The organism is Georgenia subflava, from assembly GCF_009193155.1.
GTDB lineage: Bacteria > Actinomycetota > Actinomycetes > Actinomycetales > Actinomycetaceae > Georgenia > Georgenia subflava.
Genome location: NZ_VUKD01000001.1, coordinates 57,164 through 171,481, shown reverse-complemented (window position 1 = coordinate 171,481; position 114,318 = coordinate 57,164). Strand labels below are relative to the sequence as shown.

General features: G+C 69.9%; 108 protein-coding genes, 1 tRNA gene and 6 pseudogenes (2 of these 115 only partly in view). 44 read left to right on the top strand and 71 right to left on the bottom strand.

What is annotated here, in order from left to right; all coding sequences use genetic code 11:
• The 3 genes from GD748_RS00840 to GD748_RS00830 all read left to right on the top strand — a co-directional run.
• A protein-coding gene (locus GD748_RS00840; protein ID WP_152815156.1) for a hypothetical protein crosses the window boundary here: on the top strand, positions 1-677 show its final stretch. Its footprint begins 1,759 nt before the window's first position; 677 of the gene's 2,436 nt are visible here — the last part of the coding sequence; the start codon falls outside the window, past its left edge; it ends in the stop codon at positions 675-677.
• 116 nt (positions 678-793) lie between these two features.
• On the top strand, positions 794-3,643 hold the full coding sequence (locus GD748_RS00835; RefSeq protein ID WP_152193315.1) for a carbohydrate binding domain-containing protein: 2,850 nt from the start codon (positions 794-796) through the stop codon (positions 3,641-3,643).
• Between the two features lie 217 nt (positions 3,644-3,860).
• Positions 3,861-6,821 (top strand): outer membrane protein assembly factor BamB family protein, encoded by a 2,961-nt coding sequence (locus tag GD748_RS00830; protein WP_152193314.1) that lies wholly within the window; start codon positions 3,861-3,863, stop codon positions 6,819-6,821.
• A 275-nt stretch (positions 6,822-7,096) separates the two neighbouring features.
• Here the strand turns inward: GD748_RS00830 and GD748_RS00825 are convergent, their stop codons facing one another.
• Entirely contained in the window at positions 7,097-8,797 is a 1,701-nt protein-coding gene (locus tag GD748_RS00825; protein WP_226920613.1) for an HNH endonuclease, read from the bottom strand.
• 701 nt (positions 8,798-9,498) lie between these two features.
• On the opposite strand from GD748_RS00825, the gene GD748_RS00820 reads away from it, so the two are divergent.
• Complete coding sequence (locus GD748_RS00820) at positions 9,499-9,687, top strand: resistance to Congo red protein (protein WP_152193312.1); 189 nt, start codon at positions 9,499-9,501, stop codon at positions 9,685-9,687.
• An 89-nt stretch (positions 9,688-9,776) separates the two neighbouring features.
• Here the strand turns inward: GD748_RS00820 and GD748_RS00815 are convergent, their stop codons facing one another.
• The 6 genes from GD748_RS00815 to GD748_RS00790 all read right to left on the bottom strand — a co-directional run bounded on the left by GD748_RS00815 (position 9,777) and on the right by GD748_RS00790 (position 16,557).
• On the bottom strand, positions 9,777-10,748 hold the full coding sequence (locus GD748_RS00815; RefSeq protein WP_152193311.1) for an acetylxylan esterase: 972 nt from the start codon (positions 10,746-10,748) through the stop codon (positions 9,777-9,779).
• Positions 10,748-11,632 (bottom strand): carbohydrate ABC transporter permease, encoded by an 885-nt coding sequence (locus GD748_RS00810; protein WP_152193310.1) that lies wholly within the window; start codon positions 11,630-11,632, stop codon positions 10,748-10,750. Before GD748_RS00810 ends, GD748_RS00815 begins: the two co-directional genes overlap by 1 nt.
• Entirely contained in the window at positions 11,629-12,552 is a 924-nt protein-coding gene (locus tag GD748_RS00805; RefSeq protein WP_226920611.1) for a carbohydrate ABC transporter permease, read from the bottom strand. Before GD748_RS00805 ends, GD748_RS00810 begins: the two co-directional genes overlap by 4 nt.
• 81 nt (positions 12,553-12,633) lie before the next feature.
• Complete coding sequence (locus GD748_RS00800) at positions 12,634-13,926, bottom strand: extracellular solute-binding protein (RefSeq protein WP_152193309.1); 1,293 nt, start codon at positions 13,924-13,926, stop codon at positions 12,634-12,636.
• Positions 13,927-14,121: 195 nt separating this feature from the next.
• Positions 14,122-15,138, bottom strand: coding sequence for a hydroxyacid dehydrogenase (locus GD748_RS00795; RefSeq protein ID WP_152193308.1), 1,017 nt, complete (start codon positions 15,136-15,138; stop codon positions 14,122-14,124).
• A gap of 24 nt (positions 15,139-15,162) precedes the next feature.
• Complete coding sequence (locus tag GD748_RS00790) at positions 15,163-16,557, bottom strand: enolase C-terminal domain-like protein (RefSeq protein WP_152193307.1); 1,395 nt, start codon at positions 16,555-16,557, stop codon at positions 15,163-15,165.
• A gap of 107 nt (positions 16,558-16,664) precedes the next feature.
• Between GD748_RS00790 and GD748_RS00785 the strand changes: the two genes are divergently transcribed.
• Together GD748_RS00785 and GD748_RS00780 are read left to right on the top strand one after the other, a co-directional pair.
• On the top strand, positions 16,665-17,579 hold the full coding sequence (locus tag GD748_RS00785; RefSeq protein WP_152193306.1) for an alpha/beta hydrolase family protein: 915 nt from the start codon (positions 16,665-16,667) through the stop codon (positions 17,577-17,579).
• Positions 17,580-17,660: 81 nt separating this feature from the next.
• Entirely contained in the window at positions 17,661-18,644 is a 984-nt protein-coding gene (locus GD748_RS00780; protein ID WP_152193305.1) for a LacI family DNA-binding transcriptional regulator, read from the top strand.
• Here the strand turns inward: GD748_RS00780 and GD748_RS00775 are convergent.
• Entirely contained in the window at positions 18,639-19,892 is a 1,254-nt protein-coding gene (locus tag GD748_RS00775; RefSeq protein ID WP_152193304.1) for an AGE family epimerase/isomerase, read from the bottom strand. The genes GD748_RS00780 and GD748_RS00775 overlap by 6 nt on opposite strands.
• Before the next feature lie 212 nt (positions 19,893-20,104).
• Between GD748_RS00775 and GD748_RS00770 the strand changes: the two genes are divergently transcribed.
• The 4 genes from GD748_RS00770 (at position 20,105) to GD748_RS00755 (ending at position 27,040) form a co-directional block, all read left to right on the top strand.
• Positions 20,105-20,884 carry a 6-phosphogluconolactonase gene (locus GD748_RS00770; RefSeq protein WP_152193303.1) on the top strand — a complete coding sequence of 260 codons (780 nt, stop codon included), beginning with the start codon at positions 20,105-20,107 and terminating at the stop codon, positions 20,882-20,884.
• Positions 20,874-21,914, top strand: a complete 1,041-nt coding sequence (locus tag GD748_RS00765; protein WP_152193302.1) for an N-acetylglucosamine-6-phosphate deacetylase — start codon at positions 20,874-20,876, stop codon at positions 21,912-21,914. The genes GD748_RS00770 and GD748_RS00765 overlap by 11 nt, the downstream gene beginning before the upstream one ends.
• 444 nt (positions 21,915-22,358) lie before the next feature.
• Positions 22,359-26,813: a hypothetical protein gene (locus GD748_RS00760; RefSeq protein ID WP_226920609.1), complete on the top strand. Its 4,455-nt coding sequence runs from the start codon at positions 22,359-22,361 to the stop codon at positions 26,811-26,813.
• Entirely contained in the window at positions 26,810-27,040 is a 231-nt protein-coding gene (locus GD748_RS00755) for a hypothetical protein (RefSeq protein WP_152816345.1), read from the top strand. Before GD748_RS00760 ends, GD748_RS00755 begins: the two co-directional genes overlap by 4 nt.
• A gap of 4 nt (positions 27,041-27,044) precedes the next feature.
• Here the strand turns inward: GD748_RS00755 and GD748_RS00750 are convergent, their stop codons facing one another.
• The 3 genes from GD748_RS00750 to GD748_RS00740 form a co-directional block, all read right to left on the bottom strand.
• Positions 27,045-27,581, bottom strand: coding sequence for a hypothetical protein (locus tag GD748_RS00750; protein WP_152193301.1), 537 nt, complete (start codon positions 27,579-27,581; stop codon positions 27,045-27,047).
• 168 nt (positions 27,582-27,749) lie between these two features.
• A complete protein-coding gene (mscL, locus tag GD748_RS00745; RefSeq protein WP_152193300.1) occupies positions 27,750-28,169 on the bottom strand; it encodes a large conductance mechanosensitive channel protein MscL in 420 nt (139 codons plus the stop codon).
• 43 nt (positions 28,170-28,212) lie between these two features.
• Positions 28,213-28,884, bottom strand: a complete 672-nt coding sequence (locus GD748_RS00740) for an SAF domain-containing protein (protein ID WP_152193299.1) — start codon at positions 28,882-28,884, stop codon at positions 28,213-28,215.
• A gap of 78 nt (positions 28,885-28,962) precedes the next feature.
• On the opposite strand from GD748_RS00740, the gene GD748_RS20175 reads away from it, so the two are divergent.
• Positions 28,963-29,163: a hypothetical protein gene (locus GD748_RS20175; RefSeq protein WP_319593300.1), complete on the top strand. Its 201-nt coding sequence runs from the start codon at positions 28,963-28,965 to the stop codon at positions 29,161-29,163.
• Between the two features lie 62 nt (positions 29,164-29,225).
• Here GD748_RS20175 and GD748_RS20170 read toward each other — a convergent pair.
• Positions 29,226-29,366: pseudogene (locus tag GD748_RS20170) on the bottom strand (FmdB family zinc ribbon protein); the annotation flags it as partial.
• 71 nt (positions 29,367-29,437) lie between these two features.
• Between GD748_RS20170 and GD748_RS00730 the strand changes: the two are divergent.
• Positions 29,438-32,179: a penicillin acylase family protein gene (locus GD748_RS00730; RefSeq protein WP_152193297.1), complete on the top strand. Its 2,742-nt coding sequence runs from the start codon at positions 29,438-29,440 to the stop codon at positions 32,177-32,179.
• 24 nt (positions 32,180-32,203) lie between these two features.
• On the opposite strand, the gene GD748_RS00725 is transcribed toward GD748_RS00730, so the two are convergent.
• The gene (locus tag GD748_RS00725) at positions 32,204-32,905 is read right to left on the bottom strand and encodes a 5-formyltetrahydrofolate cyclo-ligase (protein WP_152193296.1); all 702 of its coding nucleotides are present in this window, start codon (positions 32,903-32,905) and stop codon (positions 32,204-32,206) included.
• 114 nt (positions 32,906-33,019) lie between these two features.
• Between GD748_RS00725 and GD748_RS00720 the strand changes: the two genes are divergently transcribed.
• The 7 genes from GD748_RS00720 (at position 33,020) to GD748_RS00690 (ending at position 39,089) form a co-directional block, all read left to right on the top strand.
• Positions 33,020-34,027: a UTP--glucose-1-phosphate uridylyltransferase gene (locus GD748_RS00720; RefSeq protein ID WP_152193295.1), complete on the top strand. Its 1,008-nt coding sequence runs from the start codon at positions 33,020-33,022 to the stop codon at positions 34,025-34,027.
• Positions 34,024-35,238 (top strand): molybdopterin molybdotransferase MoeA, encoded by a 1,215-nt coding sequence (locus GD748_RS00715; RefSeq protein ID WP_152193294.1) that lies wholly within the window; start codon positions 34,024-34,026, stop codon positions 35,236-35,238. The genes GD748_RS00720 and GD748_RS00715 overlap by 4 nt, the downstream gene beginning before the upstream one ends.
• Entirely contained in the window at positions 35,238-35,849 is a 612-nt protein-coding gene (locus GD748_RS00710) for a GNAT family N-acetyltransferase (protein WP_152193293.1), read from the top strand. The genes GD748_RS00715 and GD748_RS00710 overlap by 1 nt, the downstream gene beginning before the upstream one ends.
• An 86-nt stretch (positions 35,850-35,935) precedes the next feature.
• Positions 35,936-37,126, top strand: a complete 1,191-nt coding sequence (locus tag GD748_RS00705) for a hypothetical protein (RefSeq protein ID WP_152193292.1) — start codon at positions 35,936-35,938, stop codon at positions 37,124-37,126.
• Positions 37,127-37,212: 86 nt separating this feature from the next.
• A tRNA-Ala gene (locus tag GD748_RS00700) sits at positions 37,213-37,285 on the top strand.
• Between the two features lie 179 nt (positions 37,286-37,464).
• Complete coding sequence (locus GD748_RS00695; RefSeq protein ID WP_193312752.1) at positions 37,465-37,719, top strand: helix-turn-helix transcriptional regulator; 255 nt, start codon at positions 37,465-37,467, stop codon at positions 37,717-37,719.
• A 2-nt stretch (positions 37,720-37,721) separates the two neighbouring features.
• Positions 37,722-39,089 (top strand): tyrosine-type recombinase/integrase, encoded by a 1,368-nt coding sequence (locus tag GD748_RS00690; protein WP_152193290.1) that lies wholly within the window; start codon positions 37,722-37,724, stop codon positions 39,087-39,089.
• Positions 39,090-39,097: 8 nt separating this feature from the next.
• Here the strand turns inward: GD748_RS00690 and GD748_RS00685 are convergent, their stop codons facing one another.
• The 9 genes from GD748_RS00685 to cmtR form a co-directional block, all read right to left on the bottom strand.
• Positions 39,098-40,114: a hypothetical protein gene (locus GD748_RS00685; RefSeq protein WP_152193289.1), complete on the bottom strand. Its 1,017-nt coding sequence runs from the start codon at positions 40,112-40,114 to the stop codon at positions 39,098-39,100.
• Entirely contained in the window at positions 40,111-40,731 is a 621-nt protein-coding gene (locus GD748_RS00680) for a hypothetical protein (RefSeq protein WP_193312751.1), read from the bottom strand. The genes GD748_RS00685 and GD748_RS00680 overlap by 4 nt, the downstream gene beginning before the upstream one ends.
• 16 nt (positions 40,732-40,747) lie before the next feature.
• Positions 40,748-41,290, bottom strand: coding sequence for a single-stranded DNA-binding protein (locus tag GD748_RS00675; protein ID WP_152193288.1), 543 nt, complete (start codon positions 41,288-41,290; stop codon positions 40,748-40,750).
• A 488-nt stretch (positions 41,291-41,778) separates the two neighbouring features.
• Positions 41,779-43,578: a TraM recognition domain-containing protein gene (locus GD748_RS00670; protein ID WP_152193287.1), complete on the bottom strand. Its 1,800-nt coding sequence runs from the start codon at positions 43,576-43,578 to the stop codon at positions 41,779-41,781.
• Positions 43,575-44,147, bottom strand: coding sequence for a hypothetical protein (locus GD748_RS00665; RefSeq protein WP_152193286.1), 573 nt, complete (start codon positions 44,145-44,147; stop codon positions 43,575-43,577). Before GD748_RS00665 ends, GD748_RS00670 begins: the two co-directional genes overlap by 4 nt.
• Positions 44,144-45,421, bottom strand: a complete 1,278-nt coding sequence (locus GD748_RS00660; RefSeq protein ID WP_226920606.1) for an ImmA/IrrE family metallo-endopeptidase — start codon at positions 45,419-45,421, stop codon at positions 44,144-44,146. The genes GD748_RS00665 and GD748_RS00660 overlap by 4 nt, the downstream gene beginning before the upstream one ends.
• A 106-nt stretch (positions 45,422-45,527) precedes the next feature.
• The gene (locus tag GD748_RS00655) at positions 45,528-45,839 is read right to left on the bottom strand and encodes a hypothetical protein (RefSeq protein WP_152193285.1); all 312 of its coding nucleotides are present in this window, start codon (positions 45,837-45,839) and stop codon (positions 45,528-45,530) included.
• On the bottom strand, positions 45,836-46,510 hold the full coding sequence (locus tag GD748_RS00650; protein WP_226920604.1) for a cation diffusion facilitator family transporter: 675 nt from the start codon (positions 46,508-46,510) through the stop codon (positions 45,836-45,838). Before GD748_RS00650 ends, GD748_RS00655 begins: the two co-directional genes overlap by 4 nt.
• On the bottom strand, positions 46,507-46,875 hold the full coding sequence (gene cmtR / locus GD748_RS00645) for a Cd(II)/Pb(II)-sensing metalloregulatory transcriptional regulator CmtR (RefSeq protein WP_152193284.1): 369 nt from the start codon (positions 46,873-46,875) through the stop codon (positions 46,507-46,509). Before cmtR ends, GD748_RS00650 begins: the two co-directional genes overlap by 4 nt.
• Before the next feature lie 54 nt (positions 46,876-46,929).
• Here cmtR and GD748_RS00640 point away from each other — a divergent pair.
• Positions 46,930-47,912: pseudogene (locus GD748_RS00640) on the top strand (arsenic resistance protein).
• A 507-nt stretch (positions 47,913-48,419) separates the two neighbouring features.
• Positions 48,420-48,587, top strand: a pseudogene (locus tag GD748_RS00635) (ArsR/SmtB family transcription factor); the annotation flags it as partial.
• On the opposite strand, the gene GD748_RS00630 reads toward GD748_RS00635, so the two are convergent.
• Complete coding sequence (locus GD748_RS00630; protein WP_152193283.1) at positions 48,585-49,676, bottom strand: IS630 family transposase; 1,092 nt, start codon at positions 49,674-49,676, stop codon at positions 48,585-48,587. The pseudogene GD748_RS00635 and the gene GD748_RS00630 sit on opposite strands and share 3 nt — an antisense overlap.
• A 43-nt stretch (positions 49,677-49,719) precedes the next feature.
• On the opposite strand from GD748_RS00630, the pseudogene GD748_RS00625 reads away from it, so the two are divergent.
• A pseudogene (locus tag GD748_RS00625) lies at positions 49,720-49,914 on the top strand (helix-turn-helix domain-containing protein); the annotation flags it as partial.
• A gap of 18 nt (positions 49,915-49,932) precedes the next feature.
• A complete protein-coding gene (locus tag GD748_RS00620; protein WP_152193282.1) occupies positions 49,933-51,180 on the top strand; it encodes an MFS transporter in 1,248 nt (415 codons plus the stop codon).
• Between the two features lie 98 nt (positions 51,181-51,278).
• Here GD748_RS00620 and GD748_RS00615 read toward each other — a convergent pair whose 3' ends face one another.
• From GD748_RS00615 to GD748_RS00525, 19 genes are all read right to left on the bottom strand, one after another.
• Positions 51,279-52,778, bottom strand: coding sequence for an ATP-binding protein (locus GD748_RS00615; RefSeq protein ID WP_152814961.1), 1,500 nt, complete (start codon positions 52,776-52,778; stop codon positions 51,279-51,281).
• 14 nt (positions 52,779-52,792) lie between these two features.
• On the bottom strand, positions 52,793-53,506 hold the full coding sequence (locus GD748_RS00610) for a hypothetical protein (RefSeq protein WP_152193280.1): 714 nt from the start codon (positions 53,504-53,506) through the stop codon (positions 52,793-52,795).
• Between the two features lie 433 nt (positions 53,507-53,939).
• Complete coding sequence (locus GD748_RS00605; protein WP_152193279.1) at positions 53,940-55,406, bottom strand: SCO6880 family protein; 1,467 nt, start codon at positions 55,404-55,406, stop codon at positions 53,940-53,942.
• 27 nt (positions 55,407-55,433) lie between these two features.
• Positions 55,434-56,717 carry a type IV secretion system protein gene (locus GD748_RS00600; protein ID WP_152193278.1) on the bottom strand — a complete coding sequence of 428 codons (1,284 nt, stop codon included), beginning with the start codon at positions 56,715-56,717 and terminating at the stop codon, positions 55,434-55,436.
• Positions 56,718-56,751: 34 nt separating this feature from the next.
• Positions 56,752-57,060, bottom strand: a complete 309-nt coding sequence (locus GD748_RS00595) for a DUF6112 family protein (RefSeq protein ID WP_152193277.1) — start codon at positions 57,058-57,060, stop codon at positions 56,752-56,754.
• Between the two features lie 77 nt (positions 57,061-57,137).
• Complete coding sequence (locus GD748_RS00590; RefSeq protein ID WP_226920602.1) at positions 57,138-57,440, bottom strand: DUF6112 family protein; 303 nt, start codon at positions 57,438-57,440, stop codon at positions 57,138-57,140.
• A complete protein-coding gene (locus GD748_RS00585; protein ID WP_152193276.1) occupies positions 57,437-58,651 on the bottom strand; it encodes a M23 family metallopeptidase in 1,215 nt (404 codons plus the stop codon). Before GD748_RS00585 ends, GD748_RS00590 begins: the two co-directional genes overlap by 4 nt.
• Positions 58,652-58,664: 13 nt before the next feature.
• Positions 58,665-59,354 (bottom strand): hypothetical protein, encoded by a 690-nt coding sequence (locus GD748_RS00580; RefSeq protein ID WP_193312750.1) that lies wholly within the window; start codon positions 59,352-59,354, stop codon positions 58,665-58,667.
• 5 nt (positions 59,355-59,359) lie between these two features.
• Positions 59,360-60,385, bottom strand: coding sequence for a ParB N-terminal domain-containing protein (locus GD748_RS00575; protein WP_152193274.1), 1,026 nt, complete (start codon positions 60,383-60,385; stop codon positions 59,360-59,362).
• Positions 60,378-61,280, bottom strand: a complete 903-nt coding sequence (locus tag GD748_RS00570; RefSeq protein WP_152193273.1) for a hypothetical protein — start codon at positions 61,278-61,280, stop codon at positions 60,378-60,380. The genes GD748_RS00575 and GD748_RS00570 overlap by 8 nt, the downstream gene beginning before the upstream one ends.
• Complete coding sequence (locus GD748_RS00565; protein WP_152193272.1) at positions 61,277-61,702, bottom strand: hypothetical protein; 426 nt, start codon at positions 61,700-61,702, stop codon at positions 61,277-61,279. Before GD748_RS00565 ends, GD748_RS00570 begins: the two co-directional genes overlap by 4 nt.
• The gene (locus GD748_RS00560; RefSeq protein WP_152193271.1) at positions 61,699-62,598 is read right to left on the bottom strand and encodes a bifunctional DNA primase/polymerase; all 900 of its coding nucleotides are present in this window, start codon (positions 62,596-62,598) and stop codon (positions 61,699-61,701) included. Before GD748_RS00560 ends, GD748_RS00565 begins: the two co-directional genes overlap by 4 nt.
• Positions 62,599-62,784: 186 nt before the next feature.
• The gene (locus GD748_RS00555; RefSeq protein WP_226920600.1) at positions 62,785-64,440 is read right to left on the bottom strand and encodes an FAD-dependent monooxygenase; all 1,656 of its coding nucleotides are present in this window, start codon (positions 64,438-64,440) and stop codon (positions 62,785-62,787) included.
• Between the two features lie 266 nt (positions 64,441-64,706).
• Entirely contained in the window at positions 64,707-65,030 is a 324-nt protein-coding gene (locus tag GD748_RS00550; protein ID WP_152193270.1) for a thioredoxin family protein, read from the bottom strand.
• Between the two features lie 27 nt (positions 65,031-65,057).
• Positions 65,058-66,065, bottom strand: a complete 1,008-nt coding sequence (gene trxB / locus GD748_RS00545; RefSeq protein ID WP_152193269.1) for a thioredoxin-disulfide reductase — start codon at positions 66,063-66,065, stop codon at positions 65,058-65,060.
• Positions 66,062-66,487 (bottom strand): arsenate reductase ArsC, encoded by a 426-nt coding sequence (locus tag GD748_RS00540; protein ID WP_152193268.1) that lies wholly within the window; start codon positions 66,485-66,487, stop codon positions 66,062-66,064. The genes trxB and GD748_RS00540 overlap by 4 nt, the downstream gene beginning before the upstream one ends.
• Positions 66,488-66,504: 17 nt before the next feature.
• Entirely contained in the window at positions 66,505-67,215 is a 711-nt protein-coding gene (locus tag GD748_RS00535) for an arsenate reductase/protein-tyrosine-phosphatase family protein (protein ID WP_152193267.1), read from the bottom strand.
• Between the two features lie 98 nt (positions 67,216-67,313).
• Complete coding sequence (locus GD748_RS00530; RefSeq protein WP_152194304.1) at positions 67,314-68,738, bottom strand: arsenic transporter; 1,425 nt, start codon at positions 68,736-68,738, stop codon at positions 67,314-67,316.
• Positions 68,739-69,081: 343 nt separating this feature from the next.
• Positions 69,082-69,435, bottom strand: a complete 354-nt coding sequence (locus GD748_RS00525) for an ArsR/SmtB family transcription factor (protein WP_152193266.1) — start codon at positions 69,433-69,435, stop codon at positions 69,082-69,084.
• Between the two features lie 102 nt (positions 69,436-69,537).
• Here GD748_RS00525 and arsD point away from each other — a divergent pair, with 102 nt between their 5' ends.
• From arsD to GD748_RS00510, 3 genes and pseudogenes are all read left to right on the top strand, one after another.
• Positions 69,538-69,918, top strand: a complete 381-nt coding sequence (gene arsD / locus GD748_RS00520; RefSeq protein WP_152193265.1) for an arsenite efflux transporter metallochaperone ArsD — start codon at positions 69,538-69,540, stop codon at positions 69,916-69,918.
• A gap of 12 nt (positions 69,919-69,930) precedes the next feature.
• Complete coding sequence (arsA, locus tag GD748_RS00515) at positions 69,931-71,715, top strand: arsenical pump-driving ATPase (RefSeq protein WP_152193264.1); 1,785 nt, start codon at positions 69,931-69,933, stop codon at positions 71,713-71,715.
• A gap of 94 nt (positions 71,716-71,809) precedes the next feature.
• Positions 71,810-72,142: pseudogene (locus GD748_RS00510) on the top strand (YnfA family protein).
• An 83-nt stretch (positions 72,143-72,225) separates the two neighbouring features.
• Here the strand turns inward: GD748_RS00510 and merA are convergent.
• Positions 72,226-73,659, bottom strand: a complete 1,434-nt coding sequence (gene merA, locus GD748_RS00505) for a mercury(II) reductase (protein ID WP_226920598.1) — start codon at positions 73,657-73,659, stop codon at positions 72,226-72,228.
• 78 nt (positions 73,660-73,737) lie between these two features.
• Here merA and GD748_RS00500 point away from each other — a divergent pair, with 78 nt between their 5' ends.
• On the top strand, positions 73,738-74,127 hold the full coding sequence (locus GD748_RS00500) for a heavy metal-responsive transcriptional regulator (RefSeq protein WP_152193262.1): 390 nt from the start codon (positions 73,738-73,740) through the stop codon (positions 74,125-74,127).
• 378 nt (positions 74,128-74,505) lie between these two features.
• On the opposite strand, the gene GD748_RS00495 is transcribed toward GD748_RS00500, so the two are convergent.
• From GD748_RS00495 to GD748_RS00440, 12 genes are all read right to left on the bottom strand, one after another.
• Positions 74,506-77,721, bottom strand: a complete 3,216-nt coding sequence (locus tag GD748_RS00495; protein WP_152193261.1) for a LysM peptidoglycan-binding domain-containing protein — start codon at positions 77,719-77,721, stop codon at positions 74,506-74,508.
• Positions 77,718-78,167: a TadE/TadG family type IV pilus assembly protein gene (locus GD748_RS00490; protein WP_152193260.1), complete on the bottom strand. Its 450-nt coding sequence runs from the start codon at positions 78,165-78,167 to the stop codon at positions 77,718-77,720. The genes GD748_RS00495 and GD748_RS00490 overlap by 4 nt, the downstream gene beginning before the upstream one ends.
• Positions 78,164-78,613, bottom strand: a complete 450-nt coding sequence (locus tag GD748_RS00485; RefSeq protein WP_152193259.1) for a TadE/TadG family type IV pilus assembly protein — start codon at positions 78,611-78,613, stop codon at positions 78,164-78,166. Before GD748_RS00485 ends, GD748_RS00490 begins: the two co-directional genes overlap by 4 nt.
• Positions 78,610-78,960: a TadE family protein gene (locus tag GD748_RS00480; protein ID WP_226920845.1), complete on the bottom strand. Its 351-nt coding sequence runs from the start codon at positions 78,958-78,960 to the stop codon at positions 78,610-78,612. The genes GD748_RS00485 and GD748_RS00480 overlap by 4 nt, the downstream gene beginning before the upstream one ends.
• A 76-nt stretch (positions 78,961-79,036) precedes the next feature.
• Positions 79,037-79,225 carry a hypothetical protein gene (locus GD748_RS00475; RefSeq protein WP_152193257.1) on the bottom strand — a complete coding sequence of 63 codons (189 nt, stop codon included), beginning with the start codon at positions 79,223-79,225 and terminating at the stop codon, positions 79,037-79,039.
• Positions 79,226-79,290: 65 nt separating this feature from the next.
• A complete protein-coding gene (locus tag GD748_RS00470) occupies positions 79,291-80,205 on the bottom strand; it encodes a type II secretion system F family protein (RefSeq protein WP_152193256.1) in 915 nt (304 codons plus the stop codon).
• Entirely contained in the window at positions 80,202-80,900 is a 699-nt protein-coding gene (locus GD748_RS00465) for a type II secretion system F family protein (protein ID WP_226920596.1), read from the bottom strand. The genes GD748_RS00470 and GD748_RS00465 overlap by 4 nt, the downstream gene beginning before the upstream one ends.
• Positions 80,901-81,055: 155 nt before the next feature.
• The gene (locus GD748_RS00460) at positions 81,056-82,489 is read right to left on the bottom strand and encodes a CpaF family protein (RefSeq protein WP_226920594.1); all 1,434 of its coding nucleotides are present in this window, start codon (positions 82,487-82,489) and stop codon (positions 81,056-81,058) included.
• Between the two features lie 71 nt (positions 82,490-82,560).
• Positions 82,561-83,325, bottom strand: coding sequence for a P-loop NTPase family protein (locus GD748_RS00455; protein ID WP_152193254.1), 765 nt, complete (start codon positions 83,323-83,325; stop codon positions 82,561-82,563).
• Between the two features lie 2 nt (positions 83,326-83,327).
• Complete coding sequence (locus GD748_RS00450; RefSeq protein ID WP_152193253.1) at positions 83,328-84,011, bottom strand: SAF domain-containing protein; 684 nt, start codon at positions 84,009-84,011, stop codon at positions 83,328-83,330.
• Positions 84,012-84,048: 37 nt separating this feature from the next.
• On the bottom strand, positions 84,049-84,813 hold the full coding sequence (locus tag GD748_RS00445) for an ATP/GTP-binding protein (protein ID WP_152193252.1): 765 nt from the start codon (positions 84,811-84,813) through the stop codon (positions 84,049-84,051).
• Positions 84,814-84,977: 164 nt separating this feature from the next.
• Positions 84,978-85,349 (bottom strand): hypothetical protein, encoded by a 372-nt coding sequence (locus GD748_RS00440; protein WP_152814945.1) that lies wholly within the window; start codon positions 85,347-85,349, stop codon positions 84,978-84,980.
• Positions 85,350-86,104: 755 nt separating this feature from the next.
• Here GD748_RS00440 and mobF point away from each other — a divergent pair.
• Together mobF and GD748_RS00430 are read left to right on the top strand one after the other, a co-directional pair.
• On the top strand, positions 86,105-89,638 hold the full coding sequence (gene mobF, locus GD748_RS00435; RefSeq protein WP_152193250.1) for a MobF family relaxase: 3,534 nt from the start codon (positions 86,105-86,107) through the stop codon (positions 89,636-89,638).
• Positions 89,639-89,896: 258 nt separating this feature from the next.
• A complete protein-coding gene (locus tag GD748_RS00430) occupies positions 89,897-90,259 on the top strand; it encodes a hypothetical protein (RefSeq protein WP_152193249.1) in 363 nt (120 codons plus the stop codon).
• A gap of 53 nt (positions 90,260-90,312) precedes the next feature.
• Here GD748_RS00430 and GD748_RS00425 read toward each other — a convergent pair whose 3' ends face one another.
• Positions 90,313-91,680 carry a hypothetical protein gene (locus GD748_RS00425; protein ID WP_152193248.1) on the bottom strand — a complete coding sequence of 456 codons (1,368 nt, stop codon included), beginning with the start codon at positions 91,678-91,680 and terminating at the stop codon, positions 90,313-90,315.
• Entirely contained in the window at positions 91,677-91,991 is a 315-nt protein-coding gene (locus GD748_RS00420) for a hypothetical protein (protein WP_152193247.1), read from the bottom strand. Before GD748_RS00420 ends, GD748_RS00425 begins: the two co-directional genes overlap by 4 nt.
• 579 nt (positions 91,992-92,570) lie before the next feature.
• On the opposite strand from GD748_RS00420, the gene GD748_RS00415 reads away from it, so the two are divergent.
• The 8 genes from GD748_RS00415 to GD748_RS00380 are packed head-to-tail and all read left to right on the top strand — an operon-like array spanning position 92,571 to position 97,966.
• A complete protein-coding gene (locus tag GD748_RS00415; RefSeq protein ID WP_152193246.1) occupies positions 92,571-92,951 on the top strand; it encodes a hypothetical protein in 381 nt (126 codons plus the stop codon).
• Entirely contained in the window at positions 92,948-93,808 is an 861-nt protein-coding gene (locus GD748_RS00410; RefSeq protein WP_152193245.1) for a thymidylate synthase family protein, read from the top strand. Before GD748_RS00415 ends, GD748_RS00410 begins: the two co-directional genes overlap by 4 nt.
• A gap of 11 nt (positions 93,809-93,819) precedes the next feature.
• On the top strand, positions 93,820-94,191 hold the full coding sequence (acpS, locus tag GD748_RS00405) for a holo-ACP synthase (RefSeq protein ID WP_193312749.1): 372 nt from the start codon (positions 93,820-93,822) through the stop codon (positions 94,189-94,191).
• Positions 94,184-94,552, top strand: coding sequence for a helix-turn-helix transcriptional regulator (locus GD748_RS00400; protein WP_226920592.1), 369 nt, complete (start codon positions 94,184-94,186; stop codon positions 94,550-94,552). The genes acpS and GD748_RS00400 overlap by 8 nt, the downstream gene beginning before the upstream one ends.
• The gene (locus tag GD748_RS00395; protein WP_152193242.1) at positions 94,549-95,673 is read left to right on the top strand and encodes an ImmA/IrrE family metallo-endopeptidase; all 1,125 of its coding nucleotides are present in this window, start codon (positions 94,549-94,551) and stop codon (positions 95,671-95,673) included. Before GD748_RS00400 ends, GD748_RS00395 begins: the two co-directional genes overlap by 4 nt.
• Positions 95,673-96,356: a C1 family peptidase gene (locus tag GD748_RS00390; RefSeq protein ID WP_152193241.1), complete on the top strand. Its 684-nt coding sequence runs from the start codon at positions 95,673-95,675 to the stop codon at positions 96,354-96,356. Before GD748_RS00395 ends, GD748_RS00390 begins: the two co-directional genes overlap by 1 nt.
• Position 96,357: 1 nt before the next feature.
• Positions 96,358-96,957, top strand: a complete 600-nt coding sequence (locus GD748_RS00385; protein WP_152193240.1) for a dTMP kinase — start codon at positions 96,358-96,360, stop codon at positions 96,955-96,957.
• Between the two features lie 16 nt (positions 96,958-96,973).
• Positions 96,974-97,966 carry a thymidylate synthase gene (locus GD748_RS00380; protein ID WP_193312748.1) on the top strand — a complete coding sequence of 331 codons (993 nt, stop codon included), beginning with the start codon at positions 96,974-96,976 and terminating at the stop codon, positions 97,964-97,966.
• On the opposite strand, the gene GD748_RS00375 is transcribed toward GD748_RS00380, so the two are convergent.
• Positions 97,889-98,974: a nucleotide kinase domain-containing protein gene (locus GD748_RS00375; protein WP_226920590.1), complete on the bottom strand. Its 1,086-nt coding sequence runs from the start codon at positions 98,972-98,974 to the stop codon at positions 97,889-97,891. The genes GD748_RS00380 and GD748_RS00375 overlap by 78 nt on opposite strands.
• Before the next feature lie 451 nt (positions 98,975-99,425).
• Between GD748_RS00375 and GD748_RS00370 the strand changes: the two are divergent.
• Positions 99,426-99,992 (top strand): annotated as a pseudogene (locus GD748_RS00370) (glucosamine-6-phosphate deaminase); the annotation flags it as partial.
• Positions 99,993-100,410: 418 nt separating this feature from the next.
• Here the strand turns inward: GD748_RS00370 and GD748_RS00365 are convergent.
• The 9 genes from GD748_RS00365 to GD748_RS00330 form a co-directional block, all read right to left on the bottom strand.
• Positions 100,411-101,319, bottom strand: coding sequence for an NADP-dependent oxidoreductase (locus GD748_RS00365; RefSeq protein WP_152193237.1), 909 nt, complete (start codon positions 101,317-101,319; stop codon positions 100,411-100,413).
• 91 nt (positions 101,320-101,410) lie between these two features.
• Complete coding sequence (locus GD748_RS00360) at positions 101,411-101,839, bottom strand: cupin domain-containing protein (RefSeq protein ID WP_152193236.1); 429 nt, start codon at positions 101,837-101,839, stop codon at positions 101,411-101,413.
• 101 nt (positions 101,840-101,940) lie between these two features.
• A complete protein-coding gene (locus tag GD748_RS00355; protein WP_152193235.1) occupies positions 101,941-103,878 on the bottom strand; it encodes a heavy metal translocating P-type ATPase in 1,938 nt (645 codons plus the stop codon).
• 217 nt (positions 103,879-104,095) lie between these two features.
• A complete protein-coding gene (locus tag GD748_RS00350; protein ID WP_152193234.1) occupies positions 104,096-104,332 on the bottom strand; it encodes a heavy-metal-associated domain-containing protein in 237 nt (78 codons plus the stop codon).
• A gap of 54 nt (positions 104,333-104,386) precedes the next feature.
• Positions 104,387-104,539 carry a hypothetical protein gene (locus tag GD748_RS19350; protein ID WP_193312747.1) on the bottom strand — a complete coding sequence of 51 codons (153 nt, stop codon included), beginning with the start codon at positions 104,537-104,539 and terminating at the stop codon, positions 104,387-104,389.
• Between the two features lie 28 nt (positions 104,540-104,567).
• Positions 104,568-104,864 (bottom strand): DUF4193 domain-containing protein, encoded by a 297-nt coding sequence (locus GD748_RS00345; protein ID WP_152194302.1) that lies wholly within the window; start codon positions 104,862-104,864, stop codon positions 104,568-104,570.
• A gap of 406 nt (positions 104,865-105,270) precedes the next feature.
• Entirely contained in the window at positions 105,271-105,540 is a 270-nt protein-coding gene (locus GD748_RS00340; RefSeq protein ID WP_152193233.1) for a heavy metal-associated domain-containing protein, read from the bottom strand.
• A 289-nt stretch (positions 105,541-105,829) separates the two neighbouring features.
• Positions 105,830-106,642 carry a Crp/Fnr family transcriptional regulator gene (locus GD748_RS20095; protein ID WP_152193232.1) on the bottom strand — a complete coding sequence of 271 codons (813 nt, stop codon included), beginning with the start codon at positions 106,640-106,642 and terminating at the stop codon, positions 105,830-105,832.
• Between the two features lie 145 nt (positions 106,643-106,787).
• A complete protein-coding gene (locus GD748_RS00330) occupies positions 106,788-107,219 on the bottom strand; it encodes an OsmC family peroxiredoxin (RefSeq protein ID WP_152193231.1) in 432 nt (143 codons plus the stop codon).
• A 189-nt stretch (positions 107,220-107,408) separates the two neighbouring features.
• Here GD748_RS00330 and GD748_RS00325 point away from each other — a divergent pair, with 189 nt between their 5' ends.
• Both GD748_RS00325 and GD748_RS00320 read left to right on the top strand, forming a co-directional pair.
• On the top strand, positions 107,409-107,828 hold the full coding sequence (locus GD748_RS00325) for a hypothetical protein (RefSeq protein WP_152193230.1): 420 nt from the start codon (positions 107,409-107,411) through the stop codon (positions 107,826-107,828).
• A 36-nt stretch (positions 107,829-107,864) separates the two neighbouring features.
• Positions 107,865-108,563 carry a helix-turn-helix transcriptional regulator gene (locus tag GD748_RS00320; protein WP_152193229.1) on the top strand — a complete coding sequence of 233 codons (699 nt, stop codon included), beginning with the start codon at positions 107,865-107,867 and terminating at the stop codon, positions 108,561-108,563.
• A gap of 36 nt (positions 108,564-108,599) precedes the next feature.
• Here GD748_RS00320 and fdxA read toward each other — a convergent pair whose 3' ends face one another.
• Entirely contained in the window at positions 108,600-108,953 is a 354-nt protein-coding gene (gene fdxA / locus GD748_RS00315) for a ferredoxin (protein ID WP_152193228.1), read from the bottom strand.
• Positions 108,954-109,218: 265 nt separating this feature from the next.
• On the opposite strand from fdxA, the gene GD748_RS00310 reads away from it, so the two are divergent.
• From GD748_RS00310 to GD748_RS00295, 4 genes are all read left to right on the top strand, one after another.
• Positions 109,219-109,467: a WhiB family transcriptional regulator gene (locus tag GD748_RS00310; protein WP_152193227.1), complete on the top strand. Its 249-nt coding sequence runs from the start codon at positions 109,219-109,221 to the stop codon at positions 109,465-109,467.
• A gap of 92 nt (positions 109,468-109,559) precedes the next feature.
• The gene (locus GD748_RS00305; protein ID WP_193312746.1) at positions 109,560-110,054 is read left to right on the top strand and encodes a hemerythrin domain-containing protein; all 495 of its coding nucleotides are present in this window, start codon (positions 109,560-109,562) and stop codon (positions 110,052-110,054) included.
• Positions 110,055-110,064: 10 nt separating this feature from the next.
• Complete coding sequence (locus GD748_RS00300) at positions 110,065-110,535, top strand: hypothetical protein (RefSeq protein WP_152193225.1); 471 nt, start codon at positions 110,065-110,067, stop codon at positions 110,533-110,535.
• Between the two features lie 67 nt (positions 110,536-110,602).
• Positions 110,603-111,121, top strand: coding sequence for a hypothetical protein (locus tag GD748_RS00295; protein WP_226920588.1), 519 nt, complete (start codon positions 110,603-110,605; stop codon positions 111,119-111,121).
• 55 nt (positions 111,122-111,176) lie between these two features.
• On the opposite strand, the gene GD748_RS00290 is transcribed toward GD748_RS00295, so the two are convergent.
• From GD748_RS00290 to ctaD, 3 genes are all read right to left on the bottom strand, one after another.
• The gene (locus tag GD748_RS00290) at positions 111,177-111,512 is read right to left on the bottom strand and encodes a cupin domain-containing protein (protein ID WP_152193224.1); all 336 of its coding nucleotides are present in this window, start codon (positions 111,510-111,512) and stop codon (positions 111,177-111,179) included.
• 212 nt (positions 111,513-111,724) lie between these two features.
• Positions 111,725-112,441, bottom strand: coding sequence for a DUF2249 domain-containing protein (locus GD748_RS00285; protein ID WP_152193223.1), 717 nt, complete (start codon positions 112,439-112,441; stop codon positions 111,725-111,727).
• A gap of 105 nt (positions 112,442-112,546) precedes the next feature.
• Positions 112,547-114,318, bottom strand: partial view of an aa3-type cytochrome oxidase subunit I gene (gene ctaD, locus GD748_RS00280; protein WP_152193222.1) — the 3' portion only. Its footprint extends 10 nt past the window's final position; the window shows 1,772 of its 1,782 coding nt (coding positions 11-1,782); its start codon lies beyond the right edge, outside the window — the gene reads right to left on this strand; the stop codon is at positions 112,547-112,549.

Below are 114,318 nucleotides of genomic sequence, written 5' to 3'. Positions count from 1 at the left end.
AGCACCTGCTCACGATCGGGCGCGCGGCCGGGCAGGACCGGCCGGGGACCATGGTCTCGGCCGGGCACCGGGTGGCCGTGGGCACGATCCCCAACTACGGCGAGCTCGGCGGCGCGCTCGTCCTGCTCAACCCGCACAGCGGGGAGTACGTCATGCACCGCAACGTGGTGCCGGACCAGAGCGTGACGTCGCTGGCGTACCGGGACGGTCTCGTGTACGGCGGCACCTCGATCCACGGTGCGATCAACTCCACGCCGACGCAGGACACGGCCGAGCTCTTCGTCTGGGACGCGCGTGCGGACCGGTTCGTCACCCGGTCCGTCGTCGTCGAGGGCGCGACGATCATCCACTCCCTCGCGTTCGACGACGAGGGACGCCTGTGGGGCATGGCCGACGAGGGCACGCTCTTCGAGTACGACCCGCAGACGCACGAGGTCGTCCGCCGGATCGACACCGGGATCCGCAACGGCAACATCTGGGGCCGCACGAGCGAGCTGTTCCCGCATCCTGACAACGGCCTGATGTACGGCAACGCCGGCGGGCAGCTCTTCCGGTTCGACCCGGACGACCCCGACGTCACGGTCCTGGCCTCGGGCGGCATCCGGTACTCCGCCGTCCACGGCAGCGGCACCGTCTACTACGGCGACAACACCAACATCTTCCGGCTCGAGCAGTAGGGCCCGGAGCGCGAGCACGGCTCGGCGGTGGGCGGGTCCGAGGGCGACCCGGAACCGTCCACCGCCACCCGGTCGGCTCGCGGAGACCGTCAACGCACGACTCAAGGGGGAGATCAGTGAGACACAGAAGAACACTCATCACGCTCGCGTCGCTCGCGACGTTGGCGCTGGCCGCCGCACCAGCGGCCGCGGCCCAGCCGATGGCCGCGGATGCGGCGGGCAACCTGCTCGGCAACGCCAGCTTCGAGGAGGTCGGTCCCGAGGGGCTGCCGACCGGATGGTCGCCGCTCTGGGCGAGCTCGGCGGCCGCGTTCAGCTCGGACGACACGGACGCCAGCGACGGTGAGCGCAGCCTGCGGGTCCTGGACGACTCTGCGGAGGCCGGAGTCGGGCTGCGTCCCGAGGCCGTCGCGGTCACCGCGGGGGAGACCTACGAGTTCTCCCTCGACCTGAACTTCGCGTCCGGCACGCTGCAGCCCACCGTGTACTTCCTCGATGCGAGCGGCAACCGGATCGCGCAGCCGTCGTCGGCGGTCAGCCCCGCGCCCGGCGGCTGGGTCACCGAGACGGTGGAGGTCACCGCCCCCGAGGGCGCCGTCCTCGCCGAGCCGCTCATCTACTCCTCGGTGGGCGGGACCGCGGACGGTCTCATCGACAACGTGGGCTTCACCGCCGTCGTGCCCGACGTCGCCGACGGCGTCGAGGAAGATCTCGGCGAGCCGATCGGCGGGGTGACCAACGCCGGTGCCGGCTACACCGAGAACGCCGAGGGGCGGGACATCGGGCTCGTCGTCGCCGGCGGGTCGCCGTCGCGCTTCAGCGCCGTCGACATCGTCACCGGCGAGCTGCTCATGTCGCAGACGATCGAGGCGAGCACGCTGACGTGGGCGTACGCCACGACCCCGGACCGGTCCGTCTACGTCGCGACGTCGTCCGGCGAGGTGTACGTCTTCGACCCGGACGCTCTCACCCTGACGCTCATCGCCGACAAGCCCTTCGGCGAGCGGTACTTCTGGGAGGGGCAGTCCAACGACGCGGGCGAGGTCTTCTTCGCCACGTACCCGGGCGGGAAGGTCGTCAGCTACGACCCGGCCGCCGACGAGTGGCACGACCACGGCGTCGTCGTCGAGGGCAACTCCTACGTCCGCAGCATCGCAGTGGACGGCGACTACGTGTACGCGGGCGGCGGCACCGCGGACGCCGTTGTGGTCCGCCTGGACACCACCACGGGGGAGAAGGTCCGGATCGAGCTGCCGGCTGAGTACCGGGACCAGGAGTTCGTCTACGACCTCAGCGTGGCGGGCGACCTGCTCTTCGCCCGGCCGACGCCGTCGACCGACGTGCTGGTGTACTCGCTGACCGAGCAGGCGTGGGTCGACACGATCCCGTCCGGTGTGGGGCTCGAGGTCAGCCCGGCCGTCCGCACCGTCGACAGCGGCACCGAGCGGACCGAGGTGCTCATCCCGAAGATCGGCGGCGGCATGATCGCCTACGACGTCGACACCTACGAGCGGCGCGACGTCTCGATCGACCTCGGCGGCGCCTCGGCGCGGGGCTGGTCGCTCCAGGAGGTCGACCTCGACGGCTTCCCAGGCGAGTCGCTGGTGACCGCGACGTCGAAGGCCGTCTTCCACGTGTGGAACCCGCAGACCGGCGAGACGCGCAGCATGCGCAGCGACGCCGACCCGACGCCGTTCCTCATCCGTTCGCTGGGCACCGGGCCGGACGGCGACGTGTGGGCCGGCGGCTACGCCTCCCCGCCCGGCATCGCCAGGGTCGACGCCGAGTCCGGCGCCTCCGAGCTGCTGAGCGGGCCCGGGCAGGTCGAGGGCATGGTCGCCCACGGCGACGACCTGGTCATCGGCACGTACCCCGGTTCGTGGCTCTACACGTACGACACCACCCAGCCGTGGGACAACGGGACGAACCCGCCGCAGCGGGTCAGCATCGGGCACGGTCAGGACCGCCCCGTCGCCATGGCGTCGGCCGGTGACGTGGTCGCCATCGGGTCCGTGCCGGACTACGGCCAGCTCGGCGGCGCGCTGACCCTCTTCGACCCGGAGACCGGGGACATGGAGGTCTTCGAGGAGCTCGTCGCCGACCAGACGATCATCTCCCTCGCCTACCGCGACGGGCTGATCTACGGCGGCACCGGCATCTGGGGCGGGCTCGGCATCGACCCGTCCACGACCGAGGGCCAGCTGTTCGTCTTCGACCCGGCCAGCGGCGAGGTGACCTTCCAGACGGTCCCGGTGCCGGGTGAGGAGAACGTCTCGGGCCTGACCTTCGACGCCGACGGGAACCTGTGGGGCATGACCGCGAACGAGCTGTTCCGGTTCGACCCGCAGACCCTCGAGGTGGTCGAGCGCCAGCGCTACTTCGACGTCGACGACTCCGCGGCCTACTGGACCACCCGCGAGCTGTTCTGGCACGACGGGAAGCTCGTCGGGCAGACGGCCAGCCGGCTGTTCGAGATCGACCCGGAGACGCTCGAGATGACGGTCGTCCAGACCGGCGTGCAGAATCTGGCGATCGACCGGCTGGGCAGCTACTACTACAACCGGGGCGGCACCCTGTACCGGTGGATCCCGGCCCAGGTCGGCCCCGAGTGCGAGCAGACCGTCACTGGTACGCACGAGGGACGCCTGGACATCACCAGCGGGACGACCTGCCTGACCGACGCGGAGGTCGACGGTCCAGTCACCGTCTCCGGCGGGGCGTCGATCGTGGTCACCGACTCCGCGATCACCGGGCCGCTGCGGGCCGACGGCGCCACGGACGTGATCCTGAGGGGTGCCGAGGTCACCGGTCCCGTGCGGATCGACGGCTCCACCGGCGAGGTCGTCATCGCCGGCAGCACGATCGTCGGACCGCTCTTCTGCGCGGGGAATGCGACGCCGCCGACCGATGAGGGGCAGTCGAACACGGTCGACGGGCCGACGAGAGGGCAGTGCGCACACCTGTGACGCGCTGATCCCGATCGAGGCTGTGCCGTCCGGCGAAGGCCGGACGGCACAGCCTCTTGTCGAACCTTGACACCGGTTGCAGGGCACCCTAGGTTCATCAGAAAGAGAAATGGGTTTCTCCGAGCGATGATGCTCTCCTCCTTCTCCGAGGTCCTGTGATCCCGTGCGTCGTCGCCGTCGATACCTGAACAGCCTCCCCATCGATCGAGGAGCCGCCGTGGACCGCACGAACAACACCCTGGATGTTCCTCGCCGACGACGCCTGGTGGGCCTCCTGTCAGGCCTTGTCGTCGCCTCGGCCCTGGCCGCGGCCCCGGCGGTGGCTCAGGCGCAGCCCGCTGCTCTGCCCTCGAGCGGGCCGGAACCGGTCGTCAACGGTGGGTTCGAGGCCCCCTCGGATGCCGAGGTCCCAGGGTGGACGGTCCGGTACGCCAGCGGCACCGGCGGCTTCGACGTCACCGACGACCCGGTGTTGTCGGGCGGCCAGGCGTTGCGCATGTCCGACCCCTCCGACACCGAGCAGATCGGTCTGCTCTCGGCGCCCGTGCGTGTCGAGGGAGGGATGGACTACGAGCTGGGTGCCTGGGCCCTCGTCGAGACTGGTGTTCCCTCGGTAGTCGTCTACTTCTACGACGCCGGAGGGCAGCAGCTGGCCGACCATGCACTACGGATCCGCGAGGCCACTGGCACGTGGGCGTGGGCCGGAGTCAGGGCGACAGCTCCCGAGGACGCTGTGAGCGCCCGGATCCTGCTCTACTCATCCAGGGCCGACGTCACAAGCGTGACCTGGGACGACGTCACGGTCGCCCTGGCCGGAACCGGCTTCCCGAACTCCGGTTTCGAGGACCCCGCGCTCGACGGAAGCATCGCCCGCTGGGCGCCGCGTTACGCGACGGGCCCGGAGACGTTCACCGTCGTCGACGACCCCGTGCACGCCGGCGACGGTGCGCTGCGGATGACCGATCCGAGCGACACCGAGCAGGTCGGTCTGCTCAGCGAGAAGGTGCCGGTGACTGCCGGCGAGACCTACGACGTCGGGGTGTGGGCACTTGTCGAGCGGGGGATCCCCTCCTGGGTCCTGTACTTCTACGACGACACCGGGGCTCGACTCTCGCAGGTAGCCCACCGCATCTACACCGCGACAGGCGAGTGGAACTGGGAGAGCGAGACCACAGTGGCTCCGGCGGGCGCGACGTCTGCCCAGATGCTCCTGTACTCCTCCACCGGGGACGTCACGGACGTGGTGTGGGACGGCGTGGCGATCGAGGTCGGCCAGGCCTGGGCCGAGGAGTCGATCGGACATCCTGTCGAAGCGTCCAACATCCTCGACACCTCCTACGGCATCGGGGCTGACGGGCGACCAGACGTCTACGCCGTCACCGCCGCCGTGCCCGCCCGCTTCCAGGTCCTCGACGTCGAGACCGGTGCGCTCGAACACTCCGTGGAGCTGCCCGCCGGAGCGACAGGATCGTGGGCGGTGACGACCGGGTCGGACGGCTCCGTCTATGTCGGTGTCTACAACAACGGTCACCTCTACCGATGGGTGCCCGCGACCGAGACGCTCGAGGACCTCGGCCGCGCCACGCCGAACTCGCGGTACCTGTGGGATCTCGAGGTCGACGACGAGGGCGTGGTGTGGGGCGGCACGTATCCGCGGGCTGAGCTGTTCAGCTACGACCCGGCGACGGACGACTTCACCTCCTACGGCAGCCTCGCCGACGAGGAGTACGTGCGGTCCGTCGCTGTGACCGACGGCAAGGTCTACGCGGGACTCGGCAGCTCGGACCCCAAGATCGTGGTGCTGGACGTCGCCAGCGGGGAACGGACGACGCTCGAGCTGCCCGAGGAGCACCAGGACAACGAGTTCGTCTACTTCCTCGACGTCCGCAAGGACACGCTCTTCGCCCGGGTCACCCCGGGTAACCACCTCTTGGCTCACGACATGAAGCGCGGAACGTGGACCGATCTCGGGCCGACCGCGTTCGGGTCGGTCTCACCCGTCGGGCCGGCCAACACGGTGTACTACGTCGACGCCGAGAACCGCCTCATGGCCTACAAGCTCAGCAGGGGAACGATCACCGACACCGGCGTCGCGGACCTCTACCCGGCCCGAGACTTCGGCTGGGTCGACCTGCCCGGCCCCGATTACCCCGGGCTGACGCTGTCGTTCGTCTACCAGACCGGCGAGCGCGTCCTGTACAACCCCGTGCGGGGGACGCACGAGGTTCTCCAGACCGAGGCGGAGACCGCACCGATCAAGATCCAGTCGGTCGCTACCGGTCCGGACGGGCGCATCTACTCCGGCGGGTACATGTACGAGGGCATCGCCGCCTACGACCCGACGACGGGGCAGACGGAGACACTTCCGCGCGGATATCTCGGGCAGGTCGAAGGGATGCTCGCCCATGACGGCGACCTCTATCTCGGCACCTACACCCGGGCCCACCTCTTCCGGTACCACCCCGAGGAGGGCTGGGAGACCGGCACCAATCCTGAGCATCTCGGCTCGCTGGAGGAGCTCGAGCAGGATCGACCGTTCGCCTGGACGTCCGTGGGTGACCGGGTGGCCACGGGTACCGTCCCCTCCTACGGCAAGCTCGGAGGCGTCCTCGCCCTCTACGACCCAGACACCGGTGTGCTCGAGAGTCACCGGGACGTGGTCCCCGACCAGAGCATCGTCTCGCTCACTGCGATCGGCGACATCGTCTACGGCGGCACATCCGTCTTCGGGGGGCTCGGATCCAGCCCGACGGCGGAGACCGCTGTGGTGTTCGCCTGGGACTCCGAGACGGGGCACAAGCTCTGGGAGGCCGAGCTCGCGCCCGAGGTCCAGGCCGTCACGGCGCTGACGGCGGGACCGGACGGCACCCTGTGGGCGATCGACAACGGCAAGCTCTACGAGCTCGACCCGACCGACGGGTCCGTCTTGCGCAGCAGCCAGCTGATGCCCTACCTGTGGCAGGGCGCGTCGCTGTGGGTCGGCAGCGACTTGGAGTTCCGGGAGGACGGGCAGCTCTACGCGCTGACCAGGGGGACGATCTTCCAGGTCGACCCGGAGACCCTCAGGTCGCGTGAGCTGGCGGACGGCGTCACGAACTACACCTTCGCCCGCCTCGGGGAGGACATCTACTTCACGCGGTCGGACGAGATCTTCCGGATCTCGCCGGCGGCTGGGTGAGGAGTCCGGCACCCGGAGCCTCGCGGACGGCTCGGCGGCGATCACCCGGCGAGGTCGTCGTCGCCGGCAGCACTGTCGCACGGCCGCTCTTCTGCGCGGGCAATGCGACGCCGCGGACGGATGAGGGGCAGCAAACACGGTCGAGGGGCCGACGAGAGGGCAGTGCGCAGACCTCTGACGAGCTGCACCACAGGCCGTGCCGTCCAGCGGGATCCGGACGGCACGGCCTCTCGTGCAACCTTCAGACCGGGTGACGCCTCTGACGGGTAACTGAGTCAGGCCGCTCGGATGTAGTCGGCGAGGAGTCGTTCGACGGGGCTGTCGGTCTTTGCGGGTGGCGTCGTCGGTGGCGCCGTGGCCGGTTGTCGTGGACTGTCTCGGTGTCCGGGCAGGGGTGGGGCGCTCGAGGTGTACCGGTGCCCGGTCGGGGTGGTCGTCTCGACGACGTGTCCGGGGTCGGGTCCGGCGCGCTGGTCGATGTCGAGGCCGAGGCCGAGGTCGAGTCCGGCGCGTCGCGCGCGGCCTGTTTCGGGTCCGGCACGCTGGTCGATGTCGGGCTCGGGTCCGGCGCGTCGCGGGTGGTCTGTCTCGGCTCTGGCGTGTTCGTTCTCGGTGATCGTGCGGGCGTGCCATCCAGGTGCCTGTTTGGCGTAATTGCAGGCCTCGCACAGTCCTTCGAGGTTCGTCGCGGTGGTGGCGCCGCCGTCGGCGTGGGCCGTGATGTGGTCGCGGTGGCGGATCGGGGCGTCGCACCATGGGGTGCGGCAGGTCTGGTCGCGGGCATCGATGAACCGGGCCAGGCCGGGCGGTGCGGTCCGGCGCCGCGAGTCCATCGCGATCAGCTGCCCGGTGGTAGGGGCGGTGAACAACCGCCGCAGCCACAACAGCACCGCGGAATCCGCCTTACCAGTGCCGGCGCCGTCGTCGTCCCCGCTGACCCGGCTCATCGGTGCGCCGGAACTCCTCGGCACGGGCTGTCCGCCGGCAGTGGCACCGGTGTCGGGCCTGCCAGCAGTGGAGCCGGTGTCCGTCCCGCCGGCGGTGTCCTGGCCCCCGGCGCCCTGAGTGGTGTCTGGGTGCTGGGTGCGGTCGTTGATGAGCTGGCGGGCGAGCTCGGCGGGGATGGTGCCGTAGCCGGGGATCTGGGCGGGTTCGTCGTCTCCGCCGAGGAGGGTCCGCTCGGTCATCACGAGGTGGACCTCGATGGGGACGTCCTCGGCGTGGGCCTGGCCGGTGACCCGCTCGACGAGGGTGTCGGCCATGATCTGCCCTCGGCTGCGGGCATCGCCCTGGGCGCGCAGCGCGTCGGCCACCCGGGTCAGCGCCGCGTAGACCCCGACTCCCTGTGTGACGGGCAGCAGCCCGGTCAGGTAGGTCATCGTCTCCGGCGCCGGGCGCAGCGACACGCACCGCTCGTTGCTCGCCCTGGCCGCCCGGGCGACTACCGCTGCGGCGTCGAGCCGGTAGGCGACCTGCTTGGCCCGCGCGACCAGGCGCCGCTCGCCCAGACCCGCCAGGGCGGCAGGATCGGCGGCGACCTCGGCGTCGAAGACGGCCCGGTCGGCCACGGACAGGCAGGCCGACTCGCGCACCAGCAGCGTGGCACGCCACTCGTTGATCACCCCCAGGCTCAGGGCGGCCAGGGTGTGGGGCATCTCGGTCACCAGCGCCTTGCCCAGCCCGAGCAGTCGCCCGCCGCGGGCGGGCGACTCACGTCGGGCGAGGGCGACCCGGGCGCCGATGCCCCGACCACGCCGGGCGGCCGGGACCCCGGCGGAGGCCTGGGCCTGCAGCTGCGAGGCTTCCAGGTCCACCGCGATCCGTGCCTGCGCGGCCGCCGCCGCGGCCTTGAGCTCCTCCAACGCCCGTAGCTGGTCCACCCGCTCCGCGTCCGAGACATCACGGTCCAGACTCGCCACAGCCTCCCGCCACCGGGCCACGTCCGCCGCCGCGAGAAGACCCGTTCGCGACAGCACACCCCCAGCAGAACCAGGACCGGCAGGACTGGCAGCAGAGCCAAGACCGGCAGCAGAGGCCGTGCCGGCTGTAGAGGCCGTACCGGCCGGAGACGCCGTATCGGCATGAGCCGCTGTGTCGGCGGCCGAGCGGGCGTCAGGCGCTCTCGTCTCCCTGGCAGACGTCGGCGCGGCGGCAACCGAGAACCCGAGACGCGTCGCGTCCCGGTCCTGGCCACCCTGCCGTTCCACCATGTCGCTGACGCTATCGGCGCCCGCCGACATCCACGACGACGCTGGAGCACCGGTAGCCCCTGGTTGGTCCAACGGCGCCGGGCGGGCAGCCGCAGAGCCGGGACGCTCACCGCCCCGGCCCAGGCCACGCTGCCCCTCCACCATGTCTCCGACGCTATCGGTGCCCTCCGACATCCCGACCCGCCCAGGTCCGACCGTCACGCAGCCCGGCAGCATCACACTCCGACCGTGAGGGACGACGGTGGCGTGGTGGCTGCGCGCGGACGTGACGTCCTGGAAGAACCGCGTTGACTATGCACGGCCGAAGGCGCCGCGCCCGTGAGCTCGTGACGCGGAGCGCTCGTGCGCCAACTGCGATCGGCGGGGCGGCCGAGCTCGTCACGTCAGGCCGTCTTTCGGGAGTGCGTCGTTGACCGACGCGACGCCGCAGAGGAATCTGGTGTTGCGTCGACAGCGAGGAGGCCGACATGGACACGGGCACATGGATCCTTGCGGCGGTCATCATCATCCTGCTCGCGCTGTGGGTCATCTCCACAGCCAAGGGATCGAGGCGACGGCAACATGCGGGGGACTCGAAGGACCGTCCGGAGGGGCACATGCAGGAGGATCATCGGATCTTCGGTCACAACGACCTGAGCGGCACCGACGGCTTCTGATCCGCAGCTAGTGGCACGGATCGGGGAAGGAGGTGACCCCGCGCGGTGGAGGCCGCAGACCATGCCCAAGCACTCCGCCGGACGCTTCGTCAGCCCAGCAGGTCGCCCAGGAACTGCAGCTGGTTTGCCATCTGGTAGGCGCCGCCGGCCTCGTGCCGGTTGAACGGCCACACGTCGATGTCCTTCGGGCCGGCGTAGTGGTTGTAGGCGGCGAAGACCGACGACGGCGGGCAGATGTCGTCCATCAGCGCGACCGAGAACCGGGCCGGCACGTCGGCGCGGGCGGCGAAGTTCATGCCGTCGACGTAGGAGAGCGTGCGGAAGACGTCCGCGGCGCGGTCGCGGTGCGTGCGCAGGAAGGTCCAGATCTCCTTGTAGGTGTTGCCCTCCACGACCTCCATCGCCCGGCGCGGGTGGCACAGGGCCGGCACGTCGATCAGGGCGCCGACGAGACCGTCGGCGAGGGCTGAGACCGCCAGGGCGGTGCCGCCGCCCAGACTTCCCCCGGCGACGACGACGCGAGCCGGGTCCACCGCGGGGTGCTCACGTGCGGCGTCGACCGCCCGGACGCCGTCGGTGTACAGCCGCCGGAAGTAGAAGTGCTCGGGGTCGAGGATCCCCCGGGTCGAGTAGCCGACCGCATGGGCGCCGGCGCTGGAACCGTGGTCCGCCGTCGCCCCGGCGGAGCCGAGGCTCGCACCCTGGCCGCGGTTGTCCATGACCAGGTGGGCGTAGCCCGCCGAGGCCCACAGCGTCCGCTCGAACGGGAAGCCGCGCCCGCCGCCGTAGCCGAGGTACTGCACGACGCAGGGCAACGGGGCGGCCGGCGCCCGCGGTGTCACGAGCCATGCGGCGACGGGCTGGCCGCCGAAGCCGGGGAAGGAGACGTCGTACACGTCGAAGACGCCGAGCCCGGCGTCCACCCGTGTGAACGTGGCGCCGGTGCCGGCCGCGCGCGACTCTGCGATCGTGCGCGCCCAGAACTCCTCGAAGTCCTCGGGCTCGGTGCGTCCGGGCAGGTAGGTCTCCAGCTCCTCCCGGGGGAGGTCCATCTTCGGCACTACTTGAGCCCGCTCATCATGACGCCGCGCACGAAGTACTTCTGCAGCAGGATGAACACGATCAGCGCCGGGATGAACGTGACGACGGCGGCCGCCATGATCGTCGCCAGCGGGACCTGCTGCTCCTGCAGGGTGTTCAGACCCACCGTCAGCACGTAGTTGTCCGGCGAGCGCTGCGAGACCAGTGGCCACAGGAAGTCGTTCCAGTGCCAGAGGAAGACGAACGTGCCGAGGGTCGCCATGATCGGCTTGGTCTGCGGCAGGATGATCGACCAGTAGACCCGGAACTCCCCGGCGCCGTCGATCCGGGCCGCCTCGATGAGCTCGTCGGGGATCTCCTGGATGAACTGGCGCATGAGGAACATCGCCTGGGCGTTGGCGATCGTCGGCGCGATCAGGCCCCACATCGTGTCCAGGCCACCCATCTCGGAGACCAGGATGAACTGGGGGATGATCGTCAGGTGGTAGGGCACCATGAGCATCGCCACGAAGACCCAGAAGATCAGCTCCCGCCCGAAGAACCGCTTCTTGGCGAAGGCGTACCCGGCCATCGAGGCGAAGAGCAGGACGAAGACCACCGAGACGACCGAGTAGATCGTCGAGTTCAGCGCCCAGGTCGGCACCGTGCTGCTGCCCAGCGCACTCTTGTAGGCGTCGAAGGAGATGCTCGTCGGCAGCAGCGAGTCCGGCAGCCGCACGGCCTGCCCCGGCTGCACCGACAGGGCGAGCATGGCCCAGAACGGGAACGCCGTCAGCAGCGCGCCGATGGCCAACGGGATGTGGTACAGGCGCCCGCGCTGGCGGCGGGTGAGGCGCGGGGGCCGTCCCGCGTCCTGGCGGGGCCGGGGCGCGGTCTTGCGCTCGGGTGTGGCGACGGCGGTCATGACGTGCTCCTTCCCAGGAGGCGGCGCTGGAGGAGGGAGACGACGAGGGTGATCGCGAGCAGCACCATGCCGGCGGCGCTGGCGTAGCCGAACTCGAAGTACCCGAAGCCCTGGTCGTAGATCAGGAACGTCAGCGAGTAGCTCGCGCGCACCGGTCCGCCGCCCGTCATGACGAAGATCGTGTCGAAGACCTGGAAGGAGCGGATGATCTCCAGGACGACGACGAAGAACAGCGCCGGCTTGAGGAGCGGCAGGGTGACGTGGCGGAACCGCTGCCACCCGTTGGTGCCGTCCAGCTCGGCGGCCTCGTAGTACTCCGTCGGGATCGCGAGCATCCCCGCGAGGAGGATGAGCATGTCGTAGCCGAAGTTCGACCAGGCGCTGACGATGGCGAGCGCCGGCAGGACGAAGATCTCGCTCTGCAGCCAGTCGGGTGACGGCACGTGCAGCGTGTTGAAGAGCCAGGTGAGGGGACCGTTCTGGCTGAAGATCCAGACCCAGATGATGCCGGACATCACCGGTGAGGTGACGACGGGCAGGAAGAAGATCGTCCGGTAGAAGCTCATCCCCCGCAGGGTCCGGTTGCACAGCGCGGCGATCCCCAGGGAGATGGCGACCGTCAGCGGGATGGCGATGACCGTGTAGATCCCGGTGACCCGCAGCGAGTTCCAGAACAGGTCGTCGGACAGCAGCCGCGCGTAGTTGTCGAGGCCGATGAACTCGACGCTGCCGGACAGGCCGTACTCGGCGAAGCTGAGCACGCCCGCGTAGATCGCGGGAAGGATCCTGAACGCCAGGAAGAAGACGACGTACGGGAGGATGAAGATGTAGGCGGCAACGGCGCCCTTCGACCGGAAGATCGAACGTCGTTTCCTGCCGTCCTCCTGGCTCGTCCCCGTTGGTACGACAAGTGTCGCCACAATGAGCCTTTCTCGAGATGCCGTGGGCGGGGCACGCCCTGCGTGCCCCGCCCAGTGCGTCGGGCAGCTGCGCTGCGCTGGTCAGCTGCCGCTGCGGGCGAGGATCTCGTCTACCTCCGCTGCTGCGGCGTCGAGGCCCGCCTGGGGCTCGACCTGACCGAGCAGGACGGCCTGGATGTGCGGGCTGATGGTGTCGATCAGCTGGCGCGCCGACGGGTGCATGACGCCGACCCGGACGGTGTCGAGGTACTCCAGGCCGCCGGCGATCTGCGGGTCGTCCTCGAACAGCCCCGTCACGTCCGTGCGCGGGGGCAGGTAGCCCGTCTCCTCGATGAAGGTCTTCATGAACTCCGCGCCGGTGACGTACTCCACCCAGGCCTCGGCCGCCTCGGGCGACTCGGCGGTGTTGAAGATCGAGAGCCCGCCGACGGAACCGGTCGAGACCTGCTCCTTGCCGGTCATCGGCGGAACCACCTCGATGACGTCGGGGTTGACCACCTCGCGCGTCGTCGTGAGGTTCGCGCCCATCATGTAGGCGACCTCCTCACGCCCGGCCGCGGTCTGCTCGAACGGGTCGTTCACGGTCAGCGCCTGCTCGGGCACCCAGCCCTCGTCGACCATCTGCTTGATGAACTCCAGCGCCTCGAGTCCCTCCGGGCCGTTGAAGGTGGCCTCGGTATTGTCCTCGGACAGCACCTCGCCACCGGCCTGCCAGAGGTAGGCGTAGAACGTGTGGTTCAGCGTCATGCCCAGGGCGGCGGTGTACTCGGTGAGGTAGTGGCCGGCCTCCTTGACGGCCGGGCCGGCCTCGGCGAGCTCGTCCCACGTGGTCGGGCACTTCTCCACGCCCGCGGCCGCAAGGACCTCGGTGTTGCAGTAGCTCGTCTGGATCTGCATCAGCAGCGGGACGCTGTAGACGGTGTCGTCCCACGTCATGGCGTCGAGCGAGGACGGGACGAAGGCGTCCAGGTCGGCGACCTCGTCCATCGGGGTGAGCACGCCCTCCTCGGCGAACTTCGGGATGAAGTCGGGGTTGAAGTAGACGACGTCGGGCGCCTGACCGCCCGCGATCGAGGTCACCAGCGTCTCTTCGCGGTTGGTCCACGGCTGGATGACGACCTCGACGTCGACGTTGGGGTAGATCTCGTTGAACGCGTCGACGTGCTCACCCCACCAGTTCCCCTCGCCGGTGACACCGATCGGGTAGGACCAGAAGGTCACCGACCCCTCGACGTCGGCGGGGTCGGCCGACGCGGCCTGGTCCCCGCCGTTCTCCTCCGCACCCTCGTCACCGTCGGCCCCTGAGCAGGCCGCCAGGGTGATGGTGAGGGCTGCGGCGACGGAGAGGCTCTTCACTGCTGTCAGACGCTTCATTGCTGTCCCCTTGTACCTTCTCGATGACGCGCCGACCTTGGCGCAATTGCAATCGGTTGCAGCGAAACTAACCCTGTCTGAAACCGGTGTCAAGAGGTTCTAGGTCACGGTGCTGTTACGACCCGCGGACCCGTCCGCGGACGCTCAGAAAACCTGTTCTTGACGTGCGGGCCCCATGGTGCCAGCGATCCTCGCTCAGGCCAACCTGTCGTAGGCCGCGAGCGTGACCTCGTGCTCCAGCGGCTCGCCCTCGGCGTGCCGCCGGAGCTCCGCCACGACCGTCTCGCCCTGGCCGAGGCGAGCCTCCACCGTGCCGCCCGCGACGTGCGGGGTGAGCAGCACGTTGTCCCGGCCGAAGAACGGGCTGTCGGCCGGCAGCGGCTCCGTGTCGAAGACGTCCAGGCCGGCGCTGAGCCGCCCGGACTCCAGCTCGGCGAGCAGCGCCGCCTGGTCCACGCTCCAGGACCGGGCGGTGTTGACGATCACCGCGCCGTCCGGCAGCAGGCCCAGCTGGTGAGCACCCACCATGCGGTGGGTCTCCGGCGTCGACGGCGCGTGGATCGCGACCAGGTCGGACCCGGCGAACAGCTCGTCGAGGCCCACCAGCTCCACCCCCAGCTCGGCGGCGCGCTCCGCCGTCGCGAACGGGTCGAACGCGACGACGTGCTCGGCGCCGAGCCCGCGGACCATGCGGGCGTAGTGCGCCCCGCTGCGGCCCAGCCCCACGATCCCTACCCGCCGCGCGTGGATCGCCCGCCCGAGCCGGCCGGACCCGCCGGCCTGCCAGTCGCGGGTGCGCTGGAGCTCGCGGTCGTGCTGGTGGAGGTTGCGCAGCAGGGCGAGGGAGAGCGTGAGCGCCATCTCGGCGACGGCGAGCGCCATCGGGGCGGCACCGCCCTGAGTCAGCCGCAGACCGCCCTCGAGCGTCTCGCGCGGGAACAGCCCGCGGACCGAGCCGGCGGCGTGGGCGGCCAGGGAGAGCCGCGGCCCCACGACGCTCGCGCTCGGGAACGGGGCGGTGGCCCAGGAGGTCACCAGCACGTCGTGGCTCGCGCCGACGTCGGCCGGCACCTCGACCTTCGGCCCGCCGGTGCCCATGGTGACCTCGCCGAGGCTCTCGAGCGCCGCTGCCGACTCCGGCGCGAAGAGCCGGTCGAACTCCGGCTGGGTCATCGCGACGAAGATCCGCAGGTCTGTCTTCGGGTGCAGCATCTGTTCTCCTTGTGGGTGTTGCGGTCAGTACAGGCCGGCGCGGGCGGCCGGCAGCCGGACCCGGCCGTCCTTCACGGTCGTCAGCGCGGGGTCGGTGCGCGTCAGCTCGTCGTTGCCCGCCGGGACGTACTGCCGGGAGTTGTACTCCAGGTGGGTCGCGGACAGGTCGAGGGCGCCGGCGAGGCGGGCCGAGTGCCGCAGCGCGAGGTCGACGGCGGTGAGGTCCTGCGCCGTCACGAAGAGGCCGTGCGCCCGGGCGTACGCGTGCGCGAGCAGGGCCGGGGTCTGCCCTTTGGCCGCCTTGACGACCAGCCCGGACCAGCCGCGGGCGCGCAGCGTCTGCAGCTGGGCGAGGTCGGTGAAACCCTCGTCGGCGAGCACCGGGACCCGGGCGGAGAGCTCGGCCAGCCCGGCCGGGGCGTCGCGGCCGCGTGGCGTGGGCTGCTCGATCAGCGCGACGGCGGCGGCCGCGGCGGGGGAGAGGCGTTGCAGGTGGTCCAGCATCGCCGCGGCGTCGTGGGCGTCGGCGTACCCCTCGTTCGGGTCCACGGTGAGGCGGACGTCGTCGACCAGCTCGGCCGCGAGGGCGTGGGTGCGGGCGATGCGCCGCGCGTCCTCGGCCGGGTCGAGCGACGCCGTCTTGATCTTGAGGTGGTGCACGCCCTCCTCGGCGATCCACTCGACCAGCGAGCGCTCGTGCGGCCGCAGCGGGTCCGGGACGAGCAGGTCCTGCGCGCCGACCACGTGCTGGACCGGCAGCGTCGCGGCCGGGCGGCGGAGGAACTCGCCGGGGAAGCGGCCGGGCAGCCCGAGGCCGGCGAGGTCGCGGCCGAGGTGCTCACCGGTGTACATCTCCCAGACTGGGCGTCCGGCCGCCCGGCCCCACGCGTCGTGCAGCGCGTTGTCGACAGCACCGAGGGCGAGCATCGCCGCCAGGGCGGGCATCGGCGCGGTACCGGCCCGGCGCGCCGTCGCCCCGAGCTCGTCGTGGAGCTGCTGCCAGTGGGTGAGCGGGTCCGCGGCGTCGAGGTGCGTGCTGGCCGCGGCGAGGGCCTCGGTGAGGCGGCGCAGCGACTCCTCGCGTACCGCGTGCGCCGGGCCCGCCCCGGGCCAGGACCAGGGCACCGACAGCACGGTGGCACCCCGGCCGACGGCGGTCCGCCCGCGACGGTCCTCGACCACGGCCTCGACGACGGCGAGGTCGCAGGAGGTGATGGCCCGGCCGCTGATCGTCAGCGGCGTGGTGAACGTCATCGGCACGAAGGTGGTGCTCGCGTCGCGGACCCGGATGTCGGTCGGGTGCGTGCCCCTGGTCTGCGCCGCGGTCGGGCGCGTGCCCCTGGTCGCCTCCGCGGTCGGGACGAGCACCGGCGTGCCGGCGCGCCGGGTGCCGTCGAGGTGGTGCAGGTCGTTCGGCACGGCACTCCTTCGCGACGGCGTTCGCCCGTCTGATCGGGTCGACTCAGATCGACACTCTACCTGCAACCGATTGCAGATTGCCGTCGGGCGGCCTACGTTCTCCGAGCATGGAACGAGAGCGCGAGTGGTGGACGGACCGGCTCGGGGCGGTGCCCGACCCGCGGGGCGGCTGGGACGTCGGCCCCGAGCGCCCGGCGGACGACCCGGCGCCACGGACGTGGCGCGAGCAGGACATCGTCCTGCACAGCCACGGCAGCGACCTCACCGCCACCCTGCTGAGTCCCGGCAGGCCGGGCGCCCCCGCCACGCCAGGACCCGCCGTCGTGGTGCCCTTCTACGACGTGGCCGCCGTGCTCGGGCGGCCCTCGGCCCGCACGCACCACGCGCCACCCGTCCCGGGCAACGCCTTCGCGCCGCACCTGGCCGCGCACGGTCTCGCGGTCCTGGCCGTGCCCTGGTGGTTCGAGGCCGTGGTCCCGCCCGACGCTCCGCGCGACCTGGCCGGGCGGTACGGGCCACCGGCCGAGCGGCACCGCGTGGAGCAGCCGATGACGGCGCTGGGGCGCAGCGTCGGCGACCTCATGCTCGCCGTGGACGCGCTGCGGGCCCAGCCGTCGGTCGACCCGGACCGGATCGGCGTCCTCGGCCACTCGCTCGGTGGCAAGCTCGCCCTGCACCTGACGGCTCTCGACCGACGGGTCGCCGCCGGCGTCGCGCACGAGCCGGGCCTCGGGCTCGCGCACTCGAACTGGGACGCGCCCTGGTACCTGGGCGACCGGGTCCCGCGGGACCGCGACCTGGACGAGGTGCTCGCCCTGGTCGCCCCGCGCCCGTTCCTGCTGGTGGGCGGCGGCGACAGTGACGGCGAGCACAACCGGGACCTGGTCGAGCGAGCACGCCGGTCGTGGGAGGAGGCGCCAGGTCTGGACGTGCTCCAGCACGACGGCGGACATCCCGTCCCGGCCCACGTGCAGGCGGCCTGCGTGACCTGGCTCCGTGACCGTCTCGGGCCAGGAGTGTGAGCGAGAGCATGGGCGATTGCTGCATCCGCTTGCATCCGCCTGTGTCACTCTGATCAACGCAGCCGTCTCGCAGGAGGAACCATGAAGCGGGCCACGATCTACTCGATCGCCCAGGAGCTCGACATCTCGGCGTCCACCGTGTCGCGGGCGTTCTCCAAGCCGGAGCTCGTCAAGGAGTCGGTGCGCGAGCGGATCCTCGCCACCGCGCAGCGGCTCGGCTACGAGCCGAACCGTGCCGCCCGCGGGCTCGCGACCGGTCGCACGGGCCTCATCGGTCTGCTGATCCCGGACATCACCAACCCGTTCTTCCCGCCGCTGGTGCGCGCCATCGAGCAGGCGGCCGCCGGCGCGGGGGCGGAGGTGCTCCTGGTCGACTCCGGCGCCAGCGGGTCGAACGAGCCCGGGCTGATCGGCCGGATCAAGGCCCAGGTCGACGGGCTGATCGTCGCGTCCCCGCGGATGGCCACGGCCGGCCTGAAGCGGGCCGTGGCCGGGGTGCCGACGGTCGTGGTGAACCGTGCGGTCCAGGGCCTGCCGACGGTGGTGTGCGACAACTCCGGCGCTCTGCGCGAGGCCGCCGAGCACCTGTACTCCCGCGGCCACCGCAAGGTCGTCCTGCTGCGGGGACCGGGCGCCGCCTGGGCGGCAGGTCGACGCGCCCAGGCCGTGCGCCGGTGGGCCGAGGGGCGCGACGTCGAGCTCGTCGAGCTCGGCCCCCTCGAGGCCCAGTTCGAGGACGGGCGCGCCGCGGTCGGCGAGCTCGTCGGCTCCGGCGCCACGGCGATCTTCGCCTTCGACGACCTCATGGCGTGCGGCGTCATCGCCGGGCTGAGCGAGCACTCCCTGCGGGTGCCGGCCGACTGCAGCGTCGTCGGCTGCGACGACGTGCTGCTGGCCAGGACCGTCACGCCGAGCCTGAGCACGGTCACCGCGCCCGTGGAGGAGCTCGGCGGGCGGGCGGTCGAGATGCTCTCCCGCGTGGTGGCGGGCGAGACGGTCAAGGACGAGGTCGTGACCGGGACGCTGACGCTGCGCGGCACCACCGGGGACGCGCCCCGCTCATGACGCCGGCGCTCTGCCGAGCTCGACGATCTGCATGAGGTTGCGCACCAGGTGGAACGGGTCCTTCACCGGCAGCGCCACCACCTCGTCCAGCGGGCGCCCGGCGCGGTCGCGGATCTGGATCCACTCGTTCCCCTCCGCGCCCGCGGGGAAGGTGCCGAGGGTGTAGTCCCAGATGCGGTCGAACCATCCGGCCGAGGGGGCGTGGTCGAAGCGGCGCGCAGCGATCGCCGTCGTGGCGGCGGCCTCCGAGTGCACCCACCAGAGCTTCGTCGACCACGTCCGCTGCAGGAGCTGCTCGTAGGGCGTGCCGTCGCTGCGTCCCCGCGGCCGGCCCGGCCCCGCCGCGTCGGTGTAGCGCAGGAGGCCGCCGTGCTCGGTGTCCCAGCCGAGCGCGCACAGGGCGGGCACCGACTCGAGCACGGCATCGACGTGGTGGTGGATGCCGAGCAGGTCCATCGCCTCGAGCGCCACCCAGAGGCCCTCGATCGCGTGGCCCGGCACCCGGTGCCGGGCCACGAGCGAGTCGGCCTCGGGACCGATCATCTCCGCGAACGTGCCGTCGTCGAGCCGGTGCGCCATCACCTCCTCGAGGGCCTCGGCGAGGAGGTCCGAGCCGTCGCCCGCGGCGGGCTGGCGGCCGGTGCCGGCTGCCGCACGCTCGGCCGCGACGTGGACCACGAGCGTGTTCAGCAGGATCATCTTCGGACCGAACGCGGTGTAGCCGGTGGGTACGTCGTACGGCGGCGTCGGGGCGGTCCCGGAGCGGATGTCCTGCCTGGCCCGCTCGAGCACCGGCCGCGACGTGCTCAGCCAGCCGGCGTCTCCGCTCACCCGCGCCAGCTCGGCCAGGCCCATCACCACGAAGCAGTCCGCGTAGACGCTCCGTGCGGGCCGGTCCGCGACCGTGGACGGCGAGCCGTCGCGGGCGAGCACGAAGGCGCAGGTGCCGTCCGCCCCCACGGCGTTGGTGGCGAGGAACTCCGCGCCGCGTCCGGCGAGCGCGAGCAGGTCGAGGGCGTCGAGGTCGAGGAGCTCCTCACGGGCCAGCTCGGCGGCGTGGGCGAGCAGCCAGACGAAGCGGCCCTGGGACCACGTGAACTTGTCGGTCGACGTGCGTACCAGACCCCTGTTGTCGAAGCACGTGTGGAAGCCGCCGTGATGGTGGTCGACGCCGCGGGAGAGCCAGAACGGCAGGATCGTCCGTTCCAGCTGCTCGCGGGCCTGCGCCGGCGCCTGCCTCAGGCCCATCGTTGCTCCTTCGTCCGAGATCGCGTGCTGCCGCGCTGCTGGTAGTTCTCCAGCGCGATGGCGGCCGAGCGGGACCGAGGTCCTTCTCGAGACTAGGTTCGTGACCAGCGGTCGTGCAAGCGATTGCAGAACGGTTGACCCACATCCATCTCGCGGCTAATGTCGACTCCATTCTGCAACCGATTGCATTACCTGAGTCTCTGGGGGACGCCATGGCCGTGACGGAACACGAGTCGCTGACGGGTGCCGTGACGGTGGCCGCCACCGCCGAGGAGGTCGGCGCCGCGGCCGCCGACGCCGCGGCGCAGGTGCTGGCCCGTGCGGTGGAGAGCCGGGGCTCGGCCCGCGTGATCTTTGCCAGCGCCCCCTCGCAGGAGACCATGATCCGTGCGCTCGCCCGCGACCCCCGGGTCGACTGGTCGGCGGTACGGTCCTTCCACATGGACGAGTACCGCGGTCTGCCGGAGGACCACCCCGAGGCGTTCGGGCAGTGGCTCCAGGACCGGTTGCCCGCCGCGGCGCTGCCCGGCCTGAACCGGATCCGGACCTCCGGTGCGGCCGCGGAGGAGGTCGCGCGGTACTCAGCGCTCGTCTCCGAGGCGCCGATCGACCTCGTCTGCCTGGGGCTCGGCGTCAACGGCCACATCGCCTTCAACGAGCCCGACGTCGCACGTTTCGACGACGACCAGGTGGTCCGCGAGGTCGAGGTCACCGAGGTGTCGAGGCGCCAGCAGGTCGACGACGGGCTCTTCCCGACGCTCGCGGACGTCCCCGCCCGTGCGCTCACGCTGACCGTGCCGGCGCTCACCGGCGCCGGCGCCATGGTCGCGACGGTCCTCGGCGCCCACAAGGCCGACGCCGTGGCCGCGGCGCTGACCGGTCCGGTGAGCACCCGGGTGCCCGGCAGCGTCCTGCGCACGCACCCCGCGGCCTCGATGTTCCTCGACGTCGCAGCCGCCTCGCGCCTCGGCAAGGACGTCGATGGCGCCTGACGCCCCCGCGCACGCGGCCGGGCCGCGCTCGCGGCCCGGGCTCGTGGACCTGCAGGTCAACGGCTACGCCGGCTGGGACGTCAACGCCGACGACGTGAGCGTGGACGTCGTCGTCGGCCTGACCCGTGCCCTGTGGGCCGAAGGCGTCACCACCTACCTGCCGACGGTCGTCACGGCCCCCGAGGAGAAGATCCTCCACGTGCTCCGCACCGTCGCCGCCGCGCGTGCCGCCGACCCGCTGGTGGCCCACTCGGTCGCCGGGGTGCACGTCGAGGGTCCCGCGCTGGCCGCCGAGGACGGCCCGCGCGGCGCCCACGACCGCGAGCACCTGCGCGACCCGGACCTGGACGAGCTCGACCGGTGGCAGCGCGCCGGCGACGGGCTCGTCCGCATCGTCACCCTCGCCCCCGAGCGCCCCGGCGCCGCCGCGTACATCGCCGGCGCGCGGGCCCGGGGCGTGCTGACGTCCGTCGGGCACTGCGCGCCCACGCCGGAGGAGGTCCGTGAGGCGGCGTCCGCCGGGGCGACCCTGAGCACCCACCTGGGCAACGGCGCGGCGGCGACGCTCCCGCGCCACCCCAACCACATCTGGGCCCAGCTCGCCGAGGACCGGCTGACGGCGATGCTGATCGCCGACGGTCACCACCTGCCGGCCGACACGCTCACGGCGATGATCCGGGCCAAGTCCCCGGCCCGTTGCGTGCTCACCTCGGACTCCGCAGCCCTCGCCGGGAAACCGCCCGGCGACTACCGCACCCCCGTGGGCGGCGGCGTCACCGTCCGCGCCGACGGGCGTCTGAGCCTGACCGGCACCGAGCTGCTCGCCGGTTCCGGACGCTCCCTGCACGCGTGCCTCGGGTGGGCGCGGGCGCACCTGCCGGTCCACCCGGACGACCTGCTGGCGATGGCCACCACGAACCCGGCCCGGCTGATCGGGGTCGAGGGGCGCACCGCCCGAGACGTCGTCGTGCTCGACGGCGACCGGGTCGTCTCCACCTCGGTCGCCGGCACCGAGGTCTACGCCGCCTGAGGGGCCCTGGGCCGCCTTCGGGCGGTCCGCGGGACCGCCCGAGGCGTGGCAGCCTCCTGCCACGGCATCAAGTGGCCACGCAAATGGGCCTCTTCGGCTCCGTTCTGCCCTTTGTGGCGGTTACCGTCGTGGTGTCCCGGGCTTCCGGAGGGACGTCCCTCGCGGGGCGTGGGGGCCCGGGGCCGAAAGTTCCGCGATTCGACGCGCCGAAACGCTTGCGCTGGGGCGGCTGGTCGCGCCATGCTTGCGGTCATGGCGGAGCGCGACGCCTGCCCCCCCCTGCGTGTCGCGCTCCGCCACCTTCGTGCCCGGCCTCCTCGAGCCCGGTCCGGGCGCCCGGCGAGGCCCCACGCGGCCCGGTCCGACGGCCGTCGTCCACGACACGCGCGAACCGGCCCGGCGCGGCACCACCCACCCGGCCCCGCGGCTGCCTACCGTGGGCAGATGACCCCTCGTGCGCTCTTCTCCCGCGGCGGCACCGCCCGCCGCCAGGTAGCCACGGTCAAGGACCGCATCCGTCCGGGCCACGGCGACCCGGTCGTGCCCGACGCGCCGGCGCCCGGCGCCGCCTTCGGTGGCGGTGGGCGCGGACCCGGGACCCGCCCGGCCCGTCCTCGCCCGGTCTCCCCGGGCCGGGCCGCCGCCGTCGACGACGCCGCCGCCCGGTGGCACCGGTCCCTCGTGGCGCTCGGCGGGGCCAGCACCCTGGCGGACATGACGCTGCTCGGCGACGCCGTCATCGACCTGACCGCCGCGCACCCCTCGGGCATCGCCCAGCTCTACGCCGGACGCACCACCCGCCTGAGCAACCTCGTGCGCGAGGCCGGTGCCCAGCTCGCCGCCCGCCGGGGCGCCCGCACCGTGCGCGCCCGCGCCGACGAGCTCGCCCAGCGCTACGGCCTGGCCCCCACCTACCTGGCCATCGGCGTCGCCACCTGGACCGAGCTGCCGGACCCGCTCGCACCGGACCTGTCCGAGGACGGCGAGGTGGTCCTCGAGGTCTCCGCCGACCCCGGCAACGCGCACGCCGAGTCCTCCGCCGACTCGGCGCCGAGCGCCCCGTCGGGCGCGGAGGCGCCCGCGCACCCGCCGGCCGATGCCGATGCCGGCGACGGCGACGAGGGCGACCGCGACCCAGCCCGAGACGCGCCCGCAGCCGCCCGGGCGGCGACGCCGGTGACAACGGTCCGCACGATCCACGCCCCGGTGCTGCTGCGCGCCGTCCGGCTCACCGCGACCGGCGGTCCCGAGGCGGACTTCGACGTCGACCTCGAGTCCGCCATCGAGGTCAACCCCGTCCTCGTGCGGTCCCTGCGAGCGGCGGGCGTGACCGTGGACGTGGGTGCCATCGCCCGGACCGCGTACACCGAGCACGGGTTCTCCCCGCGCGGGACGCTGCTCCGGCTCGCCGAGCTCGGCCGGGAGAACCTCGCCGGATTCGAGCTCAGCGAGCGGATCGTCGTCGGCCCGTTCGTCCACCCCGGCCAGGTCCTGGTCGACGACCTCGACGCGATGCGGGCCCACCTGCCCGGCTCGGACGTCGTCGCCGCCCTCGCCGGCGACGAGGAGGCCCGACGCGCGCTGGACGTCGCCCTGCCGCCGCACGTGGCCACCGACCGGGCGCCGGAGGAAGAGCGCGGCGCCGGCGACCTCGACGTCGACCAGGCCCACGCCGTCGACGCCGTCGCCGCCGGCCGGCACGTCTTCCTCGACGCCGCGCCGGGCGCGGACACCCCCGGTATCGTCGCCGCCGTCATCGCCGACGCCGCGGCGTCGGGCCGCACCGTCCTGTACGTGCCGGGCACCCGCCGGACCGGGCGGGCGCTCGCCCAGCGGATGACCGAGCTGGGCCTGGACGAGCTGACCCTGGACCTGTCCGCCGACGCCCGTTGGCGCACCACCGCCGCCGAGCGACTGCGCGCCGGCCTGAGCCCGGTCGACGTCGACGTCGACGACGCTGCCGTGCGCGCCACCCGCACCGAGCTCACGGCCGTGCGCACCCAGCTCGGTGACTACGTCGCCGGCCTCCACGCCACCCACGAGCCGTGGGGCGTCTCCGCGTACGACGCGCTGCAGGCGCTCGCCCGCCTCACGGCCGCGCGGCCCGGGCCGCGCACCCGGGTGCGCCTGGACGAGGAGGCCCTGCGACGCCTGGACGACGGCGGCCGGGAGCAGGCCCGCGAGTCGCTCGCCCGGGCCGCCGGCCTCGGCGCCTTTACCCTGCGCCCCCACGACACGCCCTGGTACGGCGCCCGCCTCACCGAGGCGCCCGCCGCCTCGGCCGCGCTCGAGCGCACCCAGCGCCTCGGCGAGCTGTCGCTGCCGGCCCTGCTCGAGCAGGTCGAGCGCGTCACCACCCAGACCGGCCTCGCCCGCGCCACCACCCTCGACGCGTGGTCCGAGCAGCTGGCGATGCTCGACGGGGTCGCCGAGGCGCTCGACGTCTTCCTCCCGCAGATCTTCGAGCGGTCCGCCGCGGACATGGTCATCGCCACCGCGACCAGCGCGTGGCGCAAGGAGCACAGCCTGTCGATGAAGGGCTCGGTGCGCCGGCGCCTGCGCAAGCAGGCCAAGGACCTCCTGCGCCCCGGCCGGCCGGTCGCGGACCTGCACGGCGAGCTGGTCCGCGTGCAGGAGCAGCGTGAGATCTGGCGCCGGCACAACCCCGCCGGGGGCTGGCCGCGGCTGCCCGACGGCCTCGCCGAGATCAAGTCCACCGAGGCCGAGGTCCGGGCCGACGTCCAGGCGCTCCAGGAGGTCATCGGCTCCGGGGCCGGCAACGAGAACCTCTTCACCGTGGCGCTGCCCGCCCTGGTGGAGCGGATGAAGGAGCTGGGGCTCGACGCCCCCGCCCTGCGGCTGCTGCCCGAGCGCACCCGTCTGCTCGGAGAGCTGCGCGAGCGCGGCCTGGGTGGCCTGGTCGACGACCTCGGGGAGCGTCGGGTGCCCAACGGCCTCGTCGGTTCCGAGCTCGAGCTGGCGTGGTGGAGCTCGGTGCTCGAGCAGATCCTGCGGACCGACCCTGCGCTGGCGGGCCTGGACGGTCCGGCGCTGACGGCCCTCGCCGCCCGCTTCCGCGAGCTCGACGACGCCCAGGTCGCGTCGCTGGCCGGGCCGGTGCGCCGGGCGGTCGCCACCAACCTGCGCACCACCGTGCGCGACCACCGCGAGGAGGCCGCGCAGCTCTTCGACGCGCTCGGCGCCGACCACGGCGCGCACCTGCGCGAGACCCTGGCCGCCTACCCGCGGCTCACGGGCGCCGCTCGGCCCGCCTGGCTCGTCGCCCCCATGCTCGTGCCCCACCTGCTGCCCGAGGGTCCGAGCGTGGACCTGCTGATCGTCGACGGCGTCCAGCACCTCCCGGTCGAGCAGGCCGTCTCGGTGCTCGCGCGGGCGAGGCAAGTAGTCCTCGTGGGCGACTCCCGCCGCGGCGGCGACGGGCTCGTCGGCGCGCTGGCCCCGCTGCTGCCCGCGGTCACCCTGCCGACCGGCCGGGCGGCCCGCGACGAGGGCATCTCCGCCTTCCTGGCCACCCACGGCTACGACGGCGTGATCCGGTCGGTGCCGGCCCCGCCGTCGGCCTCGCGCATGCGGCTGGACCTGGTCGAGGGCTACGGCATGCCGGCACCCGGTGCCGACGCGGTGGAGTCGGTGCAGACGGAGGTCGACCACGTGGTCGACCTGGTCGTCGACCACGCGCTCACCAGCCCGGAGCTGTCCCTGGCCGTCGTCGCCCTCAACCCCCGGCACGCCGAGCGGGTCCGCGAGGCCGTCGCCGCCGCCGTCGCCGACAGCCCGGCCGTGGCCGGGTTCTTCCGCGCCGACCGGGACGAGCCCTTCACGGTGCTCGACGTCGACGCCGCCGGCGGGCTGCGCCGCGACGTCGTGGTGCTCTCGGTCGGCTACGGCAAGACGCCGCACGGACGGGTGCTGCACCGCTTCGGCGCCATCTCGGAGCCCGACGGCCTGGCCTGCCTCGTCGACGCCCTGGACGCCGTGCGCCACCAGCTCGTGCTGGTCAGCTGCATCGGCCCCGGCGACCTGGACCGTGACCGGCTGCGTCACCCGGGTCCGCAACTCCTGGCCGATCTCATCGACCAGTCCGCCACCGGCACGCTGCCGGGGGAGACCCCGAGCTCCGTGCCGGCCGAGACCCCGGACCAGCTCCTGGTGGACCTCGCCGAGCGGCTGTGGCGGCTGGGCCTGATCGTGGTGCCGCGCTACGGCCTCGCAGGCGGGGTGCGGATCCCGCTGGCGATCGGCCACCCCGAGCTGCCTGGGGAGCTGCTCGTCGCGGTGCTGACCGACGACGCGGAGTACGTCGCGGAGCCGAGCCTGCGCCGCCGGGACCGGCACTGGGTGCAGCGCCTCGGCGCGCGCGGGTGGCGGGTGCACATGGCGTTCTCCACCGCCGTGTTCATGGACCCGCAGGCGGAGGCGGAGGCGATCCTCGCCGCCGTGATGACGGTCGTGGACGAGCGTCGTGAGGCGGCGCTGGCGGCCCGTCCCGCGGCACCGTCGATGACCGCCCTGCCGCACACCTACGACGGTCCGGGCGACGGCGGGGCCCAGACGCCCGGGGACGTCGACGTCCCGGGAGACGGTGCCGGTCCCGCCGACCCGGGCACGTCCGAGGTGGTGCCCGCGGAGCCCGAGCAGCCGAGACGTGCGGTGCCCGTGCGCGAGCGCGGACCGCGGCCGCCGGTGGTCCCGGGACTGCCGCTGGCCGCGTACAGCGACGACCAGCTCGATGACCTGGTGGCCTGGATCGAGTCCGACGGAGCCGGGCGGGAGGACGTCGAGCTGGTGGAGGAGCTGCGCGGCGAGCTCAGCCTGACCCGTCGCGGCGCCCAGGTGGACGCGGTGCTCGGCCACGTCGTGCGCCGACGGGCGCGATGAGCGTGGCCGAACCGGGGGAACCGGCGCGGCGTCGTCGGCACCGCCGGGTGGTGGCGCTGTCGGAGGTGGACCGCCGGCGCCTCGCCGCCGGAGAGATCGACGACCCGGTCGAGGCGCTGCACGACCGCGACGCTGAGCCGCATGCCGCGGACGAGCCGGGCACCGCGGAGGGGGCGAACGACGCGCGGCTGCTGCGTGACGTCCCGCCGCACTGGGGCAGGCGCTGAGCCGTCAGGCCGTGACGGCCTCGGTGACGTCGGCGTGGTCGAGCGTGTGCTCGAGGAAGACCTCCACCCACGGCAGGTAGTCGAGCGTGGCGCCGCTGACCCACCACAGCTTGGCGCCGCAGGGCCGGCGCAGGACCATGGCGGCGTGGTGCCCGGAGTCCGAGCTCACCAGCGGCGTCGTCCCCAGGAACCAGTCCGGCACCGGGCGCGGGCCGCACCAGCGCTGCCCCGACCCCGGCGGGTCGGTCAGGAGCGTCGCGCGCGCCAGCGCGGAGAGCCCCATGAGCTCGGCGCCGAGGGCGACGTCCCAGCGGGGCGTCATCACCGGCTCCTCCGTGTACCAGCCGCCACGCGCGGGCAGCCCGATCGCGCCGCCGATCTGGAGCGTGTCGACCTCGGGCGTCTCCGGCGCCGGCCCGTTGCTCACGACGATGTCGGCGGAGACCGAGCACCTGGTGGGCATCGCACCGAGGGTGGTGATGGTCTCCTCGACGTCGGCGGGAAGCCGGTGGATCAGGACGCGCGGCACGGCTGTGGTCATGGAGGGCTCCATGGTCGGCGGGGTCTGGGCCGCACCCGAGTCTGCTACCTGCGGCAGGTTCGTGCGCGCCGAATCCCCAGGGAACTACCTGCCATGTCACCTTTCGTCCCGCTGGGGACGGCCAGGTGTGGCGGCAGGCGTGCAGTCGGGGCCCGCGTGCTTGACCTCTCAGCGCTCGGCAGGCGGTGCGGCGAGAGCTGTGCCGCCGCCCTGGGCGGCGAGCAGGTCGCGGATCTCGGTCAGCACGCGCACGTCCTCGGCCGGCGCCTCGGGCTCGGCCTCCTCGACCTTGCGGCGCGCGGCGAGCGTGTTCAGCGGCACGACGACGAAGAAGTAGATGGCTGCTGCGACGAGCAGGAAGTTCACGAGCGCGGTGATCACGGTGCCGGGCCGCACGGTGGCGTCGTTGATGGTGAACGCGAGGACGTCGTCGAAGTTGGGCTCGCCGACGAGCCCGGCGACGAGGGGGTTGAGGATGCCCTCGACGACCGAGGTGACGACGAGGCCGAATGCCGCCCCGATGACGACACCGACGGCGAGGTCGACGGCGTTGCCGCGTGCGATGAACTCCTTGAACCCTGCAAGCATGGAAGCGTCCTCCGTGGCGCCCCGCGCACGGGCCGAGCGCCGGTCATGGGCTGTTCAGGACGGCTCGCAGCGGTGCCCAGGCACTCGAGCCGACGAGAACGGTAGCGGTTCCCGGGCTCGCCGCCACGTACAGGAAGCTGACGTCGGCCATGCCCGACGTGAGCGGTCCGCCGTCCGCCGGCTCCCAGGACGCCAGGACGACGACGTCCCGTGCGACCACCTCGGCCTCGCCGGGGACCCCGGTCAGGTCGGTGCCCGCCGCGACGAGATCGATGCGCTGGCCGGGCTGCGCCAGGCGGGCCGTCGCGGCGTCGGCGACAGGGACGGGCAGGACCACTGTCCCGGCGGGAGCGCCGGCGGCGAGGCCCGGCCCCGTGAGCATGGCCGGCACGAGTGCTGTCCCGGCGGGGAGGCCGACGGCGAGCGGCTGGCCGAGAGCGTCGTCGAGTTCCCGCAGCACGCCCGGAGGGTGCGTGCCGGCGGGTACGGAGCGCATCGTCAGGTCGGCGGTTGCCAGGACGGTGCCGGCCGGGACGTCGTCGGTGACGGTGAGGACCCGCTCGGCCGGAGGCGCGGGCGGGCGCAGCGCGCCGACCGTGACCGCGGCCGCCAGGCCGATGCAGGCGGCCGCCAGGAGGTGACGCCGTCGCCAGAGCCAGCGGCGGGCGCGCGCCGCCGCCGATCGCGACGGCGGCACGGGACGACGGGTGCGCATCCCGGCACGCTAGAAGTCCGCGGTGCGCCAGCCTCCGCCGTCGGGGCGGCGGTGTGGACGGTGCGGCAGGAGCCGGGCGTGTGGACCGTGCGGCTGGAGCCGGCGGTGTGGACTCAGCTCGCCGCCGCGGCCTTGGCCGGGGTGGAGGTGGTGGAGGTCGACGACGAGCTCGTGGTCGAGGACGTGCCGGAGGAGCCGGACGAGGAGGTCGAGCTGCTCGACGTCTCCTTGGCCGCCGGGGTGGACGACGTCGAGGTCGAGCGCGAGTCGTTGCGGTAGAAGCCCGAGCCCTTGAAGACGACGCCGACGGAGCTGAAGAGCTTGCGCAGCGTGCCCCCGCACTCGGCGCAGACGGTGAGGGAGTCGTCGCTGAACGACTGCTTGACCTCGAACTCGTTGCTGCACACGGTGCACCGGTAGGCATAGGTAGGCACTGCGGAACCTCCATCGGGACGAGGGCGGATGCTGGCACTCCGCCACATCGAGTGCCAATCCTACTCTGCCGCGCGCCGCAGGTCACGGTGAGCCTGGCCACGCGGGATACGCTCGGGCGGTGCGAGGAACGTCGGTGCTGCGCAGGGCGGCCATCATCATCGCGGCACTGGTCGTCGTGGCTCTCGTGGCCGCTGTCGGGCTCGGCACCGTCCTGGTGCGCCGCCCGCTGCCCGACCACGCCGGCGAGGTGACTCTCGCCGACCTCGGCGGCCAGGTCCAGGTGATCCGCGACGAGCGCGGCGTCCCGCAGATCTACGCCGAGACCGACGCGGACCTCATGCGTGCCCAGGGCTACGTCCACGCGCAGGACCGCTTCTTCGAGATGGACTACCGGCGGCACGTCACGGCCGGGCGGCTCTCCGAGCTGGTGGGCGAGAACGACACCGCGCTCGCCGCCGACGTCGTCATCCGGACCTTCGGCTGGCGCCAGGTCGCCGAGCAGGAGTGGGACCTCCTGACCGACGAGTCGCGGGCCCTGTACGAGGCCTACGCCGAGGGCGTCAACGCCTACATCTCCCGGCACGAGGCGTCCGAGCTCGGCCTGGAGTACACGGTCCTCGGCACGACCACGACGCTGGAGAAGGTCGAGCCCTGGCAGCCGGTCGACTCGCTCGCGTGGCTCAAGGCGATGGCCTGGGACCTGCGCGGGAACTACGACGCCGAGCTCGGGCGCGCCGCGGCGCTGCGCACCCTCGGGGACGTCGCCCGCGCCGAGGAGCTCTTCCCGGAGTTCCCCTACGACCTCAACACCCCCATCGTCGCGCCCCAGGACCAGGTGGCCGACGCCGAGGCCACGGACGCCGCCGTCGAGACTCCCGCGGACACCGGCTCAGCCGGCACCGAGACTGCGGGCACCGATGCTGCGGCCGCTGAGGCTGCGGCGACCCAGGCAGCCGCCACCGGGGCTGCCGATGACGACGTCGACACCGCCGGAGCCGCCGCCGCGCTCGGTGGCAGCGCGGCGGGACAGGCCCTCGCCTCCGCCCAGGAGGCGCTCGACGCCGTCCCGGTCCTGCTCGGGGAGGGGGAGGGCATCGGCTCGAACTCCTTCGTCGTCTCGGGCGAGCACACCGCCTCTGGCTCGCCGCTGCTGGCCAACGACCCGCACCTCGCGCTGGACGCACCGAACCTCTGGTACCAGGTGGGGCTGCACTGCACCGAGGCGAGCGAGGACTGCACCTTCGACGTCGCCGGCTTCAGCTTCGCCGGCATGCCCGGGGTGATCATCGGCCACAACGACCAGCTGGCCTGGGGTCTGACCAACCTGGGGGCCGACGTCACCGACTTCATGCTCGAGCGCCTCTACGACGACGGCACCTACCTGCGTGACGGCGCCCGGGTCCCGCTGGAGCAGCGCCGCGAGACGATCGAGGTCAACGGCTCCGAACCGGTGGTCACCACGGTCACCAGCACGGTGCACGGACCGTTGGTCACCGACGTCCTGCCCGAGACCGGCGTGACCGCCAGCGCACCGGTGCCCGAGGGGGCGCCGCCGGCCGGCTTCTCCGGCTACGCCGTCGCGCTGCAGTGGACGGCGCTCACGCCTGGGCGCACCGGGGACGCCATCTTCGCGATCAACCGCGCGACCGACGCCGCGGACATCGCCGCGGCGGCCGAGTACTTCGAGGTGCCGTCGCAGAACATCGTCTTCGCCACTGTCGACGGCGACATCGGCTACCAGGCCCCGGGCAAGATTCCCGTGCGTGCCGCGGTGCCCGACGCGCCGGTCCCGGCGGACGGCTCGTGGCCGCGGCCCGGCTGGGACTCGCGCTACGACTGGCAGGGGTTCGTCGACCCGGACGACATGCCGGCGGTCCTCAACCCGGCGGAGGGGTTCATCTCCGCCGCGAACCAGGCCGTCATGCCCGCCGGCCAGGGCCCGTTCCTCACCAGCGACTACGACCCCGGCTACCGGGCGGAGCGCATCCGGACGCTGCTCGAGCGGGCGATCGGCGACGGCGAGAAGCTCGACGTGGCCGCGATGAACGAGATCATGCTCGACGACGCCAGCCCGTTCGGGCCGGTGGTGCTGCCCGCGCTGCTCTCGGTCGACGTCGAGGACAGGTTCGTCGAGGAGGCCGTGGACCTGCTGCGCCAGTGGTCCGCGGACGGGTTCCCCACCTCCGTCGACTCCGCCGGCGCGGCGTACTTCAACGCGGTGTGGGGCAACCTGCTCGACCTCACCTTCACCGACGACCTCCCGGCCTCGCAGGTGCCCGACGGCGGGGCGCGCTGGCTGCAGATCATCACGGTCCTCCTCGAGGACCCGCAGAACCCGTGGTGGGACGACCGCACGACCGTCAACCTCGTCGAGGGCCGGGACGAGATCCTGCGCCAGGCGATGGTGCGCGCACGCCAGCAGCTGACGAACTCCATCAGCAAGGACCCCGCCGACTGGGAGTGGGGACGGATGCACCAGTTCCAGCCCCAGCACCCGGTCCTCGGCGGCGACGGCGTCCCCGCGCCCGTACGCCGGCTGTTCAACCCCGCACCCGTCGAGGTGGCCGGTGGCTCCTCGATCGTCAACGCGACGAGCTTCGACACCGCGGGCCGGGACGAGTTCGGCCGCGCCGACTACCGCGTGACGGCGGGCCCGTCGATGCGCATGGTGGTGGACCTGGCCGACCTCGACGCCTCCACCTGGGTCACCTCGAGCGGGACGTCGGGTCACCCGGGCTCGGTGCACTACACGGACCAGACGCATGCCTGGGCCACGGGGGAGACCTACCCCTGGCCCTTCAGCCGCGAGGCCGTGGAGGAGTCAGCGGCGGAGACGCTCACGCTCCGCCCGCCCGAGTAGCCCCAGCCGGGTCGGGTCCGGTCCTCAGTGGTCGAGCGGGTGGCGCTCGGTGAGCGCGGTCAGCGCCGCCGACTGCGCGGCCAGCGCCTCCGTCTGGAACGGGGAGCCGGCGAGGAGGAACCAGCGCTCGGGCGTGATCACGGCGGGCACCGGCACGTCGTGCTCGTCCACCGGCAGCAGGACGTCGGCGATGAGCTCCTCCTCGAAGATCATGCCGAAGACGGGTGTGCCGGGGCGGGTGAGCTTGAGCATGCGGTCGTACCAGCCGCCGCCCTGGCCCAGCCGCGTGCCGGCGGCGTCGATGGCCAGCGCCGGCGCGATCACGACGTCCACGTCGGCGACCGCCTCGGCGGGCAGCACGTCGCCGGAGGGTTCGGGCGGGCGTCCCGGGGCCCGCACCTGCAGGTCGTCGGCGCTGCGGTACTCGGCCCACTCGCGGTGCAGGCCCGGCCCCAGCACGGGGAGGAGCACGGCGGTGCCGCGCTCGCGCAGCGCCTCCAGCAGCGGCAGGGAGCTCGGCTCGGTGGGGCGCGAGACGTACGCGGCCACGCGTCGTGCCTCGCCGACCGCCGCCAGCCCGTTCGCCGCGAAGCGCTCGGCGGCCCGGGCCCGCTCGCCCTCGGGACGCTGCTTCCGCGCCTCGCGCACGATCCGGCGTAACGCCTGCTTCGCGTCCTCGGTCTCGTATCCGTCGGTCCTGGGAAGGGAGACCTGGCTGCGGTGCATGGCACTCAGTCTCCCAGCCCGACGGCGTCCCGGCCACCATTCCGCGGAGCAGTTCCGCCGAGCGCGGACGGTGTCAGAGGCGAATTCCGCCGTCGGCACGGATAGCCTCGGATCATGTCTGCGAACACACCCGAGAGCCATGCAGCCGCCGTGCGCAAGGCCGTCGTCCCCGTGGCGGGCCTGGGCACCCGGTTCGTGCCGGCCACCAAGGCCATCCCCAAGGAGATGCTGCCGGTGGTCGACAAGCCGGCGATCCAGTACGTGGTGGAGGAGGTCGCCGACGCCGGGCTGAGCGACGTCCTGCTCGTCACCGGCCGGGGCAAGGGCGCCATCGAGGACCACTTCGACTCCGCCCCCGAGCTCGAGGCCAACCTCGAGCGCAAGGGCGACGCCGACCGGCTGGCGGCCGTGCGCCGCTCCGGCGAGCTCGCGCACGTGCACTTCGTGCGCCAGGGCGAGCCCAAGGGGCTCGGCCACGCCGTGCTCCAGGGCAAGGACCACGTCGCCGGCGAGCCGTTCGCCGTCCTGCTCGGCGACGACCTCATCGACGCCCGGGACACCCTGCTCACCGACATGATCGCCGTGCGCGAGCGCATGGGCGGCTCGGTCATCGCGCTGCTGGAGGTCGACCCGGACCAGATCAACCTCTACGGCGCCGCCGCGGTGGAGCCGGTCGAGGGCGCGTCGACGATCGGCTCGCTCGGCGAGGGCGACGTCGTGCGGGTCACCGAGCTCGTGGAGAAGCCCCCGGTGGACGAGGCGCCGTCGAACCTGGCCCTCATCGGCCGGTACGTGCTCGACCCGGCCGTGTTCGCGGTGCTCGAGCAGACCGCGCCCGGGCGTGGCGGGGAGATCCAGCTGACCGACGCCCTGCAGACGCTGGCGGCGATGGACCCGGCGGACGGCGGCGGCGTGCACGGCGTCGTCTTCCGCGGCCGCCGCTACGACACCGGCGACAAGCTCGACTACCTCAAGGCGGTCGTGAAGCTCGCCGCCGACCGCGACGACCTCGGTCCGGACTTCACCGCCTGGCTGGAGTCGTGGGTGCGCGGCCGGCACGTCGAGCTCGGCTCCACGCCGGAGCCCGGGCCGGTGGGCCCGCACGATCCCGTCCAGCTGTGAGGAGCGTCCAGGAGCACCTGGCCGCCTGCCTGGCCGCCGTCGGCCCGCTGCCGCCGCTCGAGGTCGTGCTTCCCGACGCCGTCGGCTGCGTCCTCGCCGAGGACGTGCTCGCGACCGGCGACCTCCCGGTGGCCGACCTGGCGGCGATCGACGGGTACGCCGTGCGGGCCGCGGACGTCGCCGACGCGGGGCCGTCCGCCCCGACGACCCTGCGCGTGATCGACGAGCTCCGCGCCGGTGCGGTGGACCCGATCCACCTCGTGCCGCACACCGCCGTGCGCATCGCCTCCGGGGCGCCGCTGCCGGTCGAGGCCGACGCCGTGGTGCCTGTGGAGCAGACCGACTTCGGCTCGGCGCAGGTCGCCGTCCGGACCGCAGTGGCTGCTGGGGAGAACGTGCGCCGCCGCGCCGAGGACCTGCGCCACGGCGAGATCGTGCTGCCCGCCGGCGAACGGGTCGGCGCCCGGCAGATCGCACTGCTGGCCGGGGTGGGCCGCGGCCGTGTCAGCGTGCACCCACGCCCGCGCGTGGTGATCGTCTCCGTCGGCGACGAGCTCGTCGAGCCGGGCCGCGCCGCCGCGCCCGGGCAGGTCTACGACGCCAACGGCCACGCCCTGGCCACCGCGGTGCAGGACGCCGGCGGTGCCACCTACCGGGTCGCCGCCGTGCCGGACACCCGCGCCGAGCTGCGCGAGACCCTCGAGGACCAGCTGGTCCGTGCCGACCTCGTCCTCACGACCGGTGGCCTGAGCTACGGCGCGAACGACACCGTCAAGGAGGTGCTCGGCCCGCTCGGGACCGTGCGGTTCGACAACGTGGCGATGTGGCCGGGGCGCCAGCTCGGCGTCGGGCACGTCGGCGACGGCACCCCGATCTTCGCGCTGCCGGGCGACCCGGTCGCCGTCCAGGTGGCGTTCGAGACGTTCGTGCGCCCGGCGCTGCGGGCGATGGCCGGGTACGGCCAGCTCTACCGCGACTCCGTACCGGCCGCGGTGACGACCGGCTGGTACTCGCCGGCCGGGCGGCGCGAGTTCGTCCGGGTCCAGGTCACGGGCTCGCCGTCCGGCGGCTACCGGGCGGAGCCGATGGGGTCGCCCGCGTCCCTGCTGCTCTCCGCCCTGGCCCGGTCCAACGCCTTCGGCGTGGTGCCCGAGGACGTCACCGACGTGCGTGCCGGCGACCGGCTGCACTGCCTCCTCCTGGACGACTGATGGTGGGGGAGTGGGCGACGCGCTGGCCGGTCAGCCTCGTGGAGGACCGGTTGACGCTGCGCCCGCTGCGCATGCGTGACCGCCGGGAGTGGGAGCGGCTGCGCCGCGCGAACGCCGCGTGGCTCGACCGCTGGGAGGCGACCTCGCCCACGGGCGCCGCTCCGGCGTCGTTCCGCAGCTACGTGCGCACCCTGGACCGCAACGCCCGGGCCGGTGCCGCGCTGCCCTTCGTCGTCGAGCTCGACGGCGCGATGGTCGGTCAGCTGACCGTCTCCTCGATCACGCGGGGCTCGTTCTGCTCGGCCAGCATCGGGTACTGGGTCGCCGAGCGGGTGGCCGGTCGCGGCGTGACGCCGATGGCCGTCGCCATGGCGTGCGACTACGCCTGGTTCGAGGCCGGTCTGCACCGGATCGAGATCAACATCCGCCCGGAGAACGCGGCGTCCCTGCGGGTGGTGGACAAGCTCGGCTTCCGGGACGAGGGCCTGCGGCGCCGCCTGCTGCACATCCAGGGGGACTGGCGCGACCACCGGTCGTTCGCGCTGACGGTCGAGGAGGTGCCGGGCGGGCTCGTGCGGCGATGGACGGCCGCGGGCGGCGGCGTCAATTGACCGTCCGCCTCGGGCGAATGACACCTGTGTAAGACACACCGTTGCCGGTCCCGTCGGCCGTGCCCGCTCGCGCCTAGTTTTGAGCCGTGGAGCTTCAGGGGTACGTGGTCATCGCGCTGACCCTGATTCTCCTCGGCTATCTGCTGCCGCACCTGGTGCGCACCAGGCAGCTGCTGCTCGACTCCCGGGTGGAGGACCGGTTCTCCGGTGACCTGCGGATCCTGGCCACGGTCGGCTCGGAGCAGGTCGACGGCGGCCGTCCCCGCTCGAGGGCCGGGTCGGCAGAGCCGGGTGCACACCACCGCGAGGTGGCTGCGCGTCCCTACCTGCACGATCCCGCCCGACGACCGGAGGCATCCATGAACAGGCCTCGCGCACGCACCGAGCGCGCCATCGAGGACGCCCGGGCGCTGGCTGCCGCCAGGGCCGCCCGCGCGGCCCGGGTCTCGCGCCGCGCCGCCGCCGCGCGCCGCCGGCTCATCCTCACCGTCGCCCTGCTGCTCGCCTCTGCCGGCGCGTGGGCCGCCGTCGCCACGGCCGGCGCCGCGCTGGTGCTGGCCATCGTCCCGACGCTGCTGCTCACCAGCGTCCTGGTGCTCGGTCGGCGTACGGCGGTCAAGGCCGCCGCGAACGACAAGAGGGACCGCGCGGAGATGGCTCGGCTCGAGGCGAGGCTGAAGGCGATGTCGCGCCGCGCGGCCGCCGCCCCGCCGCGCCGCTCCGCCGGACCGGTCGCCGCACCTGCCGGGGCGACGTCGACGGGGCGGGCTCGCCCGCCGGCCACCGCGCCGGCCGGGTCCGGTTCGGGCGACGTGGAGGCGTCGGTCGACGTGTCCGACTCCGCGCACGACGTCGAGGCGCCGGCTGCAGTCGTCGTGGCCGTGGACCGCGCCGACGACGACGCCCCCGCCGAGGTTGTCCTCGAGAACGCGCAGGCCGATGACGTCGTCGAGGCACCCGCAGCGGCTGCCGTGGCGACGGAGGAGCTCGGAGACGACGATGTCGAGGCACCTGTCGAGGGCGAGAGCACGGCCACCTCGACGGTCGAGCCGTGGACGCCGGTCCCCGTGCCCGCGCCGTCGTACACCCTGAAGCAGACGACGCCGCGCCGCGACGTCGCGCCCTACGCCGGGGAGGCGGCCACGCCGTCCGCTTCGGTGCCACAGCGCCCGACCGCCGCCTCGCCCGCCTCCGCGCCGGCGCCTGTCGAGGAGCCCGTGGCCGTCACGCTGGACCTCGACGCAGTCCTCGCACGGCGCCGCGCAGCCGGAGAGTGACGAAGACGACCTCACCGGACGGGCGCTCGATTTCGCAACGCCCGCACGGCCGGTGCTAGAGTTGTCCACGCTCGCGAGAGCAACCTGGGGCTATGGCGCAGTTGGTAGCGCGTCTCGTTCGCAATGAGAAGGTCGGGGGTTCGAATCCCCCTAGCTCCACCCAGTCGAAGGCCGCTGAACCTGGAAACATGCAGGTCAGCGGCTTTCGTGCTTCCTAGCCGGGGCGCCGACATTGAGGACGGTGACCCCAGATGCCACGGTTTGTGCCACGGTATCGAGCGTCGAAGCAGGGTGCGAACGGGTACTTTCGCCCGGTGTGCCACGCGCACCTACCCCACATGAGCGACAAAACTCCGACCCAAGAACCGCTGTCCCACACGCCCATGTGGACCCTCGACGAGCTCTGCGCCAAGGTGCACGCGACTCGGCGGATGGTCCACCACTGGAGGCAGGCCGGCAACGCACCGAAGGCGTACAAGGTCGGCAAGCACCTGCTATTTGACGAGGCCGACGTCCGTGCCTGGCTAGAGGCACGCCAGACCACCATCCCCGCCGACGTCGAGCGCCGTGCAGACGACGGGACGGGGTGGTGACGATGTCCCGTCAGCGGCTCAAGCCCGGCGAACACGGCGAGATCTTCATCGCCCCGCACAACGGGACATGGCGGGCCAAGGTCCGCGTCCGGCGGTTCAACGGCACGGAGGCTCAAGTCTCCCGCAAGGGCAGGACGCCAGAAGCGGCGAGGCTCGCTGTGCAGAACGCGTTGGCCGAGCGCCTCGATACCCCCAGCGGGTCGGCCGAGCTCAAGAACGACGACAAGGTCGGCCTGGCCGCGCGACAGTGGATCAACGAGCTGCGAGCCAAGTCCCGGTGGCCCAACCCGCCGATCCGGCCGCAGACGGTCGATGAGTACGAGCGCCTGCTCGCAAACCACCTTGTGCCGCGGCTGGGCACCTACCGGCTCTACGAGCTGACCCCAGCGGTGTGTCAGGACTGGATCAACGAAATCGTCGAGGCCGGCAAGGGCGGTCCGAACAGCATGGTCGTCACCGCCACGCAGGCCCGTGGCGCTTTCCGGGGCGTGCTCGACAGGGCGATCCTCCACGACGCGCTGCGACACAACCCGGCCGACAAGATCGAGGTCCCCAGGCGCAAGGTACCCGAGCCGAAGGCCATGACGATCAAGGATGTGTACCGGCTGCGCCAGGCCGTGCGGGAATGGGAGAAATCGCGGCAGGGCAGGCCAGGCCCCAGGCCGACTGGGCATCTTCCTGCCGCCGTGGACGTCATGCTCGGCACCGGACTGCGGATCGGGGAAGTGATGTCCCTGCTGTGGGGCGAGGTCAACCTGTCCCCGGACGGCCTTCCGACCGTCGCCGTCTCCGCCACGCTCGTGGACGTCAAGGGGGAGGGAACGGTCCGGCAGGAGATGACAAAGACGGACGCCGGCATGCGGACGATCATCATCCCCAGGTTCACCGTTGAGGCGCTTGAGTCGGTCCGCCCGCACCAGACCACTCCGGACCTTCCGGTGTTTCCGTCGCGGCGGTTCAAAGATGGGCGCCTCGACCTCACGCCCCAGACGCCGCACAACATCCGTCGCTCCCTGCGGGCCGCGCTCGAGCTCGCAGAGATGAGAGGAGAGGTCCACCCGCACCTGCTGCGTTCCACGGTGGCGACATTCGTGGCACGGCAGCGCGGTGTCGCCGATGCGGCCACTCTCCTGGGCCACAAGGTCAACGGCGGCGTCACCACCCGGCACTACGTCGAGCGCCTCAGGTTGGCGCCTGACGTCTCCTCCGTCCTGCAGGAGGTCATCGAGATCGGTGACGAGCAGGCCACCGCCGAAGCCGAACGGACGGCCGGACCTGGATCCGCCAGGGCGACTTCGATGCGTCTGGCGGAACCGGTGTCGGCCACCGCCGATGACGTGGCGGTGGCCGAGGAGGTGTCGGGTTGGTGAGAGCGGCGTCATGGCTGTTCGATGCTCGGACCGGCCAGGTCCCTGGGGGATCTGTTCCGGCCGAGCCCCTCTGCGCCCGCGGCGTCGTGCCGGCGTAGCCGGCGAATGGTGGGTTGATGGCCACGGAGGTCGTCGATGCTCACGGCGAGCCCTGTGCCGCGAACTCGGGTGGTCAGCGTGAGGCCATGACGGCGGCCGGTGTTGATGAGGTGATCCATCCGGTCGGCTAAGGCGGGTGCGAACTGGTTGGGTCGGCCGGTGACGGTCAGGTTCATCGGCGGCACCCCAGTGGGGTCGTACTGCAGTGCGCCGAGGACCTGATCGATGTTCGTGTCGAAGTACGTGTTGATCGTGACCGTCTCTCCATCGAGATACACCTCGGGTGCGTGCTCGAACTCCGGTCCCCGAGGAGGCTCGCCGGGAGGCCGTCTGCGAAACAGCAGCAGGTCGGCGACCTCGTCGGTCCCTGTGGCGCGGCGGTGGGTGCCAGCCGGTAGACGGACGGCTCCTATGAGGTCGGCAAGCTCGGCGATCTGCCTGCGCTCGTACGGCACGGGGTTGTCCATGAGGTCGTGAGAGGCGAAGAGCGCAGCAAGTCCGCCCTCCCGGGTGAGCTGTAGCGCCACCAGGGCTGCGGTTAGCTGATCGGCCCTGCGCCGGATGATGTTCGGCCCGTAGGTCAGCCGCACGTCGTAGCCGGGCAGGGTCGTGATGACGATGTCGAAGTTTTCGGTGCCCGCCCAGGCGGGCAGGTCGGTGACGGGCCGGCGCAGGCGATGGCTCGCGCCGAGGTCGGCCACGAGCGAGGCGCTCCGGGCGTTCGCGACGTCCGGGATCTCGAGGAGCGGGGCTGTCCCGTCTCCTGCGCCGAGTACGAGGCCTTCGCGGTAGCCGAGTGCGCGGAATGCGTGCCATATTTGCGCGCCGATGAGTTGATGGGTCTTGGTGGCGGGGTCGCTGTTGTGGTCCGCGTAGGCCAGCAGGTCGGCCGTGATCCGCATGGCGCGGGGAGCGTCGAGGATCATGGTTCACCGCCGCGTTGGTGTCGGCGCAGGTCGGCGACGTTTGCCTCGGCGCGTCGTCGGGCATCACGTCGGGCGAGGATGTCTTCCTCGATGAATCGCACGAAGTCCGCGTCGCGGTCGACCACGTCCTGGGCCGGTGATGGCGGGAGGGGGTTCTCGCCGGGCCAGGCGGACTGCCTGGTGGGGCGGTCGGAGCTGATTCCGGTGCCGGAGCTGGCGACCCATTCGCGTAGGCGGTGCCGCGCGTCGGCGAAGTCGCGGTGCCAGGCGGTCGGCGCCGAGGGGGAAGCCTCCGGGTCGTAGCAGGCCAGCCAGTGCGTGTGCAGGGCCGAGAGCTCCCAGACGAGCTCGTCGTGGCGGTGCCACATGGGCGGGATGAGTTTCGGCGAGAGGCCGTAGGCCCTGCGGAGCCAGTTCACCCAGGAGTTCAGGTCGAGCCAGGCCACCTGGGCCTGTTCGGCGGTGAGGGTGTTCCAGTTGATCGGTGCCAGCGGTTCCTCGTCGTCGGTGATGGTGTCGACGACGTGGCCGGTTGCCAGTTCGTCGAGGTCGGTCTCGTCGAACAGCGAGGGGTGGTACGGGAACGGCCATGTGGGCTGGTCGGGCGCGTCGCTCATGAGGGTCCACCGCCCGTCAGCTTCCGAGGGGCAAGTCGGCGGCGGCGCCCTGGGCGTCGGCGGGCCGGACGTTGTTCGGCTCTACGGACAGGTCCGGCACCGTCCGCAGCCGTGATCCCGACGCCGATACGTCCGTGGTCGCCGCATCCTGGTCGACGGCGCGGGTGGAGCCGCGGCCCGCCGGATGGTTCGCGGTCGGACCTCGCTCGACGGTGTACCGGGTCCGGGTGATGTCGTGCCCGATGCGCCGCACGACGAACTCGAGCGCCATGCCGTCCTCACCCGCACGGGCGCTCGGGTAGACCCGGGTGTCGCCGTGGGCGACGAACCTGTCGCCCTTGTGGAAGCGCCCCTCAAGGCGCTCGGCGAGGGGGCCGTACGCCGCCATGTCGTGGTAGGTCGGCTCGAGCTCGGTGAAGGTCCCGTCAGGCTCCTTGGACCAGTGCTCGACACCGACCCTGGCGTACAGGCGGGTGTTGCCGGTCTTCGTGGTGCCGAGTCTCGGTTCGGAGGCGAAGAACCCGGCCAGGGACTCCCGAGTAGGGATCGGTTCGGACATCTGATACTCCTGATGCCGGCGCGGAGCCCGGATGGCCACCGCTCTCACACACCAGGTGCGTGGCGGACTCCCGGCGCAGTGGTCGGGGCCGGGTTGGGGTGCGGTGCGGGGCTCCGGCTCGCTTCCCCCGTTCGCGGGTCGGGCTCCAGGTGAGTCCCAAGCGGCCCCTGAGGGTTCTGGACAGCCGCCGCCGGAGGGGAGCTGCCGAGGCATTGCCTGCCACACGTGGCCCTCGGCATCTCCCCTGCTGTGGCTCCTCGTCGTGGCAGCGTGTGGCTGGGCTCGTCCCCGCCCGTCCGGACTCACCCGGCTGGCGCGCGGGACGATCCTCGTAGGGTTAGGCCTCACCGCGGCAGGGTTGCTTACCGAGGCGGTCGGCGGCCTTGCCGACCCGTCGATGAGTGTTGCCTCTGCCGTGGTGCACGACGTCGGAGATGCCATCTGGATCGCCGGCCACCCCTCCTGATGGTCGGAGCTCTGCTCACCCCTCACCGACTCTCGCTTGTGGTTCCCTTCTCGCTTCCCTTCCGCTGCAGCACCAGCTCGACGGTCGTGCGGGCGGCGGCGAGATCCGCGCTGTCGGGGCGGCTGGTCCAGGGACGCATGTCGGTGATGAGCGGTGCCGCCGAGCGCAGCAGGACGATGGAGGTGCCGAACGGCAGGGTGCGGATGGCCTGGGGTGGCAGGATCGGCACCCGCCTGGTGGAGCGCTGCACGGAGCGTGCGCCGTAGTCGCCCGTCGAGACGGAGTCGGTGTCTTCGTCGCGCTCGCCGATGAGCGCGGAGACGTCTTGCAGGTCGCGGGCGACGGACCCGCCACCGAGGACGATCTTGACGATGGAGGAGTCCCAGATCGTCCCGGCGCGTTCGTCGCCCCACTTGGCGCGGGCTTGGGCCATGGACTGCAGTACGGGCATGGTCGTGATGCCGGAGCCGCCGCCGTCAGACATGAGCCCAGGCAGCGAGGGCAGGGGTGCGAGGTTGCCGATCTCGTCCAGGGCCAGCAGCAGCGGCGGGTCGAGACGGGAGCCGGGCATGGGTGCGGCGAGGTGCCGGGCGGTCTCGGCCAGGTCTTCGATGAATGCCGCGACCAGGGGGCCGGCGGCGCCGGCACCGGTGGAAGTGGCGAGCAGGTAGAGGGTGCCGTTGCTGCGCAGGAACTCCTCAGGGTCGAACTGCTCACCCGGCCGGGGGCTCACGGCGTCGAGCACGCGCGGGTCTGCCAGGCACGACAGCGACAGTGAGACGCCCATCCAGACGCTGTCGCGGGTGCGGGGATCGGCGTGGATCTCGGACTCGAGGGCGTCGGCCCAGCCGGGTGCCGCGCCCGGGTGGGAGGCGAGGATGGCGACGGCGTCCGCCGCGGCGGATGGAGACAGGGACCAGGAGAACAGGTCGCGGGCGGTGCACTGGCCCAGGGCGGCGGCGTGCAAGAGGCCCTGGAGGGCGGTGCGGGTCTTGCCTTCCCAGAACCCACCGTTGTCGGTGCTGCCGGTGGACAGGCCCGTCGAGGACGCGAGGCCGTGGGCGCGGATCATTGCCGTCTGCGGTTGCTCGCAGCCGCGGACCGGTGACCAGCGCATCCCGGACGCGATCCCGCCGGCGAGCTGCTGCGGGTCGAACACCGCGACCGGGCCACGCCGTTGGCGGGCGGTCAGGGTGATGGCGAGGTTGTCCGGGCGGGTCGAGGTGGTGATGACGGCGCCTGGTGCATCGAGTATCGCGTTGATGACGATGTGTAGGCCCTTGCCCGAGCGGGGCGGGCCGAGCACCAGCACCGAGTCCTCCACCGACGCCCAGACCTCCTTGCCGTGGCAGCGGCCGAGGAGGTAGCCGACCTCGGTCGGTTGCGGGTGCTTGAGCGAGGGCCGCAGGTTCAATGACCGCTTCAGCAGGGCTCGACGTGACGCTGCCTTGGCGACATCGGAGGCCGTTGCGGTCCCGAGCTGGTGGTGTGGGTCGCGCGAAGTTGCGGTGCGTCTCGACCTCGTCAGGCGCCACACACCCCACGCGGCCGTGCCGAGCAGAGCGCCCATGAGGGCGGCGACGGCCCAGAACACGATCGGGTTCAGTCCCGGCACCCCGAGCGCCGCCGCCGGGTCGCCTGGGGTGCGGAAGACCCGGGTGCCGGACGCTGGTCCACCGGTGGGTGGCTTAAGGCCGGTGAGGAGCGCGGCGAGCATGCCCGCGGCGCGCAGGACACCGCCGAGTGTGACGGCGGCGATGAGGATGCCGAGCCCGAGATTGACCAGCAGGTCTCCGCCGCCCCGGTTCGAGGGTGGGGTCATCGCTGGTCGCCGCCGAACGGGTCTGCCAGGACGAGAGTGCCGGAGGTCTGTCCGAAGAGTACGAAGGGTCCTGGCTTCCGGTTCGTCAGGGATCCGGGCAGGTGCAGGACGGCGGTGCCGTCGGCGTCAGCCTGCTGGCGCAGGACGATGACGGCGAACGCGACGTGCTCACCAGGCAGGAACCCGCTACCGGTCAGCCCGACGACGGGGCCCTCCCCGGTCACCTGGAACGGCTCGGCCTCGGCGCCGGTGGAGGTCGCCGATGGAGACTCCGGTGCTGGCGCCGGGGCAGTGGGCGCGGACAGGAGGGCGGCATCTTCCGGGGTGACGACGTCGGTGAAGGTGCCTCCGCCTGGCTCACGGACGTGCACCCGCAGCGGGGTGGCACGGTCGGCGGCGAGGGCGGCGATCTGGGCTCGCAGGTTTGCCCTGCTCAGCGGAGTCCGCGGCAGGTACGCCTCACCGTCGACGACGACGGTGATGTGCCCGCTGTCTTCGATAGTCGCCTCGACCAGAGGCAGGACGACCGGGACAGATGTCTTGCGCCCGGTGGCGTCGTGGCGGATCACAGGACCACCGTCTCGCGCGTGGTCTGGGCGTGCTCGTGGTGGGCTGCTTTCGCGGCACCGCGCTTGGCGGCGTGCTGTGCGGCTAGGGAGTCGCGGTCCAGGCCGGGCGGCAGCCCGTTGCTGATCTGGGTGGTGTCGAGGTCGTCGAGGATCCTGCTTGCGGTCTTGCGTACCCGGTCAAGCGTGCCGAGGACGACGTCGACCTCGTCCTTGTCCGGAACACCGCTGGCCCACGTCGCCACATAGGGCACCGTGTACTGGGAGGTGTCCATGCCGTGCGCGGCGCCGACCAGCAACGCGATCGACTCGGCCTCGACCTCTCCGATCCCGCGGTGCGAGGAAGAGTCGGCGTTGCCGGGACCGTGGAGCATGACGTGTCCGAGCTCATGGATGAGCGACTTCGCCTGGGCGGCGGGGTCCATGTCCGTGCGTACGGACACGACCCTGGCCGCGTAGTCGGTCAGGCCGTTCGCGCCGTGTATCTCCCGGGCGCTGTCGACCCGTCGCAGCGTAAAGCCACGGCCGGTGATCTGTACCGCGACCCCGTCCCACAGGCCGACCGGTGCCTCACCCTCCAGCAGCACGGGTTCGGGAAACGTCTCCAGCGACCGCCCCTCGGTCTGCGCGACGTCAAAGACGCGACCGACCTTCGTACTGACCAGCTTCTTCTTCAGCACCTCGCCGGGGCGAAGCTTCTCCCAGTGCGCCAGCCGCCGCCAGGTGTCCTCCCCTGCATCGGGCGAGGCAGCGGCAAAACGCCCAAGGACGGGCAGGCGGATCTGCAGCCCCTTCTGACCGCGGATGACGGTACGGCCCAGGCTGTTCCACCCACGGACTCCGGCCACGAAGGTCGGCACCGGGTGCGGTACCAGGCCCTTCGCGTATGCGTCGGTGTACTGCACCCAGATCAGCAGCGAGTTCGCCGCGCTGTACGCACGAAAGCGGGCGGCCGTCTCCAGGGCGCGTGTCCAGTCGGCGCTGGTGACGAGGTTGTCGACCTCGGTGGCGAGCTTGTTGTGCAGGTCATCGAGCCGGGCGTCCTGCCCGGAGTTCCGCACCCCGGTGTCTGTCGGCGTGTGCATCACGCACCTCTCTCGTGGCTGTGTGAGGTAGGTGCGACGCGCCGCCGACAGTCCTTGTCGCTGGTTGTCCGCGAGTTCGTCCCGGGTCAGTGGCTTCTGTTCAGTACTGGGCCTCCGGTCGCTATTCGCGATCCTCAGCTGACGATTCTCAAGGGCCCCTGAACGAGATCCAGGGCCCTGCACGAGATCCATGCCCCCGAGGCGCGATGTGCGTCTACTCTGCGACATCTTCGGGCTGTCCGTCGATGCGACCGTTCGCCTACGCGCGCTCTTGTCGCGTCTGGACTGGGCGGAGGTGTCAGCGGACGTTGAGTGCAGCGAGTTGGTCCGGGGTACCTCGCGCGATCAGGCGTAGGTCGTCGTGGTCTTCGTCGATGCTCCAGTCCACAAATGCGCAGCACTGCCGTTCGACGGCGACAAGGTCTCGCAGTCGCCGGATGGAGTCCTCGTCTTTCGCGTAGTGGATCGTCACCTGCGCGTCGGTGAGCTCGGACGAGAGCGCATAGTCGGCGTCGAAGGCCCGCCACTTCTCCACCTGCGCCTTGGCCTCGGTGATCGTCGGGAGCGTGCACGCGATCGGGGCATCGTTGAACGGTCGTATCGACATCATCGAGCTGTCTCCTTCGCTACTTCGTCTTCGTCATCCAGGTCTTCGAGCACTTCGAACGGGGACTCGACATCGCCGCGCCAGGCTTCGATGCCTTCGCGGACCGCGAGGATGGCGACGACGAGCGCGGCCACCGAGTCGGCCCACATCCACCCGAACAGCGTGTTCAGCAGTAGACCGATCAGCACGGTGCCGGAGAGGTAGATGCACAGCAGGAGCTGTTTCGCATCCGCCTGCACGCTCTTCGATCCGAGTTCCCGGCCGGTGCGGAACTCGAACCAGGCAAGGCCCGGCATGACGATCAGGCTCAACGCGGCGATCCCGATCCCGAGCGGGCTGTGCTCGACCTGTTCCACGCCGGTGAGGGTGAGGATCGCGTCGACGGTGACGTAGCCGGCCAGCGCGAAGAAGGCGATGCCGATCGCCCGGACGGTGACCTTCTCCCATCGCTCCGGGTCCTTCCGGGTGAACTGCCACGCCACCGCAGCGGCCGAGGCAACCTCGATCACCGAGTCCAGGCCGAACCCGATCAGCGCAGCCGATGATGCGGCCGACCCTGCCCAGATCGCCACGATTGCCTCGATCACGTTGTACGTGATCGTGAACGTGACGATGAACCGGACCCGTCGGTGCAGTCTGGCCCGCCGCTCGTCTGTCACTGTCCCCGCGCTCACCGAGCCGCTCCGTTGTCCGGGGTGTCGCAGCAGCCGGGCACGGTGCAGCCTGGGTCCAGGCAGGGCACGTTCTCATCAACGGCGAGCGTGACGTCCACCAGCGCTGTCAACGCCGCCGCGAGATGCGGGTCCGAGATCTCGTATCGCGTCTGGCGTCCCTCCGGCTCGGCGACCACGATGCCGCAGCCGCGCAGGCAGGTGAGGTGGTTCGACACATTCGTGCGCGTCAGCTCCAGCTCGCGGGCCAGCTTCGCCGGATACCGCGGTCCCGACAACAGGGACAACAGAATGCGCGAGCGCGTGGGGTCGGCCATCGCCCGGCCCAGCCGGTTCATCACGTCAACACGAGGAGCAATAGTCAGCATGCACTGACTATACAGCGGACAGTGTCCTATCGGTGGCCTGGGAAGATGGGAAGCATGCGAGTGGGCGTGGAGTGGATGGAGCGGTATCAGGTGCCGCTCTATCTCGCTGCTCTCGCCGTGGGGGCTGTGGTGGGCGTGCTCATGCCCACGGTCGCCCGTCCGGTGGAGCTGGCGATCAACCCCGTGCTCGGGCTGTTGCTGTATGCGACGTTCCTCGGGGTGTCGTTCGTACGGATCGGGCAATCGTTCCGCGATTGGCGGTTCCTCGCCACGGTGCTGGTCGTGAACTTCGTCCTTGTCCCGCTGGTGGTGTTTGTGCTGTCCCGGATCGTGGCTCACGACCAGGTGCTGCTGGTCGGGGTGCTGTTCGTGCTGCTGACCCCGTGTGTGGACTACGTCATCGTGTTCACCGGCATCGCCGGCGGTGCCAAAGACCGGTTGCTGGCGGCCGCGCCGCTGCTGATGCTCGCCCAGATGCTCCTGCTCCCGGCCTATCTGTGGCTGTTTGTCGGCGCCGAGTTCGTCGCAGCTGTCGACCTCGTCCCGTTCGTCGAAGCGTTCCTGCTGCTCATCGCTCTGCCCCTCGCCGCTGCCGGGCTGACCCACCTCGCCGCCGCCCGCACCGGGTGGGCCAGGCGGTGCAGGAGGTCGTGCTGGGGGCGATGGTGCCGCTGATGATGCTTACCCTCGCGGTCGTCGTCGCCTCGCAGATCGCCGGCGTCGGCCAGCAGCTTGCCGCATTGTTGCTGGCCGTCCCGGTCTACGTGCTGTTTGCCGCAGTCATGATCCCCGTCGGTGCCGCCGCGGGCAGGATCGCGCGGCTCGATTTGCCCGGGCGGCGGGCGATCGTGTTCAGCGGTGCCACCCGCAACTCCCTCGTCGTCGTCCCGCTCGTGCTCGCCCTGCCGGCCGCGTTCGATCTCGCCCCGCTCGTCGTGGTCACCCAGACCCTTGTCGAGCTCGTCGTCATGGTCATCTTCGTCCGGCTCATCCCGCGACTCCTTCAGTCCCGAACCCCGGAACTCATCGCCTCGTAGACGCCCCGCAACTCGGTCCCAGATAACCCTGGAAATACGACCTCCACCTGCGAGCCTCGACCTAGGCGCCTTCTCACCGACATCATCGACGGACGGCTCCGCATGCACGACGGCCGCTTCATCCCGTTCGCGAAACCCGTCCTCGTCCGCCTCGCTGCCTGGCTCGACCACCGGGCAACGAGATGGCCGGAAACGAAGAACCCTACCTGCTCGTCACGGTCCAAACCGCACCCAGACTCTCACCACCCGGGCGCAACTTCCCCTGGAAGAAAGCCGGCGTGACCGCACAGGCGCTCCGGACTGACCGGATTCTCTAACGAGGTCGAACAGACCGGCGGCGACGTCCGGCGCATCTGCGATCTCTTTGGCGTCAACATCGATACCGCCATGCTCTACAGCACCACACACCGGCCCGACCCGACCCCGCAAGGCATCCCCTTCCCGGCGTGACAGTTAGCCAGTGAGTGTTACTATCCGCGTATGAACGCGGATAGTGAGGTTTGTGGGATGGACCCGTCATCGCAGTACGTCGACCTCGCTGCCGAGGTGCTGGGCATCCTGTCCGATCCGACCAGGATCAGGATCGTGCTCGCCCTGCGGCAGAGGGACGAGCTGCCGGTGAACGCGCTGGCCGAGATCGTCGGTAAGAAGCCCTCCGGGGTCTCCCAGCATCTAGTGTCCTGCGCCGTTAATTCGTTTTAGAAGTCTGGTGAGGGAGGTGAGGATCTCCTCGGCGGTCTTGGTCCAGATGAACGGCCTGGGGTCCTCGTTCCAGGCTTTGACCCAGTTGCGGATGTCGGCCTCCAGGGCCTGGACGCTGCGATGGTCCGAGCGCTGGAGCAGGTCGGCGGTGACGTAGGCGAAGAACCGCTCGACCTGGTTGATCCAGGACGAGTACGTCGGGGTGAAGTGCATGTGGAAGCGTGGGTGCGCCTCGAGCCAGCGGCTGACGGTGGGGTGCTTGTGGGTGCTGTAGTTGTCGCAGACCAGGTGGACATCGAGGTGGTCCGGGACCTCGGTGTCGATCTTGGCGAGGAACTTCTTGAACTCCACCGCCCGGTGCTTGCGGTGCAGTGAGGAGATCACGGTGCCGTCGGCGGTGTTGAACGCCGCGAACAGGCTGGTGGTGCCGTGCCGGACGTAGTCATGGGTGCGCTTCTCGGACATCCCGGGCATCATCGGGAACGCCGGCTGGGACCGGGCCAGCGCCTGGACCTGGGACTTCTCGTCCACGCAGAGCACCACCGCGGACTCCGGCGGGTCCACGTAGAGCCCGATCACGTCGTAGACCTTCTCCACGAACAGCGGGTCGTTGGAGAGCTTGAACCCCTCCTCACGGTGCGGCTTGAGCTCGAACGCCTTCCAGATCCGTCCGATCGTGGACTTGCTCAGCCCGGTGCGCTCGGCCATCTTCGCCCGCGTCCAGTGCGTGGCGTTCTTCGGTGTCGACTCCAGCGTGGCGACGACCACGTCCTCGACCTGCTCGGCCGTGACCGTGGCCGGCCGGCCCGGGCGCGGGTCGTCCGCCAGGCCGTCCAGTCGCGCCTCGATGAACCGTGAGCGCCACTTGCCCACCGTGGGCGTCGAGACCTGCTCCTGGGTCGCGACCTCCTTGTTGGACAGCCCCGACGCGCAGGCCAGCACGATCCGTGCGCGCAGCGCCAGCGCCTGGGACGACTTACGCCTGCGCGCCCACCGCTGCAGCTGCTCGCGCTCGTCCTCGCTCAGTTCCAGCAATGCCTTGGGACGTCCGGTGCGTGCCATGCCCCATTCTACGACTTACGGAACGAATTTCAGGCGCGACACACTAGCCCGGCTGCGGATGGCGCGCATGGTCACCACCCGGCAGGAAGGCACCAGCGTGCTCTATCGCCTCACCGACGAGCACGCCCTCGCCGTGGTGATCGAGGCGATCAAGCAAGCCGAGCACGCCGTGGCGAACGGCCAGTTGCCTCCGCACCACCACACACCACCAGCAGCAACTGCCGCTCGTGAACTTTGACTCGTTAGGCCCGCAGGCATGATCACCGTCCTCCGAAACCCGACCTACGCGAAAATGCTCAGCGCGCAGATCATCGCGCTGCTGGGCACCGGGCTGCTCACCGTCGCGCTCGGCCTGCTCGCCTTCGACATCGCCGCCGGAGACGCCGGGATCGTCATGGGCCTGGCCATGAGCATCAAGATGGTTGCCTACGTCGCCGTCTCCCCGGTCACCACCGCCCTCGTTGCACGCCTACCGCGCAAGCCCGTCCTCATCGGCGCCGACCTGATCCGGGCTGGGGTGGCCGTCTCGTTGCCGTTCGTGACCGAGGCGTGGCAGGTCTACATCCTGATCTTCCTACTCCAGTCCGCCTCCGCGACCTTCACCCCGGCGTTCCAAGCCGTCATTCCCTCTGTCCTGCCCGACGAGGACGACTACACCCGCGCCCTGTCCTTGTCGCGCCTGGCCTACGACCTGGAATCACTCGTGAGCCCGATGCTCGCCGCCGCCCTACTGACGGTCATCAGCTACCACAACCTGTTCGTGGGCACCGTGATCGGGTTCCTCGCCTCCGCCGCCCTGGTGATCGCCTCCCGGTTCCCGCACATCGACATTCCGCCACCCGCACGCTTCTTCGACCGGCTCACTCGTGGAGCCCGCGCGTTCTGGGCGAGCCCGGAACTGCGTGGGCTGATGGGGCTGAACCTCGTCGTGGCGACCACCACCGCGATGGTCATCGTCAACACCGTGGTCCTCGTCCAGGGTGACCTCGGGCGCCCGCAGCCCGACGTCGCGCTCATGCTCGCCGCCTACGGAGGCGGTTCGATGCTCGTCGCCCTCGGCATGCCCAAGCTCCTGGAGACCCTGCCGGACCGGCGGGTCATGCTCACCGGCGGCATTGCACTCCCGCTCCTGCTGCTCACCGCTACCGGGGCCATCGCCTGGATGGACGGCACACCCCAATGGATCGCACTGCTGACGCTCTGGGCGCTGCTCGGGGCCGCGACATCAACGATCCTCACCCCCTCAGCCCGGCTCCTGCGCCGAGGCAGCACGGAACAGACGCGCCCCGCGGTCTTCGCCGCACAGTTCTCCCTCTCCCACGCCTGCTTCCTGATCACCTACCCCCTCGCCGGTGTACTCGGCGCCGCCATCGGGCTGCCCGCGATCGGCCTCGTCCTCGTCGCCATCGGCGCCCTCGGAACGATCCTCGCGGTCCTGACCTGGCGGACCCCGCCCCACGGCCCCCGCGCGGGCAACCGGCCACACGCCTACGCCCCCCGTTAACGAGGGGCCACTGGGACGCGCACTCTGGACCAGTGAGGGTGCAGGTTCCACGAACATGCAACTCCACCACCCCGCACAGCGGGCCTCGATCCGCATATTCACCCGAATGAGGCTTCAGCATTCTTGAAGTTGCGGGGAACGCCGGATGCGCGGGCTGAGGTGTCGAAGAGGGCCAGCTCGTCCGGGTGGATCTGGTGCTGGCAGACGAAGCTCCGGTCGCGGATTCGCCACAGCCCCTGCCCGGTGCCCAGCGTCGTAAGCAACGCCTGCTCGGTGCGCGTCAGTCCCAGGGCTGTGGCGGTGGCGCCGAGCTGGTCTGGCTCCTGCCGGTAGATGATGCGGGTCTCGGCATTCGCCAGCAGGCTTGAGGCGAGTGCCCGCATCGCGGAGCCTTGGTCGCCGACGTTCTCCAGGTCGGAGAGCTTGTGGAAGATCAGCATGTTCGCGATGCCGTAGTGGCGGGCGAGGCGCCAGTGGGCGTCCATGCGCCGCAGCAGCGCGGGGTGCTGCATGAGTCGCCAGGCCTCGTCGTAGATGACCCAGCGCTGTCCACCGGCCGGGTCGAGCAGCGCGGACTCCATCCACGCCGAGGCGCACGTCATGAGCACCGACATCGCGGTGGTGTTCTGCGCGACGCGGGACAGGTCCAGCGACGTCATGGGCAGGTCCGGGTCGAAGGCGATGGTCGAGGGGCCGTCGAACATGCCGGCCAGGTCGCCGGCCACCAGGCGCCGCAGCGCATGCCCGGGCAGGCGGCCGTCCTCGGCTAGCCGGCCGTCGACGTCGTCACGCCGGTTCGGGGCGAGGAGCCGGTCGACCACCATCGGCAGGATCGGCACCTCCGTGGAGCGGACGGTGTCGGCGAGTGCGAAGTCGATCGCGGTGTGCTCCAAGGGCGTCAACGCTCGGTCCAGCACCGTCTCGGCAAGTGCGCCGAGGAGGTCCCGGCGTCGGGCGGCGACCTGGGCGGCCCACTGCGCGTCATCAATGTCCGAGGGGCGGCGGCCCCCGTCGAGGGGGTTGAGTCGGTTCGCCAGGCCCGGCCCGAGCATGATCGCCCGACCGCCCACGGCGTGGGCGACGGCGGTGTGCTCGCCCTTCGGGTCGCCAGGGACGTACACGCGCCGGCCGAACGGAATCGACCGGGTGTACAGGCTCTTCGCCAGCGCCGACTTCCCGGCGCCGACAATGCCCGCGAGGACGACGTTGGGTGCGGTGATCAGTCCCCGCTGGTACAGCACCCACGGGTCGTAGACGAAGGAGGACCCCGAGTACAGGTCCTGCCCGACGAACACCCCCTCGGACCCGAGCCCGCCCTCGGCGAGGAATGGGTACGCCCCACCCCACGTGGCCGAGGTGTCCTGGTGCTTCGGCAACCGGAACCTCCCCGGGGTGCGCAGCGTGGCCGGGCCGGGTTCACCTGCGGTCGGCAGGTACGTCGTCGAGCGGCGTTCGGTGCGTTGCGCGTCGTGTTCGGCTCGCGCGGACTGTTGGCGGGTGTGGCGTGCCGCCGCAACGACGTCCGCGGCGGCACGCTCGCGCGCCTTGCGCACCCGACGGCGCTCCCGCTCGGGCGTAATCAGGACCGTGGTCTGCAGATGCTCCTGGCTCGTCACAGCGAGCGGCCTTCCGCCCGTGTGCTGTCTCGGGCCGAAGGCGACGGCACCGATCGCGTCGGCGACACCGCGGTGCCCATCTCGGCCGCCTCGGGACCGATCCCCGGGCGCGGGCTCGCACGGCGCGGCTCACGGGGCGTGCGCAGGGCGGGAGCGTGCGGGAACCACACGATCCGGCTCGACATCTGAGTCGCGTCGTCCACGTGACGGTAGGCGTCGGCGATCTGGAAGGCGGCGTGCCGAAGGCTGTGCGCCGCCGCGCGTGCCAGCATCCGCCCGGCCTCATGGTCCCTGCTCTGGTCGTCGTGGGCGTCGTCGATCTTGCGCTCGTGCGCCTGTGCGATGTTGGTCAGCACACTCACGTACGAGCTCGTGATCGAGAGCATGTCGCCCAGGACGCTGAACGTGTCTTCGGGCTGGTCGTCGAACTTGAGTGTCGCGTGGGCGAGCGCCCTCATCGCCTCGGCGGCCTCGAGCCCCGAGCTGACAGGTTGGTCGTAGTTCGCCATGGTCGTCTCCCAATATGGATTCGTCACATGAGAGGTGCGCCACCGCCACCTCTTGCCGTCGTGGCCGTCGGATGTCGTGAGGGGAAGCTGTGGACGTCGGCACGTGTACCGGCGAACATGGCTGCCATGCAGGTTGGCGATGTGGACGGCCACGGCTGCTACGGCGTACTCGACGAAGACACCGAGGGCTTGCTCTGCCATGAGTGCGGCAGACGGTTCAATCACCTTGGCCTGCACGTCTACAAGGCGCACGGGATGACCGCCGTGGAATTCCGCAAGGCCCATGGGCTTGGTCGACGCGGGCTGGTCGCTGAGGCCACCCGGCAGGCCATCGCAGACAACGCGCGTGCTCAGCTCTCTCAGAAGTCCAGCTTTGTCCGGCGAAGAGACCCTGCCAGGGCCACTGCGGCTCGCCTCGAGGCTGGCAGCGTCATCTCACCTGCCGGCCTGCAGTCGCTCCGCCGAGCCAATGCGGCTCGCCGTGGGCAGAAACGGCTCGGCACCGTCGTGGCCTGCGAGTGGTGCGCAGCCGAGTTCTGCCCGCTTGTTGCTGCCACAAGGCGCCGGTTCTGCTCCCGGTCGTGCGCGTCCAAGCACAATAGGGCTGCCGCCAAGACGCGCCGTTGAGTAGCTCTCAGGCTTGTCGAGCGAGCGGCAGCGCCGCTGCGGTGAACGCCTGGGCCTGCTGGCCCCACAGCCGCCGGGTCTCGCATGACGCCTGGATGGCGGCCTGTTCGACGGCCGCGACGGCGCGTTCGAGCTCCTCGACGGATGGTGCGCTTACGGAGACGAGTCCGACGGCTCGCAGGATGCCGTGGCCGGCCGTGAGATCGGCTTCTTGCTGGAGCACGTCGACGTACTCGGCCGTCTGCGAGGCATCCTCGATCTGCCCGATCCTCGCGCGTTGGGCGGCGTCGGAGATGTACTCGGTTTTCTTCTTGCGGATGTCGCGTGCGGCGAGGTCGGCTCGTACCGGGGTGAAGAGCATGGTGAAGGTGCGGCGCACCCCGGAGGCGAGCAGCACAGGGGCGAGGAAGCCTGGATAGACCAGGGAGCGGGGCCATTCGGAGATCCACAGCACGCAGTGGTAGGAAGAGTCGGAGCGTAGGTGGCCCCAGGACTCTGCGACGGACACCGGTCCGGCCGTGGCGAGGTCGCGACCGAGGCTGCCGTGGCGTTCGAGGGCTGCACCGACGGCAGGGTCGTAGGCGGTGCGCAGGACGAGGGCGAGGTCGCCAGGCTCGAGCATGGGTGAGGGAGTGATGTCGGCTGCACGGAGCGCGGTCGAGAGGGTCTCGACCTCCTGGCGTAGCACGGCGGCGGCACCGCGCATACCGCCGCCGGCGGCGCGGACGTGTCGGGCCGCGGCGCGCACGTCGAGTGCCAGGGAGATCGTGGAGGCGTGGCGTTCGCCGGTCGGGCCGGCGTGGTCGATGAGCTCGCTGTACGTGCGCGAGGCCCATGAGCCGTCCCGTGCGCCGTGGGCGTCCCACCAGTCCGCCAGGCCTTTGCCTGAGTCGGCCAGCGTGCGTTCGAGCACCTGCACGGAGGCGATGTTGCCGGAGCGGCAGGTCGTGGCCAGCACCTTCGCCCAGCCGGTGATGCGACGGTGCTGGTCGGCGGGGTCGAGCAGGATGAACGACGGATGGGTCACGGGGACGACGGCGGTCAGGGTCGCGGAGTGGGGGTCGTGGACCATCACGGCACCGGTGTCGGTGTCGACCCACTGGCGCAGCCGGGCGACGTCACCGGGCAGCGCGAGCGTCCCGGCCGGTCGGGGCCTGCCGATCCGCGCGCGGTGCTCGAGCTGCCCGGTGGCAGAGCGTCGCCCCCAGACGGTGACGATGGGCAGCCACTCGACCAGCGGGCGGCCGCCGATGCGGACCCAGACGAGCACGGCGCACAGGAACAGCAACGGTGCTGCGTATGCCGGAGCCATGCCGCCGACGACTAGAGAGACGACCAGCGCGACGGCGGCGAAGCCGACCACGGCGAGCTGCAAGGCGGACAGCCCGAGGAGCACGCCGCGCCGGGCGAGCCGGGAGAACTTCACCGGCGCGAGGTCACCGCCAGCCGGTGCGGGAGTGGGAGTGCTGGTCATGAGCGGTCTCCTCCGGTGTTGTGCCGACTACTTCCGGCTCGCGTCAGCCTGCTGACCCGCCTGCCCAGCGACCGTGTGGCCGAGGCGCGGGCCGGCGGTGGCGGTCTCCTTCGCGACAACGCCAACGCCGCCGGCCGCGACTGCGCCGGTACCAGCCGCTGCCGTGGCCGTGGCTCCCGCACCCCCGCTTGACGCGCCAGCCCCGCCCGTCGACCCGGCTTTGCCTCCGGCCACGCCGGCACGACCACCAGGGGAGGGGCTTCCGCTCGGTGCGCGCACGCTCGACGGCGGGACAGCCCCGGCGCCACCGGCACTGCTCCCGGATGCGCCGTGGCCGCCTCCGACGTCGAGCACCTGGGGTGGGGTGCGACGCAGCGGGTTCGGCGGGACGGGCAGTGCCCGGTTGAGGGACTGTTTGGCTTCCTGCTCGGTGCTCATGGCGTGATAGAAGTCGATGCCCATGAAGCTGATCGCCTTGTACGTCAGGTAGGGCGCGAACCCCGCGACCAGGAGCAGCACGACGCCGGCGATCGGGTCGGCGTTCGAGGTCAGGTCGGAGTTGATGGGGGCGGCGACCTGTTCGGTGGCGAGCAGGAAGAAGACGACCATCACCAGCTTGGAGACGATCAGGGCCAGGACGAACTGGGCCCAGCGGGCGACCCACCCGCGCGTGGCGTCCCACGACGCTCCCGACAGCGCGATGGGGGCGAAGACGATTGCGATCAGCAGCAGTGCCTTGCGCACGAGCAGCGTGATCCACACGATGAACGCTGCACCGATCGCCAGGCCCCCGACGAACAAGGTCAGCAAGATCGACACCCCAGGGCCTCCCGCGACCCCGACGGCGATGGAGGCGGTGAGCAGGGTCAGGCGATCGCCCATCTCGGCCATCGTCGTGCCGGCGGCGTGGACGACGCCGACGCACAGCCGGTCGGTGATCTCCAGTGCCGTCGCGATCAGGGTCAGGGCGACGAACGAGCCCAGGACCGACTTGGCCAGGCCGAGCGCCGCCCGCGACAGTGCCGCGGGTTCGCGGCGGATCATCCCGCCGATGACCTGGATGAGGAAGAAGCCGAGCATCACGAACACGGCGATGCCGAAGAGGATGTTGTAGACGCTCGTGAAGCGGCCGGAGGTGATGTCGACGAACGTGGTGGTCTCGAAGACGGCCCAGAGCGCCTGGAACATGTAGGACGCCAGGTCGGCGACGGCGTCGGCGAGCCAGGCGAACCCGCCCGCCAGCAGGTTGCTCGTGCCCTCGTCGGCCGCTTGGCAGACGGCGGCGACGACCGGCAGGTCGCACACACTCACGAGTGATCACCCAGCCTGTGGTCGTGTGCGTGGCTCAGGCGACGGCCTGGCCGACGTCCCAGAAGAAGTTGACGAGGGCGACCGAGCCGCCGCAGATGATGGCTGCGGCGAGCGCCACCAGGACGCCGCTCTTGCCGCGGCCGGCCAGGTGAGGGTTGGAGGAGTTCGATCCGAAGGCCCACACGACCGCGGAGATGATCAGGGCCAGGACCCCCAGGATGAGGCCGACGGTCATGACCGCGCCGACGATCGCGCGCAGCTGCTCGATCCCGGGCAGACCGGATGAGTTCGGTGTGATGGAAACGCCGGCGAGCAACGCGGCTGTGGTGATGCTGGAGAACATGACGTGCTCCTCAATTCTGACGCGGTTCTGACAGGGTTCCGCTCGAGTTCTGCTTCCGTGGAGTCGACTAGGTGCGGTCAGATGCTGGTTCCGGTGTCGAGGAGCCAGTTGGTCCAGGCGAGCGCCCCGCCAGTCAGCGCCGCCCCGCCGATCGCGACGAGTACGCCAGCTCTGGCGCGGGCGACGGTGTGCCAGGACCCCGCGCTGACGGCGATGGCCCAGGTGATCGCGCAGACGATCAGCAGCGCGACCGCAGTGACGAGGGCGATGGTCAGCAGCGCGCCGATGACCCGTTCCAGCTCGCTCGCCGCAGCCACCGCCCCGAAGTCGGGCCTGGCCGCGGCCTGCGTCGCCAGGAGGACGGCGTGGTCGGCGTTCACTGGACGACGTCCTGCAGTGCGCACCGCGGCTGTGGTGGTTCCGACCGGTGCACGTCGTCGAGGTTGACCTCGCCGTCGGTCGGCGCGGCGTCCAGCCAGGAGGAAGGGTCGCTGGCGGGTTCGGCGAAGCCGCCGGGGCGGATCTCGTAGTGCAGGTGCGGGCCGGTGGAGGTACCGGTCGAGCCGACCTCACCGATCACCTGCCCGGCTTTGACGGCATCGCCGACGGCGACGAGCCGGCCGCCCTCGCGCAGGTGCTTGTAGACGGAGACGACCGGCTGCCCGGCGAGGGTGTGCAAGATGCCGATGTGGTTGCCGGAACTGCCGGAGTGCTCGGCGACGACGACGCGTCCGGCAGCGGCCGCCAGGACCGGCGTGCCCAGGGCTGCGGCCATGTCGATGCCGGTGTGCATCCGCCAGCCCCCGAACACCGGGTGCCGGCGCATCCCGTACTCGCTCGACACACTCCACGTGCCGGCCGGGAGTGGGTGAACCGTTCGCGTGACCTCGGGTGGCGCGACGGTGGGAGCAGTACCGGCCGTCGTCGCTTCGGGCCGGCCGCTGGCCGGGGAGGTGAGTGTGGCCAGGATCTGCTCGGCGACGGGCTCGAACCGTGCGTACCGGTGCGGGTAGCGGGAGACCTCGACTTCCTGGGCCGCGGCTCCTTTGGGCAAGGCTTTCCACCCGGGGATGTCGAGGAGCCCGCGCGGCGAACCGTGGTTCGGCCCGGTCGGCCCGCCGAAGAACGCGGCAGCCTGGTAGGTCGGATCCATGAGCTCGGCGACGGTTCCCCATCCTGTGGCTGGGCGCATCTGGAACAGGCCGAGGCTGTCGTGGTCGGACCCATTCCCGTCGTTGGGGTAGTTTGTCGAATGGGGGTAGGCCGAGGTGTTGGTGAGCATGCGCAGGCTCGACTCGGTCAACGCGGCCATGAGCGCGACGAGGATGCCGTCGCGACCGACCCCCTCGATCCGTGATCCGGCCTGGATGATCGTGGCGGCGTGGGTGAGCTGGGTACGGTTCAGCTCGACCGTGCTCCCATCACTGGTGGTGGTGATCAGCACGTCCGGAACGTCGGCGACGTCGAGGCTGATGGCGGTCGCGCACGAACTGCCGACCGCGTGCGCGATCAAGGCGGTCACGGTGGCCAGGACGGTCGCAGGACCAAGCAGCAGGGCGAACAGGGCGCCGATGACGAGGGTGCGGATCATGACGGTCCCTCCCTCATCGCAACGGGTTGTCAAGCTGCGACAGGCGCAGCAGGTGGCAGGTCGGGTAGGTGGGCGCGCAGATGACGAACACCGTGAAGGCGACGTCGAACTCGGCGGCGACTTCCTCGCCCTCCCACAGCCCGGCACGATGGCGAGCCCCAGTCACGGTCAGGGCAGTCGTGCCGGGCGCGACCGATTTGGTGGGGGCTTGGGCGAGGGCCTGGGTCCACTGGTCGGGCACGGCGACGTTCGTGACCGCGAGCCACTGCTGGGTGCCGTACTGGGACAGGTGCGCCCACGCCGTCGTCGTCGGCAGATACGTCGTCAGGTCTGCCACGAGGCCCGGCGACTCGTGCCCGGCGGGGTCGGCGAGGACGAGCAGCCGGCCCCGGTAGTCGCCTAGCTCGTGCACGGCGGTGGTATCCCACTCGAAGATCGCGCGAGCCACGTTGCCGGCGAAGACGTGCGGGTCTGCCGAGGCGGCCACCGGCTCGAGCTCGATGCGGTCGCGGACCGGTGCGGGCGAGGCGGATGGCACGCGCGGTGTCGACGTCGCGGTGGGCGGTGGCGGGGCGGGAGTTGAGCCGAGGTCGCTGGTGAGCCGTGCGGCGAGAAGAGTTGCGACGGCGAGCAGTACAGCCAGGCTCAGGACGGCCAGGGCGAGCATGCGGCGGCGCGGACGCGGCGAGGCGGAGCGGAGCATGGTCCTCACCCCGCCTCGGCCATGGCCGGCGAGTTGTGCGCTGCGAGTGTTGCGCGTGCTTCGGCGACGGCGTCGAGGAACGCGACGGACTCGGCCAGCACCCTTCGGACGATCTCCCATTCGTGGTCGGCGAGGTCGCGGGCGACCTGCTCGACGTCGTAGTGCTGGGTCCACCCGTCGAGCTCCTGCCACGAGTAGAAGAGCGCCTTGACGCTGCGCCGCACGGGCCGGGTTGTCAGGCGCTGGGCGGCCAGGGCACGCACGTGCTCTGCGCGTCGTGCCCTGTCGACCTCGAGGGCCTCCCGCGAGAGCTTGGCGATCTCCTCCGCGGACGCCTTCGCCGCTTCGTTGACCGGCGGGGGTGTCGCCTTGGCGAGCTGCACCGCCGTGGTGACCTTGCGGTAGTTCGGGTCGACCGGGGCGCCGGCGTCGATCTCGTCGAGTGTGGTCTCGGCCATCTTGCGCACCGCCAGCGGTAGGTGGGGATCCTCGACGACCTGCTGGATCTTGTTGATCTGCTCCAGGCGTTGGAACGACGTTTTGCCCGTGATGGCCAGGGCGGCGTGCTCCCGTGTCTTTCCCGTCGCCTCGTGCGGTGGTGAGGAATCCTCACCACCGGCCCCTGCCCCGAGGGCGGCGGCCGCGCCGAAGCGCGTTGCCTCCTGACGGTGTCGCGCGTCGGCGCCGAGGATCTCTCTGAGCTCGGCGAACAGCGACGCCTCCTCGGTCGGCGCCAAGGCCAACCGCAGCTCGTTCTCGTGCTGCTCGGCCAGCACGGCGGACAGGCCAGCCGACACGTCGGTCTGGACGCGGACCTCGAGTTGGCGCCAGCCGAGCTGTCGGACGGCAGCCAGCCGGCGAGCCCCACACAGCAGGACGCCGTCGGACGCGATAACCGGCGGGTTGAGAAGCCCGATGTCGCGAATCGAGGCGATGAGCCCGGACAGGTCACCGAGGTCGCGGCGGAAGCGGTGGCCGATGGTGATGTCCTCGATCGCGCGGATCTCGTTGACGAAGTGGATCTCACGCATGAGCAGCCACCTTTCGGCCGTGAGCGTGTTCGTGGCTGCGCGGGGTGGGATTGTCGTGCTCTGGTGCGGCCGCGACGAGCGTTGCGACGAGCCGCACGTCAAGGAGCACCTCGTCGGCCGGCATGCCGCCGGCCACGCGGCGCAGCAGCCCGTGCCCGCTGGCGGTGTGCTCCCACTTCAGGTCCGGGGTGCCCAGTACCGCTGTCAGCAGCGCGCACCAAGAACCGTGCTCGAGTCCCAGCATGTGCGCGGTCTGCCGATCGTGGCGCAGGTTCTCGTGAGCGCGACGGCGATTCCCGGTCTCGATCAGCCGAGCGGCGATCAGCCCGATCGCATGCTCAGCGACGCGGGCCGGCCAACCGCACGCGGCCAGCACCGAGATCGCGTCGCCGACGATCTTCTCGACCGCGACGAACGCCGCCGTGGCCTCCGTGTGGCGTGCGGCCTCGTCGTTGTTGGCCGGGTTGAGGGCGAGGGTGTTCTCCACGTGGCGCTGCAGGTGTTCGTGCTCGCCGAACCGGGCCACATCCCTGAGCGACCTGCTCGTCAGCAGGTGGGATGCCTGGTTGCGCCCGCACAGGAGTGCGTCTTCGAACTGCGCGGTCATCAGCGCAATGCGCATGCCGCGGGTCAGCGAACCCCACGGATCGTTCCCCCACCGGGTGCCGAACGCGCGCAGCAACTCGAACGCGACACGCCGCGCGTCCTCCGGACGCTGCCCGAACCTGCGCGCGAGCGGTGCGTACTTGATCCTGCAGTGCTCCAGTAGACCGAGAGCCGCCGGGTCCGAGCGCCACAACTCCGGCCGCCGGTGCAGTCGGATGAGCAGCAGCCGCAGCTCCTCAACTTCTGGGAAGACGGCGTTCGGCTGAGGTGTCACGCCCGTGGCTTTCATGGCAGACCTACCCCCTTCGCGCCGTCCGCCGTGCTCGGCGACATGGGGCTCGCGGGTTCGTCGCGTCGGGCGTCGCGGGCTGTCGCAGCGCGCCGTCCGAGCGCAGCACCCGCCTTGACCGGAGCACGCAGCGCGGTGCGAGTCAGCGCGACTTGGAGGTCGACGCCACGGCCGATACCCCAGCCGATCGCCGGCATCGCCACCGCACGGGGCAGGTCGCTCGGGTGAACCCACGTCACCGTCGGGCGCCGGGGAGCGGCAGTCACGTCGGGCGATGATTGGGCCTGCTCGCGCACGGACGGGTCACCGTGCACGGCCAGTTGGCTCGCCCCGGTTGGACTGTCTATGACGGGGGCGCCGGGCGGCGGCGTCGGCCCGTGCGACGCGTGGGTGTGGTGCTCGTTGGAGTCGTTGCTGTTCACAGCGCTACCTCCTCACTGGTGAAAAGGCGGCCCGGCCCGCTCTGGCTGGACTCAGGTACGGCACGGCGGAAGGCCGAATGGACAGTGGTGTTGATCTCGCGCTCGCCAAGGCCGGCGTGCAGTGCGGCGGGACCGAGCGCACCGAGGGTGGATGCGTAGTCGTACCCTCGGCGGACCATCTCGCACGCAGCCCAGAACAGTCCGTCGTTGCGGGTACCCATCGGACGTGCAGCGACCCACGCCGCCAGGAATTCGGGGCGGGAGCTGCCCGTGGGCGCGGACCTGCCTGGAGGCGTCGGCTTGGGCGGGGAAAGGAACTCGCGCAAGGCAGCGGCGTTCACCGGCCGCGGTTCGCGAACGGCGACGACGGCGAGGTCATAGCTAGCGGGTCGCGTCGGGGCGATGAACAGGCGAGAGGGCGGGCACAGCACGTAGCCACCGTCGCCGCGGAAGTCGATGTGCGCTGGTGTGGTCCAGGACCGCTGTTCAACGCCGGACGCGTGCGGGAAGTACACGTGCAGTCCGCCCGACGGTGTTCGCACCGTCCATGCCCAATGCGTGACGAGCCCGGCGCGGCGGGCACGTTCGAACGCTGGGAAGCCCGTGGTGCCGTCGTGTAGATCGATGTCGACGACATCGACACCGGAGGCAACCCCTGTCGGGATGGCGATGTTCGCGTCAGGTCGATCGCGCCACCACGACGAGATCTGTGCGACGTCCGTGGTGGCGTCCCTGAAGCCGCGCGCCGTCAGCGGCTGCTTGCCACCCGGCACGCAGGGGAGCACCGGAACGCCTGCCCGCGCGTAGCCGCGCGCGGCGTCGCCGAGCGAGGGCACGAGCGCGGCTGACGCAAACGCGTCCGCCATGCGCGCTGCCCGCCTGGTCGAGGTGTCCATGCCCGCAACGATGCTCGGACAACCTCACCAGACTTCTCACCACACCAGGCACCTGCCAGGCCATGGAAGGTGGTCGCACCGCAGGTCAGGCACCTTCCAGAAGTTGCCGTCAGAAAGGGCTTGAGCGTCGATTGCGGAGCAGGCCTGGGAAGGAGGACGGGAATATCGCACCCGGTATGGAGCTCGTTATGTCGTCTGCGAAGGCGCCGGAGACGTCACCTCCGGCCACCCGATCCACGTCGCCAGGTAGGCATGCAGACCGCGGAGGTCGCGCCCGCCGCGGTATGCGATGTGACCGTCGGGGCGTACGAGGAGGTGGGCCGTGCTACGGCTAGCGATCCCGAGGCGGTCGAGGACCACGCCGGTGGGGTCGTGCAGCACTCCTGAAGTGGGCTGGGGGGAGAGGCAGTGCACGCTGAGGGAGGCGTAGTGCTCAGCGAGCATGGTTGTGGTGCCTTCGGTCCACGCACGTGGCGGACCGCACAGGAGCAGGTGGAAGCCGGGTGTGGCGAGCAGCGCGTGGAGCGTGCTCGGCTTCCCCGCCGGCGTGGTCAACGGTGCGTCGGGGAGGCGGTCTCCGGCCCTGGGGCCGCGTCGGGGCGCCCCGGGTCCCTCCACGGACAGAGGGCTGCGTCGGTAGCGGATCCGCAGCTCGGTGACGGTCCGGAACGCCGTCGCCCGGCCCGGCCTCATCCGCAGCGCGAGCGGGATGACCCGCGGCGCGAGCCACGTGCGGGCGACCCGGAGGGGGGCGGCGGTGGAGGTGGCGATGGTGAAGGCGCGGTCGGTGAAGCGCAGCACCGAGCGCCCGACCGGTGCTCGTTCAGGCTCGTAGGTGTCCAGGAGCCGCGGCGCGGCTATGCCGGCGGCGACGAGGGACAGCTTCCAGCCGAGGTTGATCGCGTCCTGGATGCCGGTGTTCATACCCTGGGCGCCGGCGGGGCTGTGGATGTGTGCGGCGTCCCCCGCGAGGAAGACCCGTCCGGATCGATACCGGGCGGCGCCGCGGTTGTGCAGCTGGAAGTTCGTCATCCAAACTGGGTCGTGCACCCGCACGCCGGTGGCGTAGGCGTCGGTCAGCGCCTGGACCTCGGCGAGAGTGACCGGCCGCTCGACCGGCGTGGTGTCCGCCCGCGGGCGCATGGCCAGCAGCCGCCAGGTCGCCGGCGTCCCGAGCGGGAAGAAGAACAGCATGCCTCGGCCGGAGACGAACACGTGCGCGGAACCCGGGTCGATCCCGTCGGCCTCGAGGTCGGACAGGACGAAGGTCTGTGGGTAGGCGGCGCCGCGGAAATCGATCCGCGCCGCGTGGCGCACCGTGCTGTGGGCGCCGTCGCAGCCGACGACGTACCGCGCCCGGACTGTCTCCTCCCGGCCGCCGGGGCTACGCACCCCGCAGACGACCGCGCCTGCCTCATCGCGCAGGCCCGTCAGCTCGACCCCGCGTTGGATCTGTGCGCCGCGGGCGGCCAGATGGTTGACCAGGATGCGTTCGGTCTCGGCCTGGGAGAGGAACAGCAGGAACGGGAAGGCGGTGTCGTCGAGTCCGAGGTCGAACAGGCGCACCGGAACCGTGCGCCGTCCGAAGTGCATCCGCAGGAGCGTGGCCGCATTGCCGTGCTCAAGTAGGTCCTCGCTCAGCCCCAGTGTGGCGAGGACCTCGAGGGTGCGGGGCTGGATCGCTAGCGCGCGCGACTCGTGGGCACGGTCGAGGTTGCGGTCCACGACCCGGAACGACGTGCCGTTGCGAGCAAGCTCCGCGGCCAGCGTGAGCCCCGTGGGACCGGCGCCGACCACAAGGACGTCGACGTCCACCGCGCTGCCTGGATTGCCCACGCTCACGCCACCAACTTACGCGCCGCGTGGAGAGAACCGGGCTCTGCTCACTGTCGAATGGTCATTCCCGTTTGCGGGAGCGGCCGGGGCAAGAGAAGGGGCGGTGGCCGGGGAGGGTCATCATCGCGAGAGCGAGGAGGGCTGCACATTGGATGGTGGAAGCCGCATTCGCAAGTTAGGCAAAAGCGCGCCGGACAGGCCCTTGGATGACATTGTTCCTTCAGGTGCTCCGGCGGGCGGCGCGTGCAGCGCCGCCCGCTGGGGTGATCGCGCTACAGGTAGTCGCCGAGCTCGTCGAGGAACTGCTTCCTCGTCTGCGCACCGACGAGTGTCTTGACGACCTCGCCGCCGGAGTAGACGTTGAAGCTCGGGATCGACACGACGCCGTACTTGGTGACGGTCTCGACGTTCGCGTCGGCGTCGAGCTTGACGAACTTGACCTTGTCGCCGTGCTCGGCGGCGAGCTCTTCGATGATGGGCTCGGTGCGTCGGCACGGAGCGCACCAGGTGGCCCAGATGTCGACCAGCACAGGCATCAGGGACTGCAGCACCTCGGCCTCGAACGTGGAGTCGGTGACGGCGGGGACGTTGCTCATGGCTCGCTCCTTCGTCTAGGGCCACCCTCAGACGAGGACGGCGCCCTCGGGGGTCTGGGATGCGTCGGAGGCCGGCTCGCCCGCCTCGTCCAGCTCGGCGAGGTAGCGCTCGGCGTCCAGGGCTGCCGCGCAGCCGGTGCCGGCGGCTGTGATCGCCTGGCGGTAGATGTGGTCCACGGCGTCACCGCAGGCGAAGACGCCCGGGATGTTGGTGGTCGTGGTGGGGTGGGCGACGGTGATGTAGCCCTCGGCGTCGAGGTCGACCTGCCCGGCAAGGATCTCGGTGCGCGGGTTGTGCCCGATCGCGACGAAGATGCCGGTGGCGTCGATCTCGCGCTCCTCAGCGGTGACGGTGTCGCGCAGGGTGGCGCCGGAGACCTTGTCCTGGCCGTGGATGGCCGCGACCTCGGAGTTCCACGCGAAGGAGATCTTCTCGTTCTTCATGGCACGCTCGGCCATGATCTTCGAGGCGCGCAGCTCGTCGCGGCGGTGGACGACGGTGACCTTGTCGACGAACCGGGTCAGGAAGGTGGCCTCCTCCATGGCGGAGTCGCCGCCGCCGACGACCAGGACGTGCTGGTTGCGGAAGAAGAACCCGTCGCAGGTCGCGCACCAGGACACCCCGCGTCCGGACAGGCGCTTCTCGTCGGCGATGCCGAGCTCCTTGTAGGCGGAGCCGTTGGCGAGCACGACGGCGCGGGCGGCGAAGGTCTCGTCGTCGTCGGTGGTGACGGTCTTGATGTCACCGTCCAGGTCGACGGAGACGACGTCCTCGTAGCGGACCTCGGCGCCGAAGCGTTCGGCCTGGGCCTGCATGTTCTCCATCAGCTCCGGGCCGAGGATGCCGTCCTTGAAGCCGGGGAAGTTCTCCACCTCGGTGGTGTTCATCAGCGCCCCGCCGGCGGTGATCGACCCGGCGAACACGAGTGGGCGCAGGTTCGCCCGCGCCGCGTAGACGGCGGCGGTGTAGCCGGCCGGACCGGAACCGATGATGATCACGTCGCGGACCTCGGGCGTGCTGGTCTCGGGGTTCATGACTGGCCCGCCGAGGTGTTCGCGGGCAGGAGGCTGGCGATGAGCTCCTCGACGCGGCCCTTGATCTCGTCGCGCACGGGGCGGACGCCGTCGACGTCCTTGCCGGCCGGGTCCGTGAGCTCCCAGTCCTCGTAGCGCTTGCCGGGGAAGATCGGGCAGGCGTCGCCGCAGCCCATGGTGATCACGACGTCGGAGTCCTTGACGGCCTCGGTGGTCAGGATCTTGGGCTGCTCGGCGGCGATGTCGATGCCGACCTCGGCCATGGCCTTGACGGCGGCGGGGTTGACCTGGTCTGCCGGTGCGGAGCCGGCGGAGCGGACCTCGACGGCGTCGCCGGCGAGGTGGGTCAGCCAGGCGGCGGCCATCTGGGACCGGCCGGCGTTGTGGACGCAGACGAACATGACGCTGGGGCGCTCGGACATGGAGTTCTCCTTGGGGGTCAGCGGGTCGCGGCGGCCGCGACGTCGGTGGGGTTGACGGGCAGGGACAGGCGGGGGGCGAGGTTGCCGACGCGGCGGTCGAGCTCCTCCAGGGCATGGTCGAACGCCTCGGGGGTGCCGGCCAGGATCGGGTCCGGGATGGACCAGTGGACGTCGACGGGAAAGGTGAGCTCCTCGTGAGCGCGGTCGCAGACCGTGACGAGGAGATCACCTTCGGTCCGCACGCGGTCGACGTGCTGCGGCCGGACCTCGGGCAGGTTCAGGTCGTGGCGGCGGGCGCTCTCGACGGCGCCGGGCGCGATCGCCTCGGCCGGGTGCGTGCCCGCGGAGTCCGCGGGAATCTCGCTGGCCTGGAGCCACAGGGCGGCCGCCAGGTGCGAGCGAGCGGAGTTCGCGGTGCACACGAACAGCACCCGCGGCACCGCCCGCACCTCGCCGGCGGCTAGGTCGTCGAGCCCACCAGGGACGAGGCGGACGTACGAACGGCGCTTGTCGCCCTCGGACCGGGTGCGGCCGACGACTCCCTCGCGCTCGAGGACCTTGAGGTGGTGGGCGAGCAGGTTCGACGGCATGCCCAGGGCCTCGGCGAGCTCCGACGGTGCGGCGTCGCCCAGGGAGAGGGTGTCCACGATCTGCAGTCGGGCCGGGTCGGCCAGGGCCGCGTGCAGCGCCGCCCGGCGCCGCCGCTCCGAAACTCGCTCAGTGCTCATTGCCTCAATGATGATTGAGTGGGGCGCGAAGGTCAACAGGGCGCGACGCCTTGCCGAGCAGCGGCCCCACCCCAGGCTGGAAAGAGGCCGCTCGGTGGTCAGGCGCCCAGGAGGGTGAGCCATCCGGCCAGGGCCAGGAGGGTCACGGCCAGGACGGGGACGGTCAGGACGATGCCTACGCGGAAGTAGGTGCGCCAGCCGATGTGCATGCCCTTGCGGTCCAGGACGCTGAGCCACAGCAGGGTCGCGAGGCTGCCGATGGGGGTGATCTTGGGGCCGAGGTCGGCGCCGATGATGCTGGCGTAGGCCATCATCTGCTCGGTCAGTCCGCCGGTGCCCGCTGCGTCGATACCCAGTGCGGAGATCAGGGCGGTGGGCATGTTGTTCATCACCGAGGACATGGCCGCGACGAGGAAGCCGGTCCCGGTGGCGGTAGCGACGTTGCCGTGCTCGGCGATCCCGGCGAAAACCTGACCGAGCTGATCGGTCAGCCCCTGATTCCGCAGCCCGTACACGACGAGGTACATGCCGAGGCTGAACAGCACGATCTGCCACGGCGCGGACTTCACGACCGACCACACGTCGATGAGCGGCCCGGCGGTGCCACCGCCGCCCCGCACGGTCGCGGCGTCATCGGCATCTGCTGGGCTCGTCGTCGAGGTGGTGCGCCGGCCGACCAGGACTGCCTCGGGTGCCGAAGCGATGCGGCGGAAGAGGGCTCGTGGCTGACGCGCGGCGACCAGTGAGATCACCAGTGCGCCGACGGCCGCGACCACGGCGACCGGCATCCCGAGGGGGTCCGCGACGAAGTAGCCGACCAACAGGACGACCAGCACGACGGCACCGGCACGGAAGGTCAGGCGGTCCCGGACGGCGTCGGCCGGCGCGCCGAGGGCGGTGACGTCGTAGGGGCCGGGGATGGAACGGCGGAAGAACAGGCGAAGGACGACGAGGCTCGCGACGAGGGAGACCAGGGCTACAGGCACCATCACCAGGGCGTAGCGGGCGAAGCCGATGCCGAAGTAGTCCGCGATGACGATGTTGACGAGGTTGGAGACGATGAACGGCAGGCTCGTGGTGTCGGCGATGAAGCCAGTCGCGATGACCAGGGCGAAGGCGGCCTTGGGGGAGAACTTCAGCGCCACGATCATCTGGAACACGATCGGGGTCAGGGTGAGCGCGGCGCCGTCGTTGGCGAAGACGGCGGCGATCGCGGCGCCCAGGACGACGATGAGGTTGAAGAGCCTGCTGCCGTTGCCGCGGCCCCAGCGGGCCACGTGCAGGGCGGCCCACTCGAAGAACCCGGCCTCGTCGAGGATGGAGCAGATGATGATGACCGCGACGAAGGTCAGGGTGGCGTTCCACACCAGGTCCCACACGGTCGGGACGTCGGAGAACTGGACGACGCCGGTGGCCAGCGCGACGCCGGCGCCCGCCAGGGCGCTCCAGCGGATCCCCAGCCCCTTGGGCTGCCAGATCACCAGGACCAGTGTGGCGACGAAGATGGCGACGGCGAGCAGCACGGTCACACCCCCATCAGGTCGGTAGGACCGGCCGACGACGGCCAGGATGGTGCCGCGAGAGCCTTGCACGCCGGTGTTGCTGTGAGTCTCACGAGCATTCCCCTTCTCGTCTGACCCGGGCGATACGCACCTCGACACAGCGCGGCGCCCGCCACGCGTGGTGACGGGCGTCGCTGCCGCTAGAGGATGTCGTCGAGCCGAGGGCCGGCACTGTGCGCTACAGGGCACTCGCCCTTCGCTGGCACCGGTGTATATCGATAGTTGTCAATATGGAGACTAGTGGGTCTATATGGACCGCTGTCAAAGTACGGGTACGGGTGGCTCGGCCCGGCGAGGACATGCCTCAGCGGTCAGCGACCGCCAGTACGCCGGAGATCCGGTCCAGCACCTCGGGAACGATGCGGTAGTGGACCCACGTCCCCCGCCGCTCACTGACGACCAGGCCGGCCTCGCGGAGCACCTTGAGGTGGTGGGAGATCGTCGGCTGGGACAGGTCCAGCGGCTCGGTCAGGTCGCACACGCACGCATCCCCACCCTCGTGGGCGGCGATCAGCGACAGCAGCCGCAGCCGGGTCGGGTCGCCCAGCGCCTTGAAGGTTCGGCTGAGCTCGACCGCCTGCGCTGCAGCCAGTGGTTCTCGGACCAGGGGCGTGCTGCACGCCGAGATGTCGACAAGTGGGAGGGCGTGGGCGGTCATGTGACCAGTATGGGACCTTGGTTTGACGATCGTCGAAACAGTGGCCGTAAGGTGGGGGCTGTATCGATCGCTATCGATTCATCGCCGACGGAGGTTCCATCCATGAGCACCATCGAGGTCTACGAGCCCGCCATGTGCTGCAGCACCGGTGTCTGCGGACCGGACGTCCCCCAGGATCTGGTGACCTTCTCCGCAGACCTGGACTGGCTGAGGTCTCAGGGCGGTGCGATCGAGCGGTTCAACCTTGCGAGCGAGCCGATCGCCTTCACCGGGCGCCCGGCGGTCGTGCAGTTTCTCCAGCTCTCCGGCTCCGAGGGGCTCCCGCTGGTGCTCGTGGACGGCACGGTCGCGATGACGGGTCGCTACCCCGACCGCGACCAGCTCGCCAGGTGGGCTGGCCTGGCCCCCGTGCCCGCCGGACGGCCCGAGCTCGCCCTGGCCCAGAACTCCGAGAGCTGCTGCGGCGGCTCCGGCTGCTGCTGAGAAGGGGCGACGATGATCCCGACATTCCTCCTTGACGTCCCGCGCTACGTCTTCCTCACCGGCAAGGGCGGCGTGGGCAAGACCTCCGTGGCGTGCGCGACGGCGATCCACCTGGCCCGGCACGGCAAGAGGGTGCTGCTGGTCAGCACCGACCCGGCCTCGAACGTCGGGCAGGTCTTCGGCCTGCACATCGGCAACACCATCACCGAGGTACTTGCCGTGCCGGGACTCTCGGCGTTGGAGATCGATCCCGACCAGGCGGCCGAGGCCTACCGGGCGCGGATCGTGGGCCCGGTCCGCGGCCTGCTCCCCGAGAGCGAGGTCAAGGTCATCGAGGAGCAGCTCTCCGGGGCCTGCACCACCGAGATCGCCTCCTTCAACGAGTTCACCGGTCTGCTCACCGGAGACGAAGCCGTCGCCGGTTTCGATCACGTCGTCTTCGACACCGCTCCCACCGGCCACACCATCCGCCTGCTCCAGCTGCCCGGCTCCTGGACGGACTTCCTCAACGAGGGCAAGGGGGACGCCTCCTGCCTGGGCCCGCTAGCCGGGCTGGACCGCCAGCGCACCGTCTACGCCGAGGCCGTCGCCGCGCTCGGTGACCCGGCGCGTACCCGGCTGGTGCTGGTCACCCGTGCCCAGCGCGCCGCCGTCGCTGAGATCGAGCGCACCCACGCCGAGCTCGCCGCCCTCGGCGTGCGCGAGCAGCACGTCATCGTCAACGCCGTCATGCCCCGTCCCGCCGGCTCCGACGAGCTCGCGACGGCGGTCTTCGAGCGCGAGCAGGCGGTCCTGGCGGACCTGCCGCCCGCGCTGCGCGACCTACCGACCGACGTGCTGGCGCTCAAGGGCGACAACATGGTCGGCCTGGACGCGCTGGGCAGCCTGTTCGAGCCCGGCGTCGACGTCGACGCCCTCGACGACGGGCCCGCCCGTCCGGTCGGAATCCCCGCGGGGGCCGAGGTCCTGGGTGCGCTGGTCGACGAGCTCGCCCGCGCCGACCACGGTCTGGTGATGTTCATGGGTAAGGGCGGTGTGGGCAAGACGACGATCGCCGCCGCGGTCGCCGTCGCCCTGGCCGGGCGTGGCCTGGACGTGCACCTGACCACCACCGACCCCGCCGCGCACCTGACCGAGACTCTCGCCGGCACTGTCCCCGGGCTCGAGGTGTCGCGGATCGACCCTGTGGCCGCCACCGAGCGCTACCGCGAGACGGTGCTGCGGACCAAGGGCGCCACCCTCGACGACGCCGGCCGCGCCGCCCTGGAGGAGGACCTGCGCTCACCGTGCACCGAGGAGATCGCCGTCTTCCAGGCCTTCTCCCGTGCCGTGAACGAGGCCAAGCAGCGCTTCGTCGTCATGGACACCGCCCCGACCGGGCACACCCTGCTCCTGCTCGACGCGACCGGGTCTTACCACCGCGATGTCGTACGCCAGATGGGACAGGGCGGCGCCTACACCACGCCGATGATGCGGCTGCAGGATGCCGACTACACCAAGGTCGTCGTCGTCACCCTCCCCGAGGCCACCCCGGTCCTGGAGGCCGAGGGCCTGCAGGCGGACCTGCGCCGCGCCGGCATCGAACCCTGGGCATGGGTCGTCAACAACTCCCTCACCGCCGCGACTACCAGCGACCTGCTGTTGCGCCGCCGGGCCGAGAACGAACGTGCCGAGATCGCCAAGGTCCTGGTCGAGGAGTCACACCGGTGCGCCCTCATCCCGCTGCTGGCCCGCGAACCCGTCGGCGTTCCAGCCTTGGCGGCCCTGACAACCACCGCCGCTCCCGCCACCATCTGAAGCAAGAAGGCCTCGGGAGCGAGCGGCGGCAACCCGCAGGAAGCCGAATAGCGACGACGCAGCAGCGTATGTTACGAAACCGACAGGGACCGCTATGCCACTGCGCTCGATCGTGCTCTTCGTCATCGCCGCGCTCTTCGAGATCGGCGGCGCCTAGTTCGTCTGGCAGGGCGTCCGCGAGCACAAGGGCTGGATCTGGATCGGCGCCGGCACCATCGCTCTCGGCCTGTACGGCTTCGTCGCGACGTTCTAGCCCGAGGCCAACTTCGGTAGCGTCCTTCCCGCCTACGGTGACGTGTTCGTCGTCCGCTCCCTCGGCTGGGGCATGCTCGTCGCCGGCTTCCGCCCCGGCCGGTGGGACGTCACCGGCGCCCTCGTCTGCCACGCCGGCGTCGCGGTCATCATGTACGCACGGCGACCCAGCTGACCGCCCGCCACGGCCACCGTCCGTTTAGAGAGACAGTCCCAGACCCTGATGCGACGAGGGGGTCGCACCCCAGGGGCGGCTGGTCAGGCGGCGCAGCAGGAGAGTTTGGTGACGTCGGTCGTGAAGGACTGGGCGGCGAGCTTGAGGCCTTCGGACATCGTCAGGTAGGGGCTCCAGAGGTTGGCGACCTGGTCAACGGTCATGCCTGCTTCGAGGATGTAGACACCGGCGGCGGCGAGTTCGCCGGCGTCCTTGGCGACGGCGGTGATGCCGACGATCCGGCCGGTCGCGGAGTCAGCGACGATCTTGACGAAGCCACGGGTGTCCCGGTTGACCAGCGCGCGGGGCACGTACTCCAGCGGCAGGACGCGGCACTCGCACCGGATCCCGGCATCGCGAGCCTGCTTGTCGGTCATCCCGATGGCGGCGATGGACGGGGTGGTGAAGATGACCCGGGGCAGGTGGCGGTAGTCGACCTCCCGGCGGGTCCCGGTGAAGGCGTTGTCGACGGCGAGGGTTCCATGTGAGGCGGCGACGTAGACGAACTCGCGGTGGCCGGTGACATCACCGGCGGCCCAGACCCGCGGGTTCGAGCTGACCAGAGAGGTGTCGATGAGGACCTGGCCCTGATCACCGGTCCGCACACCCACCGCCTCAAGATTGATCCCTTCGGTGACCGGGCGCCGGCCGGCGGCGATCAGTAGGTCGGCGGCCCGGAACTCCTCCGGCTTGCCGGCGACCGTGGCGGTGACCACGACCCCGCCGCTCTCGTCCCGGCGCACCGCGGTGGGCACGGTTCGGCGGACCACCCGTATCCCCTCGTCGGCGAAGACCTCCATGAGCGCGCTGGAGGTCTCGGGTTCCTCGTGAGAGGCCAGGCGCGAACGGACCAGCATCGTCACTCGCGAGCCGAGGCGGGCGAAGAGCTGGGCCTGCTCGAGGGCGACGTACCCGCCGCCAATGACGAGCAGGGTCTCGGGGAGGTGGTCGAGTGCCATGGCGGTCGTGGAGGTGAGGTAGCCGGCCTGCTCGAGCCCGTCGACCGGTGGCGCCCAGGGGGTGGAGCCAGTGGCGACGAGGTAGTGCTCGGCACTCACGGTTTCCGCGGTCCCGTCGGGGGATGTGACCTGCAGGATCGGGTCGGCGGGCGTGCCGGCGAAGCGCGCGTCGCCGTGGTGCAGGTCCCAGCCGTAATCCGCGGCGAGGCCGAGGTACTTCTCCGAGCGCATCGCACCGACCAAGTCGTCCTTGGCGGCGATCAGAGCGGGAATGTCCACCGGTCCCGCGGTCGTTGCGATCCCGGGAAACCGGGTTGCGTCGAGGGCGACGTGCCGGGCCTCGGCCGCGGCCAGGAGTGCCTTGGAGGGCGCACAGCCGGTGTTCACACACGTGCCGCCCACGGTGTCGCGCTCAATCATCACGACCCGCTTGCCCAGGTTCGTCGCGCGGATCGCCGCGGCGAACGCCCCGCCGCCGGACCCGATCACCGCGAGGTCATACCGTTCTGTTCCGACCACCATCTGCTCCTTTTGTGCGTCTCGGAACTAGGATCGACCTTCCAGTGCACTGGAAGGTCAAGCGAGAGGGCGAAAGCGATGCGGATCGGTGAGGTCGCGCACGCGACGGGGACGACGACGAAGACGCTGAGGTTTTACGAAGACGTCGGAATCTTGCCACCATCGGACCGCACCCCGTCGGGGTACCGGGACTACGGCCCCGAGGTGCTCGGGCGCCTGAACTTTATTCACCGTGGCCAGGCGGCCGGCCTCACTCTTGCCCAGATCGGGCAGATCCTTCAGATCCGCGACGGCGGCGAACCGCCCTGCCGGCACGTCACCGACGTTCTCACCACCCGGCTCGAGGACATCGACGCACAGATCGCCCAGCTCCAGGAGCTGCGCACCGCCGTCACCCGCCTCCGAGACGACGCCGTCGCTGGGAACCCAGCCGATTGCTCATCCGCCGACGTCTGCCGTTACCTCTGAAGCGCCATCCGGCCTGAGCGCCTGGCACCATCAAGAGATGGCCGAAGAGGATGAGCTGCGCTGCTCGTGCTGTGGACGAGTCCGGCCGCGCACTTCGCTTCATGCACTTGGCCGAGAACCCGCATACATCTGCCGACGGTGCGGGTTGTGGGTCGCTCTCCGCCTCCGCAAGGACCCGACATAGGGGGACGCGACCCGGAACCGCTGGCTCGACGACGATCACAATTGCGACTGAGCTCCTACGCCCTGAGGAAAGGTGCGAGCGAGCCCGTTATGAGCGAAGCGGCCTGCACGCTGTCGGTGAGCTGCTTGCAGTATTCACCGCAACCTGGCAGGCGACTTCCACGAACCACGAGGGAGTCATCCCCGGAGGGGTCATCAAGACTTGCTTCGGGCAGAGCGCATTTCGCGATTGGTGGAGAGTATTTGCTTGGTGCGTTCGGGGGGCTCGACGGGGCTGCGGTAGTCGTCGGTGCGGTCCATGACATCGTCGCGGAGCTGTGCTGCGGCGAGGTCGCCGTGCCCTTCGGCGGCGGCGACGGCGATGAGGTCCAGGCGGGCTTGTTCGTCGTCTGGTGCGGCCTTGTGTGCGACCTCGGCGGCGGCGCGGGCGAGCGGCAGGTCTGCGTTTCGCAGCGCGTGGGCGATGACGGTGGAGGCGACCTCGAGGACGGCGATGGTCATGATGTGGTCGGTGCGTTCGCCCTCTTCCAACCAGGTGAACCCGTCAGGCCAGTCGCGTGTGAACGGTACGCCGGTGACCAGGCCGAGCGCGGTGACGAGGTCAGTGATGCCGTCCTCGCCGCCTCGGGCTGCGGCACGGTTGCGGAGCTGGCAGAACAGGTCGAGATCGCACAGGGCGTCGTCGACCTGGTACCGAGGACCGCCGGCGGATCGCGCTGCTCGGGACTGGCGAGCATCTGGAAGGTAGGGCTCCCCGGTGCGGGGGTTCTCGCCCAGCCAGGTGCGCAGCTCGGTCATTGCAGTGTGGAACCTGCTCTCCTTGGCGAGCCCGGCGTCGATACCTTGCTCTTTGGTGAAGCCGTTCGGGTGCAGCGATAGGTATGCGAACGCTTCGAGGAGCTTTCGGTCGCGGTACATGACGGCTTTGCGGTCGCCGCTCGTCTTTGCGGTGATCGGTCCGAGGACCCAGAGCTTTGGGCGCGGGGACTTGTCGTCGGCGAAGTCGGCGAGATCCTGGTCGAGGTGCACCTGACCGTCTTCGATTTGTGTTGCAACCTCTTCTCGGACGACGGGTGCAAGCACGGTGACGTCGTCGAGCGTGACGGGTGCGACGGCCGCATACTCCGCTGCTGCGGCCGGAAGCAGTGAGCGGTCACCGGCTGGCTCGGTGACATCGGCGGGGCGATCACCGACGAGCTCGGGGCGCAGTGCACCGGCGAGGTTCGAGCGTGCCCGCCATCCTTCGGTTGCTTCGTCGTCGAAAGGGATGGGCACGCTGGCGATCTGCTCGGTCGTTGCGGCGATCTGTGCGCAGGCGAGGGCTTCTTCGCTCGTCAACCCGGGCGCTTCGACGTCGATATTGAACGCGGCGATGAGAAGCCGGCCGTTGCCGGTCAGCTCTGCCCGCACCATGCCTGTGGTGCAGCCGTCGAGAGTGACGACGGCCACTCCGGCTCGTGTGGGATGGGCAGCGACCGCGGCACAGAGTTCACGGACCGGCTCATCGGTGGTCTTGGCCAGGAGCAGGAAGTACTGGTCGGGGGCGTAGTCCAGGACGCCGTCGACGCTGACAGTGCGGACGATCTGCTGGATTCCGGTGTCTGCGGTCGGGAAGTAGCGGAGCCGGAGCGGGTCCAGGTCAGTTAGTTCTTCGCCGGTGCCGACAGCGTAGACGCGTGCACGGGCGGACCACGGGTTGAGCGCGACCTCACACGCGATGTACCGGCCAAAGGCTTCGGCGGGTTCGGTGTCGCCGTGGACGGCGAGGGCGCCGAGGTGCTCGAGGTTGACCAGATGCATCCGGCCGTCGGGACTGCGGCCGACGGGGATGAGCAGCGGGTACGGGGCCTCGTCGACCTGTTCGGGTGCGGGGTCGATCGGTGTGGACCACGTCGTGTCGCCGCCGGTCCATGGCGGGGGGAGGGTGGCGGGTTCGGCGAGGTGCAGCACGACGTCGTCGCTCGAGAGGTCGGCGGTGACGATCTTCGGGTGGAGCGCGGGGTCGGCGCATGTTCCTGCAAGGGTGACGAGCATCGTGTCGACGGCGTGGATCGTCTCGGCGGTGGCTTCGCCGGCCACGCGGGCGGTTGCTGCGACGGGCTGCAGCTCCGGTGGCAGCGGCGGGAGCATCTTGCTCGTCTCACGGAATCGGGCGGCGGTGCGACGGCGGGCGCGGATCGTCAGCAGCAGTGCGCCGGCCAGGAACGACCCGGCGCCGGTCAGGCCAGGTACGAGCCAGCTCGGCGCGGCTTCCTCGTCGTTGTCCGCCGCAGCGGATCCGCCCGCGAACTCACCGGCCGTCTCGGGTTCTGGGGCACCACTCGCATCGGGCGATGCAGTGACCGCCGGCTTAGGTGTGGACGGGGCCTCGGTCTCCGTGGGTACTGGTTCGCGCGGGTCCGCGTCCTCGGGAGGCGGCTCATCCGCCCCGTCCTCAATCGTGGACTCTTCGTCGACGGTGCCCTCGACGGTGGGACTGGCAGGGGCTGGTGGTTCGGCGATCGCTGAACCGGGTGTGGTGAGCTCCCATCCGGGGCGGATGAGGTCGGGGTCGGTGAGCCGATCGCCGTCGGGCTGGATGGTGCCGGTGGAGGCGTCGAAGATCTCCGGGTAGCGGGAGGCATCGCCGAGCTCGTCGGCGGCGATCTCGGAGAGGGTGTCGCCGGGCTCGACGATGTACGTGTCCGTGTCGTCGCTCTGGACCGCTGTCGCGGCCTTCGCCTCGTCGGGTATGCGCAGAATCCAACCGGGCTCGAGAAAGCCAGGGCTGTTGCCGAGCAGCCGCGCGTTGAGGGTCGCAAGCTCGGTGTAGCGGCGTCCGTCACCGAGGTACTTCTCGGCGATCTTCCACAGCGAGTCGCCCCGCTTGACGGTGTACTCGAACGCAACCGTCTCGACCGGCTCCCTCGGCGCTGGAGCGGCCGGCGGCGGACCTTCGGTCGGAGCGGTCATGGTTGTCGTGGCGCCGTCTGCCGGGGCGAGGTTTGCTGTGACGTGGTCGCTCTGCTGAGTAGCCACCGTGGTCGCGGCGTAGGCCGGTGTTGCGCCGAGCGGGGCGATCGTGGTTCCGGTGACGAACAGAAGCGCGGCGACGTCGACCACCCGGCGGGCAGTGGCCTGGGACAGGGTCAAGCCACGCAGGCGTGGCGGCTCGAGGTGGCGCACCCGGTAGAACGCTTCGATGAGCAGACCCCAGGTCAGGTAGCCCCACGCGAGCCACGCGGCGAGCTGGGCGACGATGACGATAAGAGTCCCGTCATCGGGCATCAACGCCCTGGTGCGCAGCTCTGCGAAGGACGTCGTCCATGCATACGGTTGGACCCACCACAGCACCAACGGCACACCGACGACGAACGCGGCAATCGCGATGGTGGCAAGCAGGCCCGCGAGGCGGCGTCGAGTCATGGTCATCGCTCAATACCTCCGAGGGTGCGGACGACCCGCGCGCTGGCAGTACCGGTGACGTCGAGGCCGTCGATGCCGATGACGGACAAGAACGCAGTGTCGTAGGTGTCGTGCACCGCGACGCTGACCGTGGTGCCGTTCTCGATAGTGACGGTCCCGTCAACGCCCGCGGCGGCGAGATAGTCGCGCGCGGCGGACCTGGCGTGGGCGACGTCGACGGTGACCCTGCGGCCCTGGACAGCGTCGGACCCGCTGATCCGGTCACCGCCGGCGCGGGCGGCCTGGGTGGCGATGTCGCGAGCACGCTGCTGGACGTGGAGCTGGCCACCGAGGTCGGCGACCAGGCCGACCAGCACGATCATCACGAACGTGGACAGGGCCAGCCAGATGCTGACCGACCCGCGCTCCGACTCGACGTTGTGGTGTGCAAGTAGGCGAAGTGGCCGTCTCATCCGCGCTCCCGGTGCGCATCGACTGGTGAGGCCACCTCAGCGCTGACCAGGTGGGTGCCGGGGACGCCAGGGACGGCGAGATCGGAGAGGTCAACCAGGCACGCCACCTCCACGGTGACCGTGCCGAAGGACCCCACCTCGACGGCGAGGGCGTTGGTGTCGACCGTGATGTTGGTCGTCGCGCAGTGCAGGCCCTGGTTGGCGAGCGTGTCGGACGCGGCCTGGCGGGCGGCGTCGTCCGCGGTCGCGGTGGTGCGGGTGATGGACGCTGCCCGGGCGGCGTCGTACGCGGCCTGCTCGACGGCCTGGTGGGCGACGGCGGTGCGGCCGGCGAAGATGATCAGGCCGACGAAGAGCATGAAGGCAGGGATACCGATGACCGTCTCGATCGCTGCCGAACCACGGTCATCACGGGCACGCGCGCGCCACCCACGGAGACGTCTCATGGCTCCTCCGAGAGGAGTTCGCGGGTGACCGAGGCGGATTGCTCCACCTGCGGGGTCCAGCCGGGCACGACGCTCAGCGATGCCCCAGTGACGGTGATGGTGGCCTGGGTCGCGCTGAGCGCGCCGGTGACCGACGCGTCGTCGAGTACCCGGTCCCCGCCCGCGTCGGCGAGGAACGCGGATGCCGCGGCGATCCCGTCGGATGCCTGTCCGTGCTCGACGGCGGCGGTCTGGGCGCCCTCGCTGGCGGCCGCGAGGGCGACCGAACGGGCGTGGTAGATCAGGGCGCCTTGCATGCCGAGGAACATCAGGGCGAACAGGATGGGCAGCAAGATGACCAGCTCAATCGAGGCTGAGCCGCGCTCGCCCTGCCCGCGGCCCCATCGGGGACGCGGGTGCGCGCCGCGCCGGACGCGGCGGCGCCTACGCGATGTTGCCGGCCTGGCCCGTGACATATGCCATCACCGCGGCCACGACGATTGCAACGATGGCTATGACGGCCACCGCCCACAGGACGTGCTCGATGGTCACCGAGCCACGCTCGGAGTCGGTGTGGTCGAGCTTGGTCAGCCGGGCCAGCAGGAGGACCCAGGTGGTGATGAAGTGCGACATCTTCGTTCTCCTTGCGCTTCTTTGTTCTGGCACGTACGTCGGGTTCTCCGGGCCCGTGGGGTGTGTCAGGTGCGGGTAAGCATCTGCAGGACGGCGGGTGCGACGAGCAGACCCATGAAGACCACGCCGAGCAAGGAGCCGGGGATGGTCATGCGTTCGCCGGTGGCGTTCGCTTCGGCGAGCTGTTCGCCGAGGATGGCTGAGCGCATGGCGTCGGCGCGGGCGCGCAGGTTCGCGTAGACGCTTGTGGACTGCTCGCCGGACAGGCGCATGATGTCGGCGAAGTCGTTGAGCTCGGCCAGGCCGAGCTCGTCCGCGAGGGCGCGGAGGGAGTCCCAGGGTGGGACGCCGGACCAGCGGGAGCGGGCGAGGTCTTCGGCCAGGCGCTTGAAGACCCAGGAGTTGCCGACCTCGGCGGCGGCTTCCATCGCCTGGCGCGGTCCCGCCCCGGCGGCGCGCTCGAGGGCGACGAGGTCGATGTAGGCGACGAGGGCGTGGCGGAACTCGGTTCGGGCCCGTCTCGCGTCGTCGATCGTGTTGTAGTTCGGGATGAAGAACAGCACGGCGGCCAGGGCGAGGGATGCGATCACGGGGATGGTGAACGGCAGCCGAAGGCCGAGGAGACTGAACAGCATCGTCAGGACCGGCGGGATGGCCAGGCCCAGTGATGCGAAGACGAGCTTCTCGCCGTAGAACCGGTCGTGGGAGATCCGGAGCAGGGCCAGCTCGCGTTCGGGTGTGCGCACCCACAGGTTGGGTGGCAGGGTCTTGCCCGCCCAGTTCCCAACCCGCACGGTCCGCGAGGCCGACTCCTGTGACGTTGTGGCGCCAGCACCAGGCGGTGTGGTGCGCTTGCGTTCGATCCTGGCAACGGCGTCGGACAGGTCTGGTTGGGCGGGCGTGAACGCGTAGACCAGGGCGAACACGGCCAGGCCGACCAGCCCGCCGGCGAGCATGAACAGCAGCAGCCCAGTGCTCATGGGATGGCCGCCGGTTCATCGGCTAGAGACGTCATGAACCGGGGCATCGGCTTGCCCGTCGCCATGCGCTTGAGCCACAGGAGCAGGGCGATATAGGCGGCTACCAGCACCAGGAGCGTCACCTGCCCGATCGGTGTCGCGTAGGGCTCGACGTACCGGCCAGAGAACGTGAGCATGGTCAGGACGGCGACGGAGATGATCGTGACCCACCGGGCGGTGGCGCGAGGTTTGGCTCGGTCGGCCTCAACCTGGCGGCGGGCGCGCACGTCCGCGGCGACGGACTCGGCCAGCGCCTGGAGCACCGACGCCAGGCCCGCGCCGCGTCTGCGCACACCGAGAATCAGGTTCGCGGCGATGAGGTCGGCGGTGGCGTCATTGAGTTCGTCGGCGAACGCCCGCAACGCTTGCTCGGTGTTCCACCGCGAGCGCAGCCGCGCCACGAGCCGGTGGACCTCCGGCGCGATCGGGGCGGGCGCGGAACGCAGTGTGGCTATCAGGGCCTGCTCGAGCCCGACGCCGACGGTGAGGACCCCGGCCAGCGACCGTGTCCATTCCTCCATCGCTTCCAGCCGGGCGATCTGGGTCTTGGCCGAGCCCGTCGACAACAAGACGGGCAGACCAACCAAGGCCAGGGGCACGGCCGCAACGGCGAGGACCCACCCGGTCAGCAGCCAGGTCACGATGCCGGTCAGCACGCCGCCGCCGAGCAGGAGCCATGTACGGCGCGAAACGTTCGAGAACCTGTCCGTGGGACCAGCGCGCGCCGTGGTGTGGTGGGTGCGCAGGGCGAAGATGAACCAGGCGCTTGACAGGCCGATCAGGCCGCCGGCGACGATGAATCCGAGCGCCCTCATGCCGACCTCCCGTGCAGGTAGCCGGTGAGATCGAACCCGAAGTCTTCGAGCTCGCGGTACTCGTCAGGCAGGGTGCCCGGGATGGCGATGCCGCCCCGCTTGGCGGCCCGGAACACGTACGTGACGGCGTATCCGGGGTCCATCTCGCCGCGGGAGACGGCGATGATCTCGACCACGCGCCGCTGGCGGGTGGGGGTGCCGTCCGGGCCGGTCAGGTCACGCAGATCGATGTGCACGATCAGATCGATGGTGGAGGCGAGCTTGCGGGCCGCGACCTGAGCGTCGACGTCCTTGCCCTCTTCCATCGCGCAGGTGATCAGCTTGTCGATGGTGGCCACGGCACTGGTGGCATGGGTCGTGCACAACGAGCCCGTGCCCGACTCCATCGCCTTGATCATCGGCCAGATCTCCTTGCCGCGAACCTCACCGATGATCTGCCGAGATACATTCAGCCGGAAGGAGTCGTACAGCGCGTCGTGCAACGTGTACTCACCGATCTGTCGCCCATCGGCACCGCGCTCACCAGAACCCGGCCGGGCCTCGATCGGGTGCACGTAGTAGTGCTGGTCGGGCAGCTGGTCCAGGTGGAGCTCGTACTCGGTCTCGATCGTCACGATCGGTTCGTCGGGGTCGATCTCCGCACACAGCGCCCGCATCAGGGTCGTCTTGCCCGCGCCCTGGGCGCCCGAGACCACGATGGACTTGCGTGCCTTGACCGCCGCGCCCAGGAACGAGGCAGCGACCGGGGAGAGCAGCCCTTTGGCGACCAGGCCCGGAAGGGTCTCCTCCTTGAGCCGGTGGCGGCGGATCACCACCGATGGCCGCGGGGTCACCCATGCCAGCGCTGCCAGGCGTGCCCCGCCGTCAAGGCGCAGGTGCAGGGCCGGCTGGGCTTCGGAGAACCCGCGCGCGGTGACCTCGCTGCGCGAGGCGAGGAACGACAGGAAGTCGATCAGTTCCTCGTCCGAGTCGGCCACCGGCGGGCCGGCGTGCTTGGTGCCGTCGGTGTGCTCGAGCATCACGCGGTCGAACCCGGTGATCACGATGTTCTCCGCCCGGTCATCGTCGATGAGCGGTTGCAGCCGACCGAGCCGAAACAGTGAGTCATACACAGCAGTCGCCATCGCCCGTTGGCCAGCCAAGGTCCAGGTCGGGCGCCCAACGTCGGCGTCCTCGGCCATGGTCGACTCAATCAGGTCGAGCACAATCGAGCGGCCGAGCTCCTGCTGTCCCGTCCTGTCCAGCGTCTGTGCGGTCATGCGCTGGCTCAGCAACTCGGACGCCTGCGCGCGCAGCGCCGCTACCACCGCCCAGTCGATGTCGTCGTTCGCCGGCACTGTCGCGGCCCCCGCAGCCTGAGTACGTGCCGCGTCCGGCGGGTGTGCGGCCACGTGCGGCTGGGCGAGGAACGGCAGCGCCGCAGGCTCCACGCGCGAAGCCGAAAGCGCGGGCGCGTCGCGGGGCGGTGGGGCACCCAGGGAGGAGGGGGATCGCAGGTCAGTCACGGAGCCACCTCCCGGAGCAGGTCCTCGCGGCGCTTGGTCACCATGTGGCCGATCGCATCGGCGCCAGCGTGCAGGGATCGGATGAACGGGCTCGTGGTGAACTTGCGGGGTGGGGTTTCCGCCCGGTGGTACACCGCTGCCGAGTCGGGATCGTCGGTGATCGAGGCCACGACAGGCAAGTCGAGAACCTTTGTGACCTCCTTGGCTGTGTACGGCTGGCCCTCGCCGACCAGGAGCAGACCGGGCTGCTGCCAGGTCGGCGATGACATACGCATAGCCTCGGTCCAGGACCGAGCAGCGACGACGGCTGGTAGATGGGTCCTGGTCACTATCAGCGTGAGGTCGACCAGCGTCAGGAGAGGTTCGGGGGAGCCGGGGAAGCCGAGCGGACCAGCATCGATAAGGACATCGGTGCCGGTCTTCTCCAGGTCGGCCAGCGCCTCGGCCAAGGGCCCCCACAGGTCGTTGAGTCCGGTGGCTTGAGTGTGTGAGCGGGTTCCGGCCACGAACGACACGTCGCCGGTGAGGGGGCGCACGGCGTCGCGCAACGCGTCGGACGTGTCTAGCGGTGATAGCGCTAGCTCGACCAGCCCTGTCTCGTACTCGCGCATCCCACCGAGGAACCCGGCGAGCAGTCCCGAGCTGCCGCGCGGGTCGGCTTCGAGGATGAGCACTGGGCGGGGCCAGCACATCGCCAACCCGACCGTCGACGTCGTCACGCCGGGGGCACCGGCGGCCGAGCATAAGGTGATGACCGCCACGACTACTCACCGCCCCGCGGTTCGAGGAGCACGGCCACGTTGCCGGTGGCGGCATGAGCCGCCAAAGTTGGGCCGTCTGCCTGAGGGACGAGCAGATCAAGGATCGTCTCGCCCGTCTCCGCATCGATGTTGACCGCAGCGACCTCCGCGCTCGTCGACGTCGGGACACCGGTGACGTCTGCGGTGTCGACGGCGCTGCCAGCCGTCGGGGTCACGACGACGAGCACGCGGTCGCCGACGAGGATCTCGCTACCCGGAGCCCGGGCGCTGGCAAGGCTGACACCGACAAGGTAGGTACCAGCCTTCGTCGGTTCGTAAGCGGTGACGGCGTCGTGGGTGACGATGCTCCCGGCTGCGATGTCCAGGGAGAGCCGCTGCCCGAGCAGGTCGTCCAGCTCTGCCGGGGTGACAGGGTCCAGCGCCGAGTCGTCGTAGATGCGGGCGGTGGTGAACGCAGCCGTGGTGATGACGTCGCCGCGGTGCAGAGAGTCGTTGGCGACGAGCACCGATGTCATCGCGGACGTCGTCGACCAGGTGACCGCGCCGATCGTCACGCCGAGCGCCCCGAGGGCGACCGCCGTGGCCAGATGCCACGGGCGCCGCCTGGACCTCGGCGGTGGCCCCTCCGCCGTCGGGGGGGACGTGGGCTTGGCCGGCGCCCGACGGCGTGCGGTTGTGGTGGTCATGCGATTTCCGCCCTCACTACATGGCAGTGCTAATGGCCTACCTGGTCACCAGCACCTGCGCTTCCCCGATGGCGATCTGCACCGAACGCTGCAGGTCGTCCATGCGGATGGTCCCTGTCTGTCCCCCTCCCTCCCAGGTGACGATCCAGTCCGACGTTGCCGTGACCGTGAACTCGCCGCCGGGCTCGCCCGCGCTCGTCCTGGTGTAGACGTGGCCGCAGTCCGGCGATGGCGCAGCCCCGTAGCTCGCGGCGTACGCGGTGCCGGCGCCTTGGCACACCACCGTGCTGCCGTCGCCCATGGACCACGTGACCTCGTGAAGACGGGCCATCGCGGTCACGGTGATCCCTCCGGCCGAGGCCGACGCAGTGCTCGGCCCGACCGTGTTCGGTCTGGGGTTCGACGCCCACATCCACACCGGCATCCCGATGATGCCGACGTAGCCGGGGCGAGGTTCCGGCACGATGCCTATATCGATCGCGGCCAGGTCCATCGAGTCCACCGCCATCTGGGCGACCACCTCCGGAGAGGGCCCAGAGGTCGCGGCCTGATCAGGCGGGCCCTCCAGCCAGATGAACACTTCATAGAACTCACCAGGCAACGTCGGCACCCTGCAGTAATAGATTGCACCGCCGTCCGCCGGATCCCGACCCTGCCAGACCGGATCGCCCGCCGGAGGTTGCGGATCCAGCCTTGCGAACGAAGCCAAGTCACGCCAGCACGGCAAGCTCGAGCCAGCTTCGCTCGATCCGTCGCCGGCCGTCTCTTCAGTGGATGCTGGTTCTGCGAGATCGGTGATCACTGGTTGAGCAGGATCGGTGGAAGCTGGTTCAGCGGGAACATCGACCGAGATGAGGCAAACGCCCGAGAACATGTCGAGCTGGAGACACCTTGGAACAGTCGCCCCGGCTACTGCAGGGAGCGCGATGATGCCTATTAACGCGAGGACTGTGAGGACACCGCGGGTCAGTCGCTGGCTTCGCATGGCTGCTTCTCGAGGGTCTCGCTCGTGGAAACTCGCCACCCATTGGCCGGGTCGTTCTCCCAGTCGTGATTGACGAGGGTGTGCCGTTCCCATCCACGGGTGGGCCGTCCCTCAGCACCGACGGAGTTGCCGTTCGCATCGACAATGTCCATGTCGGCGACATCGATGCAGACATCGAATTCGACCACGGGGACTGTCTTGCCGCTGCCATCTGCGTTGGTCAGGTTCACGCCCTGGAGATCGAGTTCCACGATCTTCGTCTCGCCGGTCTGGACCCAGCCATCTCCACGCTCGCGCTCGACCTGCCGCTGACGCGATACCAGGGCGACGCTGACGGTGATGTCTTCGAGCATGGCGGGATCCGCGTCTGGATTTGAACGAAGTTCGTCGATCACTCGGTAGTACTTCCGGACAACGGCTTCAGCGTTCTCTGCGGCTGCCTCGGACTCCGACATCGGAGACGGTGATGGAGTCGGGGACTGGGTCACCGGCTGCGAGCTGGACGGCGGCGCCGTGGGCGCGGTGTTCGAAGATCCAGTGCATGCGGACAAGACGGCCAACATGATGGCCGTCGCGGCCGCTGCTGCTACTCGTCGCCCAAGCCGCATGCCGGTATGGCCCTCCGTTGGGAACCGGTCAAACTCCCGTGGTGCTCGAGCGACCTCGAGCCGGGGATGCGACAAGAGGTCGTTAGTCTCTAGTTTTCCCACCCTCTGGCCCTCCTGGCAACAGTCCTGTGAATTTCGGTGTCTACCGAGTCCGCTTCGTGCGCTTGCGAGAGATAGGTGCGAACGCCTCCCCCGGGAACTTTCAGGTTCATCGGGGCGGTTCCACTCACGGTCATCTCGCACTTCGCGCGAGACGGGGCGTCGTCGGCTGCGGTGATCGAGAGTGAGCATGTCCGTCGCCCCGGACGGGGTAATGCCGGCGTCGAGCGCGGCGGGAAGCGGGCGGCCGAAGAGAACCTGCGCGCGGTCGAGCGTGGAAGGTGGTCACACATCTGGCATTGAGGCCGCTTCAGCCGGACGCGTAGCGCAGAAGTGACACCGGACCAGCCTGTGGGGCGGTCTCGGTGGTCAGTGCGCACCTGCTGTCTGGAGGTGCGATGGTGACGGTCTCGATGCGGGTGATGTCTGCCGGCGACGGCTACGCGTATTTGCTGCGCACCGTGGTAACCGGCGACGGCAACACGACTCGGCTGACCGCGATGACCCGGTATTACACCGAGGAAGGCACTCCGCCGGGCATCTGGATGGGCTCGGGTGTCAGTCAGTTCGGCGCTGGCGAGCTGCTGCCCGGGATGACGGTCACGCCAGAGCAGCTGCAGACGCTCATGGGCAAGGGCGCCGATCCCCTGACCGGCGATCAACTCGGCCGCCCCTACCGCCGTCCCGCGAGTGTCGAGGAGCGCACTACCCGCCGCGTCGCGAAACTTGACCGTGGCGTGCCCAGCGAGGAGTTCGACGCCGTTGCCGCCCGCATCACCGCCGAGGAGATCAAGCGAGGGCCGATGGCTGCGGTGGCCGGGTTCGACCTGACGTTCTCCGTGCCCAAGTCCGTCTCGGTGCTTTGGGCGGTGGCGGATGCCGGAACGCAGGAGCAGATCGTCGAGGCCCATCATGCCGCGGTCGCGCAGGTGATCGATTTCCTTGAGCGCGAGGTTGCCGCTACCCGTGTCGGGACGAATGGGATCGCCCAGGTCGAGGTGCTTGGCGTGGCGGCGACGGCGTTCGACCACTACGACTCGCGAGCCAACGACCCACAGCTGCACACGCACGTGGTCGTCTCGAACAAGGTCCGTACCGCCGTCGACGGCAAGTGGCGCACCCTGGACAGCCGCGCCCTGCATCACGCAGTCGTCGCGCTGTCGGAGTACTACAACGCCGTGCTTGCCGACCGACTAACTGGAACGTTTGGTCTCTCCTGGGACCAGCGCGGAGCCCGGGGTGAGGCCCGCAACCCCACGTGGGAGATCGTGGGCGTCTCTGATGAGCTGATCGCTGAGTTCTCCAGCCGCTCGCGTGCCATCGACATCGCGACAGAGGAGTTGGCGCAGGAGTACATGAGCGCGCACCACGGGCGTCGACCTCCCGATGCGCTGGCGATCCGGATGCGTGCCCGGGCCACGCTCGAGACCCGTCCCGAGAAGTCCGTCTACTCTCTCGCCGACCTGACCGGCCACTGGCGTGAGCGGGCCGAGCCGCTCCTGGGCGAGGACCCGACGGGCTGGGGGCGACGCCTCACCCTTACGTCGACGTCTCCGGTGTTCCGGGCCGACAACGTGCCCGACGATGTTATTGGGGTGGCCGGTACCCGCGTCGTCGCAGCGGTCGCCGAGAAGCGCTCGACCTGGCGGCACTGGAACCTGTGGGCCGAAGCCTCCCGGCAGACGATGGGCTGGCGCTTCGCCACCGTCGAGGACCGCGAGGCCATCGTCGCCGCCGTCACCGAGGCTGCCGCCGACCGGTCGGTCATGCTCACCCCGCCCGAACTGACTCCGACGCCGGAGTGCGCGCTGCGTGCCGACGGCGAGTCTGCCTTTTGCCACCGGCACGAAGCATTCATGTCCTCGCAACAGATCCTGGCGATGGAGGACCGGCTCCTGCACCGAGCCGAGGAGACCACCGCACCCGCGCTGCCGGCCGCCCTGCTCAGGCAGGCCGTCACAGTACCGCATGATGGCGTCACGCTTACGCCCCAGCAGGCCAGCGCTCTCGAGGCCGTCGCGACGTCGAGCCGGCAGGTCGACGTGCTCGTCGGCCCCGCCGGCGCCGGCAAGACCACCGCAATGCGGGCACTCCGCGCAGCCTGGACCGCCCAGCACGGAGGGGGCTCCGTCGTCGGGCTCGCACCCTCGGCCGCCGCGGCCCAGGTGCTCGCCGAAGACCTCGGCATCACTACAGAGAACACCGCCAAGTGGCTCTACGAACACGACCACGGCAGAGCGAACTTCCGTCGAGGGCAGCTCGTCATCGTCGACGAGGCCACCCTCGCCAGCACCCGGACGCTCGACCGGCTCACGGGACTGGCAGAGCAGGCGGGGGCGAAGGTGCTCCTGGTCGGAGACTGGGCGCAGCTGCAGTCCGTCGACGCCGGCGGCGCGTTCGCCATGCTTGTCAACGCACGTGGCCAAGACATCCCCGAGCTGACCGAGGTGCACCGCTTCACCCACGAATGGGAACAGCACGCCTCCCTCGAACTGCGCCGCGGCGAGGTCGACGTCATCGATACCTACGCCGGGCACGACCGCCTGCGCGAAGGAAGCACCACGGAGATGATCGACGTCGCCTACGGGTCCTGGCGCGACGACCTCGCCGCAGGCCGCTCGAGCATACTTGTCACTGACTCGGCCGAGTCCGTCCGACAGCTCAACGAACGCGCCCGCGCCGAACGCGTCCACGACGGCCAGACCTCCACCGGCCGCGAAGCGATGCTCGCCAATGAAGCCCGCTGCTCCGTCGGCGACATCGTCATCACCCGACGCAACAACCGCAGGCTGCGCACCAGCCGCACCGGCTGGGTCCGAAACGGCGACCGCTGGCAGGTCACTGGAGTCCGCGGTGACGGATCGATCGAAGTCCGCCGAGCAGCGCGCCAACTCGGCGCGACGGTGATACTGCCTGCGGACTACGTGGCCGAGAACGTCGACCTCGGCTACGCCGTCACTGCACACCGCGCCCAGGGCATGACCGTCGACACCTCGCACGTCGTCGTCTCCGGCTCGACCACCCGGGAGAACCTCTACGTCGCCATGACCCGCGGGCGCGAGACGAACATCGCCTACGTCCCCCTCGATCGGCCCGACGACGCCCACGTCCCGCCCGAGCGTGGCGAGATCAGCGCCCGCACCGTCCTGTTCGGCGTGCTCCACCACACCGGGCTCGAGCTCTCCGCCCACCAGACCATCACGGATGAGCAGAACAAGTGGACAGGGATCGCCCAGGTCGCCGCCGAGTACGACCACATCGCCACCACCGCCCAGCGCGAACGCTGGCAAGCACTCGTACAAGACGCGCTCACCGGAGCCGGCCGAATGACCGAGAGCGACGTTGAGGCCGCCATCGCCTCCGACGCCTTCGGAGCACTCGCCGCCGAGCTGCGCCGCGCTGAGGCGAACCGATATGACGTCGCAGCGCTGCTGTCGCGGGTCATCGCCGAACGCACGCTGCTCGACGCCGACGACACCACCGCGGTGCTCTCCTACCGCGTCGCCCAGGCCGCCCCCCGGCCGGTCGGCAGTGGCGAGGGAGACCTGATCGCGGGTCTCGTGCCCGAAGTACTTGGCCCCGTGCCACCTGACGTGCGGGCGGCGCTTGATGCGCGACGTGACCTTATCGAAGCCCGGGCCGCGGAGCTGGCCGAGACCGCGGTCCGCGTCCGAGCTCCCTGGGTGCAGCGAATCGGCGACCCCCCGCTCGGGGCCAGCGACCGTGCCCGGTGGAAACGCCAGCTCGCCATCGTCGCCGCCCACCGTGAGCGCTACGACATCACCAGCCGGGACCCGCTCGGAACCACGCTCGACGATCAGGATCAGCGGCACGACGCTGTCCATGCGATCGCCGCACTGCGGCGAGCCCGAGCGCTCTCGAACGCACCCATGCCCAATGTCCCAAGCGCGTTCGCCGCGAGCCTCGCGCGCTGACGCCCCAGCAGTCCGGTCGGAAGCCATGGCAATCACGGTCGCAACTACACGGCGCGATAGACCCGATGGGGCCGCGGAGCTGTGGACAACTAGGTCCCGGCTCTCTGCTGTGCATGGACGATCAACACTGCGCCGGCACCGGCCGGGTTGTCCACAGATCAACCGCGCCTCGCCCGAGGCGTGGCACGAACAGTGCACTCTGAGGCCCACAGCCTGCTCCGTCCGGGGTCTGGCGGCAACACCGTTGAGGTGATCGCGATGATCTTCCGGCTCAGCTTCGGTCTCGTTGGTGGCGCGCTCGGTTTCGCTCAGGCGTGGATGCCGACCAACCATCTCGTTCGTTGGATCTACACCGATCGGGGGCTCAAGTGGGGCGTGCCGATCGCCGTCGTGCTCGTGCCGACCCACTACCGGCTCGGCAACATGTTCCAGGGGCAGGTCGAGGGCGGCGGCTCTAACTGGTGGTGGCTCGCCCTCGCGTGGGCGGTCATCAACTGCCTGAAGTTCATCAGCGTCGGCATCCGCACGCCGTTCGTGTGGGTCTATCGCACTGTTCGCCACGTGCTCGCGCGTGCCAGCAAGGAGCAACCCATCATTCGGGATGCTCCGCAACTCTATTGATGCCAGTGGTTGGATCGACTGCGGCAACCAGTGTGGCGCGCGTCGACTACCGCTTAGAGGCCGATTGTGCGTGCCCGCGCCTGCCTGGCCGGGGGCGGGATGACCGCCTTGTCTGGAGTGTCCGGGCGGGCCGCTCGCGCGACCTTGGTTCGCGGGCTCCGGGCGAGCGTAGTGCGGGCCGACTCGATGACGGCACTTGGCGTCACGGTCAGATCGCCCGCGGGGAAGTTTTTCCGCACCCTGGCCAGGGTGGCGACAAGGCGGGGGTCGTCGTCGTAGAACCGGTAGCGGTCCCATCGGTAGGCGCTGCCCTCGGCGTAGGAGATCAGCCAGCGCCCGGAGGTGAGCTGGGCATCGGCGGTGCGGGAAAGTTGCTCGATGACGACAGGGCTGTGGTGAACGAGGCCTCGCAGTGCAATCAGATCCTGCCGGCGCAGCTGGCTGCCCTGTGCATCTTGCTCGCGCAGGTACTGCCACATGGCGGTGGTCTGGGCCAGCGGGGTGCTGTCGCCGGGCATGAGTGAGGTGACATCGCTGGGTTCGGGTTGAATTTGGCCGAGCTGCCTCGCGAGGTCTCTAGCCAAGGTGCTGCCCCGCCATTGGTTGTGCACCTCGAGCAGGTCGCCCGCCCGGACCAGGATGCGGGCCTGGCCCAGTGCTGTCCGGGCCAGGATGTCGGGGCCGACTTCCTCGATCTGGGCAATCTGGACCGGCAGCCTGCGCTGTGCCTCCAGAAGCGTTCCCATGCTGGTAACCCGGATTGGTCGGGGGCAGACCGGCGGAAGTTGTAGCGCCGTGAGGTCGGGCAGCCGTCCACCGCGGGCCACGCTGTCGACCTCAGCGGCCAGGAGGGTCACGGGGCTGTGCCGCGTCGCATGTGCCAGCGCGTCGACGACCGGATGCCCGGCGCCGTTGATACGCCGCGCGGCGGCCAGCAGTTGGTGGTCAAGGTATTGCACGACCGGGGCGATCGCGCCGACATCGGCGACGATGCTCCACCGGTACTGGCCGGTGTAGGCGTGTTTGTCGGTGTCGAGGTCGTGTCGGGCGAGGACGGCGGAGCGTGCCACCTGGTGCCACAGGCCGGCGGTGACGGACCCCAGGTCCGCTGACCGGACGGTCATGAGTGCGGATCCCGCGTGCGGGTTCGGGTAGTTGTCGATCGCCTGGTGCAGCACCATCACCGGGTCGTTCATGGCCTGTCCCAGTGTGGTCCGGGCGGTGAAGGCGATGGTGTCAGCCTTCTTGGCGGTGTCCCGGCCGGTCGCCACCGCCATCGCTTCCTGCAGGAGGCGGATGGTCTCGTGCCGGCCCAAGAGCGCCACCTCGAGCCCGGCGGGCTCGAGAATTCGTGATCCTCTCGTGCTAGACAACCTGGCCAGGTGCTGCGCGAGCCGGGCGCTGTGCTCGCGGTACGTCATGGAGCATCCTTCTGAAGCTCGACGCAGGCGCGCGCGATCGTCGTGGCTTCCTCCACGGAGGTGCCGTGGTCGGCTGCGGCGTTCAAAGCGTGCAGAATCTCGGCCACACCTGGCAGCGGGAGGTCGTCGACGTTCCCGATCGGCGGCAACGGCGGGCGCAGTCCTTCCAGGGTCCAGAACGCCATCCCTGCTGAGAGGCCCGACGACAGGTCAAGTTCGCCTCCGTGGGCGGCGCGTCGTTTGAGCAGCCGGCGTGCGGTGGCCATGTGCTCGCTCGGGTCTCTCGTCCCAACCGCGTTCATGCCGGTCACCCTTCCCCGTCCGTGCCGGCGGGGGACGGCTCGCTGTGGACGCGTGTCCGAGCTTGGGCGCCCTGTGCACCGCTCGATGAAGGTGCCGTCGAGCTCATTACGCCAATGCTCGACGCCGAGCCGGTGGCGTGCAGGCGGGTGTCGCCGACCCTCGTGATGCCGAGCTTCGATTCCGGGGCGACGAACCGTAGGGCCACCTGAGTAGGGATGCCCTCAGACATTGGATGCTCCTGCCGTGCGCGGAACCCGATTGGCTACCGCTCTCAACCAGTAGGTGCGAGGAGTGCTCCGACGACGATCGGGCTGGTTGCTGGCCAACGGCCAGCGGCTGCACACCGGAGTCCACCGAGGTTCGCATGGACGTGGCGGCCGCGCCGGCTCGCCGATCGGCAAGGCTCTCGTGGGGATAGGCCATGGAGAAACGGCCTCGTAGCCGAGGCGGGGCTCCAGTGGCACGCATGAGCATTGGAACTGGTCGCCGGCGTTCACCGCACCGGGGCAATGGTTCACGTGCGACTCGGTAGCGTCGCTTCTGTCGAGATGCTTGACAGGCATGTCGGAATATCTGACACTGGATGCATGATGAGTAACACATTGCACGCCTCTGCCGGGGGTGGCCACGGCCAGCAGTCCGCAGTCGCCGTGCCCAATGGGGCGCCGGGTGGTGTGGTATACGACACCCTAGGAATGCCGATGTCGCTTGCGGCAGCGAAGGCCATGACGAAGAACGCCATCGAGGCGGCCCTGGGTAGGGCGCTGGCGAAGCTTCATCACGAGTCGGTGGCATCCATTGACACGACTGCCGCGATTGACTCGATCGAGGTCGTGTTCCTGGTCGGTCGCTTCCACAAGGAGCTGGATCGCAAGCAGCCGAATCTGAGCAAGATCGATCGGGACCGCTGGTCGAGCTTGGAGGGCGTCGCAGACGTGCTCCACGTGACGACGGGAGGACTGACGTGAGCCTGCACATTTCAGCGCAACTCCTCTCCGATGCATGGGTTCAGGTGCTCGCCGCGGTGAACGCCGAACCGCGTGGCACGGCAACTCATGCCCTGGTGTCGATCAGCGCACCGCAAGAGGGTGCCCACATGGGCGTGTCGCATGTGGTTGACAGCGTTCTGCGCGACGAAGACAAGCATGGCGTCATCACCGTCGCGAACACCATCTTTCCCTCGGCTCTATACAACGATCCGGGGTTCGACTGGTCTGCCGAACTGTCTGATGAGGAAGCCGCACTTCTTGATACGGCGGCCCGTGAGCTGTATGTGGCCTATTTAGATTCGCTGCCGACACTGCAACGGGTCTACGCGAACCAGTCGGGCACTTACTTTGCCCGGATGATTTCGTGGCCCGGAAAGACCGCAACGGGGACCAATCAGCTGGCCACGCGCATCGAGGCGCTTCGCGGCGAGCGGCGTCAGCGCCGCAAGACTTCCAACTTCAGCGATATCGCGCTGGCGGGGGAGGTAGATGGTGCCGGGGGAGGGCTAGAGGAGTACGCGGTCTCCGATAATCGCACGCGAGGGTTCCCGTGCCTGGTCCACATCGATATCAGCGTGCGCGAAGGGGCGCTCGCCATCCTCGGCGTCTACCGGCACTGGCACCTCATCACCCGCGGCTACGGCAACCTGATCGGCCTGGCCAGGCTGCAAGCGTTCCTGTGCCAGCAGACCGGATTCGCGCCGGGAGAGCTTGCAGTCGTCGCCGGACACGCAAACGCGGAGCGCAGCGACTACTCAGGGAAGTCAGGGGTGGCCAAAATTCTCACCGATGCGGCGGCCTCACTCCACGGCCGCGAGACGGCGGCGTCAGCATGATGAGCTCAGTTGTGACAACTGGTGTCGATCTTGTCGACTGCGCGCGTATCGCCCGGATGCTCAAAGAAGACACAACGTTCATGGATCTTGCGTTTACTGCCGCCGAGCAAGAGGACTCCAAAGCGGACCCGGCCCGCCTCGGGGCGCGATGGGCGGGCAAGGAAGCAGCGATGAAGGCGCTTGGTCAGGGGATCGGCGCCATCGCCCCACTGGACATCGAAATACGCAGAAGCGAGAACGGAGCGCCGACGTTGGAGCTGTCGGGTTCGGCAAAGGCCCGGGCTCACGAGTTGGGAATCACCGATTGGAGCGTCGCACTCAGCCACGAAGGTGGTTTTGCGGTGGCGTTCGTGATCATGATGAAAGGAGGACTTGGTGTCTGAGAACGAGCTGGAAGTGGTTGCTTCCCGTATCCGGGAAGCGCGAGAGTCGCTCGGACTCACCCAGGAGGAGGTCAGCGGCGCGCTCGGGATTCCCCGAACGAGCGTGCACGCCATGGAAACAGGCAAGAGAGGTGTCTCCGCGTTGGAACTGCGCCGCCTCGCCAGGCTGTACCAGCGCCGCGTGGAGTGGCTGCTGGGAGAAGACGAGGCACCCGTCGCGGCGGCAGACGGGGCCCTGTACCGCGCAACACGCGACCTATCCATCGAGGACAAGGACCAGGTACTGCGCTTCGCGGAGTTTCTCGCCGCGGGCGCTGTGCCACGCGGCCCGCGGCCAACCCACCGAGGTGACCGCGCGTGACGCGCCTCGCCGCAGTTCAGGCAGCCAGTAACGCACTCAATGAGCTCAGGCTGGACCAGTCCGAGCCGATCGACCCGTTCGAGGCGATCGAAGAGGCGGGCCTGGTGTTGAGGTTCCAGCCGTTGAAGGATCTGCTCGGAGCGATTCTCCCGGGACAGCCCAGCGGGGTGCTTATCAACAGCGACCGCCCAGCATCGCTGCAACGTTACACGGCAGCCCACGAGCTCGGGCATTGGTACATGGATCAAGATGTGCTCAGCCTGGACACCGATGCAGCCGTGCTCGGGCATCATCACCACGAGACGAGAGAGTTCGACGCGCAGGTTTTTGCCGCACATTTCCTGATGCCGCTCGAGCTGCTGCATTCGACCGCCCGCCGATACGGAATCAAACGTGGCACACCGGCAGACGCCGAGCAGGTCTATCAGGCGGCACGCGACATGCACGTCAGCTATGAGGCGGCCGTGCGCCAGCTCACTAACACGAGGTTCATCACCACCGCCAACGCTGCGCAACTACTCAAGACTCCTCCGGCAACGATCAAACGACATCTGACGGACGGGATGCGATTGCCGAATGCGCGGGGCGATGTGTGGATTGTCGAGCACCCCCACGACCGAGCTGAAATCGAAGCCTTCGTTGGCGATGCGATCCTGCTGCGATTGACCGAGCACCCGGCAACGGGCTATCGATGGTGCGCCGAGGAAGCGCTAGCAGACGCAACGATCCACCCTTTCCGTCCAGCGCCGCAGCCGTTCGATGGAGGTAAAGCGTTCGCTGACGATGCGCCCGCTCACCGGAGCGAGATCATCCCCTTCCCCGCCACAAGCGTGTCCTCTGATGTCGTCACACTGCTCCGCGACGAGGTAGTGCAAGATACATACCAGGCAGGACATACGTCGGTCGGCGGGGCCGTAACCCGACTCGTCGCGTACACCGCAGACGCCCCCGGCGAAGAGTCGATCCATCTGAGCCAGGTCCGGCCTGTTCGCCCCGACGCACCAGTCTCCCGCCTTGAACTGACAACACTCGTCCGCGGCATACCTGAAGTCGAGTTCCGTCGGCGACTGCTCGCCGCGTTCGTCCGCGACGAGGCGGACGCGGACGATTGGGACTACTGATGCGGAAGGATGTTGACCTCCGCCGACTCGTCGGCCACGACGTCCTCGATCAGGGATCCCGACCTACCTGCGTAGCCTTCGCAACCTCTGCCGCCCACGAGGCACTACAGGACGGGCAAAGCAATCCGACTCAGCACCTCGCGCCCGAGGCGCTCTGGTGGCAGGCCACTGCTGCTGGCAACACCTCCAACAAGGGCATGATCCTGAATAACATTGGGTCTGCTCTCAGCGGTCACGGGCAACCCGACTTGATCTCTTGGCCGTACAACCTGAGCCTAGGTGCCGGAACAGAAGGCCCACCGGCAGGACTCGACGAGCCGCCCTGGCGAAGAGCCCGCCTGAAGAATGTGCCCCTGCACCATGACGGCATCGAGAACCTGCTCGAAGACGAGCTGGCCCGATCTCGCCCGGTCGTCCTCATCGTGGAAGTCACCGACGAGTTCCACGTGCCCGGCGACGACGGCATCGTCGCTATCCCCGACGTGCGCGCCACTGCCGGCGGCTACCACGCCGTCACGTGCGTCGGCGCCGCGAGTCACCCCGTCCAGGGACGTCTCCTCCTGATCAAGAACAGCTGGGGAACCGTTTGGGGCCTCGGCGGCTACTGCTGGCTTCCTATGGAGTACCTGATCGGCTTCGCCGTGCAGGCGGCAACAATCGACGACGTAATCAAAGAGAGCTGAGATGACGAACTACGCACTCAAGGCGGGCACCCTCATCGTGCTCGAAGGCCTCGACAAGACAGGAAAGAGCACTCAGTCGGACGCACTCCGCCGGGTTCTCGACCCGACGTCGGCCAGTCACGTGCACATGCCCAGCGGTTTGAGCGTCTTTACCGATGAGACCTACTCGATGCTCGAGTCGAGCCTCCGCTCTCCTGCATCCGGCGTGGCAAAGCAACTCGCTCACCTCGCATGCCACGCCGAGAGCATCCCAATCATCCGCGAGCTGCTCGCGTCTCAGGCCGTCGTACTGGACCGCTGGTGGTGGTCCACCCTCGCCTATGGCTGGTACAGCGGCGTCTTACCGGCCGCTGGCGTCACGGAGACCACGTTCCGAAACCTCATCGACAGCATCTGGTCTCCGCTCACCGCATCCGTCGTCTTCCTCTTTGACAGGCCCTACGAAGACGACGCCAACAACTCCGACCCCATTCTCAACGGTTACCACGAGCTCGCGAAGACGCACCAGGACATCACCGTGCACGTGCCGCAGGGCGAGCCCACCGACGTCACGGAATCGATTATCGCCGTGCTGCGCGACCTCGACCTCCTCAAGCACTAGATCCCGGGACCACCTCATGCCCCGCTTCCGCACGATTGACGCTGCCTTCCTCGGCATGCTCGCTCGCCTGTTTGCCGATGGGGAAACCGTTAACAGCCGCAATGGGGCAACGACCGAACTGGCAGCGCAGACCCTCACCATCGAACGACCCACCGAGCGGTTCTTGCATACACCCGGCCGCAACAACAACCCCTTCGCGGCTATCGCAGAGACCATGTGGGTCCTCGCCGGACACAACGACCTCGCCTACCTCACCCCTTACCTCAAGCGCGCTCCGGACTACTCGGATGACGGCGGGACCACGTGGCGAGCCGGATACGGGCCGAGACTGCGCAACTGGAACGGCGTGGACCAGATCGCCCAAGCACGCTCACTTCTCCACGCCTCACCAAACTCCCGACGCGCAGTGATGAGCCTGTTCGATCCCGAGCGCGATTTCCAGAACAGCGCGGACGTCCCCTGCAACAACTGGCTGCACTTCCTCGTCCGCAACGGTCATCTCGACCTAAACGTGGTCGCGCGTAGCACCGACATCTGGTTCGGATTCTCAGCAATCAACGCATTCGAGTGGAGCGTGCTGCTGGAGATGATGGCTCGCTGGCTACAGCTGGAGGTAGGAACGCTTACGTTCTTCACCTCGTCGCTCCACCTCTACGCCCAGCACGAAGACCGCGCCAGAGAACTGCTCAGCCGTGCAAGCGACACGTCGGAGTACATCGGCAAAAGCACGTTCGAGTACGACACTGATTGGGAGGACGCGGTCACCGCTCATGAGCAATGGATGGACCTCGAGCACCGTCTGCGTGCGGGCGCGGACCTAGACAATCTCACCCTTCCATTCCGTGACCCCATGCTTGTGGCTTACATCCGGGCGATCGACATCTTTTGGGCATTCAAACGTGGCGCCACGCTCGAGGAGCTTGAACCGCGCCTAGCTTCCCTGGGAGACAGCGACCTCACCTTCGCGGCGAGGGAGTTCGTCAGCCGGCCGCGGGCTAGAGACCACTAACTGCTGGAGTCTCCTGGATGAGTGTGCAGGATGCCCTGACTTCTCTGGCCGCACTCGCAAACCCAACTGGGCGTTCACCGTCTGGTTGATGCCCCACTTTGGAGGGAAGAAGGGGACACTGACTGCGCGGCCGGGCACGTACCGCTGCTTGATCCGAGTTCGGGCACCGATGCCTGCCGTATCAGGATGTGCAACTCGCGCGTACTTATCGGTCTCGCAGAACAGATTCTGGCAATCAATAAGCGCGAGGGGGCGTCCGAAAAGGTCGTGAAAGTCGAGTTCGTAGCGCGCGAACTCCTCCCCCTGGTGTTCGACAGCCCAACGAATCACGTCCGCGGGGCTCAAGCCGTCCGTGTCGACAAAGCACTTCGCAAGGCCGCTCCTTGCACCCGGGCCCGCCACAACGAACTCGTTCTCGTCGAAGTGGATGAGCGTCGTGTAGTTCAAGTCGATGGTGAGCTGGAAAGCGAGGAACGGGCCCAGCGAAGGGTACGAGGACAGGATCTCGTAAACCTGCTGCAAACTGCGAGCCTCGCCGATCGCATCAGCCGCCCCAGAAGCCAAGATATGCTCGATGAGGCGCAGATGGTTCAGATGCTTCCGACGCGCACCGAACGGGGGAGGCGGGATGATATAGGCGGGAGAGTACACACGTTCGCCACGCGTCATCGCCGCCTCCAACGCGAGATTGATGACGGGCACGTCGAACGTCCGTGTCGAAACGACGCCGACCGAGTCCTCAATCAGACGCCACGTCTCCGGCTTGTTGAAGAACCGGAACACCAACGTTCTCAGCAATAGGTTCGTTGCATCTTGTGGTCCCTCATACTGCGCGCGGATGAGATCTTGCGACACCCGATCCGCTGCACGATACGCATTCGTGAAGCGGTGCGCGGACAGGATTGGGTCGGATGACCACGGTCCGGGGTCGCCATGTAGGCGCCCGTGATACATCCGCTGACGCTCAGACGCGACGAACCAGTAGCTCCCCAGCACCTCACTCGCCACGAGAGTGCGTGACCCTACACGGATCGACCTCACCGCACCTCCTACGAATATGTCCCTCACGCGGCCGTTTCAAATGATCGGGCGCTTCGGCTGGGTTCGGTCCGCACGAGCGTCGACCTGCTTGTCACTGTGCCAGCCTACGTCCCACTCCCGCGGAGACCGAAGACTGGCCGGCGTGTCCAGCCGCCACTCTGGACGTGGATCCGTTGGCTCCACATCTTGCACAGCTCACCGCTGCGGCTGAGGCCCAAAAGCTGGGGATGCTGGGACGCCTAAGCGATGACTGGCATTGGCGCCGTGCACTCCAACACAGCTGCGGACGTCCGCACCCGGCGCCAGGAAACAAGCTGAGCGCCCACGTTGTTTTATGCTAGGTTCGCCAAGCAACTTGGACTCGCTGCGTGTGATCCAGGAGACCGGCCTCGCACCCGCGTCGTAGTCGTACCCGACGGCTAACCACCCAGAGCGCTACTGCAATGTCATCCAGCGAGACTTCGTTTTGCGTGTCGACTTCGCACCCGGCGCGGTGCAGGGGCCAGACGGCCACGCCGCGGACCTCCCGGGTGCCTGCGCCGCCTACGAGGCCGCTATCGCTGCGGCCGGTGGCATCGACCTGCAGATCCTCGGCATCGGCACCGACGGGCACATCGCATTCAATGAGCCCGGTTCCTCCCTCGGCTCACGAACCCGCCTCAAGACCCTCACCACCCAGACCCGCGCCGACAACGCAAGGTTCTTCGACGACAACATCGAGTTGGTCCCGCATCACTGCCTCACACAGGGCCTGGCCACAATCATGTCCGCGCGGCGCCTGGTCCTCATCGCCGCCGGGCGTGCCAAGGCTGAGGCAGTCCACAAACTCGCCGAAGGTCCGGTGAGCACCATGTGGCCAGCGACCGTCATACAGCACCACCCGCACGCCACTGTACTCATTGACGAGGGCGCCGCATCCCGCCTGCAACTGGTTACCTACTACCGAGAGGTCTACGCCAACAAGCCAACATGGCAGGGCATCTGAGCTTGTTTGAACCATCCTGGATCGGGACCGGTTCTGGCACACTCGACCATTCGTCGGCCAGCTCCCGTAGCCATGCCCGACGGGCGAGGCTTCAGCGGGACCAGGCCCGCAGCCGATACGAGGTGAGCTCATCGAACGTCGCGGACGCCACCGGGCGGGTACCACCTACGACGGTCACGAAGATCGATGCGGTGTCCCGACATGGCACCGAACTCTGGAACGCTGGTGACTGACCAAGGATCGGGACGAAAGACAAAGCCTCCAATGACTACGACCCCCCGGACCTGACTGTTACTACGAAGCGGTTCTGCGACGCTCATCTTCGGGCCAAGTCACTTGATCTCAGCGCGGAAGGGTCGCAAGTGCCCCGCGACTTGACGCGATGTCGCTCACGTCGCGGGGCCAGGAACGGCGGGCGTCAGTTCATCTCGATGACGGTCTTGCCGGTGGCGTGGCCGGTCTCGACTGCGGCGATGGCGTCGCCGGCGCGGTCGAGGGGGTAGAGCGCCGAGACGTGCGGGTCGACGAGGTTGTACTCGATGACGCCGGTGATCTTCTCCATCGCCTCGCGGGTGCGCTGCAGGGCGCTGCCGCCGAGTTTGCCGGCGGTGTCGGGGTCGGCGGCGGAGATGATCCTGGCCGGGTCGGTGACGAGTCCGGCGACCTGACGCAGGGCATCGCCACCGACGAGGTCCAGGATCAGGTCCACCCCCTCGGGGGCGACCTGACGCACCCGGTCAGCGACATTCTCCCCGGAGAGCACGAACATTGCTCCGGTGGACTCCACGATCTCGCGCTTGGCCTGCGACGCGATGCCGATGACGGTGAACTGGTGAACCTTGCCGATCTGGGCTGCCATGAGCCCGACACCGCCGCCGGCCCCGAGGATGAGGAGTTTCTGGCCGGGCTCGAGCTCGATCTGGTGGGTGCCGTCGTAGGCGGTGGCCCCGGCGACGGGGATGGTGGCCGCGTCGGCGAAGGCGATCTCCGCGGGCTTGGCCACGGCATCGGTAGCGCGCACGAGGGTGTCCTCGGCGAAGGCGCCGTAGCCCGGCACCACGGGGCCGAGGACCTCATCGCCGATGGCGAATCCGTCGACGCCGTCACCGACGGCGGTGACGACGCCGGAGATTTCCTGACCCATGGGGGCTGGCAGGGACTGGTCCCGGCCGTAGCGGCCGGTGCGGATCTTGTAGTCGACGGGGTTGACAGCGGCGGCGCGGACCCGCACGGCGAGCTCACCGGGGCCGGGCTGTGGTGCGGGCCGGTCGATGAGTTCCTGGTTCTCGGGGCTGCCGAAGTCGTTGAACACGTACACCTTGGACATGGGGGTTCCTCTTCCTTCTCTCTGTGCGTTCGAAACCGGTGCCGGTGCGGCTCACCAACAGCTGCTGGTTCGCCTCGCGGGTGGTGCCCGGTCAGGCGGCGGGTGGCTGGTCCTGCCCGGCGGCCTCGGCGGCGTCGGCTTCTTCCTTGGTGGTGTAGGCGCCGTCGGTGGCGTGCTCGGGTGGGGCGTAGATGGTGTAGAGCACGAGTGGTTCCTGCCCGGTGTTGCGGAAGTTGTGCCGGGCGCCGGCGGGGACGGCGCACTGGTCACCGGCCTCGATCGGGTGGGTATGGCCGTTGAGGTCGGCCTGACCGGTTCCACTGACGAAGGTCAGGATCTGGTCGGTGTGCTCGTGGACCTCCTCACCGATCTCTCCACCGGCGGGGATCGTCATGATGACGATCTGGGCGTGCTGTCCGGTCCACAGCACCCGGCGGAAGTCGGGGTTGTCCTGGGCGATCTGCCCGATGGTGAAGTGCTCGACGTTGCCTTCGATGGTGAAGTGGTCTGCGTTACTCATGATTCCTCCTGTTGTGGTTGTGCCGGACTTGGCCGGCAGTGGTGCAGCCCCCCGCTCTGTGTGGTCGGGGTGTGCGATGAGGCGCGGGTCTAGCTCAGTGGTCAGGACCTGGCTGTGGCTGGGCTAGGTGCGGCGACGGCTGGTGCGGAAGGTGTCGCCCTGGTGCTGGTGGTGTCTTGGCGGCGGCGCAGCAGGCGCATGGCGTTGACGATGACTACCAGGACCGAGGCTTCGTGGACGAGCATGCCGATGGCCATGGTGACTCCGCCGAACAAGACTCCAGCCAGGAGCACGGCCACGGTGACCAGGGCGATGGTGATGTTCTGGCGCATGTTGTTCACGGTGCGTCGGGCCAGGCTGATGGCCTCGGGGAGCTTGAGGAGGTTGTCGCCCATGAGGGCGATGTCGGCGGTCTCCACGGCTACGGCCGAGCCGGCCGCGCCCATCGCGACGCCGATGTTCGCGGTGGCCAGGGCGGGGGCGTCGTTGACGCCGTCACCGACCATGGCCACGACGTGGCCCTGACGTTGCAGGTCCGCGACCGCCTCGAGCTTGTCCTCGGGTAGCAGGCCGGCGCGGATTTCGTCGACGCCGGTGGCCTGACCGACGGCGTTGGCGACCAGCGGGGCGTCGCCGGTGAGCATGACGACTGATCTCACGCCCGCGTCGTGCAGGCGGGCGACCATTTCGGCGGCGTCGGGTCGGACCTCGTCGGCCACGGCGACCACCCCGGCAACGGTCTCGTCCACGGCCACGATCATCGCGGTGCGCCCAGCGGCGGCGAGCTCCTCAGTGGTCTCGGCGGCGCCGACGGTGTCAGCGATGCCGTACTGGGTGAGCAGGGCCAGGTTGCCGATGAGGACCCGGCGCCCGCCGGTGGTGGCGGTGATGCCCTTGCCGGGCACGGGTTCGGTGGCTTCGGGCAGGCCGGGGGTGGCCAGGCCTTCAGCTGCTGCGGCGTCCAGGATGGGTCGGGCGAGCGGGTGCTCGGATCCGGCCTCGGCTCGGGCGGCCCAGGTCAGGACCTGGTTGCGGTCCATGGGCGGGTCCAGGGCGATGACGTCGGTCAGGTGGGGGCGGCCCTTGGTCAGGGTGCCGGTCTTGTCGACCGCGACGGCGGTGATCTTGCCGGCGGTCTCCAGGTACTCCCCGCCCTTGATGAGGATGCCGTCCTTGGCGGCCCGGCCGATGCCGGCGACGATGGAGACGGGGATGGAGATGACCAGTGCCCCGGGGCAGCCGATGACCAGCAGGGTCAGGCCGAGCACGACGTCACCGGTGATGAGGCCGACCACCAGGGCCAGGACCATGATGGCCGGGGTGTACCAGGCGGAGAACCGGTCCATGAACTGGGCGGTCTTGGCCTTGGCGTCCTGGGCGTCCTCGACGCGGTGGATGATGCGGGCCAGGGTGGTGTCTGCCCCGATGCCGGTGGCGAGGACCTGGAGGAACCCGCCCTTGGCGACGGTGCCGGCGAAGACGTGGTCGCCCTTGGACTTCTCCACCGGGATGGACTCCCCGGTGATGGAGGCCTCGTCCAGGGCTCCGGTGCCGGCGACGACCTCGCCGTCGACGGGGACCTTGGCGCCGTTCTTGACCAGGACGATCTCGCCCATGGCCACCGAGGCGGCGGGGACCTCGACCTGCTCACCGTCGCGCATGACGACGGCGACGTCGGGGGCGACGGCGACCAGCTCGGCCAGCGCCGAGCGGGTCTTGTTCAGCGTGGCTGACTCCAGGGCGTGCCCGATGGCGAAGAGGAAGGTCACCGCGGCGGCCTCCCAGTACTCCCCGATGATGACGGCGCCGATCGCGGCGACTGAGACCAGCAGGTCGATGCCGACGACCCTGGCCATCAGTGCCCGGGCTGCCTTGGTCACGATGGGGGTGCCGGCCACCACTGCGGCGGCGATCATGAAGGTGTTGCTGACGGCGTCGGAGCCGAGCGCGCGGGCGATGAGGAAGGAGATGAGGATCAACGTCCCGGAGAGGACCGGGGTCGCCCACCTGCCGTACCACCACTGCTGCAGCTTGTTCATTGCTGTTGACCTTTCTCGAGCCTGTTCAACCCCGTGCCGGGGTGCTGACAACGACGCTACGGACGTGGCGCGAACCGGACCATGACGGGCGTCAATGAACCGCAGTCCCATGCCCCGTACCCGGTGCCGGGGCTGCCAAGGGGTTCACCGGGTCGAGTACGACGAAGCGCCACCGCCGAGAAGATCTCGGCGATGGCGCTGAGGGTGAATCTGCGCGTCAGAAGGCCGCGGGCCTGGCGACGTACCCGGCCTTGGCGACGGCGGCAACCAGGTCATCCGCGCTGACCTGGGGGTCGTGGTCGACCTCGATACGCGCGGAGGCGAAGTGGACCTTCACGGCCGAGACGCCCTTGAGGCGTGCGACCTGCTTCTCGATCTTGGCGACGCAGGAGGGGCAGGAGAAGCCCTCGGCGCGCAGGATCGTGCGGGTGGTGGTGGGAGCGGTGGTGCTCATCGTCAACCTTCCTTCTCTGATGTCTTTGACCCCCCTCGGTCCCGGGGGTGCTGACTACAACGCTACGAACGAGCCGCGAATCGGACCATGATGTGCGTCAATTAACAGCAACAGCAACAGCAACAGCAACAGCAACAGCAACAGCGACAGCGACAGCGACAGCAACAGCAACAGCAACAGCAACAGCAACAGCAACAGCAACAGCAACGGCGACCTCGACCCGGTGCGGGAAGTATCAGGCGGCGCACTCGGAGCAGATGAGCTCGCCGGCAGTGTCGCTGGCGAGCTGGCTGCGGTGGTGGACCAGGAAGCACCTGGAACAGGTGAACTCATCGCCCTGCTGCGGGATGACGCGCACACTGAGCTCGTCATCGATCACCGCACCAGGCAGGTCAACCCCGTCGACCGTGTCGGACTCCTCCACCTCAGTGTCAGGGCCACGTCTTGCCGTGCCCTGGGTGATGATCTCCCCGAGCGGGTCGGCGGCGGCGTCCGCCTCGTCCTTGCGTGGTGCGTCGTAATCGGTTGCCATGGGTTCCTCCGGCAGCTCTGCGGTGCGAATGGTCGTGGTGTTGTGCTCGCCGAAGCCAGGATGCATGCGGCCGGCCACGCCGGCGCGGAACCTCTCAATCGGTGCAGGCACGTAAGATTCACCCTGTGAGAGCGAGCGCGTCGGTGGTCCTCCGGCTGAAAGAAGGGCTCTCAGCCGGCGCGCACCGGCCCGCTGTGCCAGGGCCAGTCCGCCGGCGGGACGCGGTGGCCAGGTCCAGCCGCGGCCGGCAGCAAGGCACCATCGGTTGGTTGGGAGGTTGTCTCGGCCTGGGAGCTCCTCACCTCCGCGGGGCCGGTGCGTTCGGTGCGTCGGGACGTACCTGTCTCCGGCGTAGGTGAGGTCGGTGCGCGTCGGTGGACGGGTCGGGGCGGGCAGGTCGCGGTAGTCATGGTCGTTCGTCCCCCGGGAGGGGGTCATCTGGTGCGGGGACGGTAAGGTAGCCGGCTCCGCCGACGGTGACGAGGAGGTCTTCAAGGTCGACGCTGCACGGGTCGTAGGTGACCTCGATACCCCCGGTGGTCGTGTGCACGGTCGTAGCCCTGACGCCGTTGAGCCGGCGCAGGCTCGCTTCGATACCGGGCAGGCAGGACGGGCAGTACGGTTCGGTGATCTGCAGTCTGACCTGGGCGCTGCGCGGTGGGGTGGTGGTGCTCATCGGTCCGTGTCCTTCCTCCGGTCACCCCTGGCTGTGTTCAGCGGGGCTGATCTCCGACGGTAGGCACCCTCGCCTCGGGGCGACCATGACGCACATCAGTTAACGGCACCCAGGCATGATCACGCGTGTGGCAAGAGCAGGCCGCTCCGTCACCGAATAGTCCCGGGACACGGTGCAGTCAGGCCGCGTCGGGGGCCTTCCGCGACCACCGGACGTTGTCCCCTGAGTTGCTGGGTTCGGGCACATCTTGTGTATCGGGTGGAGGCAGGGGCGCCCGGGCTCTGTCAGGTCAGGTGGTGGCGGCGAGGCGGTCGGCGTCGACGATGGCGGTCCAGCGTCGCCCGGAGTCGATGATGCCGTCCTTGCGTAGCTGGCTCATCACGCGGGAGACGGACTCCGGTGTCGAACCGGTCATCCCGGCCAGGTCGGTGCGTGAGAGCGGGAGCTGGATGAGGGTGGCGCCACCGGTGCGGTCCTGGCCGAACTTCTCGGCCAGGCGCAGCAGGGTGGTGGCCACGCGTTGGGCGACGGTGGTGGTGGACTGCTGGGTGACGTCGGAGCGGGCCTGGGCCAGCAGGGCGGCGGTGTCGTCCAGGGCGCGCCATGCGACCTGGGGGTGCTCGGTCAGGATGTCGCGGAAGGCAGCGGTGTCGATGCGCAGCGCGCAGGTGGTGCTCATGGCCCGCACGGTCTCGGTATGGGTCGGCTGGCCCATGGTGTGCAGGGCGCCGAAGAGATCGCCGGGGGCGAGGAGGTCGACGACGACGTCCTGACCGGTCGGTGCCGTCCGGAGGGCCTTGGCCCGTCCAGCGGCTAGGACGTAGAGGTGCTCGGCCGGTTCCCCGGAATTGTAGAGCGGATCGTCCTCGCCCCAGGACAGGGACACCATGCGCTTGTCGATGCTGACGAGCTCGTCGGGGGACAGGCCGGCGAAGAGCGGGACCTGGGACAGCACGCGCATGCGCACCGGTGCGGGGCAGGCATGGGGTTGGGCGCAGGTGGACCGCAGCGGGACGTGGCGCCGGCCCGGTGGCGGGCTGGCCGCTGGGTTGACCGGGGCAGCCGCGTGCTGGGCCCGCGTGGGGTGTGGTGCGCTGCTCACGACTGTCCTCCTAGACGGTTTCACGAAACGGTACGGACGCCTACCATCGAGAACGTCAGCGGCGCACAGACATTCCCGGACCGAACAGCCCCGCCCGGACGAAGACCACAAGGGGCGGTCCGCGTCCGGGCCGGTCGGGTGCCGGTTAGGCGAGTGAGGCGCTCAGGGTGATGTCGGTGGCCGCCAGCGCCTTCGAAACCGGGCAGTTGGCCTTGGCGGAGTCGGCGATACGCGCGAAGTCCTCGGCGTCGATGCCCGGAACGTCGCCGCGGACGCTCAGCTCGATACCGGTGATGCCGGTGCCGGCGACGAAGGTGACCTTGGCGTTGGTGCTCAGCTCGGTGGCCGGGGTCTGGTTCTGGGCGAGCTCGTTGGACAGCTGCATCGCGTAGCAGGTGGCGTGAGCGGAGGCGATGAGCTCCTCCGGCGTGGTGCTGGCGCCGGACTCCTCCGCCCGTGCCTTCCAGTTCACGTCGAAGGTCCCCAGCTTTGAGGTGTCCAGGCTGGTGGTCCCGGACCCGGTGAACAGGTCTCCGTTCCACACGGCGCTGGCCTGGTTGACGATGGGTGTGGGCATGGTTCCTCCTCGGACGATCTACAGGGGCGCGTGAGACTTTGCGCCGGCACCTTGCTGGCGCCCTTGTCACCGTAACGGATTTATCCGAGTATGAGTCGTGTAATTTCGCACAGGAGGATCCCTTGCCCGCTGGCGGGGAGAAGCACATGCTGGCGACTGGGGAATCTTCCGGAACCGGAGAGGATCGTTATGGCAGTCAAGCTTCATCATGTCCCGCCGCGCCTGGCCTGCGGGGCCTTCATCTTGAACACCGGGGTGACCAAGCGTTCGTTGGACGTCGAGGGGGCCACGGGGCTGCGGGATCAGGCCGCCAACGCCTTCCCGTTCCTGAAGAAGGTGGACCCGGTGCGCTTCGGAAAGGCGCTGTCTGCCTTCGAGATCGCCCTGGGGGCGGCGCTGCTGGCCCCGGTGGTACCGACCTGGGCAGCTGCGGCGGTCCTGAGCGGGTTCTCGGCAGCGTTGATGCGGGTCTATCTCAAGACACCGGGCATGACCCGCGACGACGGGATTCGTCCGGCGCCGGCCGGCATGGGGATCGCCCGAGACGTCTTCATGCTCGGCAGCGGGCTCGGCCTGGTTGTTGAGGAGCTCGCCGCCAAGCGTCATTGAGGATCGGGGCACGGCCGGTGATGAGACCATGTGGGGGTGAGTCACAATCCGGACAGCCTGAACGCGGAGCGTGCGCGCACCGCTTCGCGCCTGCGGGTTCTCGCGGTGCTGCGGGACTCCCCAGAGGGGTGTCATGTTCAGCAGGCAGCCGAGCGCACCGGCTTGCATCCCAACACGGTGCGGTTCCACCTCGAACGTCTCGAGAGCGACGGGTTGGTCTCCCGCCACGTGCGGCGCAGCGGTGAACCCGGGCGCCCACCGTTGGCGTACACCGCCAACCCGGTCCCCGATGCCGAGCACGGGCGCCGTGACTTCGGCCAGCTCGCTGAGGTGCTGGCCCAGCTCGTCACCCGCACGAGTCAGGACCCGGCGGCCGCGGCAGTCGAGGCGGGCCGGTCCTGGGGCCTGTCACGCAGCGAGGTATCAGAAGAGGCGACGGACACCGCCGATGCGATCGCCGAGCTGACCGCCACCCTGGTCGAGGTCGGGTTCGCCCCCGAGGTCTGCGCCGACGACGGCGACGGGCACCCCGTCATCTTGCAGCGGCACTGCCCGTTCCTGGAGGTCGCCCAGGCCCACCAGGACGTGGTCTGCTCGGTGCACCTGGGTCTGATGCGCGGGGTCCTGGAGAACCTCAACGCCCCGCTCAGCGCGGAACGTCTGGTCCCTTTCGCCAGCCCCGCGGGCTGCGAGGCCCATCTCAGCGCCGGTGGTCCAACGCCCACGGGCCGGTGAACCGGGACCGGTGAGCACCGCCCGGAGGCGACGTGGTCACGGGGCAGGCACGGCCTGAGGCGGATGGGCGGCGACCAGCTCGGTGTCCGCGCCGATCACGCCGAGCTTCGCGGCTCCGCCCGGAGAGCCAAGGGGCGCACTGTGCCCGGGTAGCGCCTGGTCGAAGAAGCGGGCGTTGTCGGCCAGGAACGGCGCGAACTCCCCGGGCAGGTCGTCCTCGTAGAAGATCGCCTCGACCGGGCAGACCGGCTCACAGGCACCGCAGTCCACGCACTCATCGGGCTGGATGTACAAGGAACGTTCGCCTTCGTAGATGCAGTCCACCGGGCACTCCTCCACGCAGGCCCGGTCCAGCACATCGATGCACGGAGCGGCGATCACGTACGTCATGGGATCCTCCTTCGGTCGGTCTTCTCTGCTCGCTCCCTGGCGTTCACCGGGCCATCCTGCGTCCACCGTGCCAGTGGGCCAGGAGCGCGAGGTGGCGGGATGCGAGAAGTTTTCTGTTTCCGTTCCTCCTCGAGTAGATACTAGTATGGCTTGGAGAAACGGGGTCCGCGCGCGGGGTGGAACAGGACTCGGTGAACCCACCGGAGTGCCCGCGTACCGGCCTCCCGCGCGACCAAGACGTATGCGATGGCTGAGAGGAGTAGTCATGGACTGGCGCCACCAGGCGGCGTGCCTGCATGAGGACCCTGAGCTGTTCTACCCCGCCGGTGACGCCCGGACCGCCCAGGCTCAGGTCAAGGAGGCCAAGGCGGTGTGCCAGCGGTGCCCCGTCATCGGCACCTGCCTGGCCTGGGCCCTGGAGACGGGCCAGGACACCGGCGTGTGGGGTGGACGCTCCGAGCGTGAGCGGCGCACCCTACGGCGCCGCCGCGCGCGCACCCGCCCGGTCGCCTGAACGGCCCACGGATGGGTGAAGGCAGGCGCGAGCCCGGTCGGCGCGACACGCTGCCCCTTGCATTCTTCACAGCGATACCAGTAAATAATGTTATGAGTCACACAGAGCCCGACACCAGCAATAGCCGCGATGACAGTTCAGTCTCTTCGGCGGCCCATCACCACCACGCAGAGCTGTGGTCGCAGCTCGCCGCACGCGAGGCCGCCCTGGTCAACGCGGTCGCGGCCGGGCACGACCACGAGGAGCAGCGCCGAGCACTGGTGGAGTTCCTCCGCGGGGATGTCTTTGCGCACCTGCAGACCGAGGAGATGGTGCTGTACAACGCCGCACGCGGCGTTGGCGCGCACGCCCTGGTGGCCGCGTTGGAGCTGGACCACAAATCCCTGCTGAGCCTGGTCGAGCACATCGATCAGGCCGCTACGGGCCTAGATGCCGCCTTGTCCGCCCGTGCCCTGGTGATGCTGTTCGTCCTGCGGATGGAGAAGGAAGAGACGGTTCTGATCCCCGCACTGGCCGAGGCCGGGGTGGACGTCTCGACCCTGATCGCCGGGCGCCCGGAGATGCTCGGTGAAATTGATGTGGACTGAGACCTAGTGGATGGGTGCCCTCGATCAAGCGGTGGCGGTCATCTTCTTCCTGGCGGCGGCCACCTGGGTCGGTGGCCTTGTCGCGGTCATCATCGTGGTGCGCTCGGCGCACGTGAGTCTGGCCCCACCGCAGCGGGTGCGGTTCTTCCGGGCCCTGGGCCGCAGATACCTCACCGTCCTGGGCACGTCCTTCGTTCTCGCAGTCGCTACGGGCGGGTGGGTGCTGCGCGCGAACCCGTGGGACGCCGCAATGGCGGCGTTGGTCCTCAGCATCGCCGCCCTGGCGCTCTCCACCGTTGCTGGCATCGTCCAGGCGCGGGCGATGACGCGGTTACGTCGCCGTGCCACCGGTTCTCCCGACGACCCGCAGCTCGCGGACCGGGTCGCCACCGTTGCGCGCAGGGCCATCATTCTTCGCGCCGTGCTGACGGTGCTGACCTTGGCCAGCGTCGTCCTCGCCGTGATGGTCACCACGGGATAGTCCAGTCCCAGCACGAGCGCACGTGGCGCACAGCCGGCGGAGCAAGGACCGACGAAGGGGATCCAGCATGAGCAGCCCGCCGGTCGGCGGTGCAGCAACACCAGAAAGGATCACTGCCGCGCGATGGCAGGCCATGGGCGGCTTCGCGCTCCTTGGCCTGGTCGCCATCATCGCGGGCGGGTTCGTCGCCGCGGTTACCGGCCCGACCGGTTTCACCGAGGGTTCCTGGGTGGCGGCCTACCTGGTGCTGGTTGCCGGGGTAGCCCAGCTGTGCCTCGGGATGGGGCAGGCACTGCTCGCCGCCGTCCCACCCTCCAAGAGGCGCCGTGGCTGGCAGCTCGTGCTCTACAACGTCGCCAACGTCGCTGTTCTTTTCGGCACTCTGAGCGGGTCGGTGGCCGTGGTGGTCGCCGGTGGTGCGCTGTTGCTCGTGGCGCTCGCCCTCTTCCTGGCAGCGGTCCGCCGCCCACGCACCCAACCCCCGCACACTCATTCGTGGTATCTGACGCTCTACCGGATACTCCTCGTGATCCTCGGGGTCAGTGTCCCGGCGGGCGTAGTCCTGTCAGTTCTCCGTCACGGCTAAACGGAAACCCTGATCGTCGGCCGGGGCGAGGCGATGCTGGAATGTGGCCAGTGGCTCAGGAGAGCTTGGCGATGGTGATCAGCACGGCGGAGTCCTCGACCGCTTCGAGGCTGTGGCGGGCATCCGGCACGATGAGCAGGTCACCGGCGCGTGCTTCCCAGGACACCTCGCCGGCCCGGAGCCGTACGCGCCCTTGGAGGACATAGATCGTGGCCTCGTCATGATTTTCTCGCTCGGCGATCTGAGCGCCGTGGAGCAGACCGACCACGGTCTGGCGCAGCACCTTGTCATGGCCACCGAAGACCGTGTCTCCTGCCCGTGCGCTGGCGGCGGCTCCTGCCGCGGCCTTGAGCTGTTGACGGGCCAGGGCCTCGATCGAGATCTTCTGCATGCCCATCACTCTTCCAGGAACCATGCCGACGGCGCGAGCTGCCGGCTCCGCCGGCAGCGAGGCGGCCGCTTCCCCGGCCTCGGCCGACCACCCGAGACCGGTGCCGCGGCGCTACGTGCCGGCGGGGAACCCTCGGGTGCCGAGTAGCGGGAGCGCCAGGTCAGGGCACGAGGACCCGCTGACGTCAGTCGGACCTGTCCCGGTCAAGTGCCCTACAGGCGTTCTACCAGGGTGGTCGTCTTCGGGGGTTCGCCGGTGGGAAGGGACCAGCGGTATGCCTTCAGGGCGGTCGCCTCGATCTCGTAGCGCAACGACTGCAGCTCGTGGCCATGGGTCAGCCTCAGTGTCTTCCCGGGCTCGAGCCTTTGCAGGGCGGTGCGCAGCCGTCGGCGGCACTGGTCGTAGTCCAGCGCGCACAGGTCCAGGGTGTCGCCAGGCCCGGGCATGGTCACCGGCGCGTCGGCGCCGGGCCGGCCCAGGATCTGTGGTTGATGAGCCAGCAGATCGGCCAGGTCGATACCGGCGGCGGCCAGAGCCGGCAGGAGCACCGTGTCCTCCTCCTCGGCCCGCATCATGAACAGTGCGACCAGGGCGCTGGCCGCCATGGCGGCGTCCATCCCGGTGCGGGCGCGCGCGACCTCGCCGGCGAAGGCGACGAGCTGGCGTTGCTGGGCGGCCATGGCCTGGGCCAGCAGCGTCGTCTGCATGTCCGGTGCCGAGTCGCAGAAGATCACCCCCTCGGCCGTGGTGTGCGGCAGCACCTCGCCATGGAGGAAGTCGACGAGGTCGTCCCTGGCCGGCTCGTGCGCCTCCTGGGCGGCGACAGCGGCCAGGAGGGCGTCGGTGCGCCGGATCAACTCGCTCTGAAGGGTGCCGTGATGTGCTTCGACCGCGGCCTGCACCGGGCCCGTGGCGCCGGGTGTCATCATCGTGACCTCCGCTGGCTGGCGATGGGTGGGACTAGTTATTACAACATCTCCTGTGACAAAAGCATAGGGGTGGATCACGTCTTGGACCCGCTCCGAACGTCAACGTCAGGGCCCGTCCTCACCGGCGGGCCGTTGGTGTGTGGCGCGCTCTTCCTCGGTCCGCTCACGTCCGCCCGTCTCGGGGCCGGCGTACAGCGAGTCCAGGACGTCACGGTTGGGCTCGGCCTGGTCCATGGCTGCGACCTCGGGGTGGTGCAGGTCGAAGGCCGGGCGCTCGGAGCGGATGCGGGGCAGGGAGGTGAAGTTGTGCCGCGGGACCGGGGAGGCGGTGGCCCACTCCAGGGAGTTGCCGAAGCCCCACGGGTCGTCCACGAACACCGTCCGCGGGCCGCGCTGGGTGATGTAGACGTTCCACAGGAACGGCAAGGTCGAGACTGCGATGAGCACCGACCCGACGGTGGAGATCTGGTTGTACAGGGTGAAGCCGTCCTCGGGCATGTAGTCCGGGTAGCGGCGTGGCATGCCCTGCACACCGAGCCAGTGCTGGACCAGGAAGGTGGTGTGGAAGCCGATGAACAGCAGCCAGAAGTTGATCTTGCCGAGGCGCTCGTCCAGCATCCGCCCGGTCCACTTCGGCCACCAGAAGTAGAAGCCGGAGTACATCGCGAACACCACGGTGCCGAAGACGACGTAGTGGAAGTGGGCGACGACGAAGTAGGTGTCGTGGACCTGGAAGTTCATCGCCGGGCTGGCCAGGATCACTCCGGTCAGGCCCCCGAAAAGGAACGTGACCAGGAACCCGAGGGAGAACAGCATGGGAGTCTCGAAGGTGAGTTTGCCCTGCCACATGGTGCCGACCCAGTTGAAGAACTTGATCCCGGTGGGGATCGCGATCAGCATGCTCATCAGGGAGAAGAAGGCCAGCATGATCCCGCCGGTGGTGAACATGTGGTGCGCCCACACCGTGACCGACAGGGCCGTGATGGCGATGGTGGCGAAGATCAGGCCCTTGTAGCCGAAGAGCGGTTTGCGGGAGAAGACGGGGATGACCTCGGAGACGATCCCGAAGAACGGCAGTGCGACGACGTAGACCTCGGGGTGGCCGAAGAACCAGAACAGGTGCTGCCACAGCAGCGCGCCACCGGCCTCGGGGTTGTAGACCTGCCCGCCAAGGACCCGGTCTACGGCGAGGCCGAACAGGGCTGCGGCCAGGACCGGGAAGGCCATCAGGGCCAGGAGCGAGGTCAGCAGGATGTTCCAGGTGAAGATCGGCATCCGGAACATCGTCATGCCTGGCGCGCGCATGGTGATGATCGTGGCGATGAAGTTCACCGAGCCGAAGATCGTGCCGAAACCGGTCATCGCCAGACCGAGGACCCACAGGTCTCCGCCCAGGCCGGGGGAGAAGGTGGCGTTCGACAGCGGTGTGTAGGCGGTCCAGCCGAAGCTCGCGGCCCCCTTGGGGGTGAGGAACCCGCCCACCGCGACCAGGCCACCGAAAAGGAAGAGCCAGTAGGAGAACATGTTCAGCCGTGGGAAGGCCACGTCCGGGGCGCCGATCTGCAGCGGGATCATGATGTTGCCGAAGCCGACGAACAGCGGCGTCGCGAAGAGCAGCATCATGATCGTGCCGTGCATGGTGAACAGCTGGTTGTACTGCTCGTTGGACTGCACGAGCTGGATACCTGGTGCGAAGAGCTCGGCGCGCACCAGCAGGGCCAGCACGCCACCGATCATGAAGAAGGCGAAGGCGGTGACCAGGTACAGGTACCCGATCGTCTTGTGATCGGTGGAGGTGATCCACGACACGATGATCCGGCCCAGGCTCTGGCGCTGGGGGCGCAGCCCGGGAACGACCTCGTGGTGGATCTCGGCGG

Coding starts and splice junctions, on each gene's coding strand:
- GD748_RS00580 (WP_193312750.1), bottom strand. CDS start 59,354: ATGCTCCGCTCCGCCTCGCCGCGTCCGCGCCGCCGCATGCTCGCCCTG.
- GD748_RS00670 (WP_152193287.1), bottom strand. CDS start 43,578: ATGACCCCACCCTCGAACCGGGGCGGCGGAGACCTGCTGGTCAATCTC.
- GD748_RS00695 (WP_193312752.1), top strand. CDS start 37,465: ATGAGCGACAAAACTCCGACCCAAGAACCGCTGTCCCACACGCCCATG.
- GD748_RS00500 (WP_152193262.1), top strand. CDS start 73,738: ATGCGGATCGGTGAGGTCGCGCACGCGACGGGGACGACGACGAAGACG.
- arsA (WP_152193264.1), top strand. CDS start 69,931: ATGATCCCGACATTCCTCCTTGACGTCCCGCGCTACGTCTTCCTCACC.
- GD748_RS00760 (WP_226920609.1), top strand. CDS start 22,359: ATGACCCCTCGTGCGCTCTTCTCCCGCGGCGGCACCGCCCGCCGCCAG.
- GD748_RS00775 (WP_152193304.1), bottom strand. CDS start 19,892: ATGGGCCTGAGGCAGGCGCCGGCGCAGGCCCGCGAGCAGCTGGAACGG.
- GD748_RS00485 (WP_152193259.1), bottom strand. CDS start 78,613: ATGAGACGTCTCCGTGGGTGGCGCGCGCGTGCCCGTGATGACCGTGGT.
- GD748_RS00725 (WP_152193296.1), bottom strand. CDS start 32,905: ATGCACCGCAGCCAGGTCTCCCTTCCCAGGACCGACGGATACGAGACC.
- GD748_RS00795 (WP_152193308.1), bottom strand. CDS start 15,138: ATGCTGCACCCGAAGACAGACCTGCGGATCTTCGTCGCGATGACCCAG.
- GD748_RS00355 (WP_152193235.1), bottom strand. CDS start 103,878: ATGAACAAGCTGCAGCAGTGGTGGTACGGCAGGTGGGCGACCCCGGTC.
- GD748_RS00605 (WP_152193279.1), bottom strand. CDS start 55,406: ATGACCAGCACTCCCACTCCCGCACCGGCTGGCGGTGACCTCGCGCCG.
- GD748_RS00820 (WP_152193312.1), top strand. CDS start 9,499: ATGGACACGGGCACATGGATCCTTGCGGCGGTCATCATCATCCTGCTC.
- GD748_RS00285 (WP_152193223.1), bottom strand. CDS start 112,441: ATGATGACACCCGGCGCCACGGGCCCGGTGCAGGCCGCGGTCGAAGCA.
- GD748_RS00470 (WP_152193256.1), bottom strand. CDS start 80,205: ATGAGCACTGGGCTGCTGCTGTTCATGCTCGCCGGCGGGCTGGTCGGC.
- GD748_RS00295 (WP_226920588.1), top strand. CDS start 110,603: ATGAGCAGCCCGCCGGTCGGCGGTGCAGCAACACCAGAAAGGATCACT.
- GD748_RS00755 (WP_152816345.1), top strand. CDS start 26,810: ATGAGCGTGGCCGAACCGGGGGAACCGGCGCGGCGTCGTCGGCACCGC.
- GD748_RS00325 (WP_152193230.1), top strand. CDS start 107,409: ATGGCAGTCAAGCTTCATCATGTCCCGCCGCGCCTGGCCTGCGGGGCC.
- GD748_RS00380 (WP_193312748.1), top strand. CDS start 96,974: ATGCCCCGCTTCCGCACGATTGACGCTGCCTTCCTCGGCATGCTCGCT.
- GD748_RS00610 (WP_152193280.1), bottom strand. CDS start 53,506: ATGGCAGAGCAAGCCCTCGGTGTCTTCGTCGAGTACGCCGTAGCAGCC.
- GD748_RS00750 (WP_152193301.1), bottom strand. CDS start 27,581: ATGACCACAGCCGTGCCGCGCGTCCTGATCCACCGGCTTCCCGCCGAC.
- GD748_RS00570 (WP_152193273.1), bottom strand. CDS start 61,280: ATGAAAGCCACGGGCGTGACACCTCAGCCGAACGCCGTCTTCCCAGAA.
- GD748_RS00575 (WP_152193274.1), bottom strand. CDS start 60,385: ATGCGTGAGATCCACTTCGTCAACGAGATCCGCGCGATCGAGGACATC.
- GD748_RS00345 (WP_152194302.1), bottom strand. CDS start 104,864: ATGGCAACCGATTACGACGCACCACGCAAGGACGAGGCGGACGCCGCC.
- GD748_RS00655 (WP_152193285.1), bottom strand. CDS start 45,839: ATGATGTCGATACGACCGTTCAACGATGCCCCGATCGCGTGCACGCTC.
- GD748_RS00430 (WP_152193249.1), top strand. CDS start 89,897: ATGATCTTCCGGCTCAGCTTCGGTCTCGTTGGTGGCGCGCTCGGTTTC.
- GD748_RS00425 (WP_152193248.1), bottom strand. CDS start 91,680: ATGACGTACCGCGAGCACAGCGCCCGGCTCGCGCAGCACCTGGCCAGG.
- GD748_RS00585 (WP_152193276.1), bottom strand. CDS start 58,651: ATGATCCGCACCCTCGTCATCGGCGCCCTGTTCGCCCTGCTGCTTGGT.
- GD748_RS00350 (WP_152193234.1), bottom strand. CDS start 104,332: ATGAGCACCACCGCTCCCACCACCACCCGCACGATCCTGCGCGCCGAG.
- fdxA (WP_152193228.1), bottom strand. CDS start 108,953: ATGACGTACGTGATCGCCGCTCCGTGCATCGATGTGCTGGACCGGGCC.
- arsD (WP_152193265.1), top strand. CDS start 69,538: ATGAGCACCATCGAGGTCTACGAGCCCGCCATGTGCTGCAGCACCGGT.
- GD748_RS00620 (WP_152193282.1), top strand. CDS start 49,933: ATGATCACCGTCCTCCGAAACCCGACCTACGCGAAAATGCTCAGCGCG.
- GD748_RS00780 (WP_152193305.1), top strand. CDS start 17,661: ATGAAGCGGGCCACGATCTACTCGATCGCCCAGGAGCTCGACATCTCG.
- GD748_RS00330 (WP_152193231.1), bottom strand. CDS start 107,219: ATGCCCACACCCATCGTCAACCAGGCCAGCGCCGTGTGGAACGGAGAC.
- GD748_RS00680 (WP_193312751.1), bottom strand. CDS start 40,731: ATGAGCGACGCGCCCGACCAGCCCACATGGCCGTTCCCGTACCACCCC.
- GD748_RS00595 (WP_152193277.1), bottom strand. CDS start 57,060: ATGTTCTCCAGCATCACCACAGCCGCGTTGCTCGCCGGCGTTTCCATC.
- GD748_RS00450 (WP_152193253.1), bottom strand. CDS start 84,011: ATGACCACCACAACCGCACGCCGTCGGGCGCCGGCCAAGCCCACGTCC.
- GD748_RS00660 (WP_226920606.1), bottom strand. CDS start 45,421: ATGGATCTCGTGCAGGGCCCTGGATCTCGTTCAGGGGCCCTTGAGAAT.
- GD748_RS00310 (WP_152193227.1), top strand. CDS start 109,219: ATGGACTGGCGCCACCAGGCGGCGTGCCTGCATGAGGACCCTGAGCTG.
- mscL (WP_152193300.1), bottom strand. CDS start 28,169: ATGCTTGCAGGGTTCAAGGAGTTCATCGCACGCGGCAACGCCGTCGAC.
- cmtR (WP_152193284.1), bottom strand. CDS start 46,875: ATGCTGACTATTGCTCCTCGTGTTGACGTGATGAACCGGCTGGGCCGG.
- trxB (WP_152193269.1), bottom strand. CDS start 66,065: ATGAACCCCGAGACCAGCACGCCCGAGGTCCGCGACGTGATCATCATC.
- GD748_RS00810 (WP_152193310.1), bottom strand. CDS start 11,632: ATGACCGCCGTCGCCACACCCGAGCGCAAGACCGCGCCCCGGCCCCGC.
- GD748_RS00305 (WP_193312746.1), top strand. CDS start 109,560: ATGAGTCACACAGAGCCCGACACCAGCAATAGCCGCGATGACAGTTCA.
- GD748_RS00360 (WP_152193236.1), bottom strand. CDS start 101,839: ATGAGTAACGCAGACCACTTCACCATCGAAGGCAACGTCGAGCACTTC.
- GD748_RS00740 (WP_152193299.1), bottom strand. CDS start 28,884: ATGCGCACCCGTCGTCCCGTGCCGCCGTCGCGATCGGCGGCGGCGCGC.
- GD748_RS00490 (WP_152193260.1), bottom strand. CDS start 78,167: ATGAGACGGCCACTTCGCCTACTTGCACACCACAACGTCGAGTCGGAG.
- GD748_RS00690 (WP_152193290.1), top strand. CDS start 37,722: ATGTCCCGTCAGCGGCTCAAGCCCGGCGAACACGGCGAGATCTTCATC.
- GD748_RS00390 (WP_152193241.1), top strand. CDS start 95,673: ATGCGGAAGGATGTTGACCTCCGCCGACTCGTCGGCCACGACGTCCTC.
- GD748_RS00675 (WP_152193288.1), bottom strand. CDS start 41,290: ATGTCCGAACCGATCCCTACTCGGGAGTCCCTGGCCGGGTTCTTCGCC.
- GD748_RS00340 (WP_152193233.1), bottom strand. CDS start 105,540: ATGAGCACCACCACCCCACCGCGCAGCGCCCAGGTCAGACTGCAGATC.
- GD748_RS00710 (WP_152193293.1), top strand. CDS start 35,238: ATGGTGGGGGAGTGGGCGACGCGCTGGCCGGTCAGCCTCGTGGAGGAC.
- GD748_RS00765 (WP_152193302.1), top strand. CDS start 20,874: ATGGCGCCTGACGCCCCCGCGCACGCGGCCGGGCCGCGCTCGCGGCCC.
- GD748_RS00685 (WP_152193289.1), bottom strand. CDS start 40,114: ATGATCCTCGACGCTCCCCGCGCCATGCGGATCACGGCCGACCTGCTG.
- GD748_RS00785 (WP_152193306.1), top strand. CDS start 16,665: ATGGAACGAGAGCGCGAGTGGTGGACGGACCGGCTCGGGGCGGTGCCC.
- GD748_RS00385 (WP_152193240.1), top strand. CDS start 96,358: ATGACGAACTACGCACTCAAGGCGGGCACCCTCATCGTGCTCGAAGGC.
- GD748_RS00495 (WP_152193261.1), bottom strand. CDS start 77,721: ATGACCATGACTCGACGCCGCCTCGCGGGCCTGCTTGCCACCATCGCG.
- GD748_RS00440 (WP_152814945.1), bottom strand. CDS start 85,349: ATGCTCGAAGACATCACCGTCAGCGTCGCCCTGGTATCGCGTCAGCGG.
- GD748_RS00630 (WP_152193283.1), bottom strand. CDS start 49,676: ATGGCACGCACCGGACGTCCCAAGGCATTGCTGGAACTGAGCGAGGAC.
- GD748_RS00720 (WP_152193295.1), top strand. CDS start 33,020: ATGTCTGCGAACACACCCGAGAGCCATGCAGCCGCCGTGCGCAAGGCC.
- GD748_RS00800 (WP_152193309.1), bottom strand. CDS start 13,926: ATGAAGCGTCTGACAGCAGTGAAGAGCCTCTCCGTCGCCGCAGCCCTC.
- GD748_RS00300 (WP_152193225.1), top strand. CDS start 110,065: ATGGGTGCCCTCGATCAAGCGGTGGCGGTCATCTTCTTCCTGGCGGCG.
- GD748_RS00550 (WP_152193270.1), bottom strand. CDS start 65,030: ATGAGCAACGTCCCCGCCGTCACCGACTCCACGTTCGAGGCCGAGGTG.
- GD748_RS00415 (WP_152193246.1), top strand. CDS start 92,571: ATGATGAGTAACACATTGCACGCCTCTGCCGGGGGTGGCCACGGCCAG.
- GD748_RS00475 (WP_152193257.1), bottom strand. CDS start 79,225: ATGTCGCACTTCATCACCACCTGGGTCCTCCTGCTGGCCCGGCTGACC.
- GD748_RS00560 (WP_152193271.1), bottom strand. CDS start 62,598: ATGGACACCTCGACCAGGCGGGCAGCGCGCATGGCGGACGCGTTTGCG.
- GD748_RS00770 (WP_152193303.1), top strand. CDS start 20,105: ATGGCCGTGACGGAACACGAGTCGCTGACGGGTGCCGTGACGGTGGCC.
- GD748_RS00535 (WP_152193267.1), bottom strand. CDS start 67,215: ATGAGCACTGAGCGAGTTTCGGAGCGGCGGCGCCGGGCGGCGCTGCAC.
- GD748_RS00290 (WP_152193224.1), bottom strand. CDS start 111,512: ATGCAGAAGATCTCGATCGAGGCCCTGGCCCGTCAACAGCTCAAGGCC.
- GD748_RS00365 (WP_152193237.1), bottom strand. CDS start 101,319: ATGTCCAAGGTGTACGTGTTCAACGACTTCGGCAGCCCCGAGAACCAG.
- GD748_RS00540 (WP_152193268.1), bottom strand. CDS start 66,487: ATGTCCGAGCGCCCCAGCGTCATGTTCGTCTGCGTCCACAACGCCGGC.
- GD748_RS00525 (WP_152193266.1), bottom strand. CDS start 69,435: ATGACCGCCCACGCCCTCCCACTTGTCGACATCTCGGCGTGCAGCACG.